Source organism: Leifsonia xyli (assembly GCA_001647635.1).
Taxonomy (GTDB): Bacteria; Actinomycetota; Actinomycetes; order Actinomycetales; family Microbacteriaceae; genus Leifsonia; species Leifsonia xyli_A.
The window spans coordinates 3,371,778-3,485,475 of sequence record CP014761.1; the positions used below are offsets into that span (position 1 = coordinate 3,371,778).

The window sequence follows — 113,698 nt, forward strand, 5'->3', positions numbered from 1 at the left end:
CGCCTCCTCGGCGACGGCGGTCGAGGACCGGCCGCAGGCGGTGGTGCTCGACGTCGGCGGCTTCTCGCACCCGGGCGAGCCGCAGGCCGCGGCGCTCGGCATCCTCGAGGACCTGTGGGAGCGGCGGATGGAACGTCGTCCGCTTCTCATCGTGATCGACGAGGCGCACAACTTCTGCCCGCCGTCGCCGCGGTCGAGCGTGGAGGCGCAGCTGACCGAGCAGCTCATCCAGATCGCCGCGGAGGGCCGCAAGTTCGGGCTGTGGCTGTTCCTCTCCACGCAGCGTCCCACCAAGATCCACCCGAACGTGCTGTCGCAGTGCGACAACCTGGGGATGATGCGGATGAACTCCCCGCGCGACCTCGCCGAACTCGGCGACGTGTTCGGCTTCGTCCCGCACGAGGTGCTGGCCGAGTCGCCGCACTTCCGCAAGGGCGAGGCGCTGTTCGCGGGCGCGTTCTCGGAGCAGCCGCAGCGCGTGCGCATCGGGCGGCGGCTCACCGTCGAAGGCGGGAGCGACCTGGCGGTCGCCGCGCACGCCGGTTAGGCAGGCGGCGGAACGGGGCGCGACGCTCCGGTCTTCGCCTGGCGGCGGTCCTCCTTGCGCGCCAGCGCCTCCTGCTTCATCAGCTCGCGGGTGTGCCTGAGGTCGCCGAGGATCGGCCGCCACATCCGCGAGCGCGGGTCGGCGTCGACCAGCACGGCCCGCACCAGCAGGGTGAGGGGGACGGCGAGGATGGCGCCGATGGGGCCGAGGACCACCGCCCAGTAGAGCACGCAGAAGAAGGTGAGCGTCTGGCTGAGCGCCACCGCGTTCCCGACGACCTTCGGCTGCACGACCGACTGGACGACGGCGTTGATGATCCCGTAGACGATGATGATCGCGAGGACGGTCCCCCAGCCGCCGGTGAGGTAGCCGAAGACGAGGGGCGGGATGAGAGCGAAGAAGTAGCCGACGTTCGGGATGAAACTGCACAGGAACGACAGGATCGCCCACAGGAGGGCGGCCGGGACGCCGAGGATCACCAGGACGATGCCGTTCAGGATGCCCTGTGCCACCCCGAGCAGGGTCGTGACCACCATGTAGCGCCGCACGGAGTGACCGAAGGTCACGAAGGCGTACACGAAGTTGGGCCGGGTCGGCTCCAGCTGCCGCAGCAGGCTCGGGGTGTAGGCGGCGTCGGCCGGCATCAGGATCAGCATCGTCAGCACGATGACGAGGAACGCGATGAGGCCGAACGCGTTCCCGAGCAGCCCGGTGAAGAAGTTGAGGAAGTTGCTCGGTTTGAAGCCCTTCTCGATGTCCGCCACCTGCTGGGGACCGACGCCGATGCTCTGCAGCCACGAGCCGATCTGGGCGCCCAGCTGCTCGAGCTGCGGCTTGTACTGGGGCAGCATCCCGACGAACTGTGCGGTCGCCACCCAGAGGAGGCCGATGAATCCCGCGAGCAGGGCGAAGACGGTCAGTCCCACGGCGCCGGTCGCGAGCCCCTGCGGCGTGCCGTGACGTTCGAGCCAGACCCGGACCGGCTGCGCGCAGATCGTGAGGATCAGCGCGAGCAGCGTCGGGGCCAGGATGCCCGTGATGGCGGCCATCCCGAACGAGATCACCACGCCGGCGGCGAGCCCGATCAGGATGCGGGTTCCACGGCCGACCCCGCCTGCGCCTCCGGTCTCGTGGTCGGGTGCGCCCGGCGCCTCCTCGGATGCCGGGCGGGCGCGGCGCCGGAACGGCCAACGACGCTGCTCTCGCGCGGGAGGCGGCGCGGCCGGTTCTCCGGCGCTCATCGGACCGGGTCAGACCGTCGGCGCGGCCGGCGGCGGGGTGGCGGGACCGGCCGGCGCGGCGGGCGGCACCGGGGCGGCGGCGGATGCGGCGGGCGCGGCCGGCGCGGCGTGCTGACCGGAGAGGGCGCGCGCCTTCAGGTGGTCGAACTCCTGCTGCGTGATCGCACCGCTGTCGAGCAGCGCCTTGGCCTTCGCGATCTCGTCGGCCGGGCTGGAATTCGCGACCTGGCGGATGTAGTCGTCCGTCGCCGACTGCACCTGGCGCGCCTCGCGCTGGCTGCGTTCGGCCATGCCGGGCCCGCGGGCGATCAGGTAGACCAGCGCGGTCAGGAACGGCACGAAGATCAGGAAGATGATCCACACCGCCTTCCACCAGCCGTTCAGCTTGTGGTCGCGGAACAGGTCGCTGATGATCGCGAACAGCGCGAACAGGTACGCCACGAAGGCGAAGCTCCAGAAGAACAGCCAGATGACACTCCAGAAGTTGCTCCAGTCCATGGTGGACTCCCCTCTCGACTCCAGCTCCCGTGTCTGGATGTGGCGTGAGAGTAACGCGGTGCCGGTTCGCACGGCTAGAGGGTAGTTTCGCGGGGGTACCGCGTCAGGAGAGGGTGCCCAGCTCCGCCGTCAGACGGTCGACGATCTCCGACGCGAGGAACCCGAGGGTGCCCATCTGGGCGGTCAAGTGACGGCCCGCGGCGGCGTGGAGGTACGTCCCCCAGACCGCAGCGCGGAGCGGGTCGGCGCCGCGTGCGGCGAGGCCGGTGATGGCTCCGGCGAGCGCGTCCCCGCTGCCCGAGGTGCCCAGCCCGACGTCGCCGTCGCCGACCGTCAGCAAGCGTCCATCAGGCGCGGCGACCCGGCCGAAGCACGAGACGACCGCGCCGTAGCGGCGCGCGAGCTCCCGGGCGTCCGTGTCGAGGTCGTCGGTCTCGCGGCCGAGCAGCCGCGCGGCCTCCTCCGTGTTCGGGGTCAGGATGCGCGGGCCGCGCCCGGCGAGCCGCGGGTGCCCGGCCAGCGCGCCGAGGGCGTAGGCGTCGAGCACCAGCACGGTGGCGCGGCCGGTGGCGCGGGCGGCGCGCGGCAGCATCCGGGCGGTCTCCGCGGCGTCGTCGAGTCCCGGCCCCAGCAGCACCGCGTCGGCGCCGGCGAGGTCGGACGCCGCCGCGCGGATCGCCGTGCCGCGGATGCTCCCTCCGGCCGTCTCGGCCAGCGGGACCACGCCCGACTCCGGGACGGCGACCGCGACCTGGGCGGCGACCGAGGCGCCGACCGCCAGGGTCAGCCGGCCGGCACCCACCCGCAGGGCGGCGCGGCCGGCGAGCATCGCGGCGCCGGGGGAGCGGAACGCTCCTCCGACGACCAGGACCTCGCCGCGCGAGCGCTTCGAGCCGGACGGCTCGGGCAGCGGCCAGGCGCGCAGCAGCTCGGGCGTGACCGACTCGGCCGGCGCCCGCCGGGAAACCCTCCTGTCACGCATCGGCTCGCGCCTCTCCGGGGTGGTCGGTCGAGGGGAGACCCGCCGCGGCCAGGTGGGCGTCGTCGGCGAAGGCCTCGAGAGTCCACTGCCGGCCGTCGAACGTCAGCTCGGTCACGGACGCGTTGGCGACGGGATGCGTCAGCAGGTGCTCGGCGAGCTGCGCCTCGGTCATCCGCAGCAGCACGTACAGGAACAGGCTGACGACGGCGTCGTGCGCGAAGACGACCACGACGCCGTCGTCGCCCGCGGGCGCGTTCAGCGCGTCGCGGAGGAACGAGCGGATGCGCAGCGCCACATCCGTCCACGCCTCGCCGCCCGGCGGCCGGTAGTAGAACTTGCCGGTCCAGCGCCGCCGCTCCGCCTCCAGCGGCAGCCGCCGTTCGACGCCGACGGCGGTCAGCCGGTCCAGGATGCCGAGCTCGCGGTCACGCAGCCGCTCGTCGATCCGCAGCGGCACCTCCTCGCCGAGGGCGAGGCGCGCGGTCTGGATCGCTCGGCGGTACGGGGAGCTGAACACGACGGCGCCGGCCGGGAGCGCCGGGCGCAGCCGCGCCCCGAGTGCGGACGCCTGCAGCTCGCCGAGCGGCGAGAGGGTCACATCGGCGTCTCGGGCGTCCACGACGATGACCTCGGCGCCGGCGGCCTCAGCCGCGGCGGCCGCGACGTTCGCCGTGCTCTCGCCGTGCCGGATCAGGAGCAGGGTGCGGGCGGTCATGCCGGGGACTGTACGCCCGCCCACTCCAGCACGCGGAGCGACCGCAGCGTGATCCACCGGCTCGGCTCGCCGACCGCCTCGAACGGCACCGCGGGCCGCCCGGGGAGCAGCGCGTCCAATGTCCACCGCCCGTCCACGCCGCGCTTCGACCGCACGACCCCCACAGCCTCGGCGACGCGCTCGTCGTACGGCACGCCCGACGCGCGCAGGTGGTCCAGCCCGCGCAGCACGTCGTAGTGCCAGTAGTAGGGGAAGTGGAATTCCAGCCACGTCTCGTCGATCAGCTCGCCGGTGCTCTTCCGCCGCATCAGCCCGCGCTCGAGGAGGTACTCCTGTCCGCGGCGCAGCGGCTCGGCGACGTCCGTCTCGCCGCCGGTGTCGCGGTAGGCGGCCAGAGCCTCCACGACGCAGATCGTGCTGTGGAAGGAGCCGGGGTCGTCCGGGGTCTCGGCGTAGCAGTTCCAGCCGCCGTCGGCCTGCTGCGTGTCGAGCAGCTTGCGCAGGATGGTCTCTGTCGCGTGGCCGTAGGGGGCTGCGGCCGTGAGCACGCGGCCGTTGATGCACGGCTCCACCTCGCCGTCGAAGAACGGGCTGTGTCCCCACTCCTCGCCCCAGTCGACGCCCGCGGCCGTCCGGTCGAGGGCGGTGCGGGTGCGCTCCCCGTCGGCGCCGAGCAGCGCGAGCAGCAGCACGACGGTGTCGGTGGCGTCGCGGTCCTCCGGCTTCCACACGGTGCCGCCCCAGGTGCCCGACGCGTCCTGCCGGTCGAGCAGGGCCGCACCCCAGCCCTCGTGCTCGACGCGGGCGCGCTCGGCGGCGACCTCCGCGTCCGATACGTGCACCACATCCCGGAGCGTCTGCCATCGGAGGGACGGGTCGCCCTCCAGCAGCCACACCACGGTCGGATCGTCCACAGCCCCCGCGCTCATGCGCGCCAGGCTACCCGGCTTCGCCGCCCCGCGCAGCGGGAGCGAAGGACTGCGTGCCGAGCACCGAGAGCAGAGCCAGCTTCTCGGCGGCCTCGGTGCGCGGGGCGGCGGTGAGCACCAGCAGGCACTGCGACTGGTCCTCGGTGAACAGGGCCTGGCAGTCCAGCTCGATCGCGCCGAGCTCGGGATGCAGCAGCGTCTTGTGGTCCTCGAACCGCCGGGCGACCGCGTGACGGTCCCACAGCTCCGCGAACTCCGGGCTCTCGGCGAGGAGCGCCCGCACCAATTCGCCGGCCCGCGACCGCGGACCCAGCGCGCCGTAGGCGTCGCGCAGGGAGGCGACCTGGGCGCGGCTCTGCCGGGCGCGGTCCTCCTCGGGGTACTGCGCCCGCGCGTTCTCCGGCTCGGTGAACCAGCGGTAGTACTCACTGCGCGCGAGCCCGGTGTACCCGGAGCGGTCGCCGAGGAGCGCGACGGCCATCCGGTTCTGCACGAGCGTCTCGCCCAGGTTCGAGAGCACCAGCGCCGGAGTGTCCTCCAGGCGGTCCAGCACCCGCAGCAGGGCGGGGGAGACGTGGCCGCCGCCGGAGAACCGGTCGGGCGTGTTGTGGCCGGCCACCCGGTACAGGTAGTCGCGCTCGTCGTCGGTCAACCGCAGCGCACGCGACAGCGAGGACAGCATCTGCTCGCTCGGCTGCGGGCCGCGACGCTGCTCCAGCCGGGTGTAGTAGTCGGTGGACATGGCCGCCAGCAGTGCGACCTCCTCGCGCCGCAGGCCGGGCGCACGGCGGCGGGCGCCCTCGGGCAGTCCCACGTCCTCCGGCCGCAGCGCCTCGCGGTGGCGGCGCAGGAAGTCGGCGAGGGCGGTGCGGTCCATACCCCCATGATGGCCGCGAGGGCGCGCGCGAACCAGGGACCGCGGATCCCTGGATGACCGCTCCACTTCCTCCACCTCGCCCACCACACGATGGTGGAGGCATGGACATCACAGGGAACACCGTCTTCATCCCCGGCGCCACCAGCGGCATCGGGCTCGCCCTCGCCGTCGCCCTCCACGAGCGCGGCAACACCGTCGTCGTCGGCGGCCGCCGCACCGAGCTGCTCGAGCGGATCGCCGCCGAGCACCCCGGCATCGACACCGTCCGCATCGACACGGCCGACGCCGACAGCATCCGGGAGGCGTCCGCGCAGGTGCTCGCCGCGCACCCCGACCTGAACGTTCTCGTCGCAATGGCCGGCATCATGCGGGCTGAGGACTGGCACACGCCCGCCGGTTTCCTGCAGTCGGCGGAGTCGATCGTCACCACGAACGTGCTCGGCCCGATCCGCCTCATCGCCGCCTTCGTCGAGCACCTGCAGACCCGGCCGCATGCGACCATCGTGACCGTCTCGTCCGGACTGGCGTTCACGCCGCTCAAGGCCACGCCGAGCTACAACGCCAGCAAGGCCGCCATCCACATGCTCAGCGAGAGCATCCGCCTCCAGCTCGCCGACACCTCCGTCAGAATCGTGGAGCTGGAGCCGCCGTCGGTCGCGACCGACCTGATGCCCGGACAGCGCGAGAGCGCGTTCGCCATGCCGCTCGACGACTTCGTCGGCGAGGTGATGGAGCTCATCGAGACCCAGCCGGATGCGAAGGAGCTGCAGGTCGAGCGCGTCAAGTTCCTGCGGTACGGCGAAGCCCGCGGCGACTACGACCGCGTGGTCGAGGTGCTCAACGCCTCCGACCCCCACGGGAAGGATGCGGCCTAGCCGCGCCCCGGAACGGCGCTCGGCCTCACGGTCGCTCGACCGTGAGGCCGAGCCACGCCGCCAGGTCGTCGATCTCCGAGTCGACCGCATCGCGCGCGGACGGCGCGAGCGGCGCATCCTCGTGGACCGCCTCGACCCGCAGGACGCCGCGCTTGCGGTCGGCCGCGGCGTCCAGCTTGCCGACCAGCCGGTCCTCGTGCAGGATCGGCAGCGCGAAGTAGCCCCACCGGCGCTTGGCCGCGGGCTTGTACATCTCCAGCAGGTACTCGAAGCCGAAGATGTCCTGGCTGCGCACCCGGTCGTGCACGAGCCGGTCGAACGGCGACAGCAGCGCTGTGCGTCCCTCGAACGGCAGACCGACGGCGTCCGGGTCCACCCGCCATTCGCGGTCGCTCCCGTCGACCCGGGCGGGGACGCCCGCGCCGCCGACCAGCTGCGGCCGGGCGATGCCGAGCGCCCGCAGGCGCCGCTCGTCGCGCAGCGGCGCCGCCTCGGCCTCGGGAACGGCCTCGATCCCTCCCGGGTAGACGCGCTCCGCGAGGTCCCACGTCCGCTGCCGGCCCACCCGGCCTGCGACCGCGACCACGCCCCGGCCCTGCAGCAGCTCCAGCATGTGGGTCACGTTGCGCTCGTGCGTCCACCCGGTCGACTGCCACGGCACCTCGGCGGTGTCCGGGATGTCCTTCGACAGCAGCGGGCCGGCGTCGCGCAGGCGGTCGAGCACGTCCTGACGGAAACGGGCGTTGGCCTCCAGCCAGGTGGTCCAGCTCGCGGCGATCGGTCCGTTCGCCATCCGGTCGAGGTTCAGGGCGAGGTCGGAGACCGGCCGGAGCATGGCGAACGGAGGCTGCACCGGGTCGTCCTGCGCCTTCCACTCGTACAGCGTCCGGTCGCTCTCGACGGCCGCCGCCAGGTGCTCGGGGCGATAGGACGCGCCGAGGCGCGTGTACGCGATGAGGTCGGCGCTCGGCGCGATCGCCGCCGTCGGGTCGAGCTGCAGGAAGGTGAGGTGCTCGACGAGCGGCACCAGCGCCTCGGGACGGGGCGCATCGAGCCGCTGAGCGCGCACGGCGATCCGCCGCGCCTCCTCCCGGTCAAGCACGATCTCGGATGGCATGGCCCGACGCTACCGGCTGCGACCGACAGCGGGGCCGCTCACCCGCGCCCCGCCGCCCCGCTCACGCGCAGGAACACCGTCAGCCACGCGAACACCACGACCCCGGCGATCAGCTCGGTCGCCGTGAGCACGTAGTAGCCGGTGACGAAGAAGACCGCCGCCAGCACGATCACCGCGAACAGCACGTACCCCAGCAGAAAGAACGACCGTGGCGCTTCGGGCAGCGCACGCCGCACCCAGAACACGAGCAACGAGAACGCGACGAGCATGCCGACCGCCGAGCCGTTGTGCAGGATCTGCGACACGTTCAGCGGGAAGAGCCCGACCCCGGCGAGCAGCAGGCCGATCAGGATGAGGCACACGCGGACCCGCATCCGCGCCGGCCGCACAGCCGGGTCGACACCCGTCAGGTCGGTCGCGTAGCGGGCGATCGCGGCCATCATGAGACCCGCGACGATGAGCGTCAGGTTGAAGGTCAGCGACGAGACGCTCTTCGTCATCCCGAGCGCGCTCAGGTGGAACTCCCACCAATGCGGGTCGGGTGCGCTCAGCATCGCGGCGAGGATGCCGAACGCGGCGAAGACGGCGAGCACGGTCGACAGTCGCATCAGGTCCATCCGCGCGCCGGACAGGAAGATGACGTAGGCGCTGAACCCGACGGCGACGCCCGCGAGGACCGTGGCGGACACCGCGTAGACCGTCGCATCCTGGAAGCCGTCGGCGAGCACGGCGCCGAGCACGAGCCAGCCCAGCACGGCGATGATGCCGTGCGCCAGCGCGATCACGACGGTATCGAACAGGGCGGCGCCGGTCGGCGAGCGGCGGCTCGCGGGCGCCTCAGCAGCCCGGTCGGCGCGGCCCCCGAAGGGCGTGAGCGCATCCCGGTGCCACAGGCGCCCGACGACATACGCGGCGATGCCGACGACCCCGGCCGCCAGCGCCGCGAACTGCGAGAGCGACCCCGGGCCGGCGATCGGCAGCGACCGTCCCCAGAAGAACGGCAGCGACACGATCGCCCCGACGACGAGAGCCGCGGCGCCCACGACGATCGCCGCTCCCTCGAGATCCAGCGCCGCGGCCCGTGCCGCCACCCGCTCGGTGCTCCGCTGGCGCACGCCGGTCATCCCGCACCTCCTCCGTCGGCCGAATGATGCCGCTCCGGAAGACGTCGTGGCAACAGCGGATTCCCGCGTGCGTCGTGCCTTCCCGCGGCGGCGAGCCCGGCGTTACCATGCGCGCGTGAACCGGTCGCCGGGGGATCACGGGGCGGAGAGGGCGGACATGGCTGGGACAGCGCAGGACGACGGAGGATTTCCGGACATCGACCAGCACGGCATGATCGGCGACCTGCAGACGGTCGCGCTGGTGTCCACCGAGGGGACGATCGACTGGTTCTGCGCGCCGCGCTTCGACTCGCCGTCGATCTTCGCGTCGCTGCTCGACCGCGAGAAGGGCGGCTACTTCCGCATCAATGCGGTGGGCGAGGGGATGCGCGTGAAGCAGATGTACTTTCCGCAGACGGCGATCCTCATCACCCGGTTCATGTCGGATGACGGCGTCGGCGAGGTGATCGACTTCATGCCGATCGCGGACCAGCCGACTGTCGCGACCGAGAACCGGACGATCGTGCGGGGGATCCGCGTCGTCCGCGGTGAGCTCACCTTCCGGGTGCAGTGCCGGCCGCGGTTCGACTACGGACGGCGTCCGCACACGGCGTCCGCCTTCGACACCGGCGTCCGCTTCGACGCCGAGGGGATGAGCGCCGAACTCCACGGGATCTCCGCCGACGCGATCGTCGACGGCGACGTCGACACCACGCTGACGTTCTCGGACGGCAAGCTCCACATCATCGCGTTCGAGACCCAGCCGGACGCCGACGCCCGGAAGATCGGCCGTGGCCGCGGTCAGCGGCTGTTCCGCGAGACCGGGGCCTTCTGGCGCGAGTGGCTGTCGCGTGGCACCTACACCGGCCGCTGGCGAGAATCGGTGGAGCGCTCCGCGATGGTGCTCAAGCTACTGCAGTACGCGCCGAGCGGCGCCCTGGTCGCCGCCCCCACCGCCGCGCTGCCCGAGCAACTCGGAGGCGTGCGCAACTGGGACTACCGCTACACCTGGGTGCGCGACGCCTCCTTCAGCGTGTACGCGCTCCTCTCCCTCGGCTACGCGGACGAAGCCCTCTCGTTCATGCTCTGGCTGAGCGACCGCGTCGCCGAGCAGGCGGGCGACGGGTCCGGGCCGCTCAAGATCATGTACCGGATCGACGGCTCCTCCGACCTCGTGGAGCTCGACCTGGATCACTTCAAGGGTTATGCCGGATCCAGGCCGGTGCATGTCGGGAACGGCGCCGCCGACCAGCTGCAGCTCGACATCTACGGCGAGGCGATGCAGTCGCTCGCCGTCGGCGACAAGCTCCGTCCGATCGGCAACCCCGGCTGGACGAAGCTCCGCGGCATCCTGGAGTGGCTCGCCGACAACTGGGACCAGCCCGACGAGGGCGTCTGGGAGACCCGCGGTGGGCGGAAGGACTTCACGTACGGCCGGATCATGTGCTGGGTCGCCTTCGACCGAGCGATCCGGATGGCGCGCGACCGCGGCCTCCCGGCGCCGCTCGCCCGCTGGGAGGCCGAGCGCGACGCCATCTACGAACAGGTGTTCACGAAGTGCTGGAACCCGCAGCGGAAGGCGTTCACCCAGTACCCCGGCACCGATGTGGTGGACGCGATCACCCTGCTGATGCCGAGGGTCGGGATGATCTCGCCGCGCGACCCGATGTGGCTGTCGACCCTCGACGCCATCACCGAGGAGCTGGTGACCGACAGCCTGGTGTACCGCTACAACCCGGCGGCCTCGCCCGACGGCCTGCCGGGCGAGGAGGGCACCTTCTCGCTCTGCTCCTTCTTCTATGTGATGGCGCTCACCGACGCCGGGAAGCTCGAGGAGGCCCAGTACGCGTTCGAGAAGATGCTGACCTACGGCAATCACGTCGGCCTCTACGCCGAGGAGATCGACCCGTCCGGCCTGCAGCTCGGGAACTTCCCCCAGGCGTTCACCCATCTGGCGCTGATCCAGGCCGCCAGTGAGCTGGATGCGGCGCTCGAGGCGCGGGCGACGGCCCGGTACTGATGGACCTCAACGAACCGGACGCACCCACCTCCGGCGACGTCGGCAGCATCCATCGCGGGATCTGGCGGCACTGGGGAACCCCCGCCGCCATCTACGGGACGATCGTGTACGCGAGCGTGGTGGCCGCCGCCTCCGGGGCCGACGACGACCAGGCCTCCGCCGTGAGGTTGCTCGTCCTCAGCGTGGTCAGCATCGTCGTGTTCTGGCTCGCCCACGTCTATTCCACCGCGCTCGGGTTCCAGGGCGACGAGCAGCACGCCGCCGATCGCATCCGCGACTCCCTGCGGCATGCGCTCGCCGAATCGGGAGGGATGCTGGAGGCGGCGATCGTGCCCAGCATCCCGCTGGTCCTGGCCGCCCTGGGCGTTCTGCCGCCGGACTTCGGCGTCGCGCTCTCGCTGTGGTTCTCGGTCCTGATGCTGGCGCTGCTCGGGTTCTCCATCTTCCTGCTGCGCGGGCGTTCGATCATGGTGTGCCTGCTGGGCGCGGTGGTGACCGCGTCGTTCGGCGTCGTGGTCATCCTGCTGAAGAGCGCCTTGCAGCACTGAGTCAGAGCAGCGCGAGCCGTCCGACGATCCGGTCGACGCGGTTGCGCGGGCCGACCACGCTGACCGCGTAGTACGGGAGGTCGGCCGAGGCCGCGGCTTCGACGGTGCGGAGGTATTCGTCGTAGACGCGGGTGAGCTGCGCCGCAGCCGGCATGTCCGCGACGAACACGTCCTCGGCGGCCTGCGCCTTCGCCCGGATGCCGACCAGCTGCTCGGCGGACGCGCGCAGCACCGAGACGCCCGCCCAGGGGAGGCCGGGGTGCACGCCGTCCTCCGCATCCACCGCATCCTGCCCGAGCAGGCCGGAGACGCGGACCGCGGTCGCGGCCGCGGTGCAGACGGCGGCATTCGCGGCGATGCCCGCGGGCAGCGACCCGTCGACGATCAGAACCCACTTGAGCCGGGCGGCTCGGGTGGGTGCCCCGGTGTCGATCTCCTCGGGCAGGAAGCCCACGATGTCGTGCATTCGTCGTCCTCTCGTTCGGCACTATGGGGGAGAACTTACAGAGATCGCAGGATGTCCGCTGACAAACCGAATTTCGTTCGGTTGAGCAGCTATCCTGACGGCCATGGACGAATTAGATCGGGCGATCCTGCGCGAACTGCAGTCGGATGCGCGGCGCAGCAACCGCGACATCGCCGCGGCCGTGGGCGTCTCGCCCAGCACCGCGCTGGAGCGCACGCGGGCGCTGCGCCGGCGGGGGATCATCCGCGGGGCGACGCTCGACGTGGACCTCTCGGCGATCGGCCGCCCCGTGCAGGCGCTCATCGCGGTGCGCATCCGGCCGCCGTCGCGTCCGGTGATCGAGGGTTTCCGGGACTGGGTGGCGTCGCTCCCCGAGACGCTGGGCGTGTTCGTCACGAGCGGCAACGAGGACTTCATCGTCCACGTCGCCGTCGCCGACAACGAGAGCCTCTACGCGTTCGTCATCGACCGGCTGACGCAGCGGCGCGAGATCGCCGACGTGCGCACCTCGGTCGTGTACGAGCACCTGCGTAACGGGGCGCCGCACCCGCTGGACTGACCGCGGGGCGGGTCTACGATGTGGCGCACCGCATCCTTCTGAAGGGAACCACGCATGCCTGCTCTGACCGACACCTTCACGCTCTCCAACGGCGTCGCCATCCCCAAGATCGGGTTCGGCACCTGGCAGATCCCGGACGGAGACGAGACCTACGACTCGGTCCGCACCGCCCTCGACGCCGGCTACCGCCACATCGACACCGCACGGGCGTACGGCAACGAGGCGAGCGTCGGGCGCGCGGTGCGCGACAGCGGCATCGCCCGCGAGCACATCTTCATCACCACCAAGTGCCCCGCCGAGGTGAAGGACGCGGACGGCGCTCGCCACGCGTTCCAGCGCTCGACCGAGCTGCTCGACCTCGGCCCGATCGACCTCTACCTCATCCACGCACCGTGGCCGTGGAACGCGATCGGCAGCGACCACCGCGCCGGCAACATCGAGGTGTGGAAGGTGTTCGAGGAGGTGTATGAGCAGGGTCTGACCCGCGCGATCGGCGTCAGCAACTTCGAGGTCGCCGATCTGGAGTCGCTGGTCGACGCCACCGAGGTCGTGCCGCACGCCAACCAGATCCGGTGGTTCGTGGGCAACACGCAGCCGGAGACGACGGCGTGGTCCAAGGAGCACGACATCCTCGTCGAGGGCTACTCGCCGCTCGCCACCGGCCGTCTGCTCGACAATGAGGAGATCGCGGAGATCGCGCGGAAGTACGGCAAGTCGGTCGCGCAGGTCAGCATCCGCTACCTGCTGCAGAAGGACATCCTGCCGCTGCCGAAGTCGACCACCCCCGAGCGCATCCGCGAGAACGCCGACGTCGACTTCGAGCTGTCGCCCGAGGACGTGGCCGCTCTCGACGCGCTCGACGCGGGGGAGTAGGCGCTCCGGCGTGGAGTTCTCAGCACACCGGGAATAACCTCCCCCTCCTGCGTTGGACTTGAGTGCACAAGGCTCAACTTTCAGAAACAGGAGAACACGTGCCTGAGAACTTCACTCCCGACGGTGACGGCGCCAACTCGTTCGACGAGTTCCTCGCCCGTTATCTCGCGGGCGAGCGTGCGCGCAACGGACGCTCTATCGACATCAGCCGCTTCCTCAGCCGGCGCACCCAGGAGATCCTGGCGGAGGCCGGACGGTTCGCGCTGGAGCACGGCCACAGCGAGCTCGACGCCCTGCACGTGCTGCGCGTGATGGCCGAGCAGGAGCCGGCCGCGGACGCCATGCGCCGCATCGGCGTCGACCCGTCGCGGGTCGCGCAGGCCGCCGAGTCGCGCCTCCCCGCGTCCGGCGACGTCATCCGCGCCGACGGCGCCTCCATCACCGGTGCGCTGCAGCGTGCGCTGTTCCACGCGTACCAGGTGGCGCAGGCCTCCGGCTCGACCTACATCGACCCCGAGCACGTCTTCTTCGCGCTCGTCATCGGCCGCGACGCCCCTGCCGGCCGCGTCCTGCAGGCCGCCGGCGTGACCCCGGAGGCGCTCACCGAGTCCATGCAGGAGAGCACGACCGTGGGCGCCGGCCGGCCCGGTGACCCGGCTGCCGAGGGCAGCGCCTCCGAGACCCCCATGCTCGACCAGTTCGGCACCGACCTGACCGCGCTCGCGCGCGACGGCAAGCTGGACCCGGTCATCGGCCGTCTCGACGAGATCGAGCAGACGGTCGAGATCCTCTCCCGCCGCACCAAGAACAACCCGGTGCTGGTCGGCGAGGCGGGCGTCGGCAAGACCGCGATCGTGGAGGGCCTGGCCCGCGCGATCGTGGACGGCACCGTGCCCGAGCAGCTGCAGGACAAGAAGGTCGTCTCCCTCGACCTCGCGGGAATGGTCGCAGGTACCCGGTACCGCGGCGACTTCGAAGAGCGGCTCACCACCCTGATGGACGAGATCAGCGCCGGCAAGGACGAGCTGATCGTGTTCATCGACGAGCTGCACACCGTGGTCGGCGCCGGAGGGTCCGGCGAGTCCGGCGGCATGGACGCCGGCAACATCCTCAAGCCGCGCCTTGCCCGCGGCGACCTGCACCTGGTCGGCGCGACGACGCTCAAGGAGTACCGCCGCATCGAGAAGGACCCGGCGCTGGAGCGCCGCTTCCAGCCGGTGACGGTCGGCGAGCCCTCGATCGAGGACGCCGTGCTCATCCTGGACGGCCTGCGCGCCGCCTACGAGGAGCACCACGGCGTGCGCTACACCGAGGACGCGATCCGCGCCGCGGTGGAGCTGTCCGACCGCTACGTCTCCGACCGGTTCCTGCCGGACAAGGCCATCGACCTGATCGACCAGGCCGGTGCCCGCCTGCGCCTCGCGCTCGGCAAGCGCGTGGACTCGTCCGCCCTCATGGAGCGCCTGGCCACGCTGGAGTCCGAGAAGAACTCCGCCGTCGCGGCCGAGCACTACGAGGAGGCGTCGCGTCTGCGCGACGAGATCGAGGACGTGCAGCGCCAGCTGGACGCCCTGGCCTCGGCCCCGCGCGTGGACGCCGTCGTCGGCGAGCCGGAGATCGCGGCCATCGTGTCGCGTGCCACCGGCATCCCGGTGTCCCGCGTGGGCGAGGCCGACCGTGAGCGCCTCGCGCGCCTCGAGTCGGAGCTGCACGAGCGCGTGGTCGGCCAGGACGACGCGGTCGTCTCGGTCGCGAAGGCCGTCCGCCGCAACCGCACCGGCCTCGGCGACGAGCGCCGTCCGGTCGGCAGCTTCCTCTTCCTCGGCCCGACCGGTGTCGGCAAGACCGAGCTGGCGAAGTCGCTCGCGTCGTCGCTGTTCGGCGACGAGAAGGCGATGCTGCGGTTCGACATGAGCGAGTTCGGCGAGCGTCACACCGTGGCGCGTCTGGTCGGCGCCCCTCCCGGGTACGTCGGCTACGACGAGGCCGGTCAGCTGACCGAGCGCGTGCGCCGCAATCCGTACTCGGTGGTGCTGTTCGACGAGATCGAGAAGGCTCACCCCGACGTGTTCAACCTGCTGCTGCAGGTGCTGGACGACGGACGCCTGACCGACGGCCAGGGCCGCACGGTCGACTTCCGCAACACGGTGGTCATCATGACCTCGAACCTCGGTTCGGAGTTCCTGGCCTCCCGCAGCGGAGCGCTCGGCTTCGTGCCGGCCGGGTCGGACGGCTTCGCCTCGGAGAAGGACATCCGCGACCGCGTGATGGGCAAGCTCCGCGAGGCGATGCGTCCGGAGTTCCTGAACCGCATCGACGAGATCGTGCTGTTCCGGAAGCTCGACCAGGAGCAGCTCCGCGACATCGTCCGCCTGCTGGTGAACGCGACCGCGAACCGCCTGGCCGCCCGCGACATCGCCTTCGAGGCGACGGATGCGGCGGTCGCCTGGATCGCGGAGGCCGGCTACGAGCCCGAGTACGGCGCCCGCCCGCTCCGCCGCGTCATCCAGCGCGAGGTCGACGACCGCATCGCCGAGCTGATGGTCAGCGGCGAGCTGGAGGAGGGCGGCCGCGTGATCGTGGACGCCGCCGACGGCGAGCTCCGCGTGACCGCGGCCCCGGTGTCGCTGCCGCTCGCGGCGTAACCCACCGCACCACGAAGGCGCCGGTCCTGTTCGCAGGGCCGGCGCCTTTCGCACGTTCGCATCCTGAACATCTCCAAACCCGTACACACGCAACCCCCTGGAGTCGCCCAGACTTGGCTGGTTCATTGGAGGGGATGTCCGCACCCGACCGACCCCTGCCCTCCCGACTGGCCGCCCTCGACGAGCGGCTGGAGCCCGTCAAGCGCTTCGAGTTCACGCCCGCCCGCACCCGCGGCGGGCAGATCGCGCAGTTCCTCGGGCTCGCGCTCGTCGCCGCCGTGCTCAGCTCGATCTTCGTGCTGCCCGCGTTCGTCGGGCTCGGGGCGACCGCCGCGGCCGGCGCCAGCGACTTCAACGCGCTGCCGTCGAACCTCAACATCCAGCAGTTCGCGCAGAACTCCACCGTCTTCGCCAAGCAGGGCGGTCAGGATGTGCCGATCGCCACATTCTTCGCCCAGAACCGGCAGGACGTCGCGTGGGAGCAGATCGCGCAGACGATGAAGGACGCGACCGTCTCGGCCGAGGACCCGCGCTTCTACTCGGAGGGCGCCGTCGACATCTGGGGCACCCTCCGCGGCGCCGTATCGACCGTCGCCGGCGGCAGCGTCCAGGGCGGCTCGTCGATCACGCAGCAGTACGTGAAGAACGTCGAGGTCGAGAAGTGCGAGGCACTGACCAGCCAGAAGAAGATCGAGGCCTGCTACACCGACGCCGCGGGAGTGACGCTGCAGCGCAAGGTGCAGGAGATGCGCTACGCGGTGCAGGTCGAGAAGAACTACTCCAAGAAGGAGATCCTCACCGGCTACCTCAACGTGGTCGGCTTCGGCGGCCAGGTCTACGGCGTCCAGGCGGCAGCGCAATACTACTTCAACTCGACCGCGGCGAAGCTCGACCTCGCTCAAGCGGCGACGCTCGCGGCCATCCTGAACAATCCCGCCAACCTCCGGATCGACCAGCCGGACAATAAGGACAACGGCGCCGCGAACGGCTACAAGCTCACGAAGGAGCGGCGCGACTACGTGCTCGACCGCATGTACATCACGCACACGATCACGAAGCAGCAGCGGGACGCCGCCAAGGCGACCCCGATCACGCCGACGATCACTCCGACGACCCAGGGATGCGCGGGGGCACAGCAGTTCAACGCCGCCTTCTTCTGCGATTACGTGCGCGACGTCATCCTCACCGACCCCGCATACGGCAAGACGGCGGACGAGCGCTTCCAGACCCTCAACCGCGGCGGCCTGAAGATCTACACGACCCTCAACCTCGACCTGCAGCAGGTCGCGCAGGCGTCGCTGAACAAGTACATCCCCGCGTCCCGGCCGGACATCGACCTCGGCGCGTCGAACGTCGCGATGGAGCTGGGCACGGGACGCATCGTCACGATGGTGCAGAACCGCGCCTTCAACAACACGGACACGCCCATCGACGGCACGACTGCGGTGAACTACAACACCGATGAGGACTACGGCGGGTCCCAGGGCTTCCAGACCGGATCCACGTTCAAGGCGTTCGACCTGGCGGCCTGGCTGGAGTCGGGCCACAGCCTCTACGAGACGGTCAACGCGTCGCAGCATACGTTCCCGACCTCCGACTTCACGAACACGTGCGCGAACATCGACGGCCCGGATTGGCATGTCACCAACGACGAGGGATCGGCGAGCCGGCTCTCCGTGATGTCGGCGACCGCCGAGTCGGTCAACACCGCCTTCGCCGAGATGGGCACGAAGACCGACCTGTGCTCCATCCTGAATGCCGCGAAGTCGCTGGGAGTGCACCCCGCGTCCAAGAGCAACCCGCTGACCTCGACGCCGTCGATGATCCTCGGCACCAACTACATCTCGCCGCTCACGATGGCGACCGCCTACGCGGGCATCGCGAACAACGGCACCGTGTGCACCCCGGTCGCGATCGACCGCGTCGTGAACGCGGACGGCACCGACCACGCGGTCAGCAAGACGACGTGCACGCAGGGGCTGAAGCCCGAGATCGCTGCGGGTGTCACGTACGCGCTGCAGGGAGTCATGCGGGGCGGCGGAACGGCCGCGAGCGCGAACCCGTACGACGACATCCCGATCATGGGCAAGACGGGAACGACCGACGACTCGCTCGAGAACTGGCTGATCACGTCCACCACCAAGGTCGCGACGGCGACGTGGGTCGGCAACGTGTCGGGCGACACCCCGCTGCGCTCGCTGTACTTCAACGGCGTCGGCGGAGGAAACGTGAAGTTCTCGATCGCCAAGCCGATCCTCAAGGCGCTCAACGCGCTGTACGGCGGCACCGACTTCACCGAGCCGACGGACGCTGTGCTCTACGGTAACGAGATCACGATGCCGGATGTGACGGGCAAGGCGCCCGATGTCGCGCAGAAGCTGCTCGAAGGCCTGGGCCTCGACGTCACGGTCGACCCGACGCCGGTCGACAGCGACCAGCCGGCAGGCACGGTCGCCGCGAGCGACCCCGCGGCCGGCGCGACGCTGAGCGACGGGCAGTCGGTGACCCTGACCGTCAGCAACGGGACGAAGGGCGGGTCGTCCGGTCCGGGCAACGGGACGTCGGCGCCGACCCCCACCCCGACGCCGACGAAGGGCAACGGCAAGGGGAACGGCGGAGGCTGACCCGCTGCACTCAGGCGGCTGCCGCCTCCGCCCCGAGCCACGCGTCGAGGAGGCGCGCCCGCAGCGCGTTCGACCGCTCGGCGAAGGCGCGCTGCCGCCGCACGTACTCGGCCTTGCCCTCGGACGTCTCGATCGCGACCGGCTCGGCGCCCCACGGCCGCATGTCGTAGGGCGACGCCTGCATGTCGAGCAGCCGGATGTCGCGGGCGAGCTCGAACGCATCCAGCAGCACCTCGCCGGGTACCAGCGGGCCGAGCTTCATCGCCCACTTGTAGACGTCCATGCCGGCGTGGAGGCAGCCCGGCTGCTCGAGTTCGGGTTGCGTCTCGCGGGTCGGCGCGTAGCGGTTGAGCGGCACGGCGTCCGGCGTGAAGAAGCGGAACGCGTCGATGTGGGTGCACCGCAGCTCGTGCGACTCGACCACCGCGTCGGTCGCGTCCTGCCCGAGGCGCAGCGGCACGGGATGCCGGTGCTCCTCCCGCCGGTACACCATCGCCCACTCGTGCAGGCCGAAGCAGCCGAACCGCCCGGGACGCGCGGCGGTCGACCGCAGGATGCGCTCGACCGTGCGCAGCATCGGCGCCTTCTCGCGCTCCATCCCGTCGCGGTCGACGGTCAGCGACCCCGGCGTGCTGCCGGGTGCGTACCAGCGCCAGGAGGCGCGCGGCTCACCGGCCGCGTCGGCGAGTTCGACGCCGGGTCCGGGATGCCAGCGGCGCAGCTGGGCGGGGGAGTACGAGTAGTAGGTGAAGAGGAAGTCCCACACCGGGTGCTTCTCGCCGCGCGCCGCCCGGGCGCGATGATCCGCGGTCAGCGCGTCGACCCGCTCGGCGTGCACGCGCTCGCGTTCGCGCCAGCTGTCCGAGGGCAGCAGCACGGAGGCGGTGGCGGCGGTCACCCTTCGAGGATACGTTCCAGCGGGTTGTCGCGGAGCTTGCGCTGCACGCCGCCGTCCACCAGCCGCCGGGCCGAGGTGTCCGGCTTGCGCTCGGCCTGGTCGGCCACGCAGGCGCCGAACTCGGCTGCGAGGTCGAGCCGCGGGTACTCCGCGAGCACCTCGCGCTGGAACTCGAGCGGAAGCACGTCAGCGCGGGCGCCGGAGATGTCCAGCGCGGTGGCGATTTCGAGCAGGTGCCCCTCCACATCCATCGCCGGGTCGACCTCCGGCCAGTTGTGCCGCACGATCACCTCGTGCGCGCGGACGCAGCGCTCAGCGGGCCAGCCGGCGCCGGCGGTCAGCGCGATGGCGACGTGACCGGCGGCGTCCTCGTAGGCGAGGGTGGCGTTGTCGAACTCGGGCGTGATGCCGAGGTCGTGCAGCAGCGCCGAGACGTAGAGGAGCTCGTGGTCGGGCGCGAAGCCGCCCAGCGCGGCGAAGCCCTCCGCCCACAGCCACGACCGCTGCACGTGGTTCAGCAGCGAGGGCGTGTGGTAGGTCGTCGCGATCTGCACGGCGGCGCGGGCGGCCGCCGTGTCCGGGCGCGGGAAGTCGGCGATGCGCATCCATCCATCCTGCCAAACGGACGCGGCGAGGCGAAATGCGGGTCAGCTCGCGGGGTGCAGCACCGCGATGCCCGTCGGCGGCGCCGTCTCGGCCGTCTCCAGCAGCCGCGCGGCCTCGTCGAAGCCGACCGTGCGGCCGAGGAGATCTTGCGGGCGGAGGCGGCCGGAGGCGACCAGGGCGAGCATCTCGGGGTAGTCGGCCGCGGCCATCCCGTGGCTGCCGAGCACGTCGAGCTCCCAGCCGATCACACGATCGAGCGGGAGGTCGGGCACCGCGGTCGCGAGCAGGCCGACCTGCACGTGGCGGCCCTGGCGTCGCAGCGAGCGGACGGAGGCGGTCGCGGTCTCGGCCGAGCCGACGGCGTCGATGCTCGCATGGGCTCCGCCGCCGGTCGCGTCCGCCACGGCGGCCGCGGCGTCCGGTCCGGCCAGGACGGTCTGCTCGGCGCCCAGCCGCGTCGCTAGCTCCAGAGCGGCAGGCGAGCGGTCGACGGCCACGACGCGGGCTCCGAGGGCCTGCGCGATCGTGACGGCGCTCAAGCCCACGCCGCCGGCCCCGTACACGGCGAGCCACTGCCCGGGCTGGATGCGCGCCCGCGCGGTCACCGCCCGGAACGCCGTCGCGAAGCGGCAGCCGAGGGCCGCCGCGGCGTCGGCCTCCAAGCCGGTCGGCAGGCGGACGAGGTTGGTGTCGGCGGCGCGGACCGCGACGAGTTCCGCGTGCGAGCCCCAGTGCGTGAAGCCGGGCTGCGTCTGCTGCGGACACACCTGCGCCGCCCCGGCGCGGCACCACTCGCACGCGCCGCAGCCGTTCACGAACGGCGCGGTGACGCGGTCGCCGGGCCGCCAGCGGGTGACGCCCGCGCCGACCGCCTCCACCACCCCGGCGAACTCGTGACCGGGGACGTGCGGAAGCGCGACCGTGTCGTCGTGGCCGACCCACGCGTGCCAGTCGCTGCGGCACAAGCCCGACGCCTCGACGCGGATGACGGCGCCGCCCTCCGGGACCGCCGGATCGGGGAGGTCCGCGACCGTCACCGGTCCGCCGAAGCGCTCGTAGTACAGGGCCTTCACGTGTCCTCCTCGCTCAGCATCCTCACCACCGGCAGATCAGCCTCCGCCCAATCCAGTCCGGCCAGCTCGGCGGCGCCGACCCACCGCAGCTCGTCGTGGTCGGTGCTCGTCTCCGGCGCGGCGCCGTCGAGCCGGCAGTCGTAGCAGGCGAGGTCGATCGCCCGGCCGTCCGCGCGCACCGTCACCGTGCGGTCGAGAAGCGCGCCGACCAGGATGCCGACGCCCAACTCCTCACCGATCTCGCGCGCGAGTGCCGCCTCCGGTGACTCGCCGCTCTCGACCTTGCCGCCCGGGAACTCCCACCGCCCGCCGGCGTCCTTGCCCGGCGCGCGCCGGCAGGCGAGCACGCGCTCGCCGTCGTCGGATCGGATGACCGCGGCGACGACGAGAAGGGGCTGCATCCCTCCATCCTGCCCTGCCGCCGGAGCCGGGTCCGCACCGATAGCATCCAGGTATGTCGCAGAGCGCGCCCGCACGGCGCCCGATGGTGGTGGTGGGGTTCGTCGCGAGCCTGCTGGCCCAGCTGGCGATGATCGCGGTGGGGCTGTGGCTGGTCGTCTTCGCGGAGGACGACGTGGCCACCACGCTGCTCCTGCTCGGTCTGTGGTGCTCGATCGGCACGGTCTACCTCATCGTGACGCTGATCGTGCTCGGCCGGCTCTCGAAGGTCACGGCTCCGCCCCGCGGCCGCCCCGCGCGGTGGGAGACGGGCCGTGGCGCGCGAGTGGTGTCGATGACGGCGACCATCCTCGCGAGCCTGATCGGGCTCGGCGCGGCCATCCAGGTGCTCGGTCCGCGCAACGACCCCGAGATCGGCTCGGTCACCGACATCGTGGGTGTCTGGTCGATGCTGCTCGCGTGGGGCTTCCTGCACTGGGGGTTCTCGCAGATCTACTACCAGCGGTACTACAGCACGCCGACGCCGATGCTGCGCTTCCCGCATCCCGCCGACGAGCCGCCGACCGACCCACGCTTCGTCGACTTCGTGTACTTCGCGTTCACCCTCGGCACCACGTTCGCGGCCTCCGACGTGGAGGTGCTGAGCACGCGACTGCGCTGGACCGTCGTCTGGCACTCGGTGCTCAGCTTCTTCTTCAACGGCCTCATCATCGTGCTCGCGCTGAACACGATCACCGGGAGCAGGTAGCCCCGGCTACAGCAGCGTCTCGACGCCGATCCGAACCCGGTCGCCGAGTTCGACGCCCTCGGCCTTGCGGACCGCGCTCTTGATCGGCACCACGTACGTGCCGTCGTCCTGCGGGAAGATGGACGTCGACCAGCGCGAGCCGCCCAGGGTCACGGACACCTTCACGGAGTCGAACCCGGCGGGTGGATGCGGCTGCAGCCGGATCTCCTCCGACACCTCGAGCGGCAGCCGGGCGAACACCCAGAGTTCCCGCCGCGACGCCCAGCGGAACAGCTCTGCCTCGAACTCGTAGCGGTAGCCGGCCATATCCGCCAAGCTACCGGAAGCGGCCGACATCGGCGCGGCCGGCGAGAGCGGAGGAACAGGACATGTCCCCACGACCCGGATCGGTCACCTTCGTGGCCGTCCTCGCCTACATCAACGGCATCCTGAACATCATCGGCGGCATCCTCGTCCTGTTCACCCGCGATCGGATGGCGGCGGGCGACGGCGGCGCGCTGGCCGGGATCACGACGGCGGCCATCCTGTCGATCCTGCTCGGCATCATCGTCGTGATCGTGGCGCGCGGGCTGCTGCGGGGGAGCTCCGGTGCACGCGTCGTCGTCACCATCGTCATGATCATCGACATCCTCAACGGCGTGCTCATGCTGTTCACGTCGCAGCTGGTCAGCGGCGTCATCCAGATCCTGTGGTCGCTGCTCATCATCGTCCTGCTCTACACGCGACGCGCGAACGAGTTCTTCGCCGGCCGCTGATCCGTCGGCGGTTTCGGCCAGAATGGACGGGGGCGCGAGAGCTGCGCCTCACTTTCCGAGGAGTTCCATGCGCTGGCCGAAGTGGTTCCGCCGTGGCGTCGAGAAGACGACGCGCACGCGTCCGTTCGACGAGGACGCCCTGCCCGAGCCGGTCGCGCCCACCCTCGAGCAGTCGGTGGAGGAGGGCATGCTCCTCGCGGAATACGCCACCCGCATGGCGGTGAAGAACTACATCGTCGTCGACACCATCCAGTACGGCAACTCGTACGATCCGGCGCTGCACGCGATGGAGGCGGCTGCGATGCTGCGCGAGCTCGCCTCCGAGCAGGGGGTCGCCGCGGGCCGCATCGAGGAGGAGCTGGAGGCGGCCGAGAAGCTGGGCGGCGACGCCGAGCATCCCCACGACTATCGCAAGGTGGATGTCGACAACCTCCGGCTGCGGCGCGATGCGGCGATCGAGCTGGCCCGGCAGCTGCGGGCGAAGGCCGACTCCGACGACGAGCTCACCGCCCTGGTCGAGCGCGGCCGGAAGGACGCGTGGGATGAGGTGGGTCGCGCGATCGAAGCGGGCCTCGACGCGTTCTCCGGCGCCGAGGCGCTGAAGGCCGACTACGAGCGCGAGAAGCCCGCGCGCCTCAAGCTGCTCATCTGGCGCGATCTCGCCCGCCTCGAGGACGAGCGCACCGGCTACTGAGTCAGTGGCCGCGGAGGCTGAGCGGCGGCACCAGGTCGCCCACCTCGGAGCGCACCCACACGTCGCCGGTCTCGCGCTTCTCGGCGTGCGTCGAGAAGCGGTAGAGGAACATCCTTGCCCGGACGGCGCGGGGCGCCTCCCCGCCGAACGGGTCGTGCCGCAGCAGCTTGAGCGTCGGCCGGTCGGCCTCCAGCAGCCGCAGCAGGAACACCTCGAACCAGGGGGAGTCGCGGGAGCCGAGGGCGAGGAACCACATCAGCCAGTCGAGGCGCAGGTGGTACGGGGCGAACTGCCGCGGGACGCGGTGCGGATCACCCGGCTTGCCCTTGAACCCGTACTCGCGCCACACCGCACTAGGGTCATGGGGATCGTCGGCCGTGCCCTCCACGACCACCTCGTAGCGCTCCCGCGTCACGCTGCCGAAGGCCCCGTAGGCGTTGACCAGGTGCCAGCGGTTGAAGCTCGCGTTCATCAGCTGGCGGTGGGCGAACAGGTTGCGCAGCGGCGGCCAGCTCAGCACGACGAGGAACACGGTCGCCGCGAGCGCGACCACCGCGTACCAGAGGGGCACCGTGTCAGCGCCGATGCCGCCGACGGTCGCGCCGCCGAGCAGCCACGACCACACGCCGTCGCTGATGCCGGCGAACGCCAGCACGATCGTGATCCAGTTCAGCCAGGCGAAGTTGCCGGTGAGCACGAGCCACAGCTGGGTGAGGATCATGATGGCCGCGGCGACGCTCGCGACGGGCTGCGGGGCGAACAGGAACCACGGCACGATCAGCTGCGCGAAGTGGTTGCCCAGCACCTCCACCCGATGCCACCACTTCGGCAGCAGGTGCGCCGTCCGGCTGAACGGGTTCGGCATCGGCTGCGTCTCATGGTGGTAGTAGAGCGCCGTCAGGTCGCGCCACACGCGGTCGCCGCGCATCTTGATCATCCCGGCGCCGAACTCCAGCCGGAACACCAGCCACCGGATGAAGAAGACGATCGTGATCGGCGGGGCCGTGTCCCAGGCGCCGAGGAACGCGACGACGAATCCCGCCTCGCACAGCAGGCTCTCCCAGCCGAACCCGTAGAACGTCTGCCCGATGTTCACGATCGACAGGTAGAGGAACCAGACGATCAGGAAGACCGGGACGAACACGTACGTCGGGGCGAGCTGCACGACCCCCGCGACGATCAGGGCCGCCAGCACCGCCCCCGTCCACGCGACCGCGCGCAGCAGCCGGTCGGAGTACCGCCAACGGAACAGGGTCGGCTGCTTCTGCCCGTACGGGTGCCGCAGGAACCTCCGCGCCGGCAGCAACCCGTGGTCGCCGAGCAGCGCCGTGAACTGATCGACCGCCGACACGAACGCGATGAGGTAGATCGCCGCGACACCCCGCTCCAGGATCTCGCGGGCGATCGTGTAGTCGTCGCCGGCCAGCCACCCGGTCAGCCACGTGGGGAACTCCATCCACACCACCTCGCCGTCGGATGGGGTTCACCGTACGCCGCGGGCCACGGCGGCGCGAGGGCGCGTCAGAGCACGACGGACGCCGCGGGCTCCGCCGCGAACAGCTGCCCCGGGTACCGCAGCCCGGCGAAGTACCGGTTGGTGTGCGCGACGATCTGCCGCCCTTCGATCTCGACGCCGTCCCACTCCGTGTCGGTCGTGGTGTGCGCGTCCGACACCAGCGTGACGTCGAAGCCGCGGACCGCCGCGCTCTGCGCCGTCGTCCGGATGCAGTAGTCGGTCTGCGCACCGGCGATGACCAGGCGGCCGACGTCCAGTCCCTCGAGCACCTCGTCGAGGTCGGTGTCGGCGAAGGAATCGCGGTAGTGCTTCAGGATGCGCGGCTCGCCCCCGGCCGGAACGAGCTCGTCGGCGAGGTCGAACGCGGGAGTGCCCTCCTCCATCCCGTCAGCCTCGTGCTGCACCCAGATGACCGGGGTGCCGGCCGCGCGGGCGCGGTCGACGAGGGCAGCGGTGCGTTCCAGGACTCCGGGGACGTCCACGCAGCCGGGCAGCACGCCCTTCTGCAGGTCGATCACGAGCAGGGCGGAGGGGACGCCCTCGCTCACGCCGCGAGCTCCGCGTCGAGGCGGATGGCCCGGTGGTCGGACGCGCCGGCCGGGAGGACGTCCACGTGCTCGATCTCGAAGCCGGTCGAGGTGACGAAGTCGAAGTAGCCGGAGAAGAACTTGTAGCGCAGATAGGTCGGCTCCGTCGTCCGCTTCAGCGTGTAGCCGGAGGTGGTGAGGTGGCGCTCTAGGCCGCGGATGAACCACGGGTAGTTGAAGTCTCCGACCATGACCGCAGGCGTGTCGGGGAGAGGGAGCGCATCCCCGCGTGCGCCGCCGCGATCTGCTCCCGGCGCAGCGAGTTGAGCGCGGTGAGCGGTGCGGCGTGGAACGAGCCGACGAGGACGTCCTCTCCGCTGTCGCGGTCGCGCAGGTGCACCGCGAGCAGGCGCTCATTGGCGGGGGCCAGCACCCGGTCGTGCAGCGACTTCTTCACCGCGAACACCTGGGAGTGGAGGATCTCGTAGCGGTCGTCGCGGACGTACACCGCGAGTCCCAGCCGGTTGGCGCGCGTGGTGTCCGCGAGCGCCAGGTGGTGCAGGCGCGGCGGAAGCGCCTCGCTGTCGCACTCCTGCAGGCAGAGCACATCGACGTCGTGGTCCTGTGCGATGTCCTGCAGCTCGCCGCTGGCGGCGTGCTTGCGGAGGTTGTAGCTCACGATCCTCAGGGTCATGCACCTCTTCTCGAGACCTCGTCGGCGCGGGCGGCACGGATGCGTGCCCGCTTAGCCATTCTGTCCCACGCGCGCCGACGCTCAAGCGGCCCCGCGGTATCCCACTGCGAATTCACATCGCGGTCACCGGCGGTTGGGGCGGTACGGTGGGTGCCATGGCAGGTGACGCGGTCGTCCTCACGGTTCCCGGGCCCCACGGCGATCGGGAAGTGCGCATCTCGAGTCCCGGCCGGGTGATCTTCTCCGAGGTCGGCATCACCAAGCTGGACCTCGCGAACTACCTCGTCGAGGTGGGCGACGCCTTCGTCCGCGCCAACGGCGACCGGCCGGTGTCGCTGCAGCGGTTCCCGGACGGGATCGACGGCGAGCAGTTCTTCTCGAAGAACCCGCCGCGCGGAACACCGGACTACGTCCGCTCGGTGCCGGTGGTCTATCCGAGCGCCCGGTCGCACCCGCAGCTCGTCATCGACGAGCCGGCCGCCGCGGTGTGGGCCGCGCAGATGAACACGGTCGTCTTCCACCCCTGGCCGTCGCGCGCCGAGGACTCCGACAACCCCGACCAGCTGCGCATCGACCTCGACCCGCAGCCCGGAACCGGCTTCGCGGACGCGGTGCCCGCCGCGATCGAGCTGCGCGCGGTGCTGCAGGAGGCCGGCCTCACCGCCTTCATCAAGACCTCCGGCAACCGCGGACTCCACGTGTTCGCGCCGATCGTCCCTGAGCGGGAGTTCTTGGATGTGCGGCACGCGGTCATCGCCGCGGCGCGCGAGCTGGAGCGGCGGATGCCCGAGAAGGTGACCACTGCATGGTGGAAGGAGGAGCGCGGGGAGCGCATCTTCGTCGACTTCAACCAGGCGAACCGCGACCGCACGATGGCCGGCGCGTACAGCCCGCGGGCTCTGCCGCACGCCTCCGTGTCGGCCCCGATCACCTGGGACGAGCTGGAGCACGTCTCACCCGAGCAGTTCACCGTGCTGACGATGCCGGAGCGGCTGCGCACGGTCGGCGACCCGTGGGAGTCGTTCGGCGAGTCGCCCGGACGCGTCGACGAGCTCCTCGGTTGGTGGGAGCGCGACCTGTCGAACGGGCTCGGCGAGCTGCCCTTCCCGCCGGACTACCCGAAGATGCCGGGGGAGCCGCCGCGCGTGCAGCCCAGCCGGGCGAAGAAGGCGTAGGGCTCAGGTCAGCACGTCGCCGAGGTCGTACGCGATCGGACGGTCCAGCTGCTCGAAGGTGCACGAGCGCGCCTCGCGGTCCGGCCGCCAGCGTTCGAACTGCGCGGTGTGCCGGAACCGCATCCCCTCCATCTGGTCGTAGCGCACCTCCAGCACCCGCTCGGGGCGCAGCCGCACGAACGACACGTCCTTGCTGCCCGAGAACCGGCTGCGGTCCGTCTCGCCGGTGATCGTCTCGCCGTTCTCGTCGCGCTCCACAAGCGGGTCCAGCTCGTCGATGAGGGCGAGCCGCTTGGCGTCGGTGAACGCCGACACCCCGCCGACGTTGAAGAGGCGGCCGTCGTCGCCGTACAGGCCGACCAGCAGCGAGCCCACCCCGCGTCCGCTGGTGTGGATGCGGTAGCCGAGCGCGACCACATCCGCCGTCCGATGGTGCTTGATCTTCAGCATGGTGCGCTTGTTCGGCGCGTAGGCGCCGGCGAACGGCTTGGCGACCACGCCATCCAGCCCGGCGCCCTCGAACTCCTCCAGCCAGCGCTGCGCCGTCTCCTGGTCGGTCGTCGTGCGCGTCAGCTCGATCGGGGCGGGCAGGTCGCCGGCGAACTCCTCCAGCGCCGCGCGGCGCTCGGCGAACGGGCGGTCGACATAGGACTCGTCGCCGATCGCCAGCAGGTCGAAGGCGACGAACGTGGCCGGGGTCTGCTCGGCCAGCATGTTCACGCGGCTGGCGGCGGGATGGATGCGCTGCGACAGCGCCTCCCAGTCCAGCCGCTGCCTCCCCGGCTCGCCGGTCGGCACGATGATCTCGCCGTCGAGCACGCACGGCCCCGGCAGGATGCGGCGGAACGCGTCCACCAGCTCCGGGAAGTAGCGGGTCAGCATCTTGGAGCCGCGGCTGCCGATCTGCACGTCGCCGATCGTGCCGTCGCCGGCGTCCTCCGCGTAGACGATCGCGCGAAAGCCGTCCCACTTCGGCTCGTAGCTCAGGCCTCCGGCGACGCTGTCGGGCGCCGGCACGGCGGGGACCGCCTTCGCGAGCATCGGGGCGATGGGGGAGGAGGCGGAGGGCTGCATGCTCCGATCATGCCGCGAACCCCCGACCTCCGGAAGGGATGCGAAGGTTAGGTGAGCCTCACCTATAGTGGAAGGCGAGATGTACCGTCCCGACCACGCCACCCACACCGCCTCGACCGCGCACGCGGACGACCGCGTCCAGTTCCTCGTCGTCGGCGACGAGACGTCGCTGGCGGAGTTGGAGGCGGAGCTCGCGCTGCTGCCGCTATGCGCCCGCGGGAGGGTGTTCGTCGAGGTCGCCGACGACTCCCAGATCGTCCCTCTGGCGACGCCGCTGCGGATGACCGTCACCTGGCTGGCGCGCTCCCAGCGCACCGGACGACCCGGAACCGGCGAGCGGTGCGCCCACGGCGAGGCCGGCGCCCGCGCGGTGCGAGCCTGGTGCGACGAGATGCTGTGCGACGGCCCTGGCGAGACCCGCGCCATCGTGACCGGCGCCTTCACGCTCGCCACCGAGGTGCGCGACCACCTCCTCCACACCGTCGGCATGGCCCCCGCCGCCGTCTCCGCCCCGCGGGCCGCTAACCGCCGCCCGCGTGCCCATCCATGGGTCGCAACACGCCGTTATCCGCGCCTCTTAACGGCGTGTTGCGTCCCATCGATGATGGAGTTGACGCAACACGCCGTGCGGCGGACCGGCGGTACGGCGTGTTGCGTCAACCAGAGCGGATCAGGCGGGCGTGGTGAGGCCGACGAGGGACTCGGAGGCGGCCCAGAGGTCGCGGCCGAGCTGCGCGTTGCGCGCCTGCGGGTTGGTGCGGCCGTTGGCGGTCAGCCGGTCGAAGTAGGTGCCGCTGGGCGCGCCCACCGGCGCCGGTCCGGCGAGGTACAGCAGGGGCGCCGCGCCCGCCTCGACGGGAATGCCGAACGTGCTCCGCGTCACCAGGTGCCCGAAGCGGATGAGCGGCGACGAGTTGCCGAAGTTGGTGGCGATGGTGCCGGGATGGAACGAGTACGCGGTCACGCCCGTCCCGGTCAGCTGCTCCGCCAGCTCGGCGGCGAACAGGATGGTCGCCAGCTTCGCCGTGCCGTACGCCCGCCAGCCGCCCTGCCACGGCCGCTTCTCCCAGTCGAGGTCATCGACGCGGAGCTGCCCGAACCGGTTGGCGAGGCTCGCGGTGGACACGACCCGGACATCCCGCCCCGCCGCGGCCGTCTCCAGAAGCCGCGGACGCAGCAGCGCCGTCAGCAGGAACGGCGCGAGGTGGTTCGCCTGGATGGTGCGCTCGTGCCCGTCGACCGTGAGCTCGCGCTCGTGGTTGAGACCGCCCGCGTTGTTGGCGAGCACGTCGATCGTGTCGTAGCGGTCGAGCAGCGCGGCGGCGAGGGCGCGCACGTCGTCGAGCCGCTCGAAGTCGGCGAGGAACGGGGTGGCGCCGATCCGTTCGGCGACCGCGCGCGTGCGCTCGGGGTTGCGGCCGACGACAGCGACCTCGTCTCCGGCCGCCGCGAGCTGCTCGGCGGCCACCACGCCGATGCCGGAGCTCGCCCCTGTGATCACGATGGTGCGCGTCATCGGTAGCCGCCCTTCTCGAGGCCCGCCTCGATCTCGAATCGGTTCTGCAGCGGGTCGCGCCCCGCCACGAGGTACAGGAACGGGAACAGCATCCCGTACCGCTGCCACTGCCGCTTGTGCACGGCCTCGTGCTCGAGCACGTCGTCGCTGACGTTGTGGTCGGTGAGGTAGACGCCGCCGACGCACGAGCCGCCGCGGCCGAAGGTGCGCTTCGGCATCCCGCGGAACACCGTGAGCCCGGCCCGTCGCTCGATCCGCCCGGTGCTCCAGAGGAAGCCCCAGGCGTGGCCGACCGCGGTCGCGTAGAGGTACCCTGCACGACTCAACGGCGAATCAAGCAGGACGCGACCCACAAAAGTCCGGTCGAATCCCGTCATTCGGTGGGCCGGCCGTACGTCTCGAGCAGCCGCAGCCACACCTCGCTGACCGTGGGATAGGACGGCACGGCGTGCCAGAGGCGGCTCAACGGCACCTCGCCCACGACGGCCACCGTCGCCGAGTGCAGCAGCTCGCCGACGTCCTGCCCGACGAACGTCACACCGAGGACGACGCCGCGGTCCTCGTCCACGACCATCCGCGCCTTTCCGGTGTAGCCGTCCGCGACGACGTGCGCGCCGGAGACGCTGCCGATGTCGTAGTCGACCACGCGGATGCGGTACCCGGCCTTCTCGGCGCGCGCGGCGGTCAGCCCGACGGACGCGACCTCGGGGTCGGTGAAGGTCACCTGCGGGACCGCCTGGTGGTCGGCGGTCGCCACATACGTGCCCCACGGCTCCAGAGACACGTCCCGTCCGTGCGCGCGGGCGGCGATCGCGTCGCCGGCGGCCCGCGCCTGGTACTTGCCCTGGTGCGTGAGCAGCGCCCGATGATTGACATCGCCCACGCCGTACAGCCAGCCGCCGTCGACCGGCCGGCCGTCGGCTCCGAGCACCCGCATGCTGTCGTCGACGTCGAGCCAGGCGCCGTCCTCCAGCCCGAAGGCGTCCAGGCCGATCCCGAAGGTGCGAGGCAGACGGCCGGTCGCGACGAGGAACTCGTCCGTCTCGACCACCGTTCCGTCGTCGAGCCGGATGCGGAAGCCGTCCTCGTCCGTGCGCTCCACGCTCTCGGTCTTCGCGTCGAGGTGGAGGGTGACGCCCAACTCCTTCAGGGATGCCTCGACCAGCTCGCCCGCGAACGGCTCCTCGCCGCCGAGCAGCCCGCTCCGCGCGATCAGGTGCACCTCGGTGCCGAAACCGGCGTACGCGGTCGCCATCTCGGTCGCGACCACGCCGCCGCCGAGGATCGCGAGCGACACCGGCACGCGCTGCGCGCTGGTCGCCTCCCGGCTCGACCACGGCTCGCTCTCGCGCAGGCCCGGGATGTCCGGCATCAGGGCGGCCGACCCGGTCGAGACGGCGACGGCGTGCTTCGCCCGGAGCACTGTGACCGTGCCGTCCTCGGCGGTCACCGTCACCTCCTTAGGCGCGGTGATGACGCCCCAGCCGCGCACCAGCTCGATGCCCGCGCCGTTCAGCCACTCGACCTGGCCGGCGTCGTCCCAGTTGCTCGTCATATAGTCCCGGCGCTTGAGCACGGCCGCGACGTCCAGCGGGCCGGTGACCGCCTCCCGCGTGCCGCCCACCCGCTGTGCCGCGCGCAGCAGGGCGCCGCTCCGCAGCAGCGTCTTGGAGGGCATGCACGCCCAGTACGAGCATTCGCCGCCGACCAGCTCGGATTCGACGATCACCGTCTTCAGCCCGCCCTGCGCGGCGCGGTCCGCGACGTTCTCGCCGACCGCACCCGCCCCGATCACGATGACGTCGTAGTCCCGGGTCTCGCTCATGCCTTCTCCTCGGTTCCGCGGCTCGCGCCGCTCCTGATTGTTCGTCGTCTGGGCTTGTTCGTCGTGTGGGAGCGATCGGATCGCTCAGCGGCCCACGAACTGCGCCTCGGTCCGCGTCAGGAACGCCTCCATGCCGATCCGCGCGTCCTCGCTGCCGACCAGGCGGACCAGCGCCGGCTGCAGCTCGGCCTCGGCCGCCGCATCCCCGTCGCGCACTGCGCGCTTGGCGTTCGCGAGGGCGGCCTGCACCGCGAGCGGCGCCTGGGCGGCGACGCGCTCGGCGAGCTCCAGCGCGCGGTCGAACTGCGCTCCGTCGTCGACGACCTCCTGCACGAGGCCGAGCCGGTGCGCCTCGGCGGCGTCGAACAGGTCGCCAGTGAGGATGTAGCGCATCGCGTTCCCCCAGCCCACCGCCCGCGGGAAGCGCAGCGTCGCGCCGCCGAACGGCAGGATGCCGCGCGTGACCTCGATCTGGCCGAAGCGCGTCCCGGCGGCGGCCACGACGATGTCGGAGGCCAGCATCAGCTCGATGCCCAGGGTCAGGCACGTGCCCTGCACGGCGATCACGACCGGCTTGGTGAGCTGCCGCCCCGACACCTGCCACGGGTCGATGCCGTGCTCGCCCACGAACGACAGGCCGTCTCGACCGATGCGAGGGCCCAGGTCGGCGAGATCCAGCCCGGCGGTGAAGTGGTCGCCGACGGCGTGGACCAGCCCGACCCGCAGCTCCGGGTCGCGCTCCAGCTCGCCGTACGCGTCGGCCAGCTGGGAGAGCAGCTCGAAGTCGGCGGCGTTGCGCTTCTCGGGGCGGTTGAGGCCGATCAGCAGGATGTGGCCCCGCCGCTCGACGAGGATCTTGGACTCGCTCATGCTGCCCACGCTAGCGCGCCGCAGCCGGGTCGCCGGTCGGGCCGGTCAGCGCTCCGAGGATGCGCAGGATGACGGGGAGGTCGCGCGTCGCCGCATCGGGCGACTCGGGGGCGAACTCCATGAGGCCGGCGCCGACCAGGTCGAACCGGCGCCGCAGCGCCCGGATCGCCTCCGTCAGCCGATCGGGCTGCACCCCGAACGGCTCGGGATACCCGATCCCGTCGATCGCGGAGGGGTCGAGCACATCGAGGTCGACGTGCAGATAGACGGCCGTCGCCCCGGTGGCCGCGACCGCGTTCACGATCGCGTCCGGGTCGTCGAACTCGCCCGGCGCGACCACCCGGATGTCCTGGCCGGTCACGAAGGCGGACTCGCCGTCGTCGAGCGCACGCGTCCCGGCCAGCACCAGCTGCGCCGCCGCCAGGCGGTTCGACTCCGTCGAGGCGAGCCCGTCCGGTCCGTCGCCGAGCAGCGCGCGCAGCACCATCCCGTGGAACGCGCCGGACGGCGACGAGTCCACGTCGTTGAGGTCGCTGTGCGCGTCGAACCACACCACCGCGACGTTGCCGGCGGGATGCGACGCCAGCACGTGCTGCACGGCCGCGAGCTCCACACCGCAGTCGCCGCCGATCGTGACCACCGGCTCCTCGAGCAGCGCCAGCTCGGCCTCCGTGGCCTCCCGCACCGCGGCCAGCGAGGAGAACCGGTTGACCCCGGTCCCGAGCGACTCGCCGGCCGCCGCCGGCACCGGCACCTGGTGGGTGCGGGCGCCGGGCAGGTCGCCGCGGATGGCCTCCGCGCCGTCGATCAGGCGCATCGCCCGCGACGATCCGGAGCCCTGCCACTGCGGCACGACGAGGAAGGACGCGCCGCTCACCCCTCGGAACCCGACGTGACGGACTGCTGAGCGCCGCCGCCGGCCTTCAGGGCCGCGAGCCGCGCATCCACCTCGGTCAGCTCCCCGAGGTCGTCGAGCTGCTCGAACTGCGCGTCGAGGCTGGAGGCGGCGAGCTCCTGCTGGCCGCGCACCCGGGCCTCCTCGCGGCGGATCTTCTCCTCGAAGCGGGAGACCTCGCTGGTCGGGTCCATGATGTCGACGCTCTTGACCGCGTCGATGACCTGGGCCTGCGCCTGGGCGCTCTTGGCCCGGGCGATCAGCTCGGCGCGCTTGCTCTTCAGCTGCTCCAGCTTCTCCTTCATCTGGTTGAGCCCGTTCTTGAGCTTCTCGACCACCTCGGTCTGCGCGGCGATCTGCGGCTCGGCGGCCTTCGCCTCGTTCTCCGACGAGATCTGGCGCTGGATGGCCACCTTGGCCAGGTTGTCGAACTTGTCCGCATCCGCGGTGTTCCCGGATGCGCGGAACTGATCGGCCTGCCGGCTCGCGGCCAGCGCCTTGTCGCCCCACTCGGCGGCGGCCTCGACATCCTCGCGGTGGTCGTCCTCGAGGAGCCGCAGGTTGCCGATGGTCTCCGCGATGGCGCTCTCGGCGTCGGCGATGCTGTTGGTGAAGTCGCGGACCATCTGGTCGAGCATCTTCTCCGGGTCCTCCGCCTGATCGAGGAGGGCGTTGATGTTCGCCCGCAACAACTGCGAGATCCGCCCGAAGATGGACTGCTTCGCCATGTGCTCTTCCTTTCGCTCCCGCCCGCGATGGGCGCTTGTAAGGTCTGTCGTGGGTGTGTTCAGAACCGTCCGCCGCCGCGTCGGCTGCGCGTCCCGCCCCCGCCGAAGCTGCCGGCGCTGAAGCCGCCACCGCCGCCGCTGCGACCGCCGCCGCCTCCGCCCCAGCCGCCGAAACCGCCGCCTCCCCAGCCGCTGCCGCCTCCGCCGCCCATGCCGCCGCGCAACACGGAGTCGATCAGGATGCCGCCGAGGATCGCGCCCATGGCCCCGCTTCCGCCGCCGCGACCGGACGTGCCGCCGCCGAAGACGTCGCCGAGTCCGCCCATCTGCGGCGAGAACTCGCCGACATCCTGCTGGGCGAGCTGGGTCGCCTCGTCGGAGAGCTGCGCGGCCCGCTGAGCCAGCGCCAGGGCCGACACCGGGTCGGTCGCCGCCGTCTGCTCGGCCTGCACGACGAGCCGTCCGGCTTCCGCGAGGCGCGTCCGGGCCTCGGGCCCCACCGCGCCGCGGCGTGCGGTGATGAAGTCCTCGCACGCCGAGACGCGTGCCTTCGCGGTGAGCAGCGTCTGCTGCAGCGCGGAGGCTGCGCGCTGCGCCTGCGCGCGCGCATCCCGGACTCCCTGCAGCACACCGTCGATCGATCGGTTGGCCGCATCCAGCCGCTGCGCCAACTCCAGCGGGTTCACCCGCCCGGCGGCGATCTTCGCCTGCACGTCGGTCACCGTCTGCTCGGTGCCGGCGACGGTCGCCGCGATCGTGCCGCCGGGATCGTCCGCGGCCGCGAGGGCCTTCGCCTCGGCGAGGTCGCTGCGCAGCTCGGCGAGCGTGCCGTCGAGCGACTGCTGCGCCGCGGCGAGGTCTGCTCCGAGGCGGTCGACCGCGTCCAGCAGCAGGCCGGCCTGGTCGGCCGACTCCTCGGCCGCCCGCACGCCCACCGCCGCGGAACCGGCCTGCCCGGCCGCCGCCTTCTGCGCCGCGCGGGCGAGCGCGGTTTCGGTGAAGTCGAGGCGTTGGGTCGCCTGCTCGACGTTGTCGGCGACGGTCGCGAGCGACGCATCCGTGTACCGCTGGGCGAGCCCATCCAGCGTCGCGGTGGTGGTCGTCAGCCGCTGTCGCAGCGCCGTCGCCTGAGCCTGGATCTCGGCCGACGCCTCCGGGATGCGCTTCTCCAGCGCCCGCAGCTCGTCGAACGCGTCCGCCTGGGCGTCCAGCGCCTGGTTCGCGGCGCCGCACAGCTGGACGATGCGGATGTTCCACTCGCGCCGCTGCTCGTCGGTGTCCGGCTCGGCGTCGTCCAGCCGCTGCTTGAGCGTGAACGCCTCCCGCAGCTGTGCCTTCGCCTGGTCGAGCGCGGCCTGGAACGGCACCACGGCATCCGCGCCGTACTGCGCGGTCGCGAAGCCGAGCTCCTCCTCGCTGGTGCGGATGGCGTCGTCCGTCTGCACCAGCGCCGACCCGGCCCGGCGCTCCAGGTCGTGCAACGGGATGGTCTGCAGCTCGCTCTGCGGGGTGGCCGGCCCGGTCGCGGCCTGCTTCTTGCGCGAACTGCGGGAGCGCACCAGCACGAAGACGACGACGCCGACGACGATCACGCCGATGAGGAAGACCCAGAAGAACACGGCACCGCCGCCTCCGCCGCCGACCGCGTCGCCCAGCCCCTGCGCCGCGGCGACGGCCGCGCCGGTCCAGTCGTTCGCCTTCAGCTTCGGCTCGATGTCGTTCTGCTCGATGCTGTCGAGCTGGTCGGCGCTCACCGGGCCGTCGTCGTCGCCGGAGAGGTAGTAGGTGCGACCGTCCGTCGACACCGCCAGCAGGTAGTCGCGTTGGCCGAGGCCGTTGCGCGCGGCCGTCTCGTTGGCCCAGTCCGCCGCTTCGGTCGGGTTGGTGAAACGGGGCACGAAGACGACGAAGAGGTCGACGCGGTCCTGGTCGTAGAGCTTCTTCGCCGCATCCGTGATGCGCGCCTCGTCCGCGTCGCTCAGCACCTGCGACTGGTCGACGACGTGGCTGGGCCCGAGATCGACCGGGTCGGTCGCGGCAGCAGGGGAGGCGGCGAGCGCCAGCGACCCGGCGGCGAGTCCCACGATGAGGGCGGCCCGGCTCAGCAGACGTCGCAACGGCATAAACCCACTCTCTCGGGTCCCGGCTGGGATGCTGCCGAGTCTATTCGGGCTGCCGGACACTGTGAAGGTTTCGGCCTGTTACGGCCCGGGGTGCGACCGGTGCGGAGTCCTGGTGGGATGGGGTGACCCGGTCGAGAGGAGGAGCGCATGTCGGTGCAGCCCGTCCTGGCCGTCGTCGAGGCGACCCGCCTCCGCGCCCACGACCCGGCGTACCACGACTACGTGCAGCTCCTCGTCGGCAACGTCCTCGGCGAGGCCGCCGCCCAGGGCTGGACCGTCGACCGGCTCGCGGCCGACGCCGGCACGGAGGCGCTGCTCGCGGCCACCGCCAGGGCCGACGCGATCGTCATCGTGGGCGGGGAGGACATCCACCCCGGCTTCTACGGCGCCGAGACCGGCTACCCGAACGAGTCGCGGCATCTGCCCGTCGCGGATGCGGCCCAGCTGGCCCTCGCGCGCGCCGCGATCGAGCGCCGCACGCCGCTCCTCGGCATCTGCCGCGGCCTCCAGATCGTCAACGTCGCCCTCGGCGGAACCCTCGTGCAGGACCTGGGCGAGGAGTGCGGCCACGTCAACCGCGGCGTCCCCATCCCGCAGGTGCTGACCACCCACACCGTGGATGTGCAGCACGGCAGCCGTGTCGCCGAACTGCTGGGCGAGCCGACCGTCGAGGTCCGGAGCGCCCACCACCAGGCGGTGGACGCGCTCGGCGACGGCCTCGTCGTCACCGCCCGCTCGCACGACGGCCACGTCGAGGCGGTGGAGCACCGCGACGCACCGGTCCTGGCGGTCCAGTGGCACCCGGAGGACGTGCACGCACCCGCCGGTCAGCTCGCCGCGCTGCTGGCCGGCCTGCGCACGCCGGCCCTCGCCGCCGCCTGACGCAGGCGCACGCAGTCAGGCGGGCCAGCCGTGCTGGCCGAGGAGGGGGACGAAGGCCACGCCGCCGAGGTTGGTCTCGCGCACCGCGCCGTCGTCATCGCGGTCGAAGAGCGCCAGGCGCTGGGCGCGGCCGGGGCGGCCTACCGGCATGACGATCCTGCCGCCCGGAGCGAGCTGCTCCCACCACGTCGGAGGGACGGACGGCCCGGTCGCCGCAGCCACGATCGCGTCGTACGGCGCGCCCGCCGTCCAGCCGAGCGTCCCGTCGCCGGTCACCACCTCCACCCGGTAGCCGAGCGCCTCCAGCGTCGCCGCCGCCGCGACCGCGAGGTCCGGATGCCGCTCGATGCTGATCACGCGGTGGGCCAGCACCGCGGCGATCGCGGCCGCGTAGCCCGAGCCGGTTCCGACGTCGAGCACCGCGTCCTCCGGGCCGATGCGCGCCGCCTCCAGCATCAGCGCGACGATGTACGGCTGCGAGATCGTCTGCCCGTCGCCGATCGGCATCGGATGGTCCTCGTACGCGTACGGCGCGGCCGTCGCCTCCACGAACAGGTGCCGCGGCACGCGCCGCATCGCATCGAGGACCCGCTGATCCCCGATCCCGCGGCGGGCGAGCTGTTCCTCGACCATCCGCGCGCGTTCGCCGGCGTAGTCGTACTCGATACGACTAGTGAACCACCGCCGCGGGCCGCTCCGTCAGGGTGCTCCTCGCGGTCTCGACCGCGTCGGCGGGCGCGCCCGCGGACTCGAGCGCGAGGAGGGCCGCACCCAGGATGGGCGCCGCCGTCACGAGCTCCGTCCGGGCGAGAGGCGCGCGATCGGCGAGCAGCCGCTCCACCGTCCCGAGCAGGCGCTCGTCACGGCTGCCGATGACGCCGCCGCCGAGCACCACCGGCACAGCGCGGTCGAGCAGGTCGAGACGCCGCAGGGTGGTGACCGCCATGGTCGCGATCTCCTCCGCCTGCTCGTCGATCAGCTCGGCGGCGATGACGTCGCCCTCCCGCGCGCAGGCGAACACGACCGGCGACAGCCGTGACAGCTCGCTGCTCGCCAGCCGTCCGAAGTGGATGGCCTCGATCACGTCCTGCACGCTCGCCAGGCCCAGGGCGGCGGGAACGGCCTCCGCCAGCACGGTCGGCTCGCCGCGCCCGTCGACCGCCCGCGCGGCGTACCAGAGGGCGCGCTCGCCGAGGTGCCAGCCGCCGCCCCAGTCGCCCGAGATCGTGCCGAGCGAGGCGTAGCGGACGACCGCGCCGTCGGAGCGGACGCCGACGCAGTTGATGCCGGTGCCGCAGACCACGGCCACCGCGTCCGGTTCGCCGGTGCCCGCGCGGAGCAGGGCGAACAGGTCGTTGTCGACCGTCGCGTCCGCCCAGGGCGTGCCGGCGATCCGCTCCCGGAACTCGGCGATCTCGGCAGGCAGGTCGAGACCGGAGAGGTAGAGGTTCGCGGCGGCGAGCGGCCGGGATCCGGTCCGGGCGAGCAGTTCGCCGACGAGGTCGCCGACGAGCGCCACGGCTCCGTCCATCCCGAGCACGTGCGGGCTGGAGGTTCCGGCGCGCGCCTCGGCGAGCACCGTGCCGTCGAGCGCCAGGGCGACGGCGTCGGTCTTCGAGCCGCCGCCGTCGACCGCCACGACGATCGGGCCGGGCCTCCCGTCGCCGCTCATCGTGCCCACGCCAGGTGGTCCCGGTTGTGCGAGATCAGCAGGTCGGTGAGCTGCTCCGCCCGGTCGTACTGGCCGACGAGGGGATGGGCGAGCATCGCCCGCAGCACGCGGTCGCGTCCACCGTGCACGGCCGCCTCCAATGCGAGCCGCTCGTACCCGGCGACGTGCGCGATGAGGCCCGCGTGGTCGGCGGGCAGCTGCTCGACCGGCAGGGCCGTCACGCCGCGCGCATCCACCGTCGCCGGCACCTCGATCACGTGGTCGTCGGGCAGGAAGGGCAGCGTCCCGTCGTTGCGGAGGTTCACGACCTGGACGTCGCCGCGGTCGCCGGTGAGCGACGCGATGAGGTCGACCGCGGCCTCCGAGTAGAAGGCGCCGCCGCGCTGGCCGAGCTGCTCGGGCTTGGTGTCGACGGACGGGTCCCCGTAGAGCTCCAGCAGCTCGCGCTCGACGCGCTGCACCGCCTCGGCGCGGGTCGGGGAGTCGAGCTGCTCGCGCAGCACCTCGTCGTGGGCGTAGTAGTATCGGAGGTAGTAGCTGGGCACGTCGCCGAGCAGCAGCAGCAGCGACGCGGGCAGCTCGATCTCCTCCGCCAGCTGCTCGAGCCGGGTGTCGAGGAGGCCGGGCAGCGCGTCCTGGGAGCCCGAGTCGTCGGTCACCAGGACCGACCGCTCCCACGTCAGGTGGTTGAGCCCGACGTGACCGAGCTGCACCTGCGAGGGCGCGACCCGAGCATCCCGGCGAACCGGCGCTGGAACCCGATCGCGACGTTGCACAGCCCCACCGCGCGGTGCCCCTCCTGCAGCAGCGCCCGAGTGACGATTCCGACCGGGTTGGTGAAGTCGACGATCCACGCGTCCGGCTTCGCGTGCCGACGCACCTCCTCGGCGACGCGAAGCACCACCGGGACGGTGCGCAGCGCCTTGGCGAACCCGCCCGGTCCGGTCGTCTCCTGCCCGATGCAGCCGCATTCGTGGGGCCAGGTCTCGTCCCCGTGCCGTGCGGCCTGCCCGCCGACGCGGAGCTGGATGAGCACGACGTCCGCATCCGCCACGCCTGCGACGAGGTCGGAGGTCGGCACGATGCGCCCGGGGTGGCCGGCGGCGCGGAACATCCGCTCGCTCATCCCGCCGACCAGCCGCAGCCGGTCGGGGTCCGGATCGACCAGCCACAGCTCCTCGATCGGGAGCACGGAGCGCAGCCGGGCGAACCCGTCGATGAGCTCGGGGGTGTAGGTGGAGCCGCCTCCGACGACGGTGAGTTTCACGTGTCTATCCCTTCACGCCGGTGAGTGTGATGCCCTCGACGAAGACGCGTTGGGCGAAGAAGAAGATCAGGACGACGGGCACGGTGACGAGCATCGTCATCGCCATCGTGAGCCCCCAGACGGTGCCGTGCACGCCGCGGAACGACGCGAGCCCGTAGGCGACCGGCCACGCGGCCGGGTTCTCGGACGTGTACAGCAGCGGTCCGTAGTAGTCGTTCCAGGAGGCGAAGAACAGGAAGATCGCGGTGGCCGCGATACCCGGCTTCGCCATCGGGATGACCACCCGCCAGAGCACCCCGAACTCGCCGTTGCCGTCGATGCGTGCGGCGTCCGAGTACTCGCTCGGGATCGTCAGGAAGAACTGCCGCAGCAGGAAGATCGAGAACGCGTCGCCGAGCAGGTTCGGCAGGATGAGCGGCCACAGCGTCCCGGTCAGGCCGAGCTGCGACCACATGACGTAGATCGGGATGGCCGTCACCTGCGGCGGCAGCAGCATCGCGATGATGATCACCGTGAACAGCACACCTGACCCGCGGAAGCGGATCTTCGCGAGGGCGTAGGCGGCCGGGACGCTCGACACCAGCATGAACACCGTCGCGAGTACGGCGTACAGCGCCGAGTTGGCGAACCACTGCGCGAGCGGGACGGTCGTGAACACCTTCACGTAGTTGTCCCAGTGGAACGGCTGCGGCCACAGCGACGCCGTGAGCGTCTGCTCGCTCGACATCAGCGACGTCAGGAAGACGAACACGACCGGCGCGATGAACAGCACCGCGAGCGCGACCAGCACCGTGTGCTCCGCGATCCAGCCCAGGATGCGGCGGGCGCGCATCGAGCGCGGTGTGGGGATGCGGCGGCCCGCCGGCGGGCGGCTGTTCGTCGTCGTGCCGGAGGAGAGGGTGGCGGAGGTCATTGCGCGCCTTCTGGGGTGAACGCCTTGAAGCGGCGGAGCAGCAGGACGAGGATCACGGCCGCGACGACGAACAGCAGCACCGCGAGCGCCGAGGCGTAGCCGAGCTGGTAGGTGCCGAAGCCGCGGACGTAGAGCCACTGCGTGTAGGTCAGGAGCGAGCCGTCGGGGTAGCCGAGGTTGGTCGAGATGCCCTGGCCGACGACCGCCTTGCCCGACGCGACCGAGGACGCGACCGCCGCCTCCGTGAAGTACTGGATGGCCGCGATGACCCCGGTGACCGCCGCGAACAGCAGCACGGGTCCGATCGACGGGAGAGTCACGTAGCGCAGCTTCTGCAAGCCGCCCGCGCCGTCGAGCGACGCCGCCTCGTACTGCTCGCGCGGCACATCCAGCAGCGCGGCCAGGAAGATGATCATGACGTCGCCCATCACCCAGATGCCGAGCAGCACCAGCGACGGCTTCGACCACGCGGGGTCGTTGAACCACAGCGGACCCTTGATGCCGAACCAGGCGAGCACCTGGTTGACCGGCCCCGTCCCCGGGTTGAACAGGAACACGAACGCCACGACGCTCGCCACCGGCGGCACGAGGGCCGGCAGGTAGAACACCGTCCGCCAGAACCCGGAGGCGCGCCGCGCGCGGGCCAGCAGGCCGGCGATGAGCAGCGCGAACGCCGTCTTCACGGGCACCCAGATCACCACGAACCACAGCGTGTTGAGTGTCGCCAGCCACACGTTCGGGTCCCGCGTGAACAGGTACTCGTAGTTGCGGAAGCCGATCCACTGCGGAGCCGAGACCAGGTCGAAGCGCGTGAACGAGTAGTACACGGACGCGATCAGCGGGTAGACGAAGAAGATCAGCAGGCCGAGCAGCGCCGGGGCGAGCAGGGCGAGGGTCACGAGGTTGCGGCGGCGCCGGGCGGCGGAGCGCCGTGCGGGGCGGGCGGCGACCCGCCCCGCACGATCGAGGGTGGCGGTCATGAGGCTCGGCTCACGGTCCCGTGCTCAGCGAGAGCGCGTCGTCGATCTGCTTGTCGACCGCCTTCAGGCCCGCATCCAGATCGCCGCCCTGGCTCTGGTACTTGTTCCAGTAGTCCTCGAACGACTGCTGGTACCCGGCGCCGAGCGGGCTCGGCGGCGTGGTCTGCACGTTCTTGTCCGCGGCGATATCGAGGAACGTCTTGAACTGCTCCGACACCTCCAGCTTCGGGCTGTTCAGCGCGTCCTTCGTGGTCGGCACGTTCTTCAGGCCGTTCGCGAGCTTCACGACAGCGTCGGTGTCCGTGGTGAGGTACTTGAGCAGCGCCCACGCGAGCTCGGGCTGCTTCGACCCCTTCGAGATGCCGATGATGTTGCCGGTGATGTAGCCGCCGCCGTACATGTCCGTGTGCTCGTCGGTGGTCGGGAAGGGCGCGGTGCCGTAGTTCAGCCCCTTCGCCTGGTCGTCGATGAACGCCGTGCGGTACTCGCCGTCGAGGTTCATCGCGACCTGGCCGGTCTGGAACGCGTTGTCGGCCGAGAACTCCTGTCCGAGTCCCGAGGTGAACGCGTTCAGCTTGTCCCAGCCGATCTTGTCGACGAAGCCCTTCTGCCAGGTCATGAGCTGCTTCCACCCCTCGCTGGAGCCGACCGCGCTCGTGCCGTCGGGCTTCAGCCACTCGGCGTCCGCGGCGGGGCCGTAGTGCGCGGCCGAGTTCTCGTACCAGCCCATCGTCGGATTGAAGCCGAGGGTCTTGATCGAGCCGTCCGGGTTGAGGGTCGTCAGCTTCTCGGCCATCGACTCCAGCTCGGTGAGCGTCTTCGGCGGTGCCGTGTAGCCGGCGGCCTGGAGCAGGTCCTTGTTGTAGTAGAGGCCGTAGACGTCGGCGAGCATCGGCATCGCGCAGCGGGTGCCCTTGTACTCGGTGTACGACTTCACGGTGTCGGAGAACTGGCTCAGGTCCACACCGTCGCGCTCGATCACCTTGTTGAGGCTCCGGAACGCGCCGTTCGAGCAGAAGTTGCCGACGATGTCGGTGGAGTACGAGAGGCCGACGTCGACCTTGCTGCCGGTGGCGATGGCCTTCTGCAGCTTCTCGTCGTCCTGGCCGGAGTGGACGTCGACCTTGATCTTCGGGTACTTCTTCTCGAAGTCGTCGACGACGGACTGGATGACCTTCGCCTCGCGGTCGGAGAAGAAGTGCCAGAACGAGACGGTGCCGCTCAGGTCCTTCGGGGTGCTGTCGCTGAAGTTCGCGCCGCCGGAGCCTCCGGAGCAGCCGGAGAGGGCGAGCGCGGCGGCGGCGGTGATCGCGGCCGCGGCGACGAGATGACGGTGTTTCACGGGTGGGGCTCCCTCACTGTTGGTGGTGCCGAATGGTGCAGTGCCGGGTGGTGCGGTGCTGGATGGTGCGGTGCGGCGGTCGCTACGATGCGATCCGCGACACTTCGGCGAAGAGCGCGTCGCGCACGTCGCCGACGAGGTGCTCCCGGGCTCCGCGGAGCACGGGATGGGCGGCGACGCCGGTCGCGACGACGCTGCGGTCGCCCCAGGCGGGGCGGAGCTCGGCGGTGACGAGCTCGGCGAGGCGCGGACCGCCGGCCAGGCCGGTCGCGCCGCCGAGCACGACGAGCTCGGGGTCGAGGAGGGCGAGCACGGGCACAACGCCCACGGCGACGCGGCGGGCGAGCTCGCGGAGGAATGCGTCCCGGTCCGACCCGTGGCGCGCGGCGAGCCGGGCGACCGCCGGGCCTCCGATGAGGTCCTGCAGGTCGCGCGCGTCCGCATCCAGGTCGGCGGCGGAGCGGGGGATGGGCAGGTAGCCGATCTCGCCCGCGCCGCCCGACGCGCCGCGGTGGACGCTGCCGCCCTGGTCGACCGAGAGGCCGAGGCCCTCGTCGAGCCAGAGCAGGGCGAACCCGCCGGTGTCGCGGCCGGCGCCGTCGGTGCGCTCGGCGAGCGCCGCCAGGTTCACGTCGTTGTCGATGTGCACGGCGATGCCGAGCGCGTCGGACAGCCGGCGCCGGATGCCCTGCTTGGGCCAGCCGGGCAGCGTCTCGATGTAGGTGAGCTCGTCGGTGCGCGGGTCGAGCGCGCCCTGCACGCCGATGCAGACGGCGCCGACGCGCTGCGGGTCCGAGTCGGAGGCCGCGCACGCCGCGTCGATCGCGAGCCGGATGTCCTCCTCCGGTGTGCGCGCGGCGAGCGGGGTGACGGCGATCGGGCGCTCGGCGCCGGCCGCGTCCACCACAGTCGAGCGGATCGCCTCCGCGTCGATGTCGATCGCGACGCCGAGCATCCGGTCGGTGCGCACGGCGTAGCTGGCGGCGTTGGGTCCGCGCCCGCCGGAGACTTCGCCGACGACGTGGATGAGGCCCGCCGTCTCGAGGCGGGCGACCATCTGGGCGGCGGTCGGCTTGGAGAGCCCGGAGAGCTCGCCGATGCGGGTGCGGGTGAGGACGCCGTGCTCGAGCAGCAGCGACAGCGCGGTGCGGTCGTTGGTCTCGCGCAGCCACCCGGGGGTGCCGCGTACCGGTCCGGCCATCCTCATCCCTTCGTTGGAACGATCCTTGACCGTGAATGTATCAGGAAAGTTTCTTTATAGTAAAGCTCCTGTTTCTTCCTTGGGATGGTGAAAAGTTCTGCGAGGGGATCGGTAGGCGATCAGACGGACACCGCGGCGAACGCGCGCGCGTGGTCGACCAGCCGGTCGAACGCGGCGTCCAGGTCCGGGTCGACCTTCTGGCGCTCGGCGTCGGCGAGGAACCACTCCACGATCTCGCCGGCGCCGCGGGCGAAGGGCACCTTCGCCTGGAAGCCGGGCACGAGCGCCTTCACCTTGCTGTTGTCGAAGTGCATGGAGTGGGCCTTGTCCCCGAGCAGCCCGGGGCCGGCCTCCGGGATCACGGCGGCGATCGACTCGCTCGCGACGTGCACCAGCTCGGCCTCGACGCCGAGCGCCTCGGCGAGGTCGCAGTAGATCCGATCCCAGGTGGGCGCCTCGTCGCCGGTGATGTGGAAGCTGTCGCCCACCGCCTCCGGGCGGCCGAGCAGGCCCACGAACGCGACGGCGAAGTCGGTGTTGTGCGTGATCGTCCAGCGGCTGGTGCCGTCGCCGTGCACGACCACGGGGGCGCCGCGACGCATCCGCGCCAGGTCGGTCCAGTGCCCGGTCGTCGGGATCATCGTGCGGTCGTAGGTGTGGGAGGGGCGCACGATCGTGACCGGGAAGCCGCGGTCGCGGTACGCCTCCATCAGCAGGTCCTCGCACGCGATCTTGTCGCGCGAGTACTGCCAGAACGGGTTGCGCAGGGGAGTGGACTCGGTGACCGGCACGCGCGACGGAGGCTTCTGATACGCCGACGCCGAGCTGATGAAGACGAACTGCCCCACCCGGCCCTCGAACAGCCCCAGGTCGGTCCGGATGTGCTCCGGGGTGAACGACAGGAACTCCGCCGCGACGTCGAAGCTGCGCTCGCCGAGGACGCGGTGGACGCTCTCCGGGTCGCGGACGTCGGCGTGCAGCACCTCCACGCCGTCCGGAAGCGGACGCGTCGAACTGTTGCCGCGGTTCACCACCGTGACCTCGTGACCCTGCTCCAGCGCCTCCGCCACACAGGCCGAGCTGATGACGCCCGTGCCTCCGATGAAGAGTGTCCGTGTCGCTGCCATCACCGCTCCTTCACCTTCCGGGAGGGACCTCCGCCCGAATGGCCAGGCTAGTCCCGGTTCACCGCGCGTGCGAGCCGGGTCGAACCCCGGGGCCGGCGCGCGTACACTGCTCGGCGAATCGACCCGAGGAGTCCGCCGACCGTGTCCACCCTGCGCAGTTGGCCCGCCCTCGCCGTCGCCTGCTTCCTGGCTGTCGTCGTCGCCGTGGCGGTCACCGCCCTGCTCGCCCTCATCCTGCGGCTGATCGGCAGGCGGCGCGAGTGGCCGGCGCTGCTGATCCGCCGCTCCCGGCTGCCGTTCCGGCTGTTCCTGCTTGTCGTCGTCCTCTGGATCGCGGTGGCGGTGACCTTACCGCCCGACACGACGGAGGCGTGGCGCACCGGCATCCACCACGCGTTCCTCATCCTCGCGATCGCGACCGGCACGTGGTTCGCCGCCGCGCTCGTCATCTTCGTCGAAGACCTCGGCCTCGCCCGCTACCGGCTCGACGTGCCCGACAACCGGTACGCGCGGCGCGTGCGCACGCAGGTGCTCATCCTGCGCCGGCTGACCGTGGTCGCGGCCGTCGTCATCGGGCTCGGCGCCATCCTGCTCACGTTCCCGGCCTTGCAGGCGGCCGGCGCAAGCCTGCTGGCCTCCGCCGGGATCATCGGCATCATCGCCGGTGTCGCGGCGCAGTCGAGCCTCGCCAATCTGTTCGCCGGCATCCAGCTCGCCTTCTCGGACGCCATCCGCATCGACGACGTCGTCGTGGTGGAGCAGCAGTGGGGCACGATCGAGGAGATCACCCTCACCTACGTCGTCGTGCACGTGTGGGACGACCGGCGGCTGGTGCTGCCATCGACCTACTTCACGACGAAGCCGTTCGAGAACTGGACGCGCCAGCACAGCGAGCTGCTGGGGTCCGTGGAGTTCGACCTCGACTGGCGCGTCTCGACCGGCGGGATGCGGGCCGAGCTCAACCGCGTCCTCGCCGGCACCGATCTCTGGGACCACCGCACCGGCATCCTCCAGGTGACGGACGCGGTGGGCGGCTTCGTGCGGGTCCGCGTCCTGGTGACCGCGAAGGACGCCCCGACGCTCTTCGACCTGCGCTGCCTCATCCGCGAGCGCCTCATCGACTGGATGCAGCGCTACTCGCCCGCCTCCCTTCCGCGGCAGCGCGTCGAGCTGGTGGAGAAGCCGGAGGCGCAGGAGCGGCCGCTGCGCGCCCGCAGCGAGGATGAGGGCCGGCTGTTCAGCGGCACGCCCGAGGGGGAGCAGCGGGCGCAGCAGTTCACCGACGCGATCCCCGTGATCCGGTCGACCGACGGCGAACCCGTCGCGGTCGACCCCGACGATATCCCGGACAGCGCGAGAGCACCGAAGGAGAACCGATGACCGCTCAGGACGACGCAACCGCCCCCGCCGACGGGCCCGACGAGGCCCACCGCCGCCCGCAGGGGCTCGACGACGCCACCGTGGAGGCGCTCGGCAAGCTGTCCGAGGCCCTCGAGGTGATGGAGCAGGCGCGCGGGTTCCTGTACGGCTTCCACCGTCTCACCGGCAAGGCCGACCTGACCCTCGGCGAGGCCGTCGAGGCGCTGCGGGACGCCGGCCACGCCGAGGTGGCCGACCGCATCGAGCGCGAGCTGGTGGGCCGCAACGTCATCGAGGGCCGCTGGACGTTCCAGATCGTCGAGGACTTCGACGACGGGTACTACGCCTTGTTCCGGTCGCTGGAGAAGGATGCGCGCGACCGTCTCGCGGGCGGCCGGCGCCACCTCTTCGAGGCCGAGATGAAGGAGGATCGCCGGACGCACGGCGAGCCGGGCCACGAGGCGCGACCCGCGGAGGGCTGAGTCCGTCGGAGTTCTGCCGACATTCCGCGCGAATCTCCGTCCCCACCGCGGCCGGTCGGAGATTTCGGGGCGACTTTCCGAGTTTCCACATCTTCGCCGCTGGGCGGGTAATCCACAGATCGCCTCTCCAGTCCCTCTCGTGGGCCGAGGTCCCGCAGGCTGGATTCATGATCGACGAACGGATGCTGCACCGACGGGGCGGTCTCGCCACCGCGCTGCAACTGCGCGCTGCGGGCGCGTCCGCCGAGGAGTTGACGGCCGCGGTGCGCGAAAACCGGCTCCATCGGCTTCGTCGAGGCGTCTACACTCTGCCGACGGCGTCGTCCGATGCGGTGAAGGCCGTCCTGGCGGGCGGCCGACTCTCCTGTGTATCGGCCCCGACGAGGAGACCGCCGTGGCCGTGTTCGACACGGCGATCAGCGCGGGTCTCGTCGCCCCTCCGACGCTGCGGCGTCTGCTCGAACGCGAGCCCCTTCGGGTTCGGGCACTCGGCGCCCTCGCGCGGCCGGGATCGGACTCGGGCGTCGAATCGATCGTCCGCCAGCGGTTGGAGTCGCTGGGGACGAGCGCGCATGCGGGTGTCCGCAGCGCAGGTGCGTGACGAATGGCCGATCGTGCTCCGCCGCCTCGAGCGGACCCTTGCTCACACGGCGGCCTGAATCAGGCCACCGACTCCGCGGCCGCGACGATCGCGCCGACCGCGACATCCGGCGCGGACAGCATCGAGACGTGACTGGACGGCGTCTCGACGATGGTCGCGTCGGCGCGCTCCGCCATCCGGCGCTGCAACGCGGGCGGGATCACCTTGTCCTCGGTGCCGACGACCGCCCACACCGGGCGCTCGCGCCAGGCCGGAGCCGGGGCGGGCGTGGTGTTCGCGGCGAGGGCGATGGGACGCTGTCCCGCGACGATCTGGTCGCGCGCCTCCACCTCGAGGTCCTGCGCGAACGACGCGTGCACGGTGGCCGGCTTGAGGAAGACGTCGGGGTTGCCCTCCGCGGCGCCCGGAATCCCGATCAGGTCGAACACGGTCGACGGGTCGGGCACGTCGAACACCGAGCCGGAGCCGCCGAGCAGGCTGAACACCGTCTCGCCCTCGTCGGGCAGGAACGCGTCGACGTAGACGAGCGCGCGCACGTCGCCGCCGCCCGCCCCTCCGGCGCTGATCACCGCGCCGCCGTACGAGTGCCCGACCAGGACGACGGGCCCCTCGGTGCGCTGCTGCAGGAACGCGGCGATGTACGCCCCGTCGTCGGCGGCGTTGCGGAGCAGGTTCGGCGGCGCGAGCACCGTGAAGCCCCGGTCGCGGAGGTCGGTGATGACCGGGTTCCAGCTGGACGCGTCCGCCCACGCTCCGTGGACGAGGACGATGGTGGGGAGTGCCATGGAGGTTCCTTCGCTCAGTGCTGTGAACGGGTGGGATGACGCTCTCGGAACGGCGCCAGGCTAGGGCCCGCCCGCCCCGCGCGTCTACCCCTCGCGCACTCGGTGAACTCACAGGAACGGCGGGACCAACTGGGCGGGCAGTCGTGTTCCATCTACTGACGGCGTCGCAGCCAGCACGCCGCGCAAGGAGGAAACGTGACACAGGACTACCGCAAGAGCCCGGAGGCCGTGAGCCGGCTGACGCCGCAGCAGTACGCGGTCACCCAGGAGGCCGCCACGGAGCCGGCGTTCCGCAACAAGTATTGGGACAACCATGACGAGGGTCTCTACGTCGACATCGTGTCGGGTGAGCCGCTCTTCGCGTCCGTGAACAAGTACGACAGCCGCTCCGGATGGCCGAGCTTCACCGTCCCGGTCGAGCCCGCCAACATCGTCGAGAAGACCGACCGCACGTACGGGATGATCCGCACCGAGGTCCGCTCCGCGCACGGTGACAGTCACCTCGGCCACCTGTTCGACGACGGTCCCGCCGAGGCGGGCGGGCTGCGCTACTGCATCAACTCCGCGGCCATGCGCTTCATCCCGCTCGACGAGCTCGACGAGGCCGGCTACGGCCAGTACACCCATCTTTTCGAGAACAAGTAACGAAGGACACGAATATGACTGAGAAGGCCATCCTCGCCGGAGGTTGTTTCTGGGGCATGCAGGACCTCATCCGCAAGCTCCCCGGAGTGACCGACACCCGCGTCGGCTACACCGGCGGTGACGTCCCGAACGCCACCTACCGCAACCACGGCACCCACGCCGAGGCGATCGAGATCGAGTACGACCCGGAGAAGACCAGCTACCGCGACCTTCTCGAGTTCTTCTTCCAGATCCACGACCCGTCGACGAAGAACCGCCAGGGCAACGACATCGGCACCAGCTACCGCTCCGCGATCTTCTACGAGGACGACGAGCAGCGCCGGATCGCCGAGGACACCATCGCCGACGTGGACGCCTCCGGCCTCTGGCCGGGCAAGGTCGTCACCGAGGTGACCGCGGCCGGCCCGTTCTGGGAGGCCGAGCCGGAGCACCAGGACTACCTGGAGCGCATCCCGTGGGGCTACACGTGCCACTTCGTGCGCCCGGGCTGGAAGCTGCCGAAGCGCGAGTCCGCCGCGAGCTGATCCTCGCCGCTCCAGCCTCACCGGCGATTCACAGTGAGCGCCGCCTCCCGGAAGCTGTCCGGGAGGCGGCGCTCGCTGCGATACTGACGCGGTGACCACTGAATCCGCCGTCTCGGTCCGCGGGCTGACGAAGGCGTACGGCGCCGTCGAGGCGGTGCGCGGCATCGACTTCGACATCGCGCGCGGCGAGACCTTCGCGCTCCTCGGGCCGAACGGCGCGGGCAAGAGCACCACCATCGAGATCCTCGAGGGCTACCGCGACCGCACCTCGGGCGATGTGTCCGTCCTCGGCGTGGACCCGGCGACCGGCGGCACCGCCTGGAAGGCGCGGCTCGGGATGGTGCTGCAGACGAGCGCCGAGGCGGCGAACGTCAGCGTGCGCGAGCAGCTCACCCATTTCGCCCGCTTCTACCCGTCGCCGCGGGACGTGGAGGAGGTCATCGCCGCCGTCGGCCTCACCGAGAAGGCCAAGACCCGCGTGCGCAACCTCTCCGGCGGCCAGCGGCGGCGACTGGATGTGGCGCTCGGCGTCATCGGACGCCCCGAACTGCTCTTCCTCGACGAGCCGACCACCGGCTTCGACCCGGAGGCGCGGCGGCAGTTCTGGGAGCTGATCCGGCAGCTCAAGCGCGAGGGCACGACCATCCTGCTCACCACCCACTACCTCGACGAGGCCGCGCAGCTCAGTGACCGCGCCGCCGTCATCGCCGCCGGGCGACTCGTCGCCATGGGCCCGGTCGGCGAGCTGGGCGGAGGCGCAGCGCGCATCCCGATCGTGCGCTGGCGCGACCAGGCGGGCGCTCTGCAGTCCGAGCGCAGCGACCGTCCCGCCTCCCTGGTGGCACGACTGGTCGGGGAGGCCGACGGCGAGCCCCGGGACCTGGAGGTCATCCGGCCCAGCCTCGAGGACATCTACCTCGACCTGGTCCGCGAGGCCGAGGCTCCCGCCGGGGTCGGCTCGTGAGCGCCGCGTCCCTCGGCCTCGAGCGCGCCCGTTACGAGACCCTGGTCTACTTCCGTCAGCCGGACACCATCTTCTTCACCTTCCTCTTCCCGGTCGTCATGCTCGGGATCTTCTCGGTCGCGTTCCAGGGCCTCGGCAACGTCGGGGCGAACCCGGACGGCACCGGCGGCATCAGCCGCGCCGCGTACTACCTGCCCGGGATGATCGCCGCCGGAATCCTGCTGTCGGGCGTGCAGAACCTCGCCGTCGACATCGCGGGCGAGAAGAGCGACGGGACGCTGAAGCGCCTGGGCGGGACCCCGCTGCCGGTGCTGTCGTACTTCACCGGCAAGATGGGCCAGGTGCTCGCGACGAGCGTGCTGCAGATCGCCCTGCTCCTCGCCGTCGCCCGGCTGGCGTTCGGGGTCGCCCTCCCCACCGAACCCGACCTCTGGCTGCGTTTCGCCTGGATCTACCTGCTCGGGATCGTGACCTCGGCGGTCCTCGGGATCGCGCTGTCGTCCGTGCCGCGCACGGGCCGGAGCGCGACGGCGGTGATCATCCCGATCGTGCTCATCCTGCAGTTCATCTCGGGCGTCTACATCCCGTTCGACGTGCTGCCCGCCTGGCTGCAGAACGTCGCGTCGATCTTCCCGCTGAAGTGGATCGCGCAGGGGATGCGCAGCGTGTTCCTGCCCGACAGCTTCGCGTCGTCCGAGCCGAGCGGCGGGTGGCAGCTGGGCTGGATCGCCGTCGTGCTGTCGATCTGGCTGGTCGTCGGGTTGGTCGGCTGCCGTCTCACCTTCCGCTGGGTGCGCCGAAACGGCTGAGGCGTCCCCGGAGGGTCAGCGCCGGAGGGTCAGCGCCGCTCCAGCAGCACCGCGACCTCCATGTGCCCGGTCTGCGGGAACATGTCGAGCACGCGCCCGGCGCGGATGCGGTACGACGGCATCCGGGCGAGGTCCGTCGCGAGGCTCTTCGGGTTGCAGCTCGAATAGACGACGCTCGGCACGCGCGAGTCCTCCAGCCACCCGGACAGCTCGGCCCCGATCCCGCGACGCGGCGGATTCACGATGACCAGCTCCGGCGCCGCGGCCGCGCCGAGGGCGAACGCGGTCGCGTCGCCCGCCCGGAACGCCACCTGCGGGAGCCCCGCCGCGGAGGCGCTGGCCCGCGCGCTGCGGACCGCCTCGCGGCTGGTCTCGACGCCGACCACGCGGCGGCCCGGTGCGGCGACGTGCAGGGCGAACCCGCCGACGCCGCAGTACAGGTCCCACACGGACGCGGGGGAGACCTCGTCGACCCACGCCGCGACCTGCGCATAGAGCTCGGTCGCGACGGCGGTGTTCGTCTGGAAGAAGCTCTGCGGTCGCAGGCGCAGCGACACCGGACCCATCCGCATCGGCAGCGCGGACTCGCGGGTGAGCACCACATCCGTCTCTCCCTCGACGACCGCCTTGTGCTCCGGCTGGAGGTTGACCGTCACCACCCGCGCGGCGGGCAGCTCGGCGAGCAGCCGGTCCAGGCCCGCGCGCACGCGCGCCACTGTCGCGTCGGTCCGCGCGACGAACCGCACCATCAGCTCGCCGTCGGGGGATTCGGTGACGAGCACGTACTTCAGCTCGCCGCGGCGGTCGGGGACGCTGTACGGCTCGAGCCGCTGTCGCCCGATGAACCGCGCCAGCACCGGCAGCGCGGCGCGGATGCCGGGCGCGCAGATCCCGCACTCCCGCAGGTCGACTCCGCGTCCGGCCTCGTCGAGGATGCCGATGGTGGGCGCGTCGGCCGTGCCGCCGATGACCATCTTCGCCTTGTTCCGGTAGCCGGATTCGGCGCTCGCCACCGGAGGCAGCCACGACGCGTCGCCGAACGGCGCGAGCAGGTCGCGCGCGAGCCGCTCCTTGGCCTCCAGTTGCTCGCTGTACGGCGTGCCCATCAGCGTGCACGAGCGGCACACGCCGGCGTCGAAGTACGAACAGTCCATCCCGCGCCCGATTCTACGGCGCGACCACCTCGAAGCCCGCCGAGAGCAGGTCGGCCTCCCGCGACGACGGGCCGACGAGCAGCTCGAAGGCGCCCGGTTCGACCACGCGCACGCCGTCGGCGTCGACGATGGTGCAGTCCGCGACCGGCAGGTGGATGCGCACCCGCGTTGACGCGCCCGGCGCCAGGTCGACCTGCCGGTACGCCTTCAGCTCCCGGTCGGTCCAGCTGACGCTGGTCACCGCATCCCGCACGTACACCTGGACGGTCTCGCGGACGGGTCGGGCGCCGGTGTTGCGGACGGTCACCGACGCCACGATCTCGTCGTCGACGCCGAGCAGGGTCCGATCGAGCGCCAGGTCCTCGTACTCGACGGTCGTGTACGACAGGCCCTCGCCGAACGCCCAGGCCGGCCGCTGGGTGAGGTCGGCGTAGCGGTCGCCGTGCTGTCCGCGGAGCTGGTTGTAGTACGTCGGCTGCTGGCCGACGTGCCGCGCGAACGAGATCGGCAGGCGACCGGAGGGCTCGATGCGGCCCGCAAGCAGCTCGGCGATCGCCTGGCCGCCCCGCATCCCGGGGTTCGCCGCCCACACGACGGCCGCGGCACGTCCGAGCGACGCCGGCAGGACCAGCGGCTTGGAGGCGAGCAGCACCACGACGACCGGCTTCCCGGTGGCGATCACCGCGTCGAGCAGCGCGTTCTGGCCGCCGATCAGTTCGAGCGTCGCGGTCGAGCGGCCCTCTCCGACCAGCTCGATGCGGTCGCCGACCACGGCGACGACGACATCGGACGCGGTGGCGGCGGCCACGGCCTCGTCGATCTGGCGCTGATCGGGCGGACTGGGCACGACCACCGGCGGCCGCGGCTGGCCGTCCGGGAAGGTCGCTCCGCGGGGGTCCTCCTCGAGCGTGAGGATGTCGGCCCCGCGGGCGTGGACGACGTCCCAGCCGTCGATCGCGCGCAGGCCGTCGAGCACGGTCGTGATCATCTCGCGCGGCTGGCCGTCGAGCCAGCCCGCCTGGCCGGAGCCGCCGGCCCAGTCGCCGAGCTGGGTCTGGGCGTCGTGCGCGAGCGGCCCGACGAGCGCGACGCGGAGCGGTGCGGCGACAGCAGTTCCCGAAGCCGGAAGCGGCAGCGTCCCGTCGTTCTCGAGCAGCACCAGCGAGCGGCGCGCGATCTCGAGGTTGAGCTCCGCGTGCGCCGCGCTGCCGACGACCTCGTCGAGCGTCGGGGACGGGAGGCGCGGGTCCTCGAACAGACCCAGGTCGAACTTCAGCGTCAGGATGCGCGCGACGGCCGTGTCGAAGGCGTCCTCCGCGAGCAGCCCGCGCGAGACGGCCTCCAGCGCGCCCTCGAAGAACAGCGGCGTGGTCATCACCATGTCGTTGCCCGCACGGACGGCGGCGGCCGCCGCGTGCGCGTAGTCCGGCTGCACCTTCTGCTCCCAGACCATGCGGCCGACGTTGTCCCAGTCCGTGATGAGGGTGCCGGTGTACCCCCACTCGCCGCGGAGCACGTCGCTGAGCAGCCAGTCGTTCACGGTGATCGGGACGCCGTCCGTGCTCTGGTAGCCGAGCATGAAGGTGCGGCACCCCTCGCGGGCGACCCGCTCGAACGGCGGCAGGAACCAGCTGCGCAGCTTGCGCCGCGACAGGTCCGCCTCGCTCGCGTCGCGTCCGCCCTGGGTCTCCGAATACCCGGCGAAGTGCTTCGCCGTCGCGAGGATGGCGGACGGGTCGTCGAGCCCGGTCCCCTGGTAGCCGCGCACCATCGCGCTCGCCAGTTCTCCGATGAGGAACGGGTCCTCGCCGAAGGTCTCGCTGATCCGGCCCCAGCGCAGGTCGCGGGCGATGCACAGCACGGGGGAGAAGGTCCAGTGCACGCCGGTCGCGGCGACCTCCTCCGCGCTGGCGCGGGCGACCCGCTCGATCAGTTCCGCATCCCACGACGCGGCCATCCCGAGCTGGGTGGGGTAGATCGTGGCCCCCGGCCAGAACGAGTGCCCGTGGATGCAGTCCTCGCCCACCAGCAGCGGGATCCGCAGCCGGGTCTGCGCCGTCAACCGATTGGCCTCGAGGATGCGCTCCGGCGACGTGTGCAGGATGGACCCGACGTTGCGTCGCAGGATGTGGTCGGTCAGGTCGTCGCGGGCGTCCAGCTGCAGCATCTGCCCGACCTTCTCCTCGAGCGTCATGCGCCCGAGCAGGTCGTCGACGCGCTCGGCGGTCGTCAGCGTGGGGTCGAGGTAGGGGAGGGTCTCCTTCGCGGGTCCGGTAATGGTGTCGGGGAGGGTCGATGTCATGAAGTGGGACTTTCCGGTGCGTCGGTGCGGACCTGGGTGACGGCGGCGTTGATGTTCATGCCCTTGCGCTTCATCGCGCGGGCGCGCTCGCCGGCCGACCGCAGGCGCGGGTTGACGTACTCGTCGATGCCGAAGTTGATGAGGGCGAGCGCCACGCCGAGGAGGGCGATGCAGAGCCCGGCGGGGACGTACCACCACCAGTAGTCGGGGAACGCGTTGTTCTGCTGCGCCCAGAACAGGATGGTCCCCCAGTTGAGGTTCGACACCGGGATCACGCCGATGAACGCGAGCGTGGTGAGTCCGAGCACGGCGGCCGTCATCGTGCCGACGAAGCTGGAGGCGATGATCGCGAGCAGGTTCGGCAGCATCTCCACCAGGATGATGCGGTGCAGCGGCTCGCCGTTGGCGCGCGCGGCCTGGATGAAGTCGCGGTTCCGCAGCGACATGGTCTGCGCGCGCAGGACGCGGGCGCCCCACGCCCATCCGGTCAGCCCGAGTACCGCGGCGATGAGCGCGAGCGGCGGGTCGTCGAACTGCGACGCGACGATGATCATCAGCGGGAGGCCGGGGATGACGAGGAACACGTTGGACAGCGCCGACAGCGACTCGCTCTTCCAGCCGCGGAGGTAGCCCGCGGTCACACCGACGACGATCGCCACGACGGTCGCCATGATCGTCGCGAGGAAGCCGACCACGAGCACGCCGCGGGTGCCGTAGACGAGCTGGCTGAACACGTCCTGCCCGATGTGGGTAGTGCCGAGGAGGTGCTTGAAGGACGGCGGCTGCAGCGTCTCGTCGAGGTGCTGCGCATTCGGGTCGTACGGTGCGATCAGCGGGGCGAAGATCGCGACGAGCGCGAACACGCCCAGGATGATCAGGCCGGTAGCCGACTTCCGGTTGCTGAACATGGCCAGCGAGCCCTTGAGCTGCGACCAGAAGGTCGTCCGGGCGGGCGCCGCCTTCGGCGCGACGGCCTTCAGGTGGTACGTGGAGGGGGTCGTCATGGTCAGGCCTCCGTCTGACGGGTGCGCGGGTCAAGGATGGCGTAGGCGATGTCCGCGATGATGTTCGCGATCAGCACCGCGAGCACGAGGACGAGGAAGATGCCCTGCATCAGCGCGTAGTCCTTGGCGTTGGTGGCGTTGAGCAGCAGCAGGCCGATGCCGGGGTAGGAGAACACCATCTCCATCACGATCGTGCCGCTCACGATGAAGCCGATGGCCAGGGCGAAGCTCTGGATCTGCGGGAGCACCGCGTTGCGGGCGGCGTACCGCCAGAGCACGCGGCGATTCGGCATGCCCTTCGCCTGCGCGACGGTGATGTAGTCCTCGTCGAGCACGGTCAGCATCATGTTGCGCATGCCGAGCACCCAGCCGCCCAGCGAGACCACGATGATCGTGAACATCGGGAGCGCGGCGTGCGAGATCACCTGGCCGATGAACTCCCCGTTCCAGCCGGGCTCGACGCCGAGTTCGTAGGCGTGCCCGGCCGGGAACCAGCCGAGGGTCGTGGAGAAGATGGCGATGAAGATCAGGCCGAGCCAGAAGTACGGCACGGTGCCGAGGAACGTGGTGGCCGGGATGAACAGGTCCAGCCGGCTTCCGCGCTTCCAGCCGATGACGGCTCCGAGGCTGGTTCCGACGAGGAACGAGATCACCGTGGCGAAGCCGACCAGCCCCAGCGTCCAGGGAAGGGCGGAGGCGATCGCGTCGCCCACGGGCGCCATGCCGGTGGAGATGGACACGCCGAGGTTGCCGTGGAGCAGCATGTTCCAGTAGTCCACGTACTGCTGCCAGAGCGGGACGGACTTGTCGAGACCGAACATGAGCCGCAGCGCCTTCTCGGCCTCGGGCGTCAGCTGGCCCTGGCTGCGCGCCATGTACGAGTCGACGGCGTCGCCCTTCATCAGGCGCGGCAGGAAGAAGTTGATCGTGATCGCGGCCCAGAGGGTGAACGCGTAGAAGGCCACGCGGCCGCCGATGAAGCGCCACGGGATGCGGGCGCGGCCCCGCTCGGCGCGGGTGGCGGTCGTGCCGACCAGCGTCGGGTCGATCGGGGGCGACGTCGTCTCGGCGCTCACAGCGCACCTCCTGAGGTCTGGGCGGTCAGCGTCCCGAAGTGCTCCTCCGGGTCGGGGGATGCGGCGCGGAGCTCGCGCGCGTACGGGTCCTGCGGGCGGAGGATGACGTCATCGGCCGTGCCGTGCTCGACGATCACGCCCTGGTTGAGCACGATGATCTCGTCGCTGAAGTGCCGCGCGGTGGCGAGGTCGTGGGTGATGTAGAGCACCCCGAGCCCCTCCTCGCGCTGCAGGTCGGCGAGCAGGTTCAGCACCCCGAGGCGCAGCGACACGTCGAGCATCGACACCGGCTCGTCCGCGACCAGGAGGGCGGGACGGGACGCGAGGGCGCGGGCGATGGCGACGCGCTGGCGCTGACCGCCGGACAGCTCGTGGGGGCGGCGGTCGATCACCGCGTCGGCATCCAGCTGGACGCGCTGCAGCAGGCGCCGCACCTCGTCGTCCACCTGGGCGCGCGGCACCACGCGGTCGAGCCGGAGCGGCCGCTCGATGTGGTGCCGGATCGAGTGCGAGGGGTTCAGCGAGGCGAACGGATCCTGGAAGACCATCCGCAGCTGCTGCCGGTAGCGGCGCAGCTTCTTGCCGGAGCGCGGGACGGGCGCGCCGTCGAGCAGCACCTCGCCGCTGGTCGGGGTCTCCAGTTGGGTGAGGATCTTGGCGATCGTGGACTTGCCGCTCCCCGACTGGCCGACCAGGCCGATCGTCTGCCGAGGGCCGAGCGTGAAGCTGACGTCGTCGAGCGCCTTCAGCTGGCCGGAGCCGCGGACGTTGTAGATCTTGGTGACGTTCTTGAACTCGAGCGTCGTCATCGGACCACCACTCCTCTCTCGCCGGTGAGCCGCGGGAACGACCGCAGCAGCGTGCGGGTGTAGTCGTGCTGCGGGTTCGTCCAGATCTGCTCGGCGGTCGCGAGCTCGACGATCTCGCCCTCCCGCATGATCGCGATCCGGTCGCTGATCTCCAGCAGCAGCGGGAGGTCGTGCGTGATGAAGACGACGGAGAACCCGAAGTCGTGGCGGAGCTGCGAGATCTGCTTGAGGATCTCGCGCTGCACGAGCACGTCGAGGGCCGTGGTCGGCTCGTCCATCACCATCAGCTGCGGGCGCAGGGCGAGAGCCATGGCGATCATGACGCGCTGGCGCATGCCGCCGGAGAGCTCGTGCGGGTAGGACTTGATCCGCTGGCCGCCGACCTTCACGATCTCGAGGAGTTCGATGACGGCCGCGCGGCGCTCCTTCCGGCTCATCCGCGGGCGGTGCACGCGGAACACGTCGTCGAGCTGGGAGCCGATCGTCGCGACCGGGTTGAGGGCGTTCATCGCGCCCTGGAAGACCATCGAGACCTTGTCCCAGCGGAAGCGGCGCATCTGCTCCGCGTCGAGGGCGTCGATCGCGATGTCCTCGCCGCTCTCGTCGTGGAAGACGACGCTGCCGCTGGTGATGACCGCGGGCGGCTTGAGGAGGCGCTGCACGCCGTAGGCGAGGGTGGTCTTGCCGCAGCCGCTTTCGCCGGCGAGGCCGACGATCTCGCCGCGTTTGATGTCGAGGGTGACGTTCTTGACCGCCGCAACCGGCGGGTCCACGTCGTACACGACCGAGAAGTCGCGTACGGAGAGAAGGGAGTCTGTCATGGAGGTGTCGCTTTCCTGCTGTCCGCGGAGGGTCCGGGGCGGGTGCGGCCGGGGGAGCCGCACCCGCCTCGGATGTCGGTGACTACTTGCCTGCGGGCTTCAGGTTCATCAGCACCTGGACGGCCGACGGCTGGGTCGGGTCGGCGGTCGCGTACTGGTCCTTCTCGCTGGGCCAGCCGGTGAACTTCCGGGTGTTGTACTGGGCCAGCTGCGGGTGGGTGCCGATCGCGATGGCCGGGACGTCCTCCACGAAGATCTTCTGCAGCTTCTCGAGGGCGGCGGTGCGGGCGCTGTCATCGGACGCCTGGGCGTACTCCTTCAGCAGGGCCGTGGCCTCCGGGTTGCTGTAGCGACCGAAGTTGTCCGAGACCTTCCCGTCGGCGGCCTGGTCGAGGTAGCTCGAGTTCATGACGTCGTCGTAGATGTGCCACGGGTTCGAGCCGGAGCCGGTCCAGTGCAGGGCGGCGTCGAAGTTGCCGGACGCCATGTTGGCGAACCAGGTGTCCGCGTCCGGGGTCGCGACCTTCGCGTCGGCGCCGAGCGTGCTCTTGATCTGCGTCGCGGCGAGCTGGATGCCCGTCACGTAGTCGTTCCAGCCCTGCGGGTCCTGCAGGGTGAACGAGACAGGGGAGCCCTTCGGGTCGATCAGGGCGCCGTCCTTCCAGGTGTAACCGGCGTCGGAGAGGACCTTCTTGGCGCCGTCGACGTCGATCTTGAAGGTCTTGTCCTTGTACTCGTCGGCGATGTACTGGTCGCCGGTCGGCTGCGGGATGCCCGTCACGTTGGTCAGCTCCGGGCCGGCGTTGCTGCGCGCCTTCTCGGCGTGCGCCTTGCGATCGACGACCATGTTGACCGCCTGGCGGAATGCGACGTCGTTGAACGGCGCCTTGGTCGTGTTGACGACGATCATGTCCGGGCTGAGGACGTTGGCGCCCCAGAACACGTTGTGCTTCGGGTCCTTGTCGACGTAGTTCTTCTGGTAGTCCGTGATGAAGATCTGCGCCCAGTCGGTCTCGCCGCTCTGCAGCGCGCGGAGGAGGCCGGTGTTGTCGTTGTACTCGAGGTACTTCAGCTCGCCGACGGGGACGGTGCCCTTCCAGTAGTCGGTCCGCGCCTTGAGCACCACGCCCTGCGACGAGAAGCTCTTGACCGTGTAAGGGCCGGTTCCGACCGCGTTCTTGACCGCGTCCTTCGTCGGGTCGGCGATGTCCTTCCACTGGTGCTCGGGGACGATCGCGACCTGGAGCACATCGCCCTGCTTGACGAACTTGGACTCGCTGAACTTCAGGACCACGTTGTCGCCGTCCTTCTGGACGTCGCTGAGCTTGAGGCCGCCGAGGTCGAGAGCCGGGGTGTTCTTGATCAGGTTGAAGGTGAAGACGATGTCGTCGGCGGTGAACGGCTTGCCGTCGTTCCACTTGACGCCCTTGCGCGGGGTGACCGTGAGCTGCGTGTAGTCGGAGTTCCACTCGACCTTCGAGGCGAGCCACGGGGTGGTCTCGTTCTTGCCGACCGGGTTCACGATCGCGAGGGGCTCGTAGATCATCCGGTCGTAGCCGAGCGACATGCCGGATCCGGTGGTGATGAACGGGTTGTTGATCTGCGTCGCCAGGATGGCCGCGCCGTCCGGCTTCGCCACGGTGAGCGATCCGCCGGTCGAGCTGCTGGTGCCGTTCGAGCCGTTCGACGAGCAGCCGGTGAGCGCCATCGCGCCGATGGCGGCGACCGCGGATGCCGTGACCAAGTACTTCCTAAGCCTCATTGCTTCTCCTTCGTGGTGGACACGTCCGTTGTGTCCGGGTGGTGCTGCGGAATGATTGCTTGCTTACTGGTCAGAAAGTAACCAAGTTGGAGTGAGGTTACTGGCTGGTAAGCTCGCACGCAACCGCACCAGGAAGAAAGCACGACGGAAGGTCCCATGAGCAGCGGCACCGCCCATCCGCGCCCCGCGACGGAGCGCAAGCGCACGGAGATCCTGCGGGCTGCGATCGAGACCTTCGGGACGAAGGGCTCGGTGAACGGGACGCTCAACGACGTCGCCGAGCAGGTCGGCATCACCCACGCCGGCGTGCTCCACCACTTCGGGTCGAAGCAGAACCTGTTGCTCGAGATGCTCGAGTTCCGCGATCGCGACGACGTCGCGCACCTCGCCTCGCGCCGCATCCCCGACGGGCCGGCGCTCTTCGCCCATCTCGTCGCCACGGCTCAGCGCAACGCCCAGCGCGAAGGGATCGTGCAGGTCTACACCGTGCTCTCGGCCGAGTCGGTGACCGACGAGCACCCCGCGAAGTCGTTCTTCGAGGAGCGGTATCGCACCCTCCGCGGCGAGGTCGCCGACGCCTTCCGCGCGCTCTGCGCCCAGGAAGGTGTGACGGAACCCGAGACGATCGCGAAGGCCTCGGCGTCCATCCTCGCGGTCATGGACGGGCTGCAGCTGCAGTGGCTGCTCGAGCCGGACGCGGTCGACCTGGCCGAGGCGAGCGCCTTCGCCATCGAGGCGATCGTGGACGGCGTGCTGCGACCGGCGCCGCCGGTGTCGTCGTACCTTCGCGAGGAGTGACCTGGTACCACCAGGGGAGAAAGGGTGCCCCCAGTAGGATTTGAACCTACGGCCTTCTGCTCCGGAGGCAGACGCTCTATCCCCTGAGCTATGGGGGCCAGGGTGCGCAACCAGGCTAGCATCCCCGGGGCGCCGCCCGTGACAGGGTCAGGACGCGGGGACGTTCCCCAGGACGCTCTGCATCAGGGGCGCCGCGTCGCCCGGCTCGAAGAACGACGTCGACTCGGCGACGATCCAGTACGAGCCGCGGAAGATCTGCACCTGACCCGCCTCGCCCGGCTTGAAGTAGCCCTCGACGGTCGGCGGCGTGCCGTAGGTGGGCACGGGCTTCGCGGTGGTGATCGCCGTGTTCTTGAGGCTCTCCATCACGTCCGACGGGGGCTTCGCCACCGCGATCTGGATGACGTCGCCGCTGGTCTGGTTCAGGTACGCGCACGCGACGCCCTGCCAGTCGGTGATCTTCTTCTCGAGCGAGCCGTCCTTCGGCGCGTAGTCCGGATCCGGTCCGAAGTTGGGGTTGAACGCGTACAGCTGGTCGGCGGTGAGGACCTGGTCGCAGGTGAGCCCGACCGGGGTCGGCGGGGCCGTCGGGGTGACGACGGGGAGCGGCACGTCGGAGGGCTTCCCGGTCGCGCTCGCGCTCGCGGTGTGCGAGGGGGTGGCGGCCGGCGTCGCGCTGGGGGCGCACCCGGCGAGGAGGGCTGCGGCGGCCAGACCGGCCGCTGCCGTCGCGGCGAGAAGAGCGAAGCGGCGGGTGGTGAGTGTCATGCGGCGACTCGTCTTTCTGCTCGGCGCGCGCCGTGCGGGGACGCGCGTCGCGACGACCCTATCAATTCAGGCAGTGCCCCTTCCGACCGCGCGCGGGAGGCGCGCCCGCACGCCCGGTAGAATCGATCCTCATGACTCCCGCTGACCTCTCCGCCGCCCTCCTCGACATCGTGACGACGGTGGTCGAGCAGCGACGAGAGGCCGGCGCCGACATCCCTCAGCTCACCCTGACCGTCGACGACGTGCCGCTGGAGCGCCCGAAGAACCGCGACCACGGTGACTGGGCCTCGAACGTCGCGATGCGCCTCGCGAAGAAGGTCGGCGCGAACCCGCGCGAGCTCGCCGAGCAGATCGCGACCGCGGCCGCCGGCATCGACGGCGTCGCGTCCGCCGAGGTGGCGGGACCGGGCTTCATCAACTTCCGCCTCGAGGCTGCCGCTGCCGGCCAACTGGCGCAGACCATCGTCGAGGCGGGCGAGGCGTACGGCCGCGGGGACGTCTACGACGGTCTGACCGTCAACCTGGAGTTCGTCTCCGCCAACCCCACCGGCCCCGTGCACATGGGCGGCGCCCGCTGGGCCGCCGTCGGCGACAGCCTGGCGCGCATCCTGCAGGCCGAGGGCGCGGACGTGACCCGCGAGTACTACTTCAACGACCACGGCTCGCAGATCGACCGATTCGCCCGGAGCCTCCTCGCGGCCTACCTCGGCGAGCCGACGCCGGAGGACGGCTACGGCGGCGCGTACATCGGCGAGATCGCCGACCGAGTGGTGGCGGAGTCGCAGGCCCAGGGCACCGACCTCTCCGCCCTCCCGCGCGAGCAGCAGCAGGAGGTGTTCCGCTCCATCGGCACGCAGCTGATGTTCGAGGAGATCAAGCAGCGCCTCCACTCGTTCGGCGTCGACTTCGACGTCTACTTCCACGAGGACTCGCTGCACGAGTCCGGCGCGGTCGAGCGGGCCATCGAGCGCCTGCGCGAGCAGGGTCACATCTTCGAGGCGGACGGCGCGATCTGGCTGCGCACGACGACGTTCGGCGACGACCGCGACCGCGTCGTCATCCGCTCCAACGGCGAGCCGGCCTACATCTCGGGCGACCTCGGCTACTACCTCGACAAGCGCGAGCGCGGCTTCGAGCAGAACATCATCATGCTGGGCGCCGACCACCACGGGTACATCGGCCGGATGATGGCGATGGTCGAGGCGTTCGGCGACGTCCCGAACGTCAACCTGCAGATCCTGATCGGTCAGCTCGTCAACCTGGTGAAGGACGGCGAGCCGGTCCGCATGTCCAAGCGGGCAGGAACCATCGTGACGCTCGACGACCTGGTGGACGCCGTGGGCGTCGACGCCGCGCGCTACGCGCTGGTCCGCTCGTCCACCGACTCGCAGCTCGACATCGACCTCGACCTGCTCGCCAAGCGCAGCAACGAGAACCCCGTCTACTACGTGCAGTACGCGCACGCCCGCACCCGGTCGGTCGCGGCGAACGCCGAGAAGGCGGGGGTCGACCACAGCGCATTCGCGCCCGAGTTGCTCACGCACGAGACCGAGTCGGCGCTGCTGGGCGGTCTGCAGGAGTTCCCGCGCATCGTCGCCCAGGCGGCCGAGCTGCGCGAGCCGCACCGCGTCGCCCGCTACATCGAGGAGCTCGCCGGGCTGTACCACGCCTGGTACGCGGTCCGCGACGGCTCGACCCGCGTGCTCCCGCACGGCGAGGAGCCGGTCACCGACCTGCACCGCACCCGCCTCTGGCTGAACGATGCGACCGGCCAGGTCATCCGCAACGGTCTCGGGCTGCTGGGGGTTTCGGCGCCCGACCGCATGTAAGGGGGACGCATGAGCGACAACACCACGCAGGTGCTGCCCGGCGCCGAGACGCCCGCGCGCCGTCGTCGGCCGCGCGGGCTGAAGCTGCTGCTCGGGATCGGGATACCGGTCGTCGTCATCGTGGTGCTCCTCGTGATCGCCGACTTCGCGGTGCGCGCCTACGCCGAGCAGCGGGTGTCCGATGAGATCGAGAAGAGCCTGCCGTCCGACATCCAGGGCCAGGTGCACACGCACATCGGCGGCTTCTCGGTCATCCAGCAGTACCTGTCCGGGACGTTCCAGCGGGTCGAGCTGGATGCGCCGCAGGTCGTGGTGAAGGGCGCGCCGCTCAGCGCGAAGGTCGTCGCGACGGGCGTCCCCGCGGACTTTTCGAAGCCCATCGCGGATGCGACCGGGACGCTGTCCATCAGCCAGGCGTCGCTCAACAAGCTGGTGCAAATCCCCGGCGCGACGGGCGACATCACGCTGAACGACGGGACGATCGGCTACGACGGCACGATCGACCTGCTCGGGCTGCCCGTCGGCTACACCGTGACCGCGACGCCGAAGGCCGCGGGCGACCAGGTGCTCCTCACCGCCGACAAGGCGTCGCTCAAGACCGGTGCGGGCAACGTCAACCTCGACCGCCTGCTGCAGTCGCTGACCTCGCAGGGGCCGTTCCCGGTCTGCGCCGCGCAGTACCTGCCGGAGGGCGTGAAGGTCTCCGACATCGCAGTGACGCCCGGTCACGCGACGGTGACGCTCACCGCCTCCGGCTTCGTGCTCGACGAGAAGTTCTTGAACAGCAAGGGCAGCTGCTCCTGAGGGAGCCTGCTCAGGTGCGCGGGCGCAGCGAGATGAGGCGTCCGGCCGCCTTCAGCATCCAGGCGAGGGAGGCGACCGTCGTGGCGGCGTCCACGCCGTGCGCGGCGGGCCGCACCACCAGGCGGTAGGCGCCGGGACCGTCGGAGGGCGCATCCACCGGCTGGATGCTCATCGCCGGTCGCCCGGTCACGGCGCGGGCGTACGAGGAGAGCTGGCGGTGCGTGCATCCGTGCACGCGGAGGTCGTAGGTGAAGGTGTCCATACCCCTAAAGACCCGGCCGGGTGGGTTCGTAACACGCACCAAGGGCCCTGTTCCGCCCCGATAGACTTCGAGAGCACTCTCCATCCGGCTTCAGGGGCCAATCCGGGTCCGCTCGCCTAGGAGGCCCCCACTCGTCGCCGCCCGTGAGGATCCCTATGGCCGTCTCCGCCGCTGCCCCCAACCCGCTCGCCCCGCCGTGGCTGCACCTCCCCGCCGACGCTAACGCCCTCGCGCCCGGTCTGTGGTCGCGCACCGTCGCCCGTGACGGCGGCGTGCTGACCGTCGGCGGCGTCGCCGCCACCGAGCTGGCCGAGCGCTTCGGCACACCGCTCTACGTCATCGACGAGGCCGACGCCCGCTCGCGCGCCGCCGAGGTGCGCCGCGCCTTCGACGACGCGTTCGGCGAGGTCGGCACCGCCGCGAAGGTCTACTACGCGGGCAAGGCCTTCCTGAGCGTCGAGGTCGCCCGGTGGATGGATGCCGCGGGCCTCTTCATCGACGTGTGCAGCGGCGGGGAGCTCGCCGTCGCCCTGGCCGCCGGCGTCGACCCGGAGCGCCTCGGCTTCCACGGCAACAACAAGTCGCTCGCCGAGATCGATCGCGCCGTCGAGATCGGGATCGGCGCGATCGTCATCGACAGCCTGCAGGAGATCGACCGCGTCGCCGAGGCGGCGGCGCGCCACGGCGTGCGGCAGAGCGTCCGCCTGCGGGTGAACAGCGGTGTGCACGCGCACACCCACGCGTTCCTGGCGACGGCGCACGAGGACCAGAAGTTCGGCATCGGGCTGGAGGCGGCCGTGGATGCGGTGTCGCGCATCCGCTCGCACGACTCGCTCGTCTTCAAGGGACTGCATTGCCACATCGGCTCGCAGATCTTCGGCGCGGACGGCTTCGCCGAGTCCGCCGCCCGCCTCCTCACCCTGCACCGGCAGCTGCTCGAAGGCGGCGACGTGCCCGAGCTCAACCTCGGCGGCGGCTTCGGCATCGCCTACACGTCCGCCGACGATCCGGCGCCGATCGACGAGCTGGCGCGGCGGATCGCCGAGACGGTGGCCGCCGGATGCGCGGAGCTCGACATCCCGCTCCCGGTGGTCGCGTTCGAGCCCGGCCGGTCGATCATCGGCACCGCCGGCCTCACGCTCTACACGGTCGGGACGACGAAGGATGTCCCGGTCGCCTTCCAGGACGACGGCGAGTCCGCCCTCCGGCGCTACGTCAGCGTCGACGGCGGGATGAGCGACAACGCCCGCCCCGCGCTGTACGAGGCCGACTACTCGGCCCGCCTCGCCAACCGCGTCTCTTCAGTCCCGCCGGCGCTCGTCCGGGTCGCGGGCAAGCACTGCGAGAGCGGGGACATCGTGGTGGACGCCGAGTACCTCCCGGGCGACGTCGCACCGGGCGACCTCCTCGCCGTCCCCGCGACCGGTGCCTACTGCTTCGCCCTGTCGAGCAACTACAACTATCTCGGGCGCCCGCCCGTCGTCGCCGTGCGCGACGGCGACGCCCGCGTCATCGTCCGTGGCGAGACGATCGACGACCTGCTGGCGCGGGACGCCGCATACGATGTCGCCGCCGCCCGCACCACCGCGACGAAGGAGCGCAACCAGGCATGATCGAGTACCGCAACCTCCGTGTCGCCCTGCTCGGGGCCGGCTCCGTCGGCTCGCAGGTGGCCCGTCTGCTGCTGGAGCAGGGGGACGAGTTCGCCTCCCGCATCGGCGCCCGCCTCGAACTGGTGGGCATCGCCGTCCGCGACGTGGACGCGCCGCGCGACGTCGACCTCCCGCGCCACCTGTTCACGACCGACGCCAGCTCGCTCATCCTGGGCGCCGACATCGTCGTGGAGCTGATGGGCGGCGTCGAGCCGGCCCGCGGCTACGTGCTCGAGGCGCTCAACTCCGGCGCCGACGTCATCACCGCGAACAAGGCGCTGCTGGCGACCCACGGCCCCGAGCTGTTCGAAGCGGCCGAGCAGGTCGGCGCGCAGCTCTACTACGAGGCGGCCGTCGCCGGGGCGATCCCGATCATCCGTCCCCTGCGCGACAGCCTCGCCGGCGACCGGATCAACCGCATCCTCGGCATCGTGAACGGCACGACCAACTTCATCCTCGACCGCATGGATGTGGTGGGCGAGACCCTGCAGGACGCCCTGGCGACCGCCGGCGAGCGCGGCTACGCCGAGGCCGACCCGACCGCCGACATCGGCGGCTACGACGCGGCGCAGAAGGCGGCCATCCTGGCGAGCCTCGCCTTCCACACCACCGTCCCGCTCGACCGCGTCTACCGCGAGGGCATCACCAGCATCACCAAGCAGCAGGTGGATGCGGCGCGCGAGGCGAACGCGGTCATCAAGCTGCTGGCCATCTGCGAGCGCATGACCGACCCGGAGACGGGGGAGGAGGGCGTCTCGGCCCGCGTCTACCCGGCGCTGATCAGCCGCGACCACCCGCTCGCCGCCGTGCACGGCGCGCACAACGCCGTCTTCGTGCAGTCCGCCGCCGCGGGCGACCTCATGTTCTACGGCGCAGGCGCCGGCGGCGTCGAGACCGCCTCCGCTGTGCTCGGCGATGTCGTGTCCGCGGCCCGCCGTCACGTCGTCGGCGGCCCGGGCGTCGCCGAGTCGACGCACGCCGGCATCCCGGTCCTCGACATCGGGCGCGTCGTCACCCGCTACCAGATCACCCTCGATGTGGCGGACCAGCCGGGCGTCCTCGCCGCGGTCGCGCGCATCCTGAGCGACGGCGGCGTCAGCGTCGAGACCGTGCAACAGTCTGTGCCGAGCCTGACCGGGCCCGTCGTCATCGCGGGTAACGCGGGAGGCGAGCCGGGCTCGCCGATTCACGGCGGCGGGACGGCCACCGCTACCCTGGTCATCGGAACCCACGAAGCCGAGGAGGCCGCGCTCGCGGCCACCGTCGAGGCGCTCGCAGCGAGCGACGTCGTGGTCGCCATCTCTTCCGTTCTCCGAGTCGAAGGATCGTAATGCCCCAGCCGAAGGCCTACAGTCGTCAGTGGCGAGGCGTCCTCCGCGAGTACGCGGACCGCCTGAACATCTCCGACGCCACTCCGATCGTCACGCTCGGCGAGGGCGGCACGCCGCTCATCCCGGCTCCGGCGCTGTCTGCGCGCACCGGCGCCGACGTGTACGTGAAGTTCGAGGGCATGAACCCGACCGGGTCGTTCAAGGACCGCGGCATGACCATGGCCATCTCGAAGGCCGTCGAGCACGGCGCGAAGGCCGTCATCTGCGCCTCCACCGGCAACACCTCGGCCTCGGCCGCCGCGTACGCGACGCACGCCGGCATCCAGTCCGTCGTGCTCGTGCCGGAGGGCAAGATCGCGATGGGCAAGCTCAGCCAGGCGATCGCTCACAACGCCCAGCTGCTGCAGGTGCAGGGCAACTTCGACGACTGCCTCGACATCGCGCGCGAGCTTGCGACCAACTACCCGGTGCACCTGGTCAACTCCGTCAACCCGGACCGCATCGAGGGCCAGAAGACCGCCGCCTTCGAGGTCGTGGAGGCGCTCGGCGACGCGCCCGACTTCCACCTCGTCCCGGTCGGGAACGCCGGCAACTACACCGCCTACCACCGCGGCTACACCGAGGAGCTGCAGCGCGGCGAGTCGACGAAGCTGCCGCGGATGTTCGGCTTCCAGGCCGCGGGCAGCGCGCCGATCGTGCTCGGCCACGCCGTGAAGGAGCCCGACACCATCGCGACCGCGATCCGCATCGGCAACCCGGCCTCGTGGGAGCTCGCGCTCAACGCGCGCGACGACAGCGACGGCTGGTTCGGCGCGATCGACGACGCCAAGATCCTCGAGGCGCACCGCATCCTGTCCGCCGAGGTCGGCATCTTCGTCGAGCCGGCCTCCGCGATCAGCGTCGCGGGCCTGCTCGAGCGCGCTGAGGCGGGCGTCATCCCCGCCGGCGCGACCGTCGTGCTGACCGTGACCGGCCACGGCCTGAAGGACCCGCAGTGGGCCCTCCGCACCGCCGACGGCTCCGACGTGCAGCCGACCGTGGTGCCGGTGGACACGACGGCGATCGCCGACGTGCTCGGCCTGCAGGCCAGCGGCGCCACCTCGAACGCCGAGGCGAACGCGTGACGTCGCCCGACCTGCGCGGCCGCACGGTCGTCGTCAAGGTCCCCGCCACCAGCGCGAACCTCGGCCCGGGCTTCGACACGCTCGGCCTCGCGCTCGCGCTGTACGACGAGCTCGAGGTGTCCGTCCGCGACGAGCCCGGCGCGACCGTCGAGGTCACCGGCGTCGGCGAGGGCGAGGTCGCGACCGACGAGGGCAACCTCGTGGTCCGCGCCATCGCGCACACCTTCGAGGCGGTCGGCGTGCCGCTGCCCGGCCTGAACCTGCGGGCGCGCAACAGCATCCCGCACGGCCGGGGGATGGGCTCCTCCGGCGCCGCGATCGTCTCCGGCATCATGGCGGCCAAGGGGCTGCTCGAGGGCGTCGTCGACCTCGACGCGCAGCAGCTGCTGGCGCTGGCGAACGACATGGAGGGCCACCCCGACAACGTCGCGCCCGCCCTGTTCGGCGGCCTGACCATCGCGTGGGTGACTCCCGAGGGCCCGCGTTTCAAGAAGCTGATCGTCCACCGCGGCGTCTCGCCGCTCGTGCTGGTGCCCGAACACGTCATGTCCACCGCCCTCGCGCGCAGCCTGCAGCCGCAGTCCGTCCCGCACGAGGATGCCGTGTTCAACGTCTCCCGCTCCGCGCTGCTGGTCGCGGCACTCATCCAGAGCCCCGAGCTGCTGCACGCGGCGACCGAGGACAAGCTCCACCAGAGCTACCGCGCCTCGGCCATGCCGGAGACCGACCGGCTGATCACGCTGCTGCGCGACAACGGCTTCGCCGCCGTCGTCTCGGGTGCGGGGCCGTCCATCCTCGTGCTCGGCAGCGACCCGAGCCAGCGGCTCGCGGCCGCGAAGCTGGTCGAAGAGGCCGCGCAGACCCGCTGGCAGCCGCTGATGCTCGCCGTCGACTTCAAGGGCGCCACGGTCGTGCGCACCGAGTCGGCCCGGGCGGACACACCGGCGGCCTAGCGTCCGGAGCGCCCGTCCCGAGGTGGTAAACTGCACTCGCACCCGTGAAGAACCCGCGTCACGAGCGAATCCAGCTTCCGGGTGATCTCCTAGCAATCATGCCGTCACTCCTGCCTGCCCTTCAGGTCCTCCTCTCGCGAGAACCGAAGAGGGCGACGTAGCGCGGATCAGAACGCAGCACGTTCCGGCAGTTCATGTGACGAAGCTTCACAGACGGCGCGCAAGGGCGCGCCGGGGGAAAGGATCCTCTTCCGTGACTGATGTCGAACTCCACGCCGGGGGCGTGGACACCAGCGACCTGACCTCGCTCAAGGTGGCGGAGCTGCAGGCTCTCGCCGCCGAGCTCGGGCTCCAGGGCGCAGGCCGGCTCCGCAAGGGCGAGCTGGTCGAGGCGATCGCCGCTGCACGCGCAGCGGGCGCTCCGGCCGACTCCGCCGAGCCGGCCCTGATCGAGACCACCGAGGTCGACGCGGCGCCCGCCGCGGCCTCGCAGGTCCTCACCGAGCCTCTCATCGCCGAGCCGCTCATCGCCGAGCCGGCCGGCGCCGAGCGCGTCGAGCCCACCGTGGGCGACCCGGTGCTGCCGCCGGCCGATGCCGCGCAGAGCGCCGAGGCCCCGACGGGCGACCAGGCCGGCTCCGAGCCGCGCCGCCGCGGCTCGCGTCGCGTGACCAGCCCCGACGGCACCGGCATCGCGGCGCCCGTCGCGACCGGCTCGCACGTCAACTCCGGCGCCACCGGCGTCGACTCGCTCATCCCCGATGTGGATGCGCTGCTCGACTCCGCGCTCGCCTCCCGCGAGCAGGCCCGCGGCCAGCAGAACGGCCAGAACGCCCAGAACGGCGAGCAGGGCCAGGGCGGCGGACGCCGTCGCCGTGGCCGTGGCGGCCAGAACGGCGAGCAGGGCGGCCAGGAGCAGCAGAACGGCCAGCAGGGCCAGGACGCCGCGCAGGCGCAGGGCGAGCAGGCCGACCAGCAGGCCGACCAGGCCGACGGCCAGAACGAGCAGCAGGGCTCCGGCCGCAACCGCCGCAACCGCAACCGCAACAAGAACAACCAGCAGCAGAACGAGCAGGGCCAGCAGAATCAGCAGGGCCAGCCGAAGGACCTGCAGCAGGGTGGCCAGGGCCAGCAGAACCGGGGCCAGAACGCCCAGACCCAGCAGAGCGACGCCGAGGGCGAGCGCGGCGGCCGCTACCGCGACCGCAACCGCAAGCGTCGCGGCGGCGTCGGCGGCGATGAGTTCGAGCCGGAGCTGACCGAGGACGACGTCCTCATCCCCGTCGCGGGCATCCTCGACGTGCTCGACAACTACGCGTTCGTCCGCACCACCGGCTACCTGCCGGGCGCGAGCGACGTGTACGTCTCGCTGGGCCAGGTCAAGAAGTACAACCTGCGCAAGGGCGACGCCGTGGTCGGCGCCATCCGCCAGCCGCGCGACAACGAGAACAACAGCCGCCAGAAGTACAACGCGCTGGTCAAGGTCGACTCCATCAACGGGCAGACCCCGGAGGAGGCCGCGGCCCGCGTCGAGTTCGGCAAGCTGACGCCGCTGTACCCGCAGGAGCGCCTGCGCCTCGAGACCGAGCCCAGCAAGGTGACCCAGCGGATCATCGACCTGGTCGCCCCGATCGGCAAGGGCCAGCGCGGCCTCATCGTCGCGCCGCCGAAGGCCGGCAAGACCATCGTGATGCAGCAGATTGCCAACGCGATCACCGCAAACAACCCCGAGGTTCACCTCATGGTGGTGCTGGTGGACGAGCGCCCAGAAGAGGTCACCGACATGCAGCGCACGGTGAAGGGCGAGGTCATCGCCTCGACCTTCGACCGTCCCGCCGAGGACCACACCACCGTCGCCGAGCTCGCCATCGAGCGCGCGAAGCGCCTGGTGGAGCTGGGCCACGACGTGGTCGTGCTGCTCGACTCCATCACCCGACTGGGCCGTGCGTACAACCTGACCGCTCCGGCGTCGGGCCGCATCCTCTCCGGTGGTGTGGACGCGTCGGCGCTGTACCCGCCGAAGCGCTTCTTCGGCGCCGCGCGCAACATCGAGCACGGCGGCTCGCTGACCATCCTCGCCTCGGCGCTGGTGGAGACCGGCTCCAAGATGGACGAGGTCATCTTCGAGGAGTTCAAGGGCACCGGCAACATGGAGCTCCGCCTGTCGCGCCAGCTGGCCGACAAGCGCATCTTCCCGGCCGTCGACGTCAACGCCTCCGGCACCCGCCGCGAGGAGATGCTGATGGGCCAGGACGAGGTCAAGATCACCTGGAAGCTGCGCCGCGCCCTCGCTGGGCTCGACCAGCAGCAGGCGCTCGAGATCGTCCTCGGCCGCCTCAAGGAGACCTCGAGCAACGTCGAGTTCCTGATGCAGGTGCAGAAGTCGATGCCGCAGCCGACCAACGGCCACGGCAACGCGCACTCGCACGGTCACGAGAACGACCACCGCTAGCTGCGATCAGCGCCCGTCCGCCCTGCCACGCGCAGGGTGGGCGGGCGCTTCGTCGTTCCCCGGCCTCCCCTCGGCAGAAAGAAGACCCCCATGTTCGAATCGGTGAACACGCTCATCGCCGAGCACGACGACCTGCAGCGCCAGCTGTCCGACCCCGACCTGCACAGCGATCCGGTGCGCTCCAAGAAGGTGAACCGGCGCTACGCCGAGCTGTCGCGCATCGTCGCGGCCTACAACGAGTGGAAGCAGCTGACGGACGACCTGGAGGCCGCCCGCGAGCTGGCCGCCGAGGACGCCGCGTTCGCCGAGGAGATCCCGGGCCTGGAGGCGAGCCTCGCGGAGTCGTCCGAGAAGCTGCGCCGTCTGCTCATCCCGCGCGACCCCAACGACAGCCGCGACGTCATCATGGAGATCAAGATGGGCGAGGGCGGCGCCGAGTCCGCGCTGTTCGCCGGCGACCTGCTGCGCATGTACCTCCACTACGCCGACTCGCGCCGCTGGAAGGCCGAGATCATCGAGCAGACCTCGAGCGACCTGGGCGGCATCAAGGACGTGCAGGTCGCCTTCAAGGGCGGCTCCAGCGACCCGGCCGAGGGCGTCTGGGCGCACCTCAAGTACGAGGGCGGCGTGCACCGCGTGCAGCGCGTGCCGGCCACCGAGTCGCAGGGCCGCATCCACACCTCCGCCGCCGGCGTGCTCGTCTTCCCGGAGGTGGACGAGCCGGAGGAGGTCGAGATCAACCCGAACGACCTCAAGATCGACGTGTTCCGGTCGTCCGGCCCCGGAGGGCAGTCGGTCAACACGACCGACTCGGCGGTGCGCATCACGCACGTCCCGACCGGCATCGTCGTGTCGATGCAGAACGAGAAGAGCCAGTTGCAGAACCGCGAGGCGGCGATGCGCGTGCTGCGCGCCCGCCTGCTCGCGCGGCAGCAGGAGGAGGCGGACGCCGAGGCGGCCGAGTTCCGCAAGGGCCAGATCCGCACCATGGACCGCTCGGAGCGCATCCGCACCTACAACTTCCCCGAGAACCGCATCGCGGACCACCGCACCGGCTACAAGGCCTACAACCTCGACGCCGTCATGAACGGAGCCCTGGACCCCGTCATCGACAGCAACATCGAGGCCGACGAGGAGGCCCGCCTCGCCGATCTCGGCCAGGAGTAGCCCGCCGGCCGTCAGCGGAGTGCCGTGGTGGCGCGGTCGCGGGTGGTGAGGTCGCGGTGCGTGGCGGCCGCGCGCCAGCCGTCGGCGGTCAGGAGGTCGCGGATCGCGGCGCCCTGCAGCTCCCCGTGCTCCAGCACGAGGGTGCCGCCGGGGTGGAGCAGGCGCCGGGCCACGCGGGAGATCGTGCGCACCACATCCAGTCCGTCCGGGCCGCCGTAGAGGGCCGCGTGCGGGTCGTGGAGGCGCACCTCGGGGTCGCGGGGGATGGCGTCGTCGGGCACGTACGGCGGGTTCGAGATCACGACGTCGACCGTCCCGTCGAGCTGCGGCAGGGCGTCGGCGAGGTCGATGAACACCGGCGTCAGATTCGCCGCGCCCACCTCGTCGATGTTGCGACGCGCCCAGATGAACGCCTCGGGGGAGTTCTCGACCGCGTAGACGCGGGCGTGCGGCACCTCGGTGGCGAGCGCCAGCGCGATCGCTCCGCTGCCCGTCCCCAGGTCGACCGCGACCGGCTCCGGCGACGGAACGGCACGCAGCGCGTCGATCGCGAACTGCGCCACCTGCTCCGTCTCCGGGCGCGGGACGAACACCCCCGGCCCGACATTCAGCTCCAGCGACCGGAACGGCGCCCGGCCGGTGATGTGCTGCAGGGGCTCCCGCGCCGCGCGGCGCTCGACCAGCTCGCGCAGGCGGGCAGCGTCGTCGTCGGACACCTCCGCATCCATCACCACCAGCGCCTGGACGCGACCGCGGCTCTCGCCGAGCACGTGGCCGATCAGCAGCTCCGCATCCACCTGGGGGTCCGGCACACCGGCGCGCGCGAGCACGGCGGCGGTCTCGTCGCGGAGGGCGCGGGCGGAGCGGGCGGCCGGGGAGGCGGGTTCGGGATTCATCGCCGAACGAGCCTACCCGTCACAGTCGTTCCCTGTTGGCGCGTGACGTCTAGAGTGGTGACGCGATCCCATCCGCCACCTCGACCAAGGAAGAGGCCCATGTCCGGACACATCTACGCCAACGTCACCGAGGCCGTCGGCCGCACCCCGCTCGTCCGGCTCAACCGCCTCGCGGAGGGGATCGACGCGACCGTGCTCGCGAAGCTGGAGTTCTACAATCCGGCCGCGAGCGTGAAGGACCGCATCGGCGTCGCCATCATCGACGCCGCCGAGAAGGCCGGAGCGCTGCGCCCGGGCGGGACGATCGTGGAGGCGACCAGCGGCAACACCGGCATCGCACTCGCGATGGTCGGCGCCGCCCGCGGCTACACGGTGATCCTCGCGATGCCCGAGACGGCGAGCAAGGAGCGCCGCGTCGTGATGCGCGCGTTCGGCGCCCAGGTCGTGCTGACCCCCGGCCCCGACGGGATGCGCGGTGCGGTCGCCCGGGCGCGGGAGATCGTCGACACCACCGAGAACGCCATCTGGGCCCGCCAGTTCGAGAACGAGGCCAACCCGGCCATCCACCGCGCCACCACGGCCGAGGAGATCTGGGAGGACACCGACGGCGGCGTCGACATCTTCGTCGCGGGCGTCGGCACCGGCGGCACCATCACCGGCGTCGGTCAGGTGCTGAAGGAGCGCAAGCCCGACGTGAAGGTGATCGCGGTCGAGCCGCTGGACTCGCCCATCCTGAACGGCGGCCAGCCGGGCCCGCACAAGATCCAGGGCATCGGCGCGAACTTCGTGCCCGAGATCCTGGACACCACGATCTACGACGAGGTCGTCGATGTCTCGCTCGACGACGCGCTCGACGTCGCCAAGAAGCTGGCGATCGAGGAGGGCATCCTCGCGGGCATCTCGTCCGGCGCCATCATCTGGGCGGCCCTTCAGGTGGCGAAGCGCCCGGAGAACGCCGGCAAGACCGTCGTCGCGATCGTGTGCGACACGGGCGAGCGCTACATCTCGACCCCGCTGTGGGCCGACCTGCTGGACTGACCGGGGTGCCGATCTTCCGGGCGCGCGAGGACATCCGCAACGCCCGCCGTCACGACCCGGCGGCGCGCGGCGATGCCGAGGTCGCCGTCGTCTACTCCGGCCTGCACGCCGTCTGGTCCTACCGGGTCGCGCACCGGCTGTGGCAGGCCGGTCTGCGCATGCCGGCGCGCATCCTGTCCCAGCTGACGCGGTTCCTGACGGGCATCGAGATCCACCCCGGTGCGCGCATCGGGCGGCGCTTCTTCATCGACCACGGAATGGGCGTGGTGATCGGCGAGACGACGTGGATCGGCGACGACGTGATGCTGTACCACGCCGTCACCCTAGGCGGCCGGGGGAGCGGGCACGGCAAACGCCACCCGACCATCGAGGACGGCGTCATCGTCGGCGCCGGCGCGAAGGTGCTCGGCTCGATCACGATCGGCGCGCACTCCGTGATCGGCGCGAACGCCGTCGTCACGCGCGACGCCCCCGCCGACTCGCTCCTCGTCGGGGTCCCCGCGCATCCGCGCCCGCGCTCCGGCCACGAGCAGATCGCCGGCGACGACTGGATCGACCCCGCCATCTACATCTAGCGGGAGGCGCGGTCGGACTCACGGGCGGCGCGCTCGGCGGCGCGGGCGATCGCCTCGCGCTCGCGCTTGCGGGCCTCGCGGAGCTTGGACTCGGCCTCGCGGCGCGCCTTGGCGGCCTCGCGGACGGCCTTGTCGCGCGGGCGGACTCGGGGCGGGGGACCGGCGCGATCGTGGCGCCCTCGCCGCGTGCGGCGACGTAGCGCTCGATGCCGTCCAGGATGCGCTCCAGGCCGAAGGCGAAGTCGTCCAGGTCGTCGCCCTCCGCGTCCGCGTAGGTGCCGGATGCTACCAGCGGCGCGAGGTCGGGGAACCGCTCCGGCGTGACCAGCTCCGCGAGCGCGGACGTGAACGCCTCGCCGTTCGCCGGCGGCCCGTCCGTCTGGCGCGACCGGCTCACATCCCGTTCCACGACGCCCACCGCCCGCGCGTACGACGACAGCAGCAGCGCGGTCGACATCTTCTCGGCGTCGGTCAGCGGCAACGTCCGCATCTCGCGCAGTCCCCAGTCGAGCACCGCGAGGTTGTTCGGCATGAGCGGGATGCCGCTGATCGGGATGTCGGGGAACCACGGGTGCTCGCGCATCACGTCGATCGTCGCCATCGACCACCGCCGAAGGCCCTCGCGCCAGTCGTGGTCGGGAGCGCCGCCGGCGAGTGTCTCGTCCGGTGGGATGGGGACGGCGCACACCGCGTCCTGCATCAGTGCCAGCACGTCGTCCTTGCTGGTCACGTACCGGTACAGCGACATGGTCGTGAAGCCCAGCTCGCTCGCTATTCGGCTCATGGACACGGCCCCGAGTCCCTCGGCGTCGGCCAGCTCGATCGCGGTGTCGACGATGCGCTCGACGCTCAGCTCGCGTTTGGGTCCGCGCTGCGGGCGCTCGGCGACGCCCCAGCTCAGCGCGACGGCGCGGGGGAGCACGTCCTCGACGTCGTCGGCCATCGCACCACCTTCCTGTTGACACCCATCCTAGAACTGTGTATCACTTAAACAACCGTATGCGGCATAAACAGTTTACGCGACACACAGAGAGGGATCACCATGAACCGACCCGCGATCGAGGTCACGGGGGTGCGCAAGTCCTACGGCGCGCAGACGGTGCTCGACGGCATCGACCTGCGCGTTCCGGCGGGCAGCGTGTTCGCCCTGCTGGGGCCGAACGGAGCGGGCAAGACCACGCTCATCACCATCCTGTCCACGCTGGTGCGCCCGGATGCGGGACGCGTCGTCATCGAGGGCCACGACCTGGAGACGGACGCGGAGGGCATCCGCCGCGTCATCAGCGTCACCGGCCAGGCGGCCGCGGTGGACGGCGTGCTCACCGGCGAGGAGAACCTGCGCATGATGGCCAGGCTGTCCGGAGCGACGCCCGCCGAGGCCAAGGTTCGAGCCGCCGAGCTGATCGAGCGCTTCGACCTCCGGGCCGCCGCCCGCAGGCGCGTCTCCACCTACTCCGGCGGGATGCGGCGGCGGCTCGACCTGGCGCTCAGCCTCGTCGCGACCCCGCCCGTCATCTTCCTGGACGAGCCGACCACCGGCCTCGACACCCGCAGCCGGCAGACGCTGTGGGACATCATCCTCAACCTGGCCCGCCGCGGGACCACGATCCTGCTGACGACGCAGTACCTCGAGGAGGCCGACCAGCTGGCCGACCGCATCGCGGTGCTCGACCACGGCATGATCGTCGCCGAGGGCACCGCCGCCGAGCTGAAGGCGCGGGTCGGCGGCGAGGTCGTCGAGCTGCGGGATGCGCGCGGCGAGCTCGTGCGCGAACTCCCCACCGACGGGACCGTGGAGGCGCTCCGCACCGCGATCGACCAGCTCGACGCCCTCGGGATCGCGGACGGCACGATCGGCATCCGCAAGCCGTCGCTCGACGACGCGTTCCTCGCCCTGACGGGGCAGTCCACAGCAGCACCCACCGACGAGGAGGCCGTCCGATGACCACCGCGACCCTCACCACCCGCCCCGAGCGCGCCGTCGCGCCGCTCACCAGCGCCCGCGTCTTCGTGGGCCGCAGCATCCGTCACTCGCTCCGCGACGTGGAGGCGCTGACGATGGCGATCGTCCTGCCCGTCATGCTCATGCTCCTGTTCACCTTCGTGTTCGGGGGAGCGCTGGATCGCGACGGCGGCTACGTGCAGTACGTGGTACCGGGCATCATCCTGCTCTGCGCGGGCTTCGGCGCCTCCAGCACGGCCGTCGACGTCGCGCAGGACATGAGCGACGGCATCGTGGACCGGTTCCGCACCATGCCGCTGCGCTCGCGCGGCGTCGTGACCGGCCACGTCGTCGCCAGCCTGCTGCGCAACCTCTTCGCGACCGGTGTCGTGATCGGGGTCGCCCTGCTGGTCGGTTTCCGTCCCACCGCGAACGCGCTGCAGTGGATCGGCGCCCTCGGCGTCGTGGCCCTCTTCATCCTCGCCATCACCTGGCTCTACGCCGGGATCGGCCTCGCGGCGAAGAGCCCGACCGCGGCGAGCGGCTACGGCTTCGCGCTGCTGTTCCTGCCCTACCTGTCGAGCGCGTTCGTCCCCACGGACACGATGCCGACCTGGCTGCAGTGGATCGCCGAGAACCAGCCGATCACGCCGATCATCGAGACGATCCGCGCGTTCCTGTTCGGACGCGACCCGGGCAGCGACCTGTGGTGGGCGCTCGGCTGGTGCGCGCTCATCATCGTCGGCGCCTACGTCTGGGCCGCCTGGCTGTTCCGCCGCTCGGCGGCCCGGCGCTAGCCGACAGCGGGGTCAGCGGTCGCGGGAGGCGAAGGCGCGGATCGCCTCCCGCAGGCCGTCGGTGTCGAACGAGCCGTCCTCGCGCTTGACGAAGTGGTACGCCTGCATCCCGCACTCGCGGGCGCCTTCGACGTTCGCGATCGAGTCGTCGAACAGGATCGCGTTCTCCGGCTCCACCCCGAACCGCCCGAGCGCCCGCGTGTAGATGCGGCGCTCGGGCTTCCGGGCGCCCAGCACCGCCGACACCAGGTCGTTGCCGCCGAGGACGTCGACGATCTCGGGGGTCAGCACCGGGAGCGAATCCTTGAACGGGATGGGGTTGTTCGAGAGCAGCGACACGGTCCCGAGCTCCGCGGCCTCGTGCAGCGCCTCGATGGCGCCCGGGATCGGTGTCATCGCGGCCTTCCGCGCCTCCTGCCACTCCTCGAGCGTCAGCCGGGCGCCCGTCACCTCGGCGAACGCGGCCAGGTACTCCTCGCTGGTGGAGTACTCGCCGATCTCGGCCGCTCGCTCGAAACCGCCGGCCCACCAGGAGGAGGCGAGCCGGTACTGGCTCACACCTCCCAGCTCAGCGAGCTTCGGGAGCCGCTTGTGGAAGTCGTAGTCGTAGAGCGTCTTGTCGCAGTCGAAGAAGTAGACGTCCATCGACTCCAGTATCGTCCTCCCAGTCTGGGCGTCGTCCCCCCGGCTATCATTGACCCCGTCATGGCAACCATCTACGACTGCTCGGTCGACTCCGAGCTGCTCACCGGCATGCGTCTCGCCCGGGCGGCGATCGGGCGCGGCGAACTCGTCGTCATCCCCACCGACACGGTGTACGGCGTCGCCGCCGACGCCTTCAGCCCTGCGGCCGTCCAGCGTCTCCTCGACGCGAAGGGACGCGGCCGCCAGTCGCCCCCGCCCGTGCTCGTCCCCGGCATCCCCACCCTGGCCGCTCTCGCCGAGCGGGTGCCTGACGAGGTCGATGCGCTCGTCAAGGCGTTCTGGCCGGGTGGCCTCACCATCGTGCTGCCCGCCTCCCCGTCGCTGGTCTGGGATCTCGGCGAGACCAAGGGCACCGTCGCGCTCCGCATGCCCGACAACACCATCGCGCTCGAGCTGCTGTCCGAGACGGGCCCGCTCGCCGTCTCGTCGGCGAACAAGACCGGCCTTCCCGCCGCCCGCACCGCTGCGGAGGCCGAGGCGATGCTCGGCGACTCCATCTCGGTCTACCTCGACGGGGGAGAGGCCGGCGACAACTACGAGCGCGTCGAGGGCAAGGACAGCTCCTCGACCATCGTGGACGCCACCGCGCTGGCGTCGGGCTCGGGGGTCTGCGCATCCTCCGCCACGGCGTCATCTCGGTCGAGCAGCTGCGGGAGGTCGTCGGCGACGTCCTCGCCGTCCCCTCGGACGCCTGACCCGTGACCCTCCTCCTCGCGCTCGCCCTGATCTCGGCCGTCATCACGTTCGGGATGTCGTTCGTCGTCTACAAGCTGGCGATGCGCTTCAAGCTCTACCCGAAGATCCGTGCACGGGATGTGCACACGCGTCCCACGCCCCGGCTCGGCGGCGTGGCGATGTTCCTCGGCATCCTCGTGGCGTTCGGCGTCTCGTGGCTGCTGTCGAGCCAGTTCGGCGTGCTGTCGCTGATCTTCTCGGATCAGGGGCCGATCCTCGCCATCCTGGGCGCCTCGCTGCTCATCGTGGTGCTCGGCGTCGCCGACGACCTCTGGGACCTCGACTGGATGACCAAGCTCGCCGGTCAGTTCGTGGCCGCAGGGCTCGTGGCCTGGCTGGGCGTGCAGATCTACTCGCTGCCGATCGGCGGCCTGACGGTGGGCTCGCCGGTGATGTCGATCATCATCACCCTCTTCGCGATCGTGCTGGTGATGAACGCCATCAACTTCATCGACGGGCTGGACGGCCTGGTCGCCGGGGTCGCGCTGATCGCCAACGGCACGTTCCTCGTCTACACGTACCTCCTGCAGCGCGAGATCAGCCCGCAGAACTACTTCAGCCTGGCCGGCGTGATCGCCGCGATCCTGGTCGGCGCTTGCGCCGGGTTCCTGCCGCTCAACTGGCACCCCGCGAAGATGTTCATGGGGGATGCGGGAGCGCTCCTCATCGGCCTGCTCATGGCGACCTCGGCCATCTCTGTCACCGGCACGATCAATCCGGAGGCGCTGCAGACGCTGGGCAAGTCGTCCCTGGTGCCCGCGTTCATCCCGGTCATCCTGCCCTTCGCCGTCCTGGTCGTGCCGCTGCTCGACTTCGGGCTCGCGGTCATCCGCCGCCTGCGGGCGGGCAAGTCGCCGTTCAGCGCCGACCGCAAGCATCTGCACCACCGCCTGCTCGACATGGGCCACACGCATCTGCACGCCGTGCTCATCTTCTACGCGTGGACCGCCGTGCTGTCGATCGGCTGCCTGCTGTTCTTCTTCGACCCGTACTGGATGGCGATCGTGTTCGTCGCCATCGGCCTGGTCGTCTGCACCGCTTTCACGCTCGCGCCGCTCAGCCGCCGCAAGGCCAACGAGGCCGTCGCCGAGCTCGCCCCCGCGGGCAGCGTCGAGGCCGCCGTGACGGCGCGCTTCGACCAGCTCGACGCCGCGAGCGAGCGCCCGGCCTCCGAATCCCTCAGCCCGACCCTCACAGAGGAGACCCGATGACCGACCACCCGGACGGCACCCCCGCCCCCCGGCCGGCCCAGCCCGCCGCCCAGCCCACCTCGACGCCGGTACTGCGCGACGTCCTCAAGTACGGGCTCATCCTCGCCGGCGCGATCGCCATCGTCGGGATGCTGCTCGGCGGTCTGTTCGCGGGCTGGATCGGCGTCACCAGCGCCCTGATCGGCACGGCGATGGCCGCGGTGTTCCTCTCGATCACCGCGCTGAGCATCCTGATCGCCAACCGGTTCATCGGCTCCGACCTCTTCGTGGGCCTGTTCTTCGGCATCGTGCTGGGCGGCTGGATCCTGAAGTTCGTGCTGTTCCTGGTGCTCGCGATCCTGCTGCGGGACCAGCCCTGGATCAACCCGGTCGTGCTGTTCCTGAGCCTCATCGCGGGCGTGATCGGATCGCTCGTGGTGGACATGATCGTGGTCTTCCGGTCGCGCGTCCCCTACGCCAGCGACGTCACCCTTCCGGGTGAGAAGCGCTGACCCGTTTCTGATTCGTTATGGACTGAAAACTCTTGTAGAGTTATCAGTGATCCCCCACCCGTTCGCGCGAAGAAACCCGTAGTGCGAGTAGTGCCGGGTTCCCCACCGTTCGTCGTCGCGAGAGCCATGAGCTCGACGCCCCGAAACAGGAGATAGCGCTGTTAGCTAACGCTGTGAACCTGCTGGTCCAGGCCGCAAGCTCCGATGATGGAAGCTTCCAGGGTCCCTCGATCAACGAGTTCTTCCCCCCGACCCTGTTCACCATCGGTGGCCTCGAGTTCAACCGCATCATCGTCGTGCGCCTCCTGGCGACGATCGCGCTCCTCCTGATCTTCTGGCTCGGCACGCGCCGCATGAAGCTCATCCCGGGCCGCTTCCAGTCGGTCGTCGAGATGGGCCTCGACTTCGTCCGCGTCAACATCGCGGAAGACCTGCTGGGCAAGAAGGACGGCCGCCGGTTCCTGCCGCTGCTGACCACGATCTTCTTCATGATCCTGTTCTTCAACCTGACAGGCATCATCCCGTTCCTCAACATCGCGGGAACCTCCGTGATCGCGGTCCCGCTGCTGCTGGCGATCGTCGCGTACATCGCGTTCATCTACGCGGGCATCAAGAAGAGCCCGAAGAACTTCTTCAAGAACTCGCTCTTCCCGCCCGGCGTGCCGTGGCCGCTGTACATCATCGTGACACCGATCGAGTTCGTCTCGACCTTCATCCTGCGTCCGATCACGCTGACCCTCCGACTGCTGATGAACATGGTCGTCGGGCACCTCCTGCTGGTGCTCTTCTTCACCGCGACGACGTTCTTCTTCTTCCAGGCCGGCGGCCTGTGGGCGCTGTTCGGCATCGGCACCTTCGCCTTCGGGTTCGTCTTCACGCTCTTCGAGATCCTGGTCGCAGTCCTGCAGGCCTACGTCTTCGCACTGCTCACCGCTGTCTACATCCAGCTGGCAGTCGCCGAGGAACACTAAGAACGATCCGCGCACCCGCACGGATCGCCATCACGGAAGGAAACACACAACGTGGACATCGCTGCAATCAACGGCAACATCGCCACCGTCGGTTACGGCCTCGCCGCCATCGGCCCGGCCATCGGCGTGGGCATCGTCGTCGGCAAGACCATCGAGGGCGTGGCCCGTCAGCCCGAGCTGGCCGGCCGTCTCCAGGTCCTGATGTACATCGGTATCGCGTTCACCGAGGCGCTCGCGTTCATCGGTATCGCGACCTACTTCATCTTCGTCTGAGTCCTCTTTTCTCACTCAGTAAAGGAGGAACCATGCTCAAAGGTGTGGTGATCGCCGCCGAGGAGGCGCAGCACAATCCACTCATCCCCGAGTGGCCCGACATCATCGGTGCGCTGATCTGCTTCATCATCATCCTGTTCTTCTTCTGGAAGCTCGTGCTTCCGCGCATGAAGAAGCTGCTGGATGAGCGCGCCGAAGCGATCGAGGGCAACATCGAGAAGGCCGACGAAGCACAGCGCAAGGCCGAGGCCCTGCTGGAGGAGTACACCGCCCAGCTCGCCGAGGCACGCGCTGAGGCCGGCAAGATTCGCGAGACTGCGCGCGCTGACGGTCAGAAGATCGTCGCCGAGGCCCGCGAGACCGCGACGGCCGAGGCCGCCCGCGTGACCGCACAGGCCCAGGCGCAGCTCGAGGCGGAGCGCCAGACGGCGCTCGTGCAGCTGCGCGGCGAGGTCGGCTCGCTCGCGATCGACCTCGCGTCGACCGTCGTGCGCGAGTCGCTCGACGAGGACAAGCGCGCTCAGGCGATCGTGGACCGCTTCCTGGCGGACCTCGAGGCCGACGAGCAGAAGGCAGGATCGGGCAACTGATGGGAAGCGCCACCAGAGAAGCATTGGCCCGGTCCGTGTCGGCTCTCGCCGACCTGGGATCCAAGGCCGATCTGGCGACGGCCGAGGACCTGTTCGCCGCAGGACGAGTCGTCGCCGACTCCGCCCAGCTCCGAGCGGTCCTCAGCGACCCCACGGCCGACGCGACGGGCAAGGCGGCGCTCGTGAAGCGCGTCTTCGCCTCGCTGTCGGAGCCGGCTGTCACGCTGCTCGGCGTCGTCGTCGCGCAGCGCTGGTCGTCGCACGACGACCTCCTCGCGGCCATCGAAGAGCTGGGGATCCGGGCGATCGCCGCCTCGGCGCCGCGGAACGTCGATGTCGTGGCGGAGCTGTTCACCTTCGGAGGCGCCGTGACCTCCGACGCGCAGCTCGAGCTCGCGCTCCGCAGCAAGCTGGCCGACAGCGACGCCAAGGTCGCCCTGGTCGAGCGTCTGCTGGGCGGACGGGCGTCGAAGGAGACCCTCGCCGTCGTGCGGCAGCTCGTCGAGCAGCCCCGCGGCCGCAGCATCCGGGAGTCGCTCCGTTCGGCCGCGCGCATCGTCGCGGCCCAGGAGGGGCTGACCATCGCGACGGTCTACGCCGCGTCCCCGCTTCCCGAGGCCCAGGCCGAGCGCCTGCGCTCGGTGCTCAGCGCCACCTATGGCGACCTGAAGATCAACCAGGTCGTCGACCCCTCGATCATCGGCGGATTGCGCGTACAGATCGGTGACGACGTCATCGACGGAAGCATCGCATCGCGTCTGGCCGAACTCCGGCTTCAGCTGGCGGGCTGACCGCCTCAAGATAGGAATCACAATGGCAGACATCCAGATCAGCCCCGACGAGATCCGCGACGCGCTCAAGGACTTCGTCAACAGCTACGAGCCCACCGGCGCCGAGGCGACCGAGATCGGCCACGTCCTGGACGCCTCCGACGGCATCGCGCACGTCGAGGGCCTCCCGAGCGTCATGGCGAACGAGCTCATCCGCTTCTCGGACGGCACGCTCGGCCTCGCGCAGAACCTCGATGAGAACGAGGTCGGCGTCGTCGTCCTCGGCGAGTTCGACGACATCGTCGAGGGCATGGAGGTGACCCGCACCGGCGAGGTCCTCTCCGTCCCGGTCGGCGACGGCTACCTCGGCCGCGTCGTGGACCCGCTGGGCAACCCGATCGACGGCCTCGGCGAGATCGCCAGCGAGGGCCGCCGCGAGCTCGAGCTCCAGGCCCCCGGCGTCATGCAGCGCAAGTCGGTGCACGAGCCGCTCCAGACCGGCATCAAGGCGATTGACGCCATGATCCCCGTCGGCCGCGGCCAGCGCCAGCTCATCATCGGCGACCGCCAGACCGGTAAGACGGCCATCGCGATCGACACGATCATCAACCAGAAGGCCAACTGGGAGTCGGGCGACGAGAACAAGCAGGTCCGCTGCATCTACGTCGCGATCGGCCAGAAGGGCTCGACCATCGCCTCGGTGAAGGGCGCGCTCGAGGACGCCGGCGCGATGGAGTACACCACCATCGTCGCCGCCCCGGCCTCCGACCCGGCCGGCTTCAAGTACCTCGCCCCCTACACCGGCTCCGCCATCGGCCAGCACTGGATGTACGGCGGCAAGCACGTCCTCATCGTCTTCGACGACCTGTCCAAGCAGGCCGAGGCGTACCGCGCCGTGTCGCTCCTCCTCCGCCGTCCGCCGGGACGCGAGGCCTACCCGGGCGACGTCTTCTACCTGCACTCCCGCCTGCTGGAGCGCTGCGCCAAGCTCTCCGACGAGCTGGGCGCCGGGTCGATGACCGGTCTGCCGATCATCGAGACCAAGGCGAACGACGTCTCCGCGTACATCCCGACCAACGTGATCTCGATCACCGACGGCCAGATCTTCCTCCAGTCCGACCTCTTCAACGCCAACCAGCGTCCCGCTGTCGACGTCGGCATCTCGGTCTCCCGAGTCGGCGGCGACGCGCAGGTGAAGTCGATCAAGAAGGTCTCCGGCACCCTCAAGCTCGAGCTCGCGCAGTACCGCTCCCTCGAGGCGTTCGCGATGTTCGCGTCCGACCTCGACGCGGCCAGCCGTCGTCAGCTCGCCCGTGGCGCGCGCCTCACCGAGCTGCTCAAGCAGCCGCAGTACTCGCCGTACCCGGTGGAGGAGCAGGTCGTCTCGATCTGGGCCGGCACCAACGGCAAGCTCGACGAGGTCGCGGTGGAGGACGTCCTGCGCTTCGAGTCGGAGCTCCTGGACCACCTGCGCCGCAACACCGACATCCTCACGACGCTGCGCGAGACCAACGTCCTCGACGACGACACGGTCGCGAAGCTCGACTCCGAGGTGGACGCGTTCAAGCTCGAGTTCCAGACCGGCGAGGGCAAGCCGCTGGCCTCGGTCGGACGCGAGGAGTTCGAGGCCATCGACGAGGGCGACGTCGACCAGGAGCGCATCGTCAAGGCCAAGCGCTGAGCGCGGCCGGACGATACTAGGTACTTAGGAGACACATGGGAGCACAGCTTCGGGTCTACCGGCAGAAGATCAGATCTGCCCAGACGACCAAGAAGATCACCCGTGCGATGGAGCTGATCTCCGCCTCCCGCATCCAGAAGGCTCAGGCCCGGGTGGCCGCCAGCTCGCCGTACGCCCGCGCGATCACGCGCGCGGTGTCGGCGGTGGCGACCTACTCGAACGTCGACCACGTGCTGACCACGGAACCTGAGAAGATCGAGCGCGCCGCGATCGTCATCTTCTCGTCGGACCGCGGTCTCGCCGGCGCGTTCAACTCGAACGTCCTCAAGGAGAGCGAGAAGCTCGCCGAGCTGCTGCGCAGCCAGGGCAAGGAGGTCGTGTACTTCCTCATCGGCCGCAAGGCGCAGGGCTACTTCAGCTTCCGTCGCCGCGCGTTCGAGCGGGTCTGGACCGGCAACACGGACGCCCCGGAGTTCGAGCAGGCGAAGGAGGTCGCCGACGCGATCCTCGAGTCGTTCCTGCGCGACGCCTCCGACGGCGGCGTGGACGAGATCCACATCATCTACAACCGCTTCGTCAGCATGCTGACGCAGGAGCCGCAGGTCGTCCGCCTGCTTCCCCTGGAGGTCGTGGAGGGTGTCGAGGAGCCCGACCGCACACAGGTCCTGCCGCTGTACGAGTTCGAGCCCGATGTGGGCACCGTCCTCGACTCGCTGCTGCCCGTCTACATCGAGAGCCGCATCTTCAACGCGATGCTGCAGTCCGCCGCCTCCAAGCACGCGGCGACGCAGAAGGCCATGAAGGCCGCGAGCGACAACGCCGACAAGCTCATCACCGACTACACGCGTCTCGCGAACAACGCCCGTCAGGCGGAGATCACCCAGCAGATCTCCGAGATCGTCGGCGGCGCGGACGCGCTGAGCTCGGCCAAGTAAAACGTCTACGAGAGAGATAGAAATCATGACTACCGCTACCGCCGAAGCCCAGGCTTCGACCGCGCAGCCGGGCGTCGGGCGCATCGCGCGCGTCACCGGCCCCGTGGTCGACATCGAGTTCCCGCACGATGCGATCCCGGGCATCTACAACGCTCTGAAGACCACGATCACGATCGGCGACCAGTCGAACGAGATCACCCTCGAGGTTGCTCAGCACCTCGGCGACGACCTGGTCCGCGCGATCGCGCTGAAGCCGACCGACGGCCTGGTCCGCGGCGGCGAGGTGCGCGACACCGGCGCCCCGATCAGCGTCCCGGTGGGAGACGTGACCAAGGGCAAGGTGTTCGACGTCACCGGCGAGATCCTGAACCTCGAGCCGGGCGAGAAGGTCGAGATCACCGAGCGCTGGCCGATCCACCGCCAGCCTCCGGCGTTCGACCAGCTCGAGTCCAAGACCCAGCTGTTCGAGACCGGCATCAAGGTCATCGACCTGCTCACCCCGTACGTGCAGGGTGGCAAGATCGGCCTCTTCGGCGGCGCGGGCGTCGGCAAGACGGTCCTCATCCAGGAGATGATCCAGCGCGTGGCGCAGGACCACGGTGGTGTGTCGGTGTTCGCCGGTGTGGGCGAGCGCACCCGTGAGGGCAACGACCTCATCCACGAGATGGAGGAGGCGGGCGTCTTCGACAAGACCGCTCTCGTCTTCGGCCAGATGGACGAGCCGCCGGGGACGCGTCTGCGCGTCGCGCTGTCCGCTCTGACGATGGCGGAGTACTTCCGCGACGTGCAGAACCAGGACGTGCTGCTCTTCATCGACAACATCTTCCGGTTCACCCAGGCGGGTTCCGAGGTGTCGACCCTGCTCGGCCGGATGCCATCCGCGGTGGGCTACCAGCCGAACCTCGCCGACGAGATGGGCCAGCTCCAGGAGCGCATCACCTCGACGCGCGGTCACTCGATCACCTCGCTGCAGGCGATCTACGTGCCGGCCGACGACTACACCGACCCGGCGCCGGCAACCACGTTCGCGCACCTCGACGCCACGACCGAGCTCTCCCGTGAGATCGCGTCGAAGGGCCTGTACCCGGCCGTCGACCCGTTGACCTCGACCTCGCGCATCCTCGACCCCCGTTACCTGGGCGAGGACCACTACCGCGTGGCCACCACGGTCAAGCAGATCCTCCAGAAGAACAAGGAGCTGCAGGAGATCATCGCAATCCTCGGTGTCGACGAGCTCTCCGAAGAGGACAAGATCACGGTGTCGCGTGCGCGCCGCATCCAGCAGTTCCTCTCGCAGAACACCTACATGGCGAAGAAGTTCACCGGCGTGGAGGGCTCGACCGTCCCGCTGAAGGACACCATCGAGTCGTTCGACGCGATCGCCAAGGGCGAGTTCGACCACGTCGCCGAGCAGGCCTTCTTCAACGTCGGTGCGATCTCCGACGTCGAGGAGAAGTGGGCGCAGATCCAGAAGGAGAACGGCTGATCATGGCTGTCCTCAACGTGAGCGTCGTCGCCGCCGACCACGAGGTGTGGTCGGGCGAGGCGAGCATGGTCGTCGCACGGACCGTGGAGGGGCAGATCGGTATCCTGCCCGGCCACGAGCCGCTGCTCGCCATCCTCGCCGAGGGCGAGGTGCGCGTCACCCTGAACGGGGGAGAGTCGGTCACGGCGAACGCCGATGACGGCTTCCTCTCCGTCGAGAACAACACGGTCACGATCGTGGCCCGTCAGGCCGAGCTGGTCTGACATGGCTGAACCGGGAGCCCCGCTGGAGCGCCAGTTCGGAGACGTCCGCGTCCCGATGCTGGTGGCGATGGCGGGGCTTCCCGGTTCCGGCAAGTCCACCATCGCGGAGATCCTGGCCGGCCGCCTCGGCGCCACGGTGATCTCGGTGGACCCGATCGAGGCCTCGATCCTCCGCGCGGGGATCGAGTCGGACCAGCCGACCGGGCTCGCTGCCTATCTCGTCGCCGAGACGATGGCGGAGCAGGTGCTGCTCTCCGGCCACTCGGTCGTCGTGGACGCCGTCAACGCGGTGGAGCCGGCGCGCTTGCAGTGGCGCGACCTGGCGGAGCGGTGCGATGTGAAGCTCCGGGTCGTCGAGACGGTGTGCTCCGACCCCGAGCTGCACGAGGAGCGGTTGTCCAAGCGCTCGCCATTGGTCGCGGCGTACGCCGTCGAGCAGAGCACCGACGAGTACGACGAGTGGAGGGGCGCCTGCGGCTCCCTCCCGCGCGTCACCCTCGACACTTCCCTCCCGCTGGGCGAGAACGTGGAAGCCGCCCTGGACTTCGTGGCTGGCTGAGGTGCTGATCCTGCTTCCGCCCTCGGAGACCAAGAGGGACGGGGGAGCGGGGTCGCCGCTCGCCCTCGAGCGCCTGCGCTTCCCTGTGCTGAACCCGGTCCGCCGTGATGTGCTGGACGCGCTGGCGGAGCTGTCAGCGGACCACGACGCGTCGGTGAAAGCCCTCAAACTCGGCCCCAAGCAGGCCGGCGAGGTGGAGCGGAACCGGGCCGTCCCGAGCGCGCCGACATTGCGCGCGCTCGAGCGGTATACCGGCGTGCTCTACGACGCGCTGGATGCAGGCTCGCTGAGCGACGCCGAGTGGGAGGTCGCGGCGGAGTCGGTGGCGGTGCAGTCGGCGCTGCTCGGTCTCGTGGGGGCCGCGGATCCCATCCCGGCGTACCGGCTGTCGTTCGACTCGCGACTCGGGACGAAGCGCGGCGCGGCCTCGCTGAAGAAGCGCTGGGCCGCCGCCGGTGCCGCTGCACTGGCCGAGCGCGACGGCCTCCTGCTCGATCTGCGGTCGGAGGGGTATGCGGCGCTGGCGCCGCTGCCGGAGCGCGACGGCGCCCACTACGTCCGCGTGCTGGCTCGCGGGGACGACGGCCAGGTGCGCGCGCTGAACCACTTCAACAAGCAGGCCAAGGGGCTGCTGACCCGGGCCCTCATCGAGGCGGGAGCGGGTTTCGGCTCCACCGGCGAGCTGCTCGACTGGGCCGCGGCGGAGGGTTACGAACTGCGGCTCGCGGACGACGGATCCGGCGATCTGCTGCTTGTCGTGCCCGAGGTGAGGGGCGTTCCCGGGCGTCTCATGGCGGCCCTCCGAGCCTGATCGGAAACCCTGCGACTCACCTCGAATTCACAGTGGTGCAGTACTGAAAAGTGAGATAAGCTCACGACCAAGAGAGAGGATCACTGATCCGAGGCGTAGGCGCGCACGTGTGCAGACCTTACGACCTCAACAAGTCGGGCCGATGTGCGGAGGCCGACGCGTCATCCCCATGCGTCGTTTTCCTGTCGGAGTGTGAGGCACCAAGAATCCGCCTGCGGTCGGGCACGAGCGGTATCGCCCTCACCAGCGAGAATCCGGCGGTGGAGTCCTCCGCCGTCGGCCCGACTCTCTCGGTTACTCGCTCGCGCGGAAGCACCCTTCGAAGTGGTCGTCGACCATCCCAGTGGACTGCATGAGCGCATACATGGTGGTCGGTCCGACGAAGCGGAAGCCCCGCCGCCGGAGCTCCTTGCTCATCGCCGTGGACTCCGGCGTGACCGCGGGGATCTCGCCCCACGACGTCGGCCGCCGACCCTCACGCGGCTCGGGCGCGAAGGACCACATCAGCTCCTCCAGCGGAAGATCGAGCGCGAGCACCGCCCGGGCATTGGCGATGGTCGCCTCGATCTTGCCCCGGTGCCGGATGATGCGCGCATCCTGCAGCAGCCGCTCGACGTCGGACTCGCTCATGGCGGCGACCCTCTCGGGCTCGAAGTTCAGGAAGTCCTCGCGGAACGCCGGACGCCGGCGCAGAATGGTGATCCACGAGAGACCGGCCTGGAACCCCTCGAGGCACAGCTTCTCGTAGAGGGCGCGCGGATCGTGCTGCGGGCGCCCCCACTCCTCGTCGTGGTAACGCTGGTACTCCGGGTCGCTCGCCGCCCAGGAGCAGCGCGCGAGACCGTCGTCACCGACCACGACGGCGGCGCGCTGCGGCGCCTCCGTGGCCGTGGCGGCAGTGGCAGGGGCGGCGGGGGAGGCGGCTTCGTCGGTCGATGCGCTCATGCGGCCAGCAGGATCCCCTCGTGCTCGAGCAGCCAGAGCTTGGTGGGGATGCCGTCGCCTCCGCTGTAACCGGTGACGCGCCCGCTCGAGGACAGCACGCGGTGGCAGCCGACGATGATCGGCACCGGGTTGGCGCCGACCGCGCCTCCGATGGCCCGGCCGTAGCCGGCATGGCCGAGCGACGCGCCCAGTTCGCCGTACGAGACGAAGGTGCCGAACTCGAGCGCGGCGAGCTGCTCCCACACCGCCTGGCGGAACGGCGTCCCCTGCAGTCGCACGGGTACGTCGAAGCTGCGGCGCGAGCCGTCGAAGTACTCGGCCAGCTGCGCCGCCGCGTCGTCGAGCACGGCCGTGCTGCGTTCGGGGTGCTCCTCGAGCGGCAACCGGCCGGCGCGCTCGATGGAGAGCGACGTCACGGCGGTGCCGTCGCTGGTGAGTTCGAGCCTCCCGATGGGGCTCGGCGTGCGAAGGAGGTAGGCGAAGGAACTGCTCATGGGTCGACTCTAGAGCGCACCGCCGACGCGCACTCGCGAGAATCGGACATGGGGGATAACTCGCGAACATCGCTCCCTGTGGACAGTTTCCGCCCGCCGATCCGGTGTCCGTCGCGTGCCTAGACTCGGAGCATGGCGAACATCGAATACCGCACCCTCGGCCGCTCAGGACTCGTCGTCTCGACCATCGGGCTCGGCTGCAACAACTTCGGCCGCAAAGACACCCTGACCGAGACGCAGGAGGGCACGGACGCGGTCATCGGCGCCGCGATCGACGCCGGCGTGACGCTGTTCGACACCGCCGACATCTACGGCGCCAGGCGGGGCCTCTCGGAGACGCTGATGGGCAACGCGCTTCAGGGCAAGCGCGACCGCATCGTCCTGGCGACCAAGTTCGGCATGGACATGGCCGGCGTCAACGGCCCCGACTGGGACGCCCGCGCCTCCCGCCGCTACATCCGCCTGGCGGTCGAGAGCTCGCTCCGCCGGTTGCAGACGGACTGGATCGACCTCTACCAGCTGCACCGGCCGGACGGCATCACGCCGATCGAGGAGACGCTGGCGACGCTGGACGACCTCATCCGCGAGGGCAAGATCCGCTACATCGGCCACTCCAACCTCGCCGGCTGGGAGATCGCGGAGGCGGAGTTCACCGCCGAGCTGAACCGCCACCCGAAGTTCGTCTCGGCCCAGAACGAGTACAGCCTGCTCGCGCGCGATGCGGAGCGCGAAGTGCTGCCTGCGGTGAACCGCTACGGTCTCGGCTTCCTGCCGTACTTCCCGCTCTACAACGGGCTCTTCACGGGCAAGTTCACGCGCGAGGGCGGCCCGGCCGACAGCCGCATCATGAACCTGCGCAAGCACCTGCTCGACAACGCGCCGTGGGACCGCATGGACCGCTTCCAGGCCTTCTGCGACGAGCGCGGCGTGACGATGCTCGAGGCGACGTTCGCCTGGCTGCTGGCGCAGCCGGGGCTGACCAGCGTGATCGCCGGCGCGACCAAGCCGGAGCAGATCGTGGCGAACGCCGAGGCGGCGACCGCGTGGACCCCGTCGCCGGAGGACGTCGCCGCGATCTCGCAGATCTTCGCCGTCGACTGAGCGCGGAGAGGCTCGCCGATCACGGCTCCTTCAGCCGCGAGGCGAAGGCGCGGACGCACCAGAAGAGCCCGTAGGCGATCAGCCCGAGGGCGATGAGGATGAGCAGGAAGACGCCGAACGGCACCTTCGTCAGCGCCTTGAGGCTCCCGTCGAGGCCGCTGGCCTTGCTCGGGTCGGAGGTGACGGCGCCGAAGACGACGAGGCCGCCGACGATGATGAGGGCGATGCCCTTGGCGACGTAGCCGACACGGCCCAGTGTCGTGGTGATGTAGGCCCATCGGTTCGGCGGGAGGCGCAGGTCCCGCTCGAAGCGGTGAGTCACGCCGTTCACGATGAACACCGCTCCGACGACGGCGATGACCACGCCGATCGCCGCGAGCAGGAAGACGCCGCCCGGCATGGCCAGCAGCTTGGCGGAGGTCGACTTCTCGGAGGAGGACGAGTTGCTCCGTCCGCCGAGGGCGATCGAGACCGTGATCACGGCGAGGGCCGCGTAGACGACGCACTTCACGACTTCGGTGAGCCTCTGGCCGGCCCCGTGGGCGGTGATGGCCTGCAGGATCTGCCACAGCGACAGGAAGATCAGCCCGACGACCACCGCCCAGAGGACGAAGAGACCGCCGGGAACGGCCGCCACGGCCTGGAGCGCACCCGACTGGTCGGCATTGCCGCCAGAGCCGAACGCGACCGCCAGCGCGATGATCCCGATCAGGATGTGCAGGATGCCGATGGCGAAGAGCCCCACGCGCGCCAGCACGCGCACGGCGGGCTGACGCTCGACGCGGGCGGCCGCTCGGGTAGGGGACGTCATGGTGTGCACGGTACCCGGCTCACACGGCTTCCGGAATCTCGGGTACCCTGGAGGACTGAGTCCGCCGCGCCATCGCGCGGCGGCGAGATCTGAATAGAGGAGGCCGGCATGGACATCGACCTCAGCGTCTTGCGTCTCATGGAGCGCGAGAAGGAGATCCCGTTCGACGAGCTGGTGCAGATCATCGAACAGGCCATCCTGACCGCCTATCTGAAGCACACCAACCAGGCCGACCACCGGCACGGTCACAGCGACCAGCCGCCGGCCGCGCGCGTGCACCTCGACCGCAAGACCGGGCATGTCACCGTCTACGTGCCCGAGCGCGACGAGGAGGGCAACGTCATCGGCGAGGCCGAGGACAGCCCGAGCGACTTCGGCCGCATCGCCGCCTTCGCGGCCAAGCAGGTCATCAACCAGCGTCTGCGTGACATCGCCGACGACGCGGTGCTGGGCGAGTTCCGGGGCCGCGAGGGGGACATCGTCGCCGGTGTCATCCAGCAGGGCCCGAACCCGCGGATGATCCACATCGACCTCGGCACGGTGGAGGCCATCCTCCCGCCCGAGGAGCAGGTGCCGGGCGAGGAGTACACGCACGGCTCGCGCATCCGCGTCTACGTCACGAGCGTGACGAAGGGACCGAAGGGCCCGTCGATCACGGTGTCGCGCACGCATCCGGCGCTCGTCCGCAAGCTGTTCGCGCTCGAGGTCCCGGAGATCGCGAGCGGCGTTGTCGAGATCGTCTCGCTGGCCCGCGAGGCCGGACACCGTACGAAGATCGCCGTGCGCGCGACCGAGCCGGGCGTGAACGCCAAGGGCGCCTGCATCGGCGAGCTCGGGCAGCGCGTCCGGGCGGTCACAGCGGAGCTGAACAACGAGAAGATCGACATCGTCGACTACTCGCCCGACCTCGCGACCTTCGTGTCGAGTGCGCTGAGCCCGGCAAAGGTCACCAGCGCTTTCGTGATCGACGAGTCGCTGAAGGCCGTTCGGGCGCTCGTGCCCGACTACCAGCTGTCGCTCGCGATCGGCAAGGAGGGCCAGAACGCCCGCCTCGCCGCGAAGCTGACGGGCGCGAAAATCGACATCCAGCCCGATTCGATCCTCGACCGCGACTGATCGATGTCGATCTTCGCGCCGTGCCGACGCGGCGGAGCCGTGGCGCCACGGTTGCCGCAGGCACCCAAGCACAGCATCCAGCCCGATTCGATCCTCGACCGCGACTGATCCGCTGCGGCTGACGCGCGGCGCCGCGCCGGCGGCCTACTTCACGTAGGCCGCCAGCGCCGTCTGCACGCCGTCGCCGATCACGTTCTCGCCTCCCACGAGGGCGATGTGTCCCGGTCCGATCCGGTTCAGCTGCGCCCCGACGCTGGGCGGCACGGAACCGGCGAGCGTCAGGAGGAGCGGCGCTCCGCTCTTCCCGGCGGCGGCCGACGCCGACAGCGCGTCGGGGAAGTCGACCCCCGAGGACACGAACGCCGACGACGTGCCCGCGGCGAAGGCGGCAGCGGCGGCGGCGCTGGTCTCGAACCGGTCGGAGCCGCTCACCCGGGTGACCGATCCTGTCGTGTACGCCTTGAGACCGGCTAGCACCGCATCCGACACCGCCGCCGGGCCTCCGACGACCACGATCGACTTCGGCGCGAGCCGTTTCAGCTCCGTGGCGATGGGCGTCGGAACCCACGACTGGGTGGTCAGCAGCAGCGACGCCCCCGGCGTGCGGGCGGCCAGGGCTCCTGCCGACAGCGCATCCGGGAACGACTCGCCCGACACCAGGTAGGCGACATCCGCACCGACGGTGGCGGTGGCCCGCGAGAGGGCCGCGCTGGTCTCGTACCGGTCGCCTCCCGAGACCCGCGTGACCGTTCCGGTCGTGAAGCCCTTCAGCTGCGTGACCACGCTCTCGGCGACGCTGTTCGCCCCGCCGAGCACCACGATCTTGCCGGGATGGAGGCGCTGCAGCTCCGTCTGCACGGCCGCAGGGATCGCAGTCGGCTGCACGAGCAGCATGGGTCCGCCTGCACGCGCGGCCGCCGCCGAGCCGGACAGCGCATCCGGGAACTGCAGCCCCGAAGCGATGTAGGCGACCGGCGCGTTCGCCGGGAAGGAGGCCGCCGACACTGCGGCACTGGTGGCGAACCGGTCGTCGCCGGCCACTCGTCCGACCTTCTGCGCGCTGGCCGGGAGTGAGTAGGCGCGCAGCTTGCCGCCGCCGTCGGTGAAGTACAGCGCGCCGTTGACGACGATCGGGCTCTGCCAGTGCAGCCCGCTCGCCCCGGCCGACGCGTCCGTCCACAGCTGCGCGCCGGTCGCCGGGTTCAGCGCCCGGACGCCGTTGCGCGACAGGTAGAACAGCACTCCGCCCGCGATCACCGGCGTCGTTCCCGCGACGGTCTGCGACCAGACCGGCGTGAGCGAGGGGTTCCCGGCGCTCGCGGTCAGCTTCAGCGCCGAGATGCCGCTGTTGTTGGCGATGAAGACCCACGAGGCGCCCGAACCGTCCACCCAGTCGGCCGGCTGGGTGAGCACCTGGCCTCCTTGCGGGACGGCGATGTTCTGCAACTCGCCGCCAACGGGGCCGGCGTGACCCGAGCCGTTCAGGTTCGCGGTGTTCAGCAGGCGGATGCGGGAATCCTTGCCGCTCTGCACGGCGAGGTGGGTGTAGTTCGAGCCGGCCGGCGGCGCAACGACCTGCGGCGCGGTGCTGCCGAGGTCGAGGTCCTGCTGGTTCAGCTGCGTGTAGTTCGACGGGGTGTAGCTGTCGACCGGGCCGCCGCCCGATCCGGTGCCGTCGGGGTTGATGGCGAGCACCGTGTCGCCCCAGTTCCGGGAGCCGTCGAACACCGAGTTGCCGGTGGAGAACAGGATCCGCTGCGTGCCGGGATCCCACACCACGCTCGGGCGCGCCCACACCGCCGACTGCACGTTCGCGCATCCGCCCGCGGCGAGGTGGCCGGTGTTGTCGCTGCAGAGGGAGTTGAAGACCCGCTGGGACCCGCTGGCCAGGTCGATGGTGGTGACGTGGCCCTGGTAGTCGCCCCGGTCGCCGGGATAGCCGCCGTTGGAGACGTACAGATAGGTGTGGCCGCCGGTGGTCACGATCGTCAGCGCCGGCGAGCTCTTCTCGTCGTACGGCTTGACGGTCGCCACCTGCGGCCAGCCGCCGCCGATGGTCTCCGCGCCCGAGCCCGTCGCGTACTTGTGCACCTTGCCGTCGAGTCCGTAGCTGTACACGAAGGCGCCGCTCGGGTCGACGGCGGGGGAGGAGGTGGTGTAGCAGGTGGTCGAGCCGTTGTTGATCTTGCACGATCCCGGACCGTTCTGATGCGCCCACACCTCCGCGCCGGTGCGGGCGTCGGTGGCGGTGATCCAGCCGTCCTTCGTGGTCGTGAAGAGCAGGTCGCGCGTCCCTCCCGCCGTCTGGACGACCGGCTGTTCGACGGGCGGGCCGTCCGACACGCCGCGGAGCGTCGCCGTGAACAGCGGCGTCAGGCCGCCGACGGTCGACGGAATGATCTGCGTCTCCGCGGCGTTGACACCGTAGTGCGAGGGCCCGTTCCCGAACTGGCTCCACGCGACGGGCGCCGCCTCGGCTGGTGCGACCGCCGGCTGCACGACCGCGAGAGCGGTGGCGGCCAGCGCCGCGGCCAGGGTGAGGTGGAGCAGGCGTCGTCCTGCGGGATGCGCGTCGTCGCGATGAGTGGTCATGGTCCCTCCCTGTGCGAGTCTCCCCCGAGAGGGGGACACCTGCCAGTCCTCCACACGGCGGACAGGGCGGGGGACGACTAGCCTGGAACGGGCGGCCGGCGCCGCCAGGTTCGGCGCAGCGCGCCGGGAGGAGTAAGATGGAACCCGTCAGAACGTGCGTCGGATGCCGTTCTCGCGCTCCCCGATCCTCTCTTCTGAGGGTCGTCGTCCAGGAATCGGAACTCGTGGCGGACCCGTCCGCCACCCGGCCGGGGCGGGGCGCGTGGCTTCATCCGACAGCCGAGTGCTTCGACCTCGCGGTCAAGCGCCGGGCCTTCGGCCGGGCGCTCCGCGTAGAAGGAGCCCTCGACACCGCGGCCATCCGGTCGCAATTCATTAGAACAGGCTGAAGAAGTTGACTTCACATGAGTGACAACCGATGAGCGGCTCGAAATGAGTACCGTCCGCTACTAACGCCTGCCCTGTCCGGGGTAGGCCCCCAGACAGGAGAATTGTGGCTGCAAAACCACGCGTACACGAGGTCGCGAGCGAACTCGGCGTCGACAGCAAGGTCGCGCTCGCGAAGCTCAAGGAGATGGGCGAGTTCGTCAAGGGACCGTCCTCGAGCATCGAGCCTCCGGTAGCACGCAAGCTGCGTGCCGCCCTCGAGGCCGAGGGTGCGAAGCCGTCCGCCGACAAGGCGACCGCTTCCGCCCCCAAGGCGCCGTCGCAGGCGCCGCGTCCGGCGGCACCGCGTCCGCCGCAGGCGTCCGGATCGTCCGACGCATCCACCGCCGCCGGCCCCAAGCCGTCGGCCCCGATGTCGGTCGCCGAGCGTCAGGCCGCGGCTGAGAAGGCTGCCGCCGAGAAGGCGGCCGAGAAGGCCGCGGAGACCTCCGCCCCGAGCTCGTCGAGCCAGGGCAAGCCGTCCACGCCCGACACCGCGAAGCCCGCGGGGCCGCGCCCCGGCGCCGGCAGCATCCCGCGTCCGAGCGCTCCGCGCCCGGGCAACAACCCCTACTCGAGCAACCAGGGCATGGGCCAGCGCCCGCCGCGTCCGGGCAACAACCCGTTCTCGTCGTCGCAGGGCATGGGCCAGCGTCCCTCGCCCGGCAACATCCCGCGTCCGACCCCGCCGCGCCCCGGCTCGCCGCGCGTCGGCGCGCCCGGCCAGGGCGGCGGCAACCGTCCCGGTCGTCCGGGCGGTGGCGGCGGCGGTCGTCCCGGCTTCCAGCAGCGTCCCGGCAGCGGTGGCGGTGCAGGTGCGGGGGCCGGTGGCGGCTTCCAGCGGCCCGGCGGCGGCTTCGGCGGCCCGCGCCCGGGTGGCGGCGGCGGTCGTGGCCGTGGTCCCGGCGGCGGTACCGCCGGTGCGTTCGGTCGCGGTGGCGGCAAGAGCAAGGCACGCAAGTCGAAGCGCGCGAAGCGCCAGGAATTCGAGATGCGGGAGGCCCCGTCGCTGGGCGGCGTGACCGTACCCCGCGGCAACGGCGACACGGTCATCCGGCTGCGTCGTGGCTCCTCGATCTCCGACTTCGCCGACAAGATCGACGCGAACCCCGCGTCGCTGGTCACCGTCCTCTTCCACCTGGGCGAGATGGCGACCGCGACCGAGTCGCTCGACGAGGCCACCTTCGAGGTGCTCGGCGATGAGCTGGGCTACAAGATCCAGGTCGTCTCGCCCGAGGACGAGGACAAGGAGCTCCTGGAGGGCTTCGACATCGACCTCGACGCCGAGCTGGAGGGCGAGTCCGACGAGGACCTCGAGATCCGTCCGCCGGTCGTCACCGTCATGGGTCACGTCGACCACGGTAAGACCCGACTGCTCGACGCCATCCGCAACGCGAACGTCGTCGCGGGCGAGGCCGGCGGCATCACCCAGCACATCGGTGCGTACCAGGTGTGGACGGAGCACGACGGCATCGAGCGTGCCATCACCTTCATCGACACCCCGGGTCACGAGGCGTTCACCGCCATGCGTGCCCGTGGTGCGCAGGTCACGGACATCGCGATCCTCGTGGTCGCGGCGGACGACGGCATCATGCCGCAGACCATCGAGGCGCTGAACCACGCCCAGGCGGCCGGCGTCCCGATCGTGGTCGCGGTGAACAAGATCGACAAGCCCGATGCCAACCCGGCGAAGGTGCGTCAGCAGCTCACCGAGTTCGGTCTGGTGGCGGAGGAGTACGGCGGCGACGTCCTGTTCGTCGACGTCTCGGCCCGCAACAACATCGGCATCGACGACCTGCTCGACGCGGTGCTGCTCACCGCAGACGCCGGTCTCGACCTCCGTGCGAACCCCAACAAGGACGCACGTGGTGTCGCGATCGAGGCGAAGCTCGACAAGGGCCGCGGCGCCGTGGCGACCGTGCTCATCCAGTCCGGAACACTCCGGGTGGGCGACGCTATCGTGGCCGGCACTGCTTACGGCCGTGTGCGTGCGATGGCCGACGAGAACGGCGACCCGGTCTTCGAGGCCGCCCCGGCTCGTCCGGTCCAGGTGCAGGGTCTCTCCAGCGTCCCGCGCGCCGGTGACACCTTCCTCGTCACCGAGGAGGACCGCACCGCGCGTCAGATCGCCGAGAAGCGCGAGGCCGCCGAGCGCAACGCGCAGCTGGCGAAGGCCCGCAAGCGCATCTCGCTCGAGGACTTCACCCGCGCTCTGGAAGAAGGCAAGGTCGAGGCGCTCAACCTCATCATCAAGGGCGACGTGTCCGGTGCCGTGGAGGCGCTGGAGGAGTCGCTCATGAAGATCGACGTCGACGAGTCGGTGAGCCTGCGCATCCTGCACCGCGGTGTGGGTGCGATCACCGAGTCGGACATCGACCTGGCGACCATCGACAACGCGATCGTGATCGGCTTCAACGTCCGCCCGGACGTGAAGGCGCGCGAGCGTGCTGCCCGCGAGGGTGTGGATGTCCGCTTCTACTCGGTCATCTACAACGCCATCGAGGACATTGAGAACTCGCTGAAGGGCATGCTCAAGCCCGAGTTCGAAGAGGTCCAGTCGGGTGTCGCCGAGATCCGCGAGGTGTTCCGCTCCTCGAAGTTCGGCAACATCGCCGGTGTCATCGTCCGGTCCGGAACGATCACTCGCAACGCCAAGGCGCGCGTCATCCGCGACGGCGTCGTGGTGGGGGACAACCTCGCCATCGAGTCGCTGCGCCGGTTCAAGGACGACGTCACGGAGGTCCGTACGGACTTCGAGGCCGGTATCGGCCTCGGCAAGTACAACGACATCCAGATCGGTGACGAGATCGAGACCACGGAGCTTCGCGAGAAGCCTCGCGTGTAGTCGCGAACGATGGCCGGTGGCTGACGCCACCGGCCATCGTGCTTGAAGGGAGAGAATCATGGCCGATCCGGCACGCGCGAGGAAGCTCGCGGACAGGATCAAGGAGATCATCGCCAAGCGGCTCGACCGCGGCCTGCGCGACCCGCGCCTGGGCTTCGTGACCATCACGGACGTCCAGGTGACCGGCGACCTGCAGCACGCGACCGTGTTCTACACGGTGTACGGCACCGAGCAGGAGCGCGAGGACTCGGCGGCGGCGCTCAAGGCGGCGACCGGGATGCTGCGCAGCGAGGTGGGCAAGAACATCACCGCGCGGCTGACGCCGACGCTGGAGTTCCAGCTCGACGCCATCCCCGAGAACGCAGCCCACATCGAGGACCTGCTGCGGGAAGCGCGCGAGCGCGACACCACGGTCGCGGGCCTCGCGGCGGGCGCGAGCTACGCCGGCGACGAGGATCCGTACGTCAAGCCGCGTGAGTACGACGAGGACGCCGAGGAGGAGTGACCTCCCGCCCGGGTCGGGGTCGGTCCTAGGCTGACGGCATGTTCGCCGTCTCGTTCTACGACCCCGATCCGGATGCCTCACCCGAGCGCTTCCAGCGCATCGCCGAGGCGTACCCGCGACATCGCGCCTACCTCGACGAGTTCGCGAAGAGCGGCGATGTGCTGATGATCGGCACCTTCGGCGAGCCGATGACCCAGGGGTCGATGGCGATCTTCCGTTCGCGCGAGGCCGCCGAGCGATTCCGCGACAGCGACCCGTTCGTCACCGAGGGGCTCGTGTACCGGTCCCGCATCCTCGACTGGGACCCGATCGTGTTCCCCGATCAGGGGAGCGTGTAGCCGCCTTCGGCTGCGACGGCCAGGCCGTCGGCGACGAGTCCCGCGAGCGCGCGGTCGCGCTGCGCGGCGTCCGGCCACACCGCCTCGAGCTCGGTCGCGCTGACCGGGATGTGCGAGGCGCGCAGTTCCGCGAGGATGCGCCCGCGCACCTGCCGGTCGCTGCCCTCGTACTTCTTCTGCACCGCCTTGCGCGGCCCGTCGTACGCTGGGTAGCCCGCCTGGCGCCAGGCGCAGGTGTCCGCGAGCGGGCACGCGTCGCAGCGCGGCGTGCGGGCGACGCAGACGATCGCGCCCAGCTCCATCATGCCGGCGTTGAACGCGGCGGCGGCGGGGCGGTCCTTCGGGAGCAGCGCCTCCATCGCGGCGAGATCGCGCTTCGACGGCGGCCCCGGCTCGGCCTGGCCGCCGACGGCGCGGGCGATCACCCGGCGGATGTTCGTGTCGACCACCGGATGCCGGTGGCCGTAGGCGAAGGCCGCGACGGCGCGAGCCGTGTAGTCGCCGATGCCGGGGAGCGCGAGGAGCGCATCCACATCCTCCGGGACCACGCCGCCGTGCCGCTCGGTGATGGCGACGGCCGCGGCGTGCAGCCACAGCGCGCGGCGCGGGTAGCCGAGCGACTGCCACGCGCGCACCGCTTCGCCGGGAGGGACCGCCGCGAGGTCGGCGGGTGTCGGCCAGCGCGTCAGCCACTCCTCGAGTCGGGGGATGACCCGGCTCACCGGGGTCTGCTGCAGCATGAACTCGCTGACGAGCGTTCCCCAGGCCGTGAAACCGTCGCGCCGCCACGGCAGGTCGCGCCGGTTGGCGTGGTACCAGGCCACCACCGTCCCGGCGAAGTCGTGCATGCTTCGAGGCTAACCGGTGCGCGGCCTATGCTCGTCGCATGATGCTCCCGCCGACCCCGCGCGTGCTGTTCCTGCGGGAACTCGTGGCCGCCATCCGCCGGAAGGCGCCGGTCGGGCGGGTGGCCGTCGCCGTCGATGGCGGGCGCCTGGACGGCGGGTTCGCCGACGACCTCGCGGACGTGTTCCGCGAGGCCGGTTCGGACACGTTCCGCGCGTCGGTCTCGAACTTCCACTCGTCGCGTGCCTACCGCACGAGACTCGGCCCGGAGTCGCCGCAGAGCTACTACCGCGACGCCTACGACTACGTCAGCCTCCGTCGCGTGCTGCTCGACCCGTTCCGCCTCGGCGGCAGCACGGGCTTCCAGCTCGCCGCCTTCGACGCCGTGCGCGACCAGCCGGTGGAGGCGCGGTGGCTGACGGCGGGGATGGATGCGGTGCTCGTGCTGGACGGCGAGTTCCTGCTGCGGCCCTCCCTGCGCGCCGAGTGGACCGCGTCCATCCGGCTCGTGAACGCGCCGCGAGACGGGCTGTACATCGAGGACGCCCACCCCGCCTCGCACGCCGACTTCCTGGTGGACGACACCGAGCCGGCGCGGCCGATATGGGCGGCGCGCGGCTGACTCAGGCGAGCAGCGGGCGCATCCGCTCGGCGACCTGGTCGGGCGTGAGGAAGCCGTTCTGCTCGACCTCGTGCACGAGCCCGGTGATCGCCGCGTTGATCGGCGCCTCGACGCCCGCCGCGCGCGCCTCGTCGACGACCGCGCCGTTGAGGTAGTCGATCTCGGTGAGCTGGCCGCGGCGGATGCTCTGCAGCGTCGATCCGAGGTTCGGCGTGGCGCCCATCCTGCGCTTCATCAGCAGCGGGACCGCCTGCGCGGCCCACCGCGGTGCGCGGGCCACGACGCGCAGCACCCGGTCGTCGAGGCCCTGGATGCTGCCGTAGCGGACGCCGCGGGCGTAGCCGACCCGCGTCGCCTCCTGCAGGCTCGCGGTCAGGATGGGCCGCAGCCGTCGGTCGCCGATGACCTCCTGGGCGCTCAGGCCGGTGATGGCGGGAAGCGCGTTGATCTGGTTGACGATGAGCTTCGTCCACTGCGCCCCGGTGAAGTTGTCGATCGCCTGCGCGGGCATTGCGGCGTCGAGGATGCGCGCACCCTCCACCGCGGCGGGCGGCGGCGGTCCGTCTCCGGCGCCGAGGTAGGTGTTCGCCGGGGTGGTGACCGAGACCCGGCCGGGGGAGAGGTAGCTCGCGGCGTAGAGGGCGAGCGCGCCGACGCAGTCGGAGTCCGGCAGCAGGGCCTGGGCCTCGCGGAGGCCGGCGAGGCCGTTCTGGACGATCACGACGGGGATGCCGTCGAGCTGCGCGCGATTCGTCTCGATCGCGGCGGCCGCATCCTGAGCCTTGGTGCACACGAACGCGAGCTCGGGGCGCGTCTGGAGCGTCTCGGCGGCTGCGGGACGGGCGGTGTGCGTGCCCCAGGCCCCGTCGAGCCGGAGACCGTCGACGCGGATGGCCGCGAGCTGCTCGCCGCGTGCGGTCACCTCGACGAGGTGACCCACGCGATCCAGGAGGGCCGCGATGGTTCCGCCGATGGCCCCAGTCCCGATCACGCCGATACGCACGCGCTCCAGCCTAATCCGGCCAACGAGTGGGCCCGACACGCCGTCACGGTCGTGGCCGTAAAGGCGTGTCGGGCCCAATAGATGGCACGGATGTCAGTCGGCGAGGACCGGCGCGGGCTCGGCGGTCGCGAGCGCGTCGACGGCGGCCTCGGCCGGCGACTCCTCGCGCTCGGCGAGAGCGGCGGCGGCCGCGCGGGCCGCGCGGCGCGACGGCAGCGCCAGCGCGATCACGGCGGCCAGCGCGAGGACACCGGCGCCGACCCACACGGCCGGGATGGCCGCATCCACGTACCCGGTCGGCGTGAGCGTGCCGCCCGCGCCCGTGAACACGGCGGTGAGCACGGCGACGCCGAGCGCGACGCCGACCTCCCGCAGGGTGGAGTTGGTGCCGGACGCCTTGGCGTGGTCGGCGGGTCGCATATTCGCGAGCACCGCGGTCGAGCTCGGCGCGAACACCAGGCCCATGCCGATGCCCGCCAGCAGGAACGGCGGCCACATCTGCGAGTAGGGCAGCGTCGCCGACAGGGTCAGCGCGATCCAGCCCATGGCGACGGCGAGCAGCACCAGGCCGGCGACGACCGGGAGGCGCGTGCCGGTGCGCCCCGACACCAGACCGGTGAGCGGCGCGACGACCATCGGCGCCAGGGTCCACGGCATCGTCATCACGCCCGCCTCGAGCGGGGTGTGGCCCTGCACGACCTGGAGGAACTGGATGAGGATGAAGATCGCCCCGAAGATGCCGAAGCTGAACGTGACGCCGACGAGGTTGGCGACGGTGAAGCTGCGGTCGCGGAACAGGCGCAGAGGCAGCAGCGGAGCGGAGGCGCGCGACTCCCAGAACACGAACGCGACCAGCAGCGCGGCCCCCGCGATCAGGGGGATGAGAACCTCCGCGCTGCTCCAGCCCGCGTCGTTGCCGCGCACGATGGCGAAGACGACGCCGAGGACGCCGGGCGCGGCCAGCAGCAGGCCGACGACGTCGGCGCGGACGCGCGCGCCGAAGCTGTTCGGCAGGGCGGCGAGCACCAGCGGGACGGCGATCACGCCGAGCGGGACGTTGAGCCAGAAGATCGCCTGCCAGTTCCATCCCTGCACCACCGCGCCGCCGATCAGCGGGCCGAGGGCGACGCCGAGGCCGGAGATGCCGCCCCAGATGCCGATCGCCGCCGGGCGGAGGCGTTCGCTGACGCTGCCGGCGAGCAGTGTCAGGGACAGCGGCATGAGGGCGGCCGCGCCGGCGCCTTGCACCGCGCGGGCGGCGATGAGCATCCACGGCTCGGTTGCGAGAGCGCTCGCCGCGCTGGCCAGCGTGAAGACGGCGATGCCGGCGAGGAACACCGACCGTCGGCCGAGCCGGTCGCCGAGGCCGACCGCCATGAGCATGAGGGTCGCGAAGCTGAGCGTGTACGCGTTGACCACCCACTGCAGCTCCTCGATGGAGGCGGACAGGTCTTTCGCGATCACGGGCAGGGCGCTGGTGACGACGAGGTTGTCGAGGGTGGCCATGAACATCGGCAGGGACGCCGCGACGATCGCCAGCCAGACGGGGATGGAGCGGGTGCGCGGTGCGGCAGGTGCGGACATGCGGCGCCTCCAGTTGTTGTTATCGGATGATTACAAGAGCTGAGATTAGTAATCGACTGATAACCTGTCAAGTGTGACGGACAAGAACACCGAGCGGATTTCCTCCGCCGAGCGCCGCGTCCAGATCCTCGAAGCCGCCAGCCGGGTCTTCGGGGAGCGCGGCTACTTCGGCGCGACCACCGACCAGATCGCCCGCGAGGCGGGCATCAGCCAGCCCTACGTGGTGCGGATGTTCGGCAGCAAGGAGAACCTGTTCGTCGGCGTCCTCTCGCGGTCGCTGGAGCGGCTCCTCGTCGCCTTCACCGAGACCATCGCGCAGTGGAAGGCCGACGGATCGCCCGCCGCGCCCGGCACCGACGTCGCCGCGATGATGCCCGGGGTCCACGGCGAGATCGGCCGCCGGCTCGGCCTGGCCTACGTCAATCTCATCGAGGACCGCGGGCTCCTGCTCTCGCTGATGCAGGCGTTCAGCATGGGACAGGACCCGACCATCGGTGGCAAGGCGCGCGACGGCTTCCTCACCATCTACCGGCTGCTGCGCGACGAGGCCGGCTTCGAGCCGGAGGAGGCGCGCTCGTTCCTCGCCGAGGGGATGCTGCTCAACACCCTGCTGGGCCTGCGTCTGACGGACGAGTACCAGAAGGACGCGGCGGCGACCGAGCTCATCGAGTGCACGTTCCGCACCAAGCTGCAGCTCGTCCTCGACGTGTCCGCCGACGAGAGCGTGCGCGCGTGACCGGCAGCGGACTCATCCCGATCGACAAGCCGGACGGGATGACGAGCCACGACGTCGTCGCGCGCGTGCGCAAGGCCGCAGGCACCCGCAAGGTCGGCCACGCGGGAACCCTGGATCCGATGGCGACCGGCCTGCTCATCGTCGGCGTCAACTCGTCCACGCGGCTGCTTACCTACATCGTCGGGGCCGACAAGGAGTACCTGGCGACCATCCGGCTCGGCGCCGGGACCACCACCGACGACGCCGAGGGCGACCTGCTCGCCCCCGTCTCGCAGGACGCGCTGGACGCGGTGGCCGACGACGCGATCGTTGCAGGCATCGCCGCGCTGACCGGCGAGATCCAGCAGATCCCCAGCGCCGTCTCCGCGATCAAGGTGGACGGCAAGCGGGCGTACGCGCGCGTCCGGGCGGGGGAGCAGGTCGAGCTCGCGCCGCGCGCCGTCACCGTCTCCGAGTTCGAGCTGTTGGCGACCCGGCGGATCGACGGCGCGATCGACCTCGACGTGCGCGTCGTCTGCTCGTCGGGCACGTACATCCGCTCGCTCGCCCGCGACCTCGGCACGTCGCTCGCCGTCGGCGGCCACCTCACCGCGCTGCGGCGCACCCGCGTCGGCGCCTTCTCCGTGCAGGACGCCCACGACCTCGCTACGCTCGATGCGGAGGCCGCGCTCATCCCGGCTGTGGATGCGGCGACCGACCTGTTCGAGCGGCTCGACCTCACCGAGCAGCAGGCGATCGACCTGACGCACGGGCGGCGCATCCACGTCGTCGACCGCGAAGGGCCGGGCGGCGAGCCTGTCGCCGCCGTCGCCCCGAACGGAGCGCTTGTGGGACTGATCGAGTTCCGCGGAAAGGAAGCCAGGACGCTCGTGAACTTCCCAACGGACGAGGCCGTCGGCCGCGCATGATCGAGTGGTTCACGACCGTGCAGGTCATCGTGGCCTGCGCCGCCGGCATCCTGTGCCTGGTGCTCGGGCTCATCGGGCGGCTGCCCGGCGACGTCTCGATGGGGGCCGTCGCGCTCGTCGAGCTGCTGCTGCTCGCGCAACTGGTGATCGCGATCATCGCGCCCGCCGTCGGCAACAACCCGTCCGGCAGCCTCGCGGAGTTCTACATCTATCTGATCTCGGCGATCATCCTCCCGCTGGCGGGCGGCTTCTGGGCGCTGATCGAACGGAACCGCTGGAGCACCGTCATCCTCGGCGGCGTCTGCTTCGCGATCGCGGTGATGGTCTACCGGATGGGGCAGATCTGGTTCGTGCAGGGCGCGTGAGCGTCGGCCCGCGCAAATAGAATCGAAGCGATGTCCCACCACACCACGTCCACGCGCACGAACCCGGACCCGTCGGCACCCCGGCGGCGGATGTCGGGGGTGGGCCGGGTGCTCGTCTTCGTCTACGGCGTGCTCGCGCTCGCCGCGACCGGCCGCAGCGTCTTCCAGATCATCGACCGCTACCACGAGGCGCCCGTCGCCTTCACGCTGTCGGCGCTCGCCGCGGTCGTCTACATCGTCGCCACGATCGCGCTGATCGCGCCGGGGCGCGTCTGGTACCGCGTGGCGTGGATCACGATCAGCTTCGAGCTCGCCGGCGTGCTGATCATCGGGTCGCTGAGCCTCTTCGCCCCGGCGGTGCTCGGGTTGCACGACATCGACCCGTTCGGGCGCGACGCGACGGTCTGGTCCGTCTACGGGATGGGGTACCTGTTCATCCCGCTCGTGCTGCCGGTGCTCGGGATGCTGTGGCTGCGCCGCCACCCGCCCGTCGACGCGCCCGCGGGCGAGGTGATGTCGTGAAGGTCTTCCACGCGGTCGAGGAGGTCCCGGACGGCTGGGGACCGTCGGCGGTCACCATCGGCAAGTTCGACGGCGTCCACACCGGGCACCGCGCGGTGATCGACCGCCTGCGGGCCGTCGCCGCCGAGCGCGGGCTGGTGTCGACGGTCATCACGTTCGACCGCAACCCGCTCGAGGTGCTGGCGCCCGAGAAGTGCCCGGCGTCGCTGGTGAGCAACGCGCAGAAGCTCGACCTGCTCGCCTCGACCGGGGTGGATGCGACCCTCATGGTCCACTTCGACCGGGCGCTCGCGGGCCTTCCTCCCGAGGAGTTCGTGCACCGCATCCTGGTCGACCGGCTGCACGCCGCGGCCGTGCTGGTCGGCAGTGACTTCCGCTTCGGAGCCCGGGGCGCAGGGGATGTGGCGCTGCTGCGCGAGTTGGGCGTGACCTACGGGTTCACCGTCGAGCTGATCGACGACGTGCGGCCCGAGCACGGCCGGCGGGTGTCCTCCACGTGGATCCGGGAGCTGCTCGCCGACGGCGACGTCGACCACGCGACCGAGCTGCTCGGGTCGGCACCGACCGTCCGCGGTCTCGTGGTGCACGGCGCGGCGCGCGGACGTGAACTCGGCTACCCGACGGCGAACCTCTCGCCGGAGTCGGAGGGCCTCATCCCGGCCGACGGCGTGTACGCGGGCTGGCTGACCGACGGGGGCGAGCGCTACCCGGCGGCGATCTCGGTCGGCAACAACCCGACGTTCGAGGGTGTGCCGCACAAGCAGGTCGAGGCGTACGTGCTCGACCGCGAACTCGACCTGTACGACCACACGGTCGAGGTGTCGTTCGTGCACCGCATCCGTGGGATGGTCGCCTACACCGGCGTCGAGCCGCTGATCGCGCAGATCGCGGACGACGTGGAGCAGGCGCGGCGCATCCTGGGCGCGGGCGAGCCGTCCTGATGGCGGACTCCTCTCCGGCCGCGGAACGGCGGCCGCTCTGGCACGGCCGCGCGATCGCGCTGGTCGGCATCCTGCTCGTCGCCGCCAACCTCCGCACCGCGGTCGCGGCGCTGTCGCCGATCTTCGCCGAGATCCGCACCGAGTTCGAGGTGTCGAGCATCGGCGTCGGACTGCTCGGGATGCTGCCGCCGGTCTGCTTCGCGCTGTTCGGCCTGATCGCGCCATCGTTCACGCGGAAGCTCAAGCTCGAGACTGTCGTGCTGCTCGCGCTCGGCGTCATCCTGCTCGGCCATCTCATCCGGGCGTCGGCCACGTCGTTCGCGCTGCTCGCGATCGGCTCGGCCGTGACCTTCGCCGGGATGGGCGTGGGCAACGTCCTGCTGCCGCCGCTCGTGAAGCGGTATTTCCCGGACCGGATCGGGCTGGTCACCTCCCTCTACGCGACGGTGATGTCGGTCTCGACGCTGCTCCCGCCGCTGGTCGCCGTGCCGGTCGCAGACGCGGCGGGCTGGCATGTCTCGGTGGGCATGTGGGGGCTGGTGAGCCTGCTCGCCATCCTGCCGTGGCTGCGCATCCTGATCACCCACCGGCCCGCGCACCCCGATCACGACGTCGACGTCGAGAAGGCGCAGCCGGCCATGGCGGGACGGGTCTGGCACTCGTCGCTCGCTTGGGCGCTTGCGGTCGTCTTCGCCGTGTCGAGCCTCAACGCGTACGCGATGTTCGCGTGGCTTCCGCAGATCCTGCACGATGTCGCGGGCACCCCGCCGGTCGAGGCGGGCGCCCTGCTCTCGGTGTATGCCGGGATGGGCATACCGGCCGGGCTGCTCGTGCCCCTGCTGGCCGCGCGGATGCGGAACGTCGCCATCCTGATCTACGCGGGCGTCGCGTTCTTCGTCGCCGGCTACCTCGGGCTGATCCTCGCGCCGGGTGCGGCGACGTGGCTGTGGGTCGCGTTCGCCGGCCTCGGGCCGCTGCTGTTCCCGCTGTGCCTCGTGCTGATCAACGTGCGGACGCGGACGCACGCGGGTTCGGTCGCGCTGAGCGGCTTCACGCAGGGCCTGGGCTACACGCTCGGCGCCCTCGGGCCGCTCGCGGTCGGCGTGCTGCACCAGCTGACCGGCTCCTGGACGCTCGCGCTGCTCGTGCTGACCGCGACCGTGCTCGCGGCCGCCGTGGCCGGCGCCGTCGTCGCACGCCCCCGCTTCCTCGAGGACTGACCGGCCGGATCCGGCAGTCTCGATCGGCTCCTCCGGTTCTAGCCTGGGTGGGTTCGAGATCGGAGCGGGATCATGGGATGGACCACCAAGAACCTCACGACGAGCACACCGGGCGCTCGCCTCGCCGTCTACCAGCCCACTGCGTGGCTCTTCGCGCAGTTCACCCGTCACGTCGTGTTCCAGGGGTTCGACTTCACGAACGGCGACGACGGCCAGCTCTACGAGCTGTACTGCAGCGCCAGCGACGACTGGCACGTCAAGGACCTCGTGTCGGAGGCGGGCGGCGCACCGGCAGCCACGAACGCGAACGGCTACATCTGGGCGCACCAGGGGTCGCAGCACGTGGTCTACCAGGGACGCCAGTTCGACGGGCACGTGCACGAGCTCTGGTACACGAGCGACGACGGCTGGAACGCGAACGACCTGACGAACGCCGCGCACGCGCCTCTCGCGCTCGGCCAGCCCTCCGGCTACGAGACGTACTACGACGGAGCGCAGCGGGTCGTCTACCAGGGCCGGGACCTGCACGTGCACGAGCTGCGCAACTCCGGCGACGGCTGGCAGCACCTCGACCTTACCGCCGCGGCGGCCGCGCCGAACGCGTCCCCGACCTCGGCGCCCGTCGGCTACTCCTTCGAGGACCAGCACACGGCCCACGTCCTGGTCCACACGGAGGCGGACTCGGGGAACGGGCACATCATCGAGTACTGGTCGGACGGCTCTGGCTGGCGCTGGGCCGACCTCACCGCGACGGTCGGTGCGCCCGTCGTCTCACCGTGCGAGAGCATCCACGGGTACGTGTTCCGCGGGGAGGGGACGCAGCACATCGACTACGTCGGCACCGACGGTCACGTCCACGAGCTGTGGTGGTACTACCCGACGGGCTGGCATCACAACGACCTGACCGCCGCGTCGCGCACGACCACGCTCGCGCTCGCGGGGTCCAGTCCGGCCGGGTACGCCTTCGAGTCCGGGCGCCTTCAGCCGGACGCGACGCAGCACGTCTGGTACGCGGGGACCGACTCCCTGCTCCACGAGCTGTGGTACGGATCCGGGGTGTGGCACTTCAACGACGTCGCGGCGGCCGTCGGTGCGCCGCCGGTGATCGGCGACGCGGCTGCCTTCGTGGAGGTGGACGACGGCACGCAGAACGTCTTCTACCTCAGCGACGCGCACCAGATCATCGAGCTGCGCTGGCGTCCCTGAGCCGGGGCCGCTAGGGGAGGAGGTGCGCGCGGTGGATGAGGGCCGCGGCGCCGATGAGCGGTCCCTCCGACGAGAGGCCTGACGGGACGATGCGGACCTTCCGCACGAACGGGAAGTAGTGCTCGGCGATCACGGCGCGCATGTGGTCGAAGAGGTCGGGCGTCGAGTGCGAGAACCCGCCGCCGATCGCGACGAGCTCCAGGTCGAGCAGTGCGGTCGCGGACGCGATCGCGTGCCCGACCGCGCGGCCGGTGCGGGCGATGGCCTCGCGGGCGACCGCGTCGCCGGCCGCGTATGCCGCCGCCAGCTCCTCGCCGGTCGATCCCTCGAAGCCGTGGTGCCGCGCCCACGCGACGGTGTGCGGGCCGGAGGCCATCGCCTCCAGCGCGAACGGGCTGCCGAAGGTGTCCTCGCCCCGGATGTCGCCGACCTCGACATGGCCGATGTGACCGGCGTTGCCCGTCGGGCCGGTGATCACGCGGCCGCCCACGATGAGGCCGCCACCGATGCCGGTGGAGATGACCATGCCCATCACGTTCTCGACGCCCTGTGCGGCGCCGACCCAGTGCTCCGCCATGGTGATGGCGACGCCGTCCATCTCCAGCGTGACGGGCACGTCGAGGCCGAGCTCCGCCGCGACGCGCGAGACGAAGTCGCGCATGGGGTAGTCGCGCCAGTGCGGGACGTTGAGCGGCGAGACGAGACCCTGCGTGCGGTCGATCGGGCCCGCGCTGCCGATGCCGACGCCGACGACCCGGCCGCCCTCGGGCAGGGCCGCGAATGCGGCGCGCACGACGCCGCCCACCGACTCCTCGAGCTCCGGGACGGTCGCGTTGCGCCCGGTCGGGCGGCGGTGGCGCGATCCCTCGACCAGGCGCCCCTCGGTGTCGACGAGGGCCGCCTCCACCTTCGTGCCGCCGAAGTCGACGGCGAGGGCGAACAGGGCAGAGCTGGGCTGGAGGTCCGTGGGCACGACTAAACGATAGACGAGACCGGCCGTGCTCATTTGAGCACTCACCACGCACATGTTGCTCGCTTGCGCGGACGCTTCCTAAGCTTGAGGGGTGGCCCTGAACGATTCCGACGAGATCCTCGCCGTCAAAGCCGCAGAGCTCTACTACGAGGCCGGCAAGACGCAGGATGAGATCGGCGTCGCTCTGAACGTCTCCCGCTGGAAGGTCGGCCGCCTCCTCGTCGCCGCCCGCGAGCACGGGTTCGTGCGCATCGAGATCGTGCACCCGAGCGCTCGCCGCTTCTCGCTGGAGCGCGAGCTGTGCGGCTTCTACGGCCTGGAGGACGCGGTGGTCGTCCCCGCCGCGGAGTCCGACGCCGAGGTGCAGGGCCGCGTCGCCCAGGCGGCCGCCGACTACCTGACCACGCTGCGTCCCGTCCCGCGCACGCTCGGCGTGAGCTGGGGCCGCACCCTGCATGCCGTCGCCGCGCGCCTGCGCCCCGGCTGGGCCGTCGGCGTCAACCCGGTGCAGATC

At 70.8% G+C, this 113,698-nt stretch carries 110 protein-coding genes, 1 tRNA gene and 4 pseudogenes (2 of these 115 only partly in view); 61 read left to right on the plus strand and 54 right to left on the minus strand.

Annotated elements, in window-relative coordinates; genetic code table 11:
• Positions 1–547, plus strand: partial view of an ATPase gene (locus A0130_16505; GenBank protein ANF33046.1) — the 3' portion only. The gene continues 542 nt to the left of window position 1, outside the view; the window shows 547 of its 1,089 coding nt (coding positions 543–1,089); its start codon lies off the left edge, out of view; its stop codon occupies positions 545–547.
• On the opposite strand, the gene A0130_16510 is transcribed toward A0130_16505, so the two are convergent.
• The 6 genes from A0130_16510 to A0130_16535 form a co-directional block, all read right to left on the minus strand.
• Positions 544–1,788 (minus strand): AI-2E family transporter, encoded by a 1,245-nt coding sequence (locus A0130_16510; GenBank protein ANF33047.1) that lies wholly within the window; start codon positions 1,786–1,788, stop codon positions 544–546. The two genes, A0130_16505 and A0130_16510, sit on opposite strands and share 4 nt — an antisense overlap.
• 9 nt (positions 1,789–1,797) lie before the next feature.
• The gene (locus tag A0130_16515; GenBank protein ID ANF33048.1) at positions 1,798–2,286 is read right to left on the minus strand and encodes a hypothetical protein; all 489 of its coding nucleotides are present in this window, start codon (positions 2,284–2,286) and stop codon (positions 1,798–1,800) included.
• Between the two features lie 103 nt (positions 2,287–2,389).
• On the minus strand, positions 2,390–3,268 hold the full coding sequence (locus A0130_16520) for an NAD(P)H-hydrate dehydratase (protein ANF33049.1): 879 nt from the start codon (positions 3,266–3,268) through the stop codon (positions 2,390–2,392).
• On the minus strand, positions 3,261–3,983 hold the full coding sequence (locus tag A0130_16525) for a hypothetical protein (GenBank protein ANF33050.1): 723 nt from the start codon (positions 3,981–3,983) through the stop codon (positions 3,261–3,263). Before A0130_16525 ends, A0130_16520 begins: the two co-directional genes overlap by 8 nt.
• Positions 3,980–4,912 carry a hypothetical protein gene (locus A0130_16530; GenBank protein ID ANF33051.1) on the minus strand — a complete coding sequence of 311 codons (933 nt, stop codon included), beginning with the start codon at positions 4,910–4,912 and terminating at the stop codon, positions 3,980–3,982. Before A0130_16530 ends, A0130_16525 begins: the two co-directional genes overlap by 4 nt.
• A 10-nt stretch (positions 4,913–4,922) precedes the next feature.
• Positions 4,923–5,789: an XRE family transcriptional regulator gene (locus tag A0130_16535; GenBank protein ID ANF33052.1), complete on the minus strand. Its 867-nt coding sequence runs from the start codon at positions 5,787–5,789 to the stop codon at positions 4,923–4,925.
• A gap of 101 nt (positions 5,790–5,890) precedes the next feature.
• On the opposite strand from A0130_16535, the gene A0130_16540 reads away from it, so the two are divergent.
• Positions 5,891–6,664: an oxidoreductase gene (locus A0130_16540; protein ID ANF33053.1), complete on the plus strand. Its 774-nt coding sequence runs from the start codon at positions 5,891–5,893 to the stop codon at positions 6,662–6,664.
• 25 nt (positions 6,665–6,689) lie between these two features.
• On the opposite strand, the gene A0130_16545 is transcribed toward A0130_16540, so the two are convergent.
• Together A0130_16545 and A0130_16550 are read right to left on the minus strand one after the other, a co-directional pair.
• Positions 6,690–7,781 carry a hypothetical protein gene (locus A0130_16545; GenBank protein ANF33054.1) on the minus strand — a complete coding sequence of 364 codons (1,092 nt, stop codon included), beginning with the start codon at positions 7,779–7,781 and terminating at the stop codon, positions 6,690–6,692.
• A 41-nt stretch (positions 7,782–7,822) separates the two neighbouring features.
• Positions 7,823–8,872, minus strand: a pseudogene (locus A0130_16550) (hypothetical protein).
• A 190-nt stretch (positions 8,873–9,062) separates the two neighbouring features.
• On the opposite strand from A0130_16550, the gene A0130_16555 reads away from it, so the two are divergent.
• Positions 9,063–10,904: a glucoamylase gene (locus tag A0130_16555; GenBank protein ANF33055.1), complete on the plus strand. Its 1,842-nt coding sequence runs from the start codon at positions 9,063–9,065 to the stop codon at positions 10,902–10,904.
• Positions 10,904–11,452 (plus strand): hypothetical protein, encoded by a 549-nt coding sequence (locus tag A0130_16560; protein ID ANF33056.1) that lies wholly within the window; start codon positions 10,904–10,906, stop codon positions 11,450–11,452. Before A0130_16555 ends, A0130_16560 begins: the two co-directional genes overlap by 1 nt.
• Before the next feature lies 1 nt (position 11,453).
• Here the strand turns inward: A0130_16560 and A0130_16565 are convergent, their stop codons facing one another.
• Entirely contained in the window at positions 11,454–11,918 is a 465-nt protein-coding gene (locus A0130_16565; protein ANF33057.1) for a hypothetical protein, read from the minus strand.
• Positions 11,919–12,021: 103 nt separating this feature from the next.
• Here A0130_16565 and A0130_16570 point away from each other — a divergent pair, with 103 nt between their 5' ends.
• From A0130_16570 to A0130_16585, 4 genes are all read left to right on the plus strand, one after another.
• Positions 12,022–12,477 carry an AsnC family transcriptional regulator gene (locus tag A0130_16570; protein ID ANF33058.1) on the plus strand — a complete coding sequence of 152 codons (456 nt, stop codon included), beginning with the start codon at positions 12,022–12,024 and terminating at the stop codon, positions 12,475–12,477.
• Positions 12,478–12,531: 54 nt separating this feature from the next.
• Entirely contained in the window at positions 12,532–13,350 is an 819-nt protein-coding gene (locus A0130_16575) for a 2,5-diketo-D-gluconic acid reductase (GenBank protein ANF33059.1), read from the plus strand.
• Positions 13,351–13,448: 98 nt separating this feature from the next.
• Positions 13,449–15,995: an AAA family ATPase gene (locus A0130_16580; protein ANF33060.1), complete on the plus strand. Its 2,547-nt coding sequence runs from the start codon at positions 13,449–13,451 to the stop codon at positions 15,993–15,995.
• A 134-nt stretch (positions 15,996–16,129) separates the two neighbouring features.
• Complete coding sequence (locus tag A0130_16585; protein ANF33061.1) at positions 16,130–18,619, plus strand: penicillin-binding protein; 2,490 nt, start codon at positions 16,130–16,132, stop codon at positions 18,617–18,619.
• 10 nt (positions 18,620–18,629) lie between these two features.
• Here the strand turns inward: A0130_16585 and A0130_16590 are convergent, their stop codons facing one another.
• Genes A0130_16590 through A0130_16605 form a run of 4 tightly spaced genes read right to left on the minus strand, consistent with a single transcriptional unit; the run spans position 18,630 to position 21,597 of the window.
• Entirely contained in the window at positions 18,630–19,517 is an 888-nt protein-coding gene (locus A0130_16590; protein ANF33062.1) for a 3-methyladenine DNA glycosylase, read from the minus strand.
• Positions 19,514–20,122, minus strand: a complete 609-nt coding sequence (locus tag A0130_16595; protein ID ANF33063.1) for a cyanamide hydratase — start codon at positions 20,120–20,122, stop codon at positions 19,514–19,516. The genes A0130_16590 and A0130_16595 overlap by 4 nt, the downstream gene beginning before the upstream one ends.
• 42 nt (positions 20,123–20,164) lie before the next feature.
• Positions 20,165–21,196, minus strand: a complete 1,032-nt coding sequence (locus tag A0130_16600) for an alcohol dehydrogenase (protein ID ANF33064.1) — start codon at positions 21,194–21,196, stop codon at positions 20,165–20,167.
• On the minus strand, positions 21,193–21,597 hold the full coding sequence (locus A0130_16605; GenBank protein ANF33065.1) for a DNA mismatch repair protein MutT: 405 nt from the start codon (positions 21,595–21,597) through the stop codon (positions 21,193–21,195). The genes A0130_16600 and A0130_16605 overlap by 4 nt, the downstream gene beginning before the upstream one ends.
• 53 nt (positions 21,598–21,650) lie before the next feature.
• Between A0130_16605 and A0130_16610 the strand changes: the two genes are divergently transcribed.
• A complete protein-coding gene (locus A0130_16610; protein ANF33066.1) occupies positions 21,651–22,343 on the plus strand; it encodes a hypothetical protein in 693 nt (230 codons plus the stop codon).
• A gap of 6 nt (positions 22,344–22,349) precedes the next feature.
• On the opposite strand, the gene A0130_16615 is transcribed toward A0130_16610, so the two are convergent.
• Positions 22,350–22,649 (minus strand): hypothetical protein, encoded by a 300-nt coding sequence (locus A0130_16615; protein ANF33067.1) that lies wholly within the window; start codon positions 22,647–22,649, stop codon positions 22,350–22,352.
• 62 nt (positions 22,650–22,711) lie between these two features.
• Between A0130_16615 and A0130_16620 the strand changes: the two genes are divergently transcribed.
• On the plus strand, positions 22,712–23,098 hold the full coding sequence (locus tag A0130_16620; GenBank protein ANF33068.1) for a hypothetical protein: 387 nt from the start codon (positions 22,712–22,714) through the stop codon (positions 23,096–23,098).
• A gap of 67 nt (positions 23,099–23,165) precedes the next feature.
• Positions 23,166–23,792 (plus strand): hypothetical protein, encoded by a 627-nt coding sequence (locus A0130_16625; protein ANF33069.1) that lies wholly within the window; start codon positions 23,166–23,168, stop codon positions 23,790–23,792.
• A 1-nt stretch (position 23,793) separates the two neighbouring features.
• Here A0130_16625 and A0130_16630 read toward each other — a convergent pair whose 3' ends face one another.
• The 3 genes and pseudogenes from A0130_16630 to A0130_16640 form a co-directional block, all read right to left on the minus strand.
• A complete protein-coding gene (locus A0130_16630; protein ANF33070.1) occupies positions 23,794–25,257 on the minus strand; it encodes a hypothetical protein in 1,464 nt (487 codons plus the stop codon).
• Between the two features lie 56 nt (positions 25,258–25,313).
• Positions 25,314–25,856 carry an isochorismatase gene (locus A0130_16635; protein ID ANF33071.1) on the minus strand — a complete coding sequence of 181 codons (543 nt, stop codon included), beginning with the start codon at positions 25,854–25,856 and terminating at the stop codon, positions 25,314–25,316.
• Positions 25,853–26,529 (minus strand): annotated as a pseudogene (locus A0130_16640) (hypothetical protein). The gene A0130_16635 and the pseudogene A0130_16640 overlap by 4 nt, the downstream one beginning before the upstream one ends.
• A 209-nt stretch (positions 26,530–26,738) precedes the next feature.
• Here A0130_16640 and A0130_16645 point away from each other — a divergent pair.
• Positions 26,739–27,704, plus strand: a complete 966-nt coding sequence (locus A0130_16645; GenBank protein ID ANF33072.1) for an ATP-dependent DNA ligase — start codon at positions 26,739–26,741, stop codon at positions 27,702–27,704.
• Between the two features lie 3 nt (positions 27,705–27,707).
• Here A0130_16645 and A0130_16650 read toward each other — a convergent pair whose 3' ends face one another.
• From A0130_16650 to A0130_16685, 8 genes are all read right to left on the minus strand, one after another.
• The gene (locus A0130_16650; GenBank protein ID ANF33504.1) at positions 27,708–28,778 is read right to left on the minus strand and encodes an ATP-dependent DNA ligase; all 1,071 of its coding nucleotides are present in this window, start codon (positions 28,776–28,778) and stop codon (positions 27,708–27,710) included.
• A 670-nt stretch (positions 28,779–29,448) separates the two neighbouring features.
• Positions 29,449–30,294, minus strand: coding sequence for a short-chain dehydrogenase (locus tag A0130_16655; protein ID ANF33073.1), 846 nt, complete (start codon positions 30,292–30,294; stop codon positions 29,449–29,451).
• Positions 30,291–30,671, minus strand: a complete 381-nt coding sequence (locus tag A0130_16660; protein ID ANF33074.1) for a Fe-S oxidoreductase — start codon at positions 30,669–30,671, stop codon at positions 30,291–30,293. Before A0130_16660 ends, A0130_16655 begins: the two co-directional genes overlap by 4 nt.
• Complete coding sequence (locus tag A0130_16665; protein ANF33075.1) at positions 30,668–32,119, minus strand: pyridine nucleotide-disulfide oxidoreductase; 1,452 nt, start codon at positions 32,117–32,119, stop codon at positions 30,668–30,670. The genes A0130_16660 and A0130_16665 overlap by 4 nt, the downstream gene beginning before the upstream one ends.
• Before the next feature lie 84 nt (positions 32,120–32,203).
• Positions 32,204–32,989, minus strand: coding sequence for an enoyl-CoA hydratase (locus A0130_16670; GenBank protein ANF33505.1), 786 nt, complete (start codon positions 32,987–32,989; stop codon positions 32,204–32,206).
• Between the two features lie 10 nt (positions 32,990–32,999).
• Positions 33,000–33,806, minus strand: coding sequence for an arginase (locus A0130_16675; protein ID ANF33506.1), 807 nt, complete (start codon positions 33,804–33,806; stop codon positions 33,000–33,002).
• A gap of 56 nt (positions 33,807–33,862) precedes the next feature.
• Entirely contained in the window at positions 33,863–34,612 is a 750-nt protein-coding gene (locus tag A0130_16680) for a hypothetical protein (protein ID ANF33076.1), read from the minus strand.
• Positions 34,613–34,671: 59 nt separating this feature from the next.
• The gene (locus A0130_16685; GenBank protein ANF33077.1) at positions 34,672–36,735 is read right to left on the minus strand and encodes a hypothetical protein; all 2,064 of its coding nucleotides are present in this window, start codon (positions 36,733–36,735) and stop codon (positions 34,672–34,674) included.
• 147 nt (positions 36,736–36,882) lie between these two features.
• On the opposite strand from A0130_16685, the gene A0130_16690 reads away from it, so the two are divergent.
• Positions 36,883–37,617: a hypothetical protein gene (locus A0130_16690; protein ID ANF33078.1), complete on the plus strand. Its 735-nt coding sequence runs from the start codon at positions 36,883–36,885 to the stop codon at positions 37,615–37,617.
• A 15-nt stretch (positions 37,618–37,632) separates the two neighbouring features.
• On the opposite strand, the gene A0130_16695 is transcribed toward A0130_16690, so the two are convergent.
• From A0130_16695 to A0130_16730, 8 genes and pseudogenes are all read right to left on the minus strand, one after another.
• On the minus strand, positions 37,633–38,250 hold the full coding sequence (locus A0130_16695) for a protein-L-isoaspartate O-methyltransferase (protein ID ANF33079.1): 618 nt from the start codon (positions 38,248–38,250) through the stop codon (positions 37,633–37,635).
• Positions 38,251–38,287: 37 nt separating this feature from the next.
• Positions 38,288–39,289 (minus strand): N-acetylglucosamine kinase, encoded by a 1,002-nt coding sequence (locus A0130_16700; protein ANF33507.1) that lies wholly within the window; start codon positions 39,287–39,289, stop codon positions 38,288–38,290.
• A pseudogene (locus A0130_16705) lies at positions 39,286–40,556 on the minus strand (6-phospho-beta-glucosidase). Before A0130_16705 ends, A0130_16700 begins: the two are co-directional and overlap by 4 nt.
• Positions 40,557–40,560: 4 nt before the next feature.
• Positions 40,561–41,469, minus strand: coding sequence for a sugar ABC transporter permease (locus tag A0130_16710; GenBank protein ANF33080.1), 909 nt, complete (start codon positions 41,467–41,469; stop codon positions 40,561–40,563).
• On the minus strand, positions 41,466–42,449 hold the full coding sequence (locus A0130_16715) for a sugar ABC transporter permease (protein ANF33081.1): 984 nt from the start codon (positions 42,447–42,449) through the stop codon (positions 41,466–41,468). The genes A0130_16710 and A0130_16715 overlap by 4 nt, the downstream gene beginning before the upstream one ends.
• Positions 42,450–42,459: 10 nt before the next feature.
• Positions 42,460–43,791 (minus strand): sugar ABC transporter substrate-binding protein, encoded by a 1,332-nt coding sequence (locus A0130_16720; GenBank protein ID ANF33082.1) that lies wholly within the window; start codon positions 43,789–43,791, stop codon positions 42,460–42,462.
• An 82-nt stretch (positions 43,792–43,873) separates the two neighbouring features.
• Complete coding sequence (locus tag A0130_16725; protein ID ANF33083.1) at positions 43,874–44,992, minus strand: hypothetical protein; 1,119 nt, start codon at positions 44,990–44,992, stop codon at positions 43,874–43,876.
• Between the two features lie 119 nt (positions 44,993–45,111).
• Entirely contained in the window at positions 45,112–46,119 is a 1,008-nt protein-coding gene (locus tag A0130_16730) for an NAD-dependent dehydratase (GenBank protein ID ANF33084.1), read from the minus strand.
• A gap of 150 nt (positions 46,120–46,269) precedes the next feature.
• On the opposite strand from A0130_16730, the gene A0130_16735 reads away from it, so the two are divergent.
• From A0130_16735 to A0130_16745, 3 genes are all read left to right on the plus strand, one after another.
• The gene (locus A0130_16735; GenBank protein ANF33508.1) at positions 46,270–47,499 is read left to right on the plus strand and encodes a mechanosensitive ion channel protein MscS; all 1,230 of its coding nucleotides are present in this window, start codon (positions 46,270–46,272) and stop codon (positions 47,497–47,499) included.
• On the plus strand, positions 47,496–47,960 hold the full coding sequence (locus A0130_16740; GenBank protein ANF33085.1) for a hypothetical protein: 465 nt from the start codon (positions 47,496–47,498) through the stop codon (positions 47,958–47,960). Before A0130_16735 ends, A0130_16740 begins: the two co-directional genes overlap by 4 nt.
• Positions 47,961–48,354: 394 nt before the next feature.
• Positions 48,355–48,561 (plus strand): hypothetical protein, encoded by a 207-nt coding sequence (locus A0130_16745; protein ID ANF33086.1) that lies wholly within the window; start codon positions 48,355–48,357, stop codon positions 48,559–48,561.
• A 59-nt stretch (positions 48,562–48,620) separates the two neighbouring features.
• On the opposite strand, the gene A0130_16750 is transcribed toward A0130_16745, so the two are convergent.
• Complete coding sequence (locus A0130_16750) at positions 48,621–49,346, minus strand: alpha/beta hydrolase (GenBank protein ID ANF33087.1); 726 nt, start codon at positions 49,344–49,346, stop codon at positions 48,621–48,623.
• Between the two features lie 195 nt (positions 49,347–49,541).
• On the opposite strand from A0130_16750, the gene A0130_16755 reads away from it, so the two are divergent.
• The 4 genes from A0130_16755 (at position 49,542) to A0130_16770 (ending at position 52,288) form a co-directional block, all read left to right on the plus strand.
• Positions 49,542–49,991: a peptide-methionine (R)-S-oxide reductase gene (locus tag A0130_16755; GenBank protein ANF33088.1), complete on the plus strand. Its 450-nt coding sequence runs from the start codon at positions 49,542–49,544 to the stop codon at positions 49,989–49,991.
• Positions 49,992–50,005: 14 nt separating this feature from the next.
• Entirely contained in the window at positions 50,006–50,515 is a 510-nt protein-coding gene (locus A0130_16760) for a peptide-methionine (S)-S-oxide reductase (protein ID ANF33089.1), read from the plus strand.
• Between the two features lie 91 nt (positions 50,516–50,606).
• Positions 50,607–51,479 (plus strand): ABC transporter, encoded by an 873-nt coding sequence (locus tag A0130_16765; protein ID ANF33090.1) that lies wholly within the window; start codon positions 50,607–50,609, stop codon positions 51,477–51,479.
• Positions 51,476–52,288 carry an ABC transporter gene (locus A0130_16770; protein ID ANF33091.1) on the plus strand — a complete coding sequence of 271 codons (813 nt, stop codon included), beginning with the start codon at positions 51,476–51,478 and terminating at the stop codon, positions 52,286–52,288. Before A0130_16765 ends, A0130_16770 begins: the two co-directional genes overlap by 4 nt.
• A gap of 29 nt (positions 52,289–52,317) precedes the next feature.
• On the opposite strand, the gene A0130_16775 is transcribed toward A0130_16770, so the two are convergent.
• From A0130_16775 to A0130_16805, 7 genes are all read right to left on the minus strand, one after another.
• Positions 52,318–53,442 carry a 23S rRNA (uracil(747)-C(5))-methyltransferase gene (locus tag A0130_16775; protein ID ANF33092.1) on the minus strand — a complete coding sequence of 375 codons (1,125 nt, stop codon included), beginning with the start codon at positions 53,440–53,442 and terminating at the stop codon, positions 52,318–52,320.
• Between the two features lie 13 nt (positions 53,443–53,455).
• The gene (locus A0130_16780) at positions 53,456–55,744 is read right to left on the minus strand and encodes a beta-glucosidase (GenBank protein ANF33093.1); all 2,289 of its coding nucleotides are present in this window, start codon (positions 55,742–55,744) and stop codon (positions 53,456–53,458) included.
• On the minus strand, positions 55,741–56,748 hold the full coding sequence (locus A0130_16785) for a peptide ABC transporter permease (protein ANF33094.1): 1,008 nt from the start codon (positions 56,746–56,748) through the stop codon (positions 55,741–55,743). The genes A0130_16780 and A0130_16785 overlap by 4 nt, the downstream gene beginning before the upstream one ends.
• 2 nt (positions 56,749–56,750) lie before the next feature.
• Positions 56,751–57,785, minus strand: coding sequence for a peptide ABC transporter permease (locus tag A0130_16790; protein ID ANF33509.1), 1,035 nt, complete (start codon positions 57,783–57,785; stop codon positions 56,751–56,753).
• Positions 57,786–57,820: 35 nt separating this feature from the next.
• A complete protein-coding gene (locus A0130_16795; protein ANF33095.1) occupies positions 57,821–58,633 on the minus strand; it encodes a dipeptide/oligopeptide/nickel ABC transporter ATP-binding protein in 813 nt (270 codons plus the stop codon).
• Entirely contained in the window at positions 58,630–59,454 is an 825-nt protein-coding gene (locus A0130_16800; protein ID ANF33096.1) for an ABC transporter ATP-binding protein, read from the minus strand. Before A0130_16800 ends, A0130_16795 begins: the two co-directional genes overlap by 4 nt.
• An 82-nt stretch (positions 59,455–59,536) precedes the next feature.
• Entirely contained in the window at positions 59,537–61,216 is a 1,680-nt protein-coding gene (locus A0130_16805) for an ABC transporter substrate-binding protein (GenBank protein ID ANF33097.1), read from the minus strand.
• A gap of 156 nt (positions 61,217–61,372) precedes the next feature.
• Between A0130_16805 and A0130_16810 the strand changes: the two genes are divergently transcribed.
• On the plus strand, positions 61,373–62,014 hold the full coding sequence (locus A0130_16810) for a TetR family transcriptional regulator (GenBank protein ID ANF33098.1): 642 nt from the start codon (positions 61,373–61,375) through the stop codon (positions 62,012–62,014).
• Positions 62,015–62,036: 22 nt separating this feature from the next.
• Here the strand turns inward: A0130_16810 and A0130_16815 are convergent.
• Together A0130_16815 and A0130_16820 are read right to left on the minus strand one after the other, a co-directional pair.
• Positions 62,037–62,112, minus strand: a tRNA-Arg gene (locus A0130_16815).
• A 49-nt stretch (positions 62,113–62,161) separates the two neighbouring features.
• On the minus strand, positions 62,162–62,782 hold the full coding sequence (locus A0130_16820) for an iron ABC transporter ATP-binding protein (protein ID ANF33099.1): 621 nt from the start codon (positions 62,780–62,782) through the stop codon (positions 62,162–62,164).
• A 131-nt stretch (positions 62,783–62,913) separates the two neighbouring features.
• On the opposite strand from A0130_16820, the gene A0130_16825 reads away from it, so the two are divergent.
• Entirely contained in the window at positions 62,914–64,611 is a 1,698-nt protein-coding gene (locus A0130_16825; GenBank protein ANF33100.1) for an arginine--tRNA ligase, read from the plus strand.
• A 9-nt stretch (positions 64,612–64,620) separates the two neighbouring features.
• Positions 64,621–65,415, plus strand: coding sequence for a hypothetical protein (locus A0130_16830; protein ID ANF33101.1), 795 nt, complete (start codon positions 64,621–64,623; stop codon positions 65,413–65,415).
• A 10-nt stretch (positions 65,416–65,425) separates the two neighbouring features.
• On the opposite strand, the gene A0130_16835 is transcribed toward A0130_16830, so the two are convergent.
• Positions 65,426–65,677 carry a hypothetical protein gene (locus A0130_16835; protein ID ANF33102.1) on the minus strand — a complete coding sequence of 84 codons (252 nt, stop codon included), beginning with the start codon at positions 65,675–65,677 and terminating at the stop codon, positions 65,426–65,428.
• A 155-nt stretch (positions 65,678–65,832) separates the two neighbouring features.
• Here A0130_16835 and A0130_16840 point away from each other — a divergent pair, with 155 nt between their 5' ends.
• From A0130_16840 to A0130_16865, 6 genes are all read left to right on the plus strand, one after another.
• Positions 65,833–67,290: a diaminopimelate decarboxylase gene (locus A0130_16840; GenBank protein ID ANF33103.1), complete on the plus strand. Its 1,458-nt coding sequence runs from the start codon at positions 65,833–65,835 to the stop codon at positions 67,288–67,290.
• Positions 67,287–68,660, plus strand: a complete 1,374-nt coding sequence (locus A0130_16845) for a homoserine dehydrogenase (GenBank protein ANF33104.1) — start codon at positions 67,287–67,289, stop codon at positions 68,658–68,660. The genes A0130_16840 and A0130_16845 overlap by 4 nt, the downstream gene beginning before the upstream one ends.
• Positions 68,660–69,784: a threonine synthase gene (locus A0130_16850; GenBank protein ID ANF33105.1), complete on the plus strand. Its 1,125-nt coding sequence runs from the start codon at positions 68,660–68,662 to the stop codon at positions 69,782–69,784. The genes A0130_16845 and A0130_16850 overlap by 1 nt, the downstream gene beginning before the upstream one ends.
• A complete protein-coding gene (locus tag A0130_16855) occupies positions 69,781–70,737 on the plus strand; it encodes a homoserine kinase (protein ID ANF33106.1) in 957 nt (318 codons plus the stop codon). The genes A0130_16850 and A0130_16855 overlap by 4 nt, the downstream gene beginning before the upstream one ends.
• Before the next feature lie 253 nt (positions 70,738–70,990).
• On the plus strand, positions 70,991–73,189 hold the full coding sequence (locus A0130_16860) for a transcription termination factor Rho (protein ANF33107.1): 2,199 nt from the start codon (positions 70,991–70,993) through the stop codon (positions 73,187–73,189).
• A gap of 90 nt (positions 73,190–73,279) precedes the next feature.
• Entirely contained in the window at positions 73,280–74,356 is a 1,077-nt protein-coding gene (locus tag A0130_16865) for a peptide chain release factor 1 (protein ANF33108.1), read from the plus strand.
• Positions 74,357–74,367: 11 nt separating this feature from the next.
• Here the strand turns inward: A0130_16865 and A0130_16870 are convergent, their stop codons facing one another.
• Positions 74,368–75,252 (minus strand): protein-(glutamine-N5) methyltransferase, release factor-specific, encoded by an 885-nt coding sequence (locus A0130_16870; protein ID ANF33109.1) that lies wholly within the window; start codon positions 75,250–75,252, stop codon positions 74,368–74,370.
• A 99-nt stretch (positions 75,253–75,351) separates the two neighbouring features.
• Here A0130_16870 and A0130_16875 point away from each other — a divergent pair, with 99 nt between their 5' ends.
• The 5 genes from A0130_16875 (at position 75,352) to A0130_16895 (ending at position 79,604) form a co-directional block, all read left to right on the plus strand.
• A complete protein-coding gene (locus A0130_16875) occupies positions 75,352–76,290 on the plus strand; it encodes a cysteine synthase A (protein ID ANF33110.1) in 939 nt (312 codons plus the stop codon).
• A gap of 5 nt (positions 76,291–76,295) precedes the next feature.
• A complete protein-coding gene (locus A0130_16880; GenBank protein ID ANF33111.1) occupies positions 76,296–76,865 on the plus strand; it encodes a serine acetyltransferase in 570 nt (189 codons plus the stop codon).
• 320 nt (positions 76,866–77,185) lie between these two features.
• Positions 77,186–77,827, plus strand: a complete 642-nt coding sequence (locus A0130_16885) for a hypothetical protein (GenBank protein ID ANF33112.1) — start codon at positions 77,186–77,188, stop codon at positions 77,825–77,827.
• A gap of 80 nt (positions 77,828–77,907) precedes the next feature.
• A complete protein-coding gene (locus A0130_16890) occupies positions 77,908–78,810 on the plus strand; it encodes an ABC transporter ATP-binding protein (protein ID ANF33113.1) in 903 nt (300 codons plus the stop codon).
• The gene (locus tag A0130_16895) at positions 78,807–79,604 is read left to right on the plus strand and encodes a multidrug ABC transporter permease (protein ANF33114.1); all 798 of its coding nucleotides are present in this window, start codon (positions 78,807–78,809) and stop codon (positions 79,602–79,604) included. The genes A0130_16890 and A0130_16895 overlap by 4 nt, the downstream gene beginning before the upstream one ends.
• A 12-nt stretch (positions 79,605–79,616) precedes the next feature.
• On the opposite strand, the gene A0130_16900 is transcribed toward A0130_16895, so the two are convergent.
• Positions 79,617–80,249, minus strand: a complete 633-nt coding sequence (locus A0130_16900) for a hydrolase (protein ID ANF33115.1) — start codon at positions 80,247–80,249, stop codon at positions 79,617–79,619.
• Positions 80,250–80,309: 60 nt separating this feature from the next.
• Here A0130_16900 and A0130_16905 point away from each other — a divergent pair.
• The 13 genes and pseudogenes from A0130_16905 to A0130_16965 all read left to right on the plus strand — a co-directional run bounded on the left by A0130_16905 (position 80,310) and on the right by A0130_16965 (position 91,085).
• Positions 80,310–81,004 (plus strand): annotated as a pseudogene (locus A0130_16905) (threonylcarbamoyl-AMP synthase).
• Between the two features lie 3 nt (positions 81,005–81,007).
• Positions 81,008–82,255 carry an undecaprenyl-phosphate alpha-N-acetylglucosaminyl 1-phosphate transferase gene (locus tag A0130_16910; GenBank protein ID ANF33116.1) on the plus strand — a complete coding sequence of 416 codons (1,248 nt, stop codon included), beginning with the start codon at positions 81,008–81,010 and terminating at the stop codon, positions 82,253–82,255.
• A complete protein-coding gene (locus A0130_16915) occupies positions 82,252–82,746 on the plus strand; it encodes a hypothetical protein (GenBank protein ANF33117.1) in 495 nt (164 codons plus the stop codon). The genes A0130_16910 and A0130_16915 overlap by 4 nt, the downstream gene beginning before the upstream one ends.
• Positions 82,747–82,919: 173 nt before the next feature.
• Positions 82,920–83,717, plus strand: coding sequence for a F0F1 ATP synthase subunit A (locus A0130_16920; protein ANF33118.1), 798 nt, complete (start codon positions 82,920–82,922; stop codon positions 83,715–83,717).
• A 51-nt stretch (positions 83,718–83,768) separates the two neighbouring features.
• Entirely contained in the window at positions 83,769–83,990 is a 222-nt protein-coding gene (locus A0130_16925) for an ATP F0F1 synthase subunit C (GenBank protein ID ANF33119.1), read from the plus strand.
• Positions 83,991–84,022: 32 nt separating this feature from the next.
• Entirely contained in the window at positions 84,023–84,580 is a 558-nt protein-coding gene (locus A0130_16930; protein ID ANF33120.1) for a F0F1 ATP synthase subunit B, read from the plus strand.
• Positions 84,580–85,371, plus strand: coding sequence for an ATP synthase F0F1 subunit delta (locus A0130_16935; GenBank protein ID ANF33121.1), 792 nt, complete (start codon positions 84,580–84,582; stop codon positions 85,369–85,371). Before A0130_16930 ends, A0130_16935 begins: the two co-directional genes overlap by 1 nt.
• A 22-nt stretch (positions 85,372–85,393) precedes the next feature.
• Entirely contained in the window at positions 85,394–87,031 is a 1,638-nt protein-coding gene (locus A0130_16940) for an ATP synthase subunit alpha (GenBank protein ID ANF33122.1), read from the plus strand.
• Between the two features lie 35 nt (positions 87,032–87,066).
• Positions 87,067–87,966, plus strand: coding sequence for a F0F1 ATP synthase subunit gamma (locus A0130_16945; GenBank protein ID ANF33123.1), 900 nt, complete (start codon positions 87,067–87,069; stop codon positions 87,964–87,966).
• 25 nt (positions 87,967–87,991) lie between these two features.
• A complete protein-coding gene (locus A0130_16950; protein ANF33124.1) occupies positions 87,992–89,452 on the plus strand; it encodes an ATP synthase subunit beta in 1,461 nt (486 codons plus the stop codon).
• Between the two features lie 2 nt (positions 89,453–89,454).
• Complete coding sequence (locus A0130_16955; GenBank protein ANF33125.1) at positions 89,455–89,715, plus strand: ATP synthase F0F1 subunit epsilon; 261 nt, start codon at positions 89,455–89,457, stop codon at positions 89,713–89,715.
• 55 nt (positions 89,716–89,770) lie between these two features.
• Positions 89,771–90,274 carry a hypothetical protein gene (locus tag A0130_16960; protein ID ANF33510.1) on the plus strand — a complete coding sequence of 168 codons (504 nt, stop codon included), beginning with the start codon at positions 89,771–89,773 and terminating at the stop codon, positions 90,272–90,274.
• Position 90,275: 1 nt separating this feature from the next.
• Complete coding sequence (locus A0130_16965; protein ANF33126.1) at positions 90,276–91,085, plus strand: hypothetical protein; 810 nt, start codon at positions 90,276–90,278, stop codon at positions 91,083–91,085.
• A 294-nt stretch (positions 91,086–91,379) separates the two neighbouring features.
• Here A0130_16965 and A0130_16970 read toward each other — a convergent pair whose 3' ends face one another.
• Positions 91,380–91,943, minus strand: a complete 564-nt coding sequence (locus A0130_16970; protein ANF33511.1) for a 3-methyladenine DNA glycosylase — start codon at positions 91,941–91,943, stop codon at positions 91,380–91,382.
• Between the two features lie 83 nt (positions 91,944–92,026).
• Positions 92,027–92,524: a cysteine methyltransferase gene (locus A0130_16975; GenBank protein ANF33127.1), complete on the minus strand. Its 498-nt coding sequence runs from the start codon at positions 92,522–92,524 to the stop codon at positions 92,027–92,029.
• A gap of 132 nt (positions 92,525–92,656) precedes the next feature.
• Between A0130_16975 and A0130_16980 the strand changes: the two genes are divergently transcribed.
• Positions 92,657–93,625, plus strand: coding sequence for an aldo/keto reductase (locus A0130_16980; protein ANF33128.1), 969 nt, complete (start codon positions 92,657–92,659; stop codon positions 93,623–93,625).
• Positions 93,626–93,644: 19 nt separating this feature from the next.
• On the opposite strand, the gene A0130_16985 is transcribed toward A0130_16980, so the two are convergent.
• A complete protein-coding gene (locus tag A0130_16985) occupies positions 93,645–94,436 on the minus strand; it encodes a hypothetical protein (protein ANF33129.1) in 792 nt (263 codons plus the stop codon).
• A gap of 108 nt (positions 94,437–94,544) precedes the next feature.
• Between A0130_16985 and A0130_16990 the strand changes: the two genes are divergently transcribed.
• The gene (locus tag A0130_16990) at positions 94,545–95,552 is read left to right on the plus strand and encodes a transcription elongation factor NusA (protein ANF33130.1); all 1,008 of its coding nucleotides are present in this window, start codon (positions 94,545–94,547) and stop codon (positions 95,550–95,552) included.
• Between the two features lie 144 nt (positions 95,553–95,696).
• Here the strand turns inward: A0130_16990 and A0130_16995 are convergent, their stop codons facing one another.
• The gene (locus A0130_16995) at positions 95,697–98,144 is read right to left on the minus strand and encodes a hypothetical protein (protein ANF33131.1); all 2,448 of its coding nucleotides are present in this window, start codon (positions 98,142–98,144) and stop codon (positions 95,697–95,699) included.
• A 493-nt stretch (positions 98,145–98,637) separates the two neighbouring features.
• Here A0130_16995 and A0130_17000 point away from each other — a divergent pair, with 493 nt between their 5' ends.
• The 3 genes from A0130_17000 to A0130_17010 are packed head-to-tail and all read left to right on the plus strand — an operon-like array spanning position 98,638 to position 102,258.
• Entirely contained in the window at positions 98,638–101,415 is a 2,778-nt protein-coding gene (locus A0130_17000) for a translation initiation factor IF-2 (protein ID ANF33132.1), read from the plus strand.
• Between the two features lie 58 nt (positions 101,416–101,473).
• A complete protein-coding gene (locus A0130_17005) occupies positions 101,474–101,920 on the plus strand; it encodes a ribosome-binding factor A (protein ID ANF33133.1) in 447 nt (148 codons plus the stop codon).
• Between the two features lie 38 nt (positions 101,921–101,958).
• On the plus strand, positions 101,959–102,258 hold the full coding sequence (locus A0130_17010) for a hypothetical protein (protein ID ANF33134.1): 300 nt from the start codon (positions 101,959–101,961) through the stop codon (positions 102,256–102,258).
• Here A0130_17010 and A0130_17015 read toward each other — a convergent pair.
• A complete protein-coding gene (locus tag A0130_17015) occupies positions 102,243–103,106 on the minus strand; it encodes an adenine glycosylase (GenBank protein ID ANF33135.1) in 864 nt (287 codons plus the stop codon). The two genes, A0130_17010 and A0130_17015, sit on opposite strands and share 16 nt — an antisense overlap.
• A gap of 38 nt (positions 103,107–103,144) precedes the next feature.
• Here A0130_17015 and A0130_17020 point away from each other — a divergent pair, with 38 nt between their 5' ends.
• Positions 103,145–103,726: a hypothetical protein gene (locus tag A0130_17020; protein ANF33136.1), complete on the plus strand. Its 582-nt coding sequence runs from the start codon at positions 103,145–103,147 to the stop codon at positions 103,724–103,726.
• 1 nt (position 103,727) lies between these two features.
• On the opposite strand, the gene A0130_17025 is transcribed toward A0130_17020, so the two are convergent.
• Both A0130_17025 and A0130_17030 read right to left on the minus strand, forming a co-directional pair.
• Positions 103,728–104,729: a 2-dehydropantoate 2-reductase gene (locus A0130_17025; protein ANF33137.1), complete on the minus strand. Its 1,002-nt coding sequence runs from the start codon at positions 104,727–104,729 to the stop codon at positions 103,728–103,730.
• 93 nt (positions 104,730–104,822) lie between these two features.
• Positions 104,823–106,313: an MFS transporter gene (locus A0130_17030; GenBank protein ID ANF33138.1), complete on the minus strand. Its 1,491-nt coding sequence runs from the start codon at positions 106,311–106,313 to the stop codon at positions 104,823–104,825.
• Between the two features lie 73 nt (positions 106,314–106,386).
• Between A0130_17030 and A0130_17035 the strand changes: the two genes are divergently transcribed.
• The 7 genes from A0130_17035 to A0130_17065 all read left to right on the plus strand — a co-directional run bounded on the left by A0130_17035 (position 106,387) and on the right by A0130_17065 (position 112,211).
• Positions 106,387–107,049: a hypothetical protein gene (locus A0130_17035; protein ID ANF33139.1), complete on the plus strand. Its 663-nt coding sequence runs from the start codon at positions 106,387–106,389 to the stop codon at positions 107,047–107,049.
• Entirely contained in the window at positions 107,046–107,957 is a 912-nt protein-coding gene (locus tag A0130_17040; GenBank protein ANF33140.1) for a tRNA pseudouridine synthase B, read from the plus strand. Before A0130_17035 ends, A0130_17040 begins: the two co-directional genes overlap by 4 nt.
• Positions 107,954–108,322 carry a hypothetical protein gene (locus A0130_17045; GenBank protein ID ANF33141.1) on the plus strand — a complete coding sequence of 123 codons (369 nt, stop codon included), beginning with the start codon at positions 107,954–107,956 and terminating at the stop codon, positions 108,320–108,322. The genes A0130_17040 and A0130_17045 overlap by 4 nt, the downstream gene beginning before the upstream one ends.
• Before the next feature lie 30 nt (positions 108,323–108,352).
• Positions 108,353–108,844, plus strand: coding sequence for a hypothetical protein (locus A0130_17050; GenBank protein ID ANF33142.1), 492 nt, complete (start codon positions 108,353–108,355; stop codon positions 108,842–108,844).
• Positions 108,841–109,785, plus strand: a complete 945-nt coding sequence (locus A0130_17055) for a bifunctional riboflavin kinase/FMN adenylyltransferase (protein ID ANF33143.1) — start codon at positions 108,841–108,843, stop codon at positions 109,783–109,785. The genes A0130_17050 and A0130_17055 overlap by 4 nt, the downstream gene beginning before the upstream one ends.
• Positions 109,785–111,005 (plus strand): ABC transporter permease, encoded by a 1,221-nt coding sequence (locus tag A0130_17060; GenBank protein ID ANF33144.1) that lies wholly within the window; start codon positions 109,785–109,787, stop codon positions 111,003–111,005. The genes A0130_17055 and A0130_17060 overlap by 1 nt, the downstream gene beginning before the upstream one ends.
• A 72-nt stretch (positions 111,006–111,077) precedes the next feature.
• Complete coding sequence (locus tag A0130_17065) at positions 111,078–112,211, plus strand: hypothetical protein (protein ID ANF33145.1); 1,134 nt, start codon at positions 111,078–111,080, stop codon at positions 112,209–112,211.
• Between the two features lie 10 nt (positions 112,212–112,221).
• Here the strand turns inward: A0130_17065 and A0130_17070 are convergent, their stop codons facing one another.
• Positions 112,222–113,184, minus strand: coding sequence for a sugar kinase (locus A0130_17070; GenBank protein ANF33146.1), 963 nt, complete (start codon positions 113,182–113,184; stop codon positions 112,222–112,224).
• A 97-nt stretch (positions 113,185–113,281) separates the two neighbouring features.
• Here A0130_17070 and A0130_17075 point away from each other — a divergent pair, with 97 nt between their 5' ends.
• Positions 113,282–113,698, plus strand: the start of a protein-coding gene (locus tag A0130_17075; GenBank protein ANF33512.1) for a transcriptional regulator. Its footprint extends 561 nt past the window's final position; the window shows 417 of its 978 coding nt (coding positions 1–417); it begins with the start codon at positions 113,282–113,284; its stop codon lies off the right edge, out of view.

Coding starts and splice junctions, on each gene's coding strand:
- A0130_16690 (ANF33078.1), top strand. CDS start 36,883: ATGTCGGTGCAGCCCGTCCTGGCCGTCGTCGAGGCGACCCGCCTCCGC.
- A0130_16915 (ANF33117.1), top strand. CDS start 82,252: ATGACCGACCACCCGGACGGCACCCCCGCCCCCCGGCCGGCCCAGCCC.
- A0130_16680 (ANF33076.1), bottom strand. CDS start 34,612: ATGGCGAAGCAGTCCATCTTCGGGCGGATCTCGCAGTTGTTGCGGGCG.
- A0130_17015 (ANF33135.1), bottom strand. CDS start 103,106: ATGCACGACTTCGCCGGGACGGTGGTGGCCTGGTACCACGCCAACCGG.
- A0130_17060 (ANF33144.1), top strand. CDS start 109,785: ATGGCGGACTCCTCTCCGGCCGCGGAACGGCGGCCGCTCTGGCACGGC.
- A0130_16665 (ANF33075.1), bottom strand. CDS start 32,119: ATGAGCGAGACCCGGGACTACGACGTCATCGTGATCGGGGCGGGTGCG.
- A0130_17065 (ANF33145.1), top strand. CDS start 111,078: ATGGGATGGACCACCAAGAACCTCACGACGAGCACACCGGGCGCTCGC.
- A0130_16890 (ANF33113.1), top strand. CDS start 77,908: ATGAACCGACCCGCGATCGAGGTCACGGGGGTGCGCAAGTCCTACGGC.
- A0130_16525 (ANF33050.1), bottom strand. CDS start 3,983: ATGACCGCCCGCACCCTGCTCCTGATCCGGCACGGCGAGAGCACGGCG.
- A0130_16675 (ANF33506.1), bottom strand. CDS start 33,806: ATGCGCCTGATCGACGGCGCGGAGGCCATCCGCGGCGACCTGCCCGGC.
- A0130_16875 (ANF33110.1), top strand. CDS start 75,352: ATGTCCGGACACATCTACGCCAACGTCACCGAGGCCGTCGGCCGCACC.
- A0130_16865 (ANF33108.1), top strand. CDS start 73,280: ATGTTCGAATCGGTGAACACGCTCATCGCCGAGCACGACGACCTGCAG.
- A0130_16795 (ANF33095.1), bottom strand. CDS start 58,633: ATGACGACGCTCGAGTTCAAGAACGTCACCAAGATCTACAACGTCCGC.
- A0130_16870 (ANF33109.1), bottom strand. CDS start 75,252: ATGAATCCCGAACCCGCCTCCCCGGCCGCCCGCTCCGCCCGCGCCCTC.
- A0130_16995 (ANF33131.1), bottom strand. CDS start 98,144: ATGACCACTCATCGCGACGACGCGCATCCCGCAGGACGACGCCTGCTC.
- A0130_16985 (ANF33129.1), bottom strand. CDS start 94,436: ATGACGTCCCCTACCCGAGCGGCCGCCCGCGTCGAGCGTCAGCCCGCC.
- A0130_16510 (ANF33047.1), bottom strand. CDS start 1,788: ATGAGCGCCGGAGAACCGGCCGCGCCGCCTCCCGCGCGAGAGCAGCGT.
- A0130_16785 (ANF33094.1), bottom strand. CDS start 56,748: ATGACGACCCCCTCCACGTACCACCTGAAGGCCGTCGCGCCGAAGGCG.
- A0130_16945 (ANF33123.1), top strand. CDS start 87,067: ATGGGAGCACAGCTTCGGGTCTACCGGCAGAAGATCAGATCTGCCCAG.
- A0130_16615 (ANF33067.1), bottom strand. CDS start 22,649: ATGGCCGGCTACCGCTACGAGTTCGAGGCAGAGCTGTTCCGCTGGGCG.
- A0130_16620 (ANF33068.1), top strand. CDS start 22,712: ATGTCCCCACGACCCGGATCGGTCACCTTCGTGGCCGTCCTCGCCTAC.
- A0130_16845 (ANF33104.1), top strand. CDS start 67,287: ATGATCGAGTACCGCAACCTCCGTGTCGCCCTGCTCGGGGCCGGCTCC.
- A0130_16775 (ANF33092.1), bottom strand. CDS start 53,442: ATGGACTGTTCGTACTTCGACGCCGGCGTGTGCCGCTCGTGCACGCTG.
- A0130_16820 (ANF33099.1), bottom strand. CDS start 62,782: ATGACACTCACCACCCGCCGCTTCGCTCTTCTCGCCGCGACGGCAGCG.
- A0130_16975 (ANF33127.1), bottom strand. CDS start 92,524: ATGAGCAGTTCCTTCGCCTACCTCCTTCGCACGCCGAGCCCCATCGGG.
- A0130_16715 (ANF33081.1), bottom strand. CDS start 42,449: ATGACCGCCACCCTCGATCGTGCGGGGCGGGTCGCCGCCCGCCCCGCA.
- A0130_16780 (ANF33093.1), bottom strand. CDS start 55,744: ATGACATCGACCCTCCCCGACACCATTACCGGACCCGCGAAGGAGACC.
- A0130_16545 (ANF33054.1), bottom strand. CDS start 7,781: ATGCCATCCGAGATCGTGCTTGACCGGGAGGAGGCGCGGCGGATCGCC.
- A0130_16670 (ANF33505.1), bottom strand. CDS start 32,989: ATGAGCGAGTCCAAGATCCTCGTCGAGCGGCGGGGCCACATCCTGCTG.
- A0130_16520 (ANF33049.1), bottom strand. CDS start 3,268: ATGCGTGACAGGAGGGTTTCCCGGCGGGCGCCGGCCGAGTCGGTCACG.
- A0130_16695 (ANF33079.1), bottom strand. CDS start 38,250: ATGGTCGAGGAACAGCTCGCCCGCCGCGGGATCGGGGATCAGCGGGTC.
- A0130_16840 (ANF33103.1), top strand. CDS start 65,833: ATGGCCGTCTCCGCCGCTGCCCCCAACCCGCTCGCCCCGCCGTGGCTG.
- A0130_16650 (ANF33504.1), bottom strand. CDS start 28,778: ATGCAGCCCTCCGCCTCCTCCCCCATCGCCCCGATGCTCGCGAAGGCG.
- A0130_16830 (ANF33101.1), top strand. CDS start 64,621: ATGAGCGACAACACCACGCAGGTGCTGCCCGGCGCCGAGACGCCCGCG.
- A0130_17005 (ANF33133.1), top strand. CDS start 101,474: ATGGCCGATCCGGCACGCGCGAGGAAGCTCGCGGACAGGATCAAGGAG.
- A0130_16535 (ANF33052.1), bottom strand. CDS start 5,789: ATGGACCGCACCGCCCTCGCCGACTTCCTGCGCCGCCACCGCGAGGCG.
- A0130_17045 (ANF33141.1), top strand. CDS start 107,954: ATGATCGAGTGGTTCACGACCGTGCAGGTCATCGTGGCCTGCGCCGCC.
- A0130_16935 (ANF33121.1), top strand. CDS start 84,580: ATGGGAAGCGCCACCAGAGAAGCATTGGCCCGGTCCGTGTCGGCTCTC.
- A0130_17010 (ANF33134.1), top strand. CDS start 101,959: ATGTTCGCCGTCTCGTTCTACGACCCCGATCCGGATGCCTCACCCGAG.
- A0130_16835 (ANF33102.1), bottom strand. CDS start 65,677: ATGGACACCTTCACCTACGACCTCCGCGTGCACGGATGCACGCACCGC.
- A0130_16605 (ANF33065.1), bottom strand. CDS start 21,597: ATGCAGCCCCTTCTCGTCGTCGCCGCGGTCATCCGATCCGACGACGGC.
- A0130_16940 (ANF33122.1), top strand. CDS start 85,394: ATGGCAGACATCCAGATCAGCCCCGACGAGATCCGCGACGCGCTCAAG.
- A0130_16700 (ANF33507.1), bottom strand. CDS start 39,289: ATGAGCGGCGACGGGAGGCCCGGCCCGATCGTCGTGGCGGTCGACGGC.
- A0130_16555 (ANF33055.1), top strand. CDS start 9,063: ATGGCTGGGACAGCGCAGGACGACGGAGGATTTCCGGACATCGACCAG.
- A0130_16990 (ANF33130.1), top strand. CDS start 94,545: ATGGACATCGACCTCAGCGTCTTGCGTCTCATGGAGCGCGAGAAGGAG.
- A0130_17050 (ANF33142.1), top strand. CDS start 108,353: ATGTCCCACCACACCACGTCCACGCGCACGAACCCGGACCCGTCGGCA.
- A0130_16660 (ANF33074.1), bottom strand. CDS start 30,671: ATGACGGGATTCGACCGGACTTTTGTGGGTCGCGTCCTGCTTGATTCG.
- A0130_16955 (ANF33125.1), top strand. CDS start 89,455: ATGGCTGTCCTCAACGTGAGCGTCGTCGCCGCCGACCACGAGGTGTGG.
- A0130_16575 (ANF33059.1), top strand. CDS start 12,532: ATGCCTGCTCTGACCGACACCTTCACGCTCTCCAACGGCGTCGCCATC.
- A0130_16740 (ANF33085.1), top strand. CDS start 47,496: ATGACCGCTCAGGACGACGCAACCGCCCCCGCCGACGGGCCCGACGAG.
- A0130_16685 (ANF33077.1), bottom strand. CDS start 36,735: ATGCCGTTGCGACGTCTGCTGAGCCGGGCCGCCCTCATCGTGGGACTC.
- A0130_16570 (ANF33058.1), top strand. CDS start 12,022: ATGGACGAATTAGATCGGGCGATCCTGCGCGAACTGCAGTCGGATGCG.
- A0130_17030 (ANF33138.1), bottom strand. CDS start 106,313: ATGTCCGCACCTGCCGCACCGCGCACCCGCTCCATCCCCGTCTGGCTG.
- A0130_16805 (ANF33097.1), bottom strand. CDS start 61,216: ATGAGGCTTAGGAAGTACTTGGTCACGGCATCCGCGGTCGCCGCCATC.
- A0130_16760 (ANF33089.1), top strand. CDS start 50,006: ATGACTGAGAAGGCCATCCTCGCCGGAGGTTGTTTCTGGGGCATGCAG.
- A0130_16655 (ANF33073.1), bottom strand. CDS start 30,294: ATGACGCGCACCATCGTGATCACAGGGGCGAGCTCCGGCATCGGCGTG.
- A0130_16900 (ANF33115.1), bottom strand. CDS start 80,249: ATGGACGTCTACTTCTTCGACTGCGACAAGACGCTCTACGACTACGAC.
- A0130_16540 (ANF33053.1), top strand. CDS start 5,891: ATGGACATCACAGGGAACACCGTCTTCATCCCCGGCGCCACCAGCGGC.
- A0130_16530 (ANF33051.1), bottom strand. CDS start 4,912: ATGAGCGCGGGGGCTGTGGACGATCCGACCGTGGTGTGGCTGCTGGAG.
- A0130_16730 (ANF33084.1), bottom strand. CDS start 46,119: ATGGCAGCGACACGGACACTCTTCATCGGAGGCACGGGCGTCATCAGC.
- A0130_17020 (ANF33136.1), top strand. CDS start 103,145: ATGATGCTCCCGCCGACCCCGCGCGTGCTGTTCCTGCGGGAACTCGTG.
- A0130_16960 (ANF33510.1), top strand. CDS start 89,771: ATGCTGGTGGCGATGGCGGGGCTTCCCGGTTCCGGCAAGTCCACCATC.
- A0130_16930 (ANF33120.1), top strand. CDS start 84,023: ATGCTCAAAGGTGTGGTGATCGCCGCCGAGGAGGCGCAGCACAATCCA.
- A0130_16710 (ANF33080.1), bottom strand. CDS start 41,469: ATGACCTCCGCCACCCTCTCCTCCGGCACGACGACGAACAGCCGCCCG.
- A0130_16595 (ANF33063.1), bottom strand. CDS start 20,122: ATGCGCATCGCCGACTTCCCGCGCCCGGACACGGCGGCCGCCCGCGCC.
- A0130_16850 (ANF33105.1), top strand. CDS start 68,660: ATGCCCCAGCCGAAGGCCTACAGTCGTCAGTGGCGAGGCGTCCTCCGC.
- A0130_16610 (ANF33066.1), top strand. CDS start 21,651: ATGTCGCAGAGCGCGCCCGCACGGCGCCCGATGGTGGTGGTGGGGTTC.
- A0130_16585 (ANF33061.1), top strand. CDS start 16,130: ATGTCCGCACCCGACCGACCCCTGCCCTCCCGACTGGCCGCCCTCGAC.
- A0130_16825 (ANF33100.1), top strand. CDS start 62,914: ATGACTCCCGCTGACCTCTCCGCCGCCCTCCTCGACATCGTGACGACG.
- A0130_16950 (ANF33124.1), top strand. CDS start 87,992: ATGACTACCGCTACCGCCGAAGCCCAGGCTTCGACCGCGCAGCCGGGC.
- A0130_16810 (ANF33098.1), top strand. CDS start 61,373: ATGAGCAGCGGCACCGCCCATCCGCGCCCCGCGACGGAGCGCAAGCGC.
- A0130_16560 (ANF33056.1), top strand. CDS start 10,904: ATGGACCTCAACGAACCGGACGCACCCACCTCCGGCGACGTCGGCAGC.
- A0130_16895 (ANF33114.1), top strand. CDS start 78,807: ATGACCACCGCGACCCTCACCACCCGCCCCGAGCGCGCCGTCGCGCCG.
- A0130_16750 (ANF33087.1), bottom strand. CDS start 49,346: ATGGCACTCCCCACCATCGTCCTCGTCCACGGAGCGTGGGCGGACGCG.
- A0130_16725 (ANF33083.1), bottom strand. CDS start 44,992: ATGGCCGGACCGGTACGCGGCACCCCCGGGTGGCTGCGCGAGACCAAC.
- A0130_16980 (ANF33128.1), top strand. CDS start 92,657: ATGGCGAACATCGAATACCGCACCCTCGGCCGCTCAGGACTCGTCGTC.
- A0130_16800 (ANF33096.1), bottom strand. CDS start 59,454: ATGACAGACTCCCTTCTCTCCGTACGCGACTTCTCGGTCGTGTACGAC.
- A0130_16515 (ANF33048.1), bottom strand. CDS start 2,286: ATGGACTGGAGCAACTTCTGGAGTGTCATCTGGCTGTTCTTCTGGAGC.
- A0130_16625 (ANF33069.1), top strand. CDS start 23,166: ATGCGCTGGCCGAAGTGGTTCCGCCGTGGCGTCGAGAAGACGACGCGC.
- A0130_16565 (ANF33057.1), bottom strand. CDS start 11,918: ATGCACGACATCGTGGGCTTCCTGCCCGAGGAGATCGACACCGGGGCA.